This is a genomic window from Pseudomonas sp. RA_5y_Pfl1_P24 (genome assembly GCF_963970945.1).
Classification (GTDB): domain Bacteria; phylum Pseudomonadota; class Gammaproteobacteria; order Pseudomonadales; family Pseudomonadaceae; genus Aquipseudomonas; species Aquipseudomonas tritici.
On record NZ_CAXAOJ010000001.1, the window covers coordinates 172,332 to 284,393 of the forward strand.

Consider the following 112,062-nt stretch of genomic DNA (forward strand, 5'->3'; position numbering starts at 1 on the left):
GCCGGGCCGTTGGTGTCGCCGCCACGGGTGACGCTGGAGCCCACCGGGTGGCAGTCCTCCACGCGAATGCCCCACTCGTCCACCGGCAAGCCGTTGGGCAGGCCCTTGTCGCCGCCACCGGCCATGGAGAACCAGGCATCGGTGAAGCGCCAGCCCAGGGACGGGTCCTTCTTGCCGTAGTCCATGTGCCCATAAATGCGCTTGCCGTCGATTTCCTTGACGTCTTCGCTGAAGAACTTGGCGATGTCTTCATAGGCCGACCAGTTCACCGGCACACCGAGGTCGTAGCCGTATTTTTCCTTGAACTTGGCTTTCAGCTCCGGACGCTCGAACCAGTCGGCGCGGAACCAGTAGAGGTTGGCGAACTGTTGGTCGGGCAATTGGTAGATCTTGCCGTCCGGCGCAGTGGTGAATGAGATGCCGATGAAGTCCTTGAGGTCAAGGGTCGGTGAGGTGAAGTTCTTGCCTTCATTGGCCATCAGGTCGGTGATAGATTCGGTCTTACCGTAGCGAAAGTGCGTACCGATCAGGTCCGAGTCATTGACCCAGCCGTCATAGATGTTCTTGTCGGACTGCATCTGGGTTTGCAGCTTCTCCACCACGTCGCCTTCCTGCAGCAGGTCGTGGGTCAGATTGATCCCGGTGATTTCAGTGAAGGCCTTGGCCAGCACCTTGGACTCGTACTCGTGGGTGGTGAGGGTTTCCGACACCACGTTGATCTTCATCCCACGGAAGGGTTCGGCGGCTTTGATGAACCACTTCAACTCTTCGAGCTGTTGGGCTTCGGTGAGCGTCGACGGCTTGAACTCGCTGCCGATCCATTTTTTTGCGGCATCTTCATACGCATCGGCCCAGGCCGAGGCGCTCAAACCGCTGAGGGCCAGTACGGCGGCCAATGAAATGCTATGTCGCAGCTTATTGTTTTTATTCAACATAGAGACCTCCAGGTGGTTTATTCACAAGGGCTTCAGCCCCAACGCATCACACTCAACAGCCATACCAGGGAGAGCGCGGACGCCACCCAGATGCTCCAGTCGGTAACGCCGATGACCAGCAAATGCAGGTAAGCGCTACCGAGAAGACCGATAAACAAACGATCACCACGGGTGGAGCTGATCGGCAGAAAACCCCGCCGGGGGATACTCGGCGAGCGCAGTTCCCAAGTGGTCATGCCCGCCAGGATCAGGGCTATGCCGCCAAAGAACAGCGCCGTGGGGGTGGTCCAGGCCATCCATTCCATCATCGACTCCTCAGACCCGGCCCAGGGCAAAGCCCTTGGCCACGTGGTTGCGAACAAACCAGATCACCAGCATGCCGGGAAGGATAGTCAACACCCCCGCCGCCGCCAGTACGCCCCAATCGATACCCGACGCCGAGACCGTGCGCGTCATCACCGCCGCAATAGGCTTGGCGTTGACCGAGGTCAGGGTGCGCGCCAGCAGCAGTTCGACCCAGGAAAACATGAAGCAGAAAAACGCGGTCACACCGATACCGGAGCCAATCAACGGGATAAAAATCTTCACGAAAAACTTAGGAAACGAGTAGCCATCGATGTAGGCGGTCTCGTCGATTTCCTTAGGTACGCCGGACATGAAGCCTTCGAGGATCCACACCGCCAACGGCACGTTGAACAGGCAGTGCGCCAGGGCGACGGCGATGTGCGTGTCAAACAGACCGATCGACGAATACAGCTGGAAGAACGGCAGCAAAAACACCGCCGGCGGCGCCATACGGTTGGTCAGCAGCCAGAAAAACAGATGCTTGTCGCCGAGGAAACGGTAGCGCGAAAACGCATAGGCCGCCGGCAGCGCCACGCTCAAGGAGATCACCGTGTTCAGGCTCACGTAGTACAGCGAGTTGAGGTAGCCGGTGTACCAGCTTGGATCGGTGAAGATCACCTTGTAGTTGGCCAGGGTGAAATCCTGCGGAAACAGCGTCAGCCCGCCGAGGATTTCGGTGTTGCTCTTGAAGGACATGTTCAGCAGCCAATAGATCGGCACCAGCAGGAACAGGATGTAGATCAGCAGCGGTATAAGCTTGCGCTTGCTCATGTTGGCGGCCTCAGCGATTGGCGTCGGAGTGGGTCATGGCGGTGTAGAACAGCCAGGACACCAACAGAATGATCAGGAAATACACCAGCGAGAATGCCGCCGCGGGGCCCAGGTCGAATTGGCCTACGGCCATCTGGGTCAGTGTCTGACTCAGGAAGGTGGTGGCGTTACCCGGTCCACCGCCCGTGAGGACGAAGGGCTCGGTATAGATCATGAAGCTGTCCATGAAACGCAGCATTACCGCGATCAGCAGCACGCTTTTCATCTTCGGCAACTGGATATGTCGGAAAACTGCCCAGGCGGATGCCCGATCAATCCGCGCAGCCTGGTAGTACACATCCGGAATGGCGCGCAGTCCCGAATAACAGAGCAGCGCTACCAGCGAGGTCCAGTGCCACACGTCCATTACCAGCACGGTGACCCAGGCGTCCGCCGTGTTGGCCGCGTAGTTGTAGCTGATGCCCAGGGCGTTGAGGCTGTAACCCAACAAACCGATGTCGGCGCGCCCGAAAATCTGCCAGATAGTGCCCACCACGTTCCATGGAATCAGCAGCGGAATGGCGAGGATGATCAACACCAGCGACGACCAGCGGCCCTTGGTCGGCATGGTCAGGGCGATGGCGATGCCCAGCGGGATTTCGATCAGCAGCACGCAGGCCGAGTAGATGAACTGACGCAGCAGCGAGTCATGCAGACGCGGGTCGAGCAGCACTTGCTTGTACCACTCCACACCGACGAAGTAGCGGCTGGATTGGTCAAAGATGTCCTGCACCGAGTAGTTGACCACGGTCATCATCGGGATGACCGCACTGAACGCCACCAGCAGGAACACCGGCAACACCAGCCACCAGGCCTTGTTGTTCTGCACCTTGTTCATGGCAGCACCTCCTGCAGGTAATCGTCGGCATACACCATCAGCCATTGCGACGGGAAACTGATGGAAGCCTTGCCTTCGGGCACCGCTTTATCTTCGGACAGACGCACTTTGAGCGTGGCGCCGTCAAGGTTGAGGGTGAGGATCTTGTAGGTGCCGAGGTCTTCAAGGTGTGTGACATCAGCCTGCAGGGCGTCAGGGTTGTGCTCGTCCCACACGTGGATAAATTCCGGACGAATACCCACCTGCAATTTCTTGTAATCGATGCTGGCAATACGTTGCTGCAAAGCCTCGGACAATGGCAGGTGAGTGCCGGCAAACCGTACCCCACCTGCCTCGGCCTGCACCTCGATCAGATTCATCCCAGGGCTGCCGATGAAATAGCCGACAAAGGTGTGGCTCGGACGTTCGAACAAGTCACGGGGCGTGCCGAACTGCACGATCTGGCCGCCGTACATCACCGCGATCTTGTCGGCGAAGGTCGAGGCCTCCAACTGGTCGTGGGTCACGTAGACCATGGTGATGTTGAATTGCTCGTGGATCTGCTTGAGCTTGCGCCGCAGCTTCCACTTGAGGTGCGGGTCGATCACCGTCAGCGGTTCGTCGAACAGGATCGCCGACACGTCGTCGCGCACCAGGCCACGGCCCATGGAGACTTTCTGCTTTTCGTCGGCGGTGAGGTTGCGTGCTTTTTTGCTCAACAGGCTGTGCAGGTCGAGGACTTCGGCAATTTCCTGCACCTTGCTGTGAATTTTCGCCTCAGCCATGCCCTGGTTGCGCAGGGGAAATGCCAGGTTGTCGAACACCGTCATGGTGTCGTACACCACCGGGAACTGGAACACCTGGGCAATGTTGCGTTTTTCCGGAGTGAGTTCGTTGACCACCTTGCCGTCGAAGAGCACCTGGCCTTCAGACGGGCTGAGCAGGCCGGAGATGATATTGAGCAAGGTCGACTTGCCGCAGCCGGACGGCCCGAGCAAGGCGTAGGCTCCCCCCTGCTCCCACACGTGGTTCATTTCCCGAATCGCGTAGTCCTCAGGACCAATCGGCGTAGGGCTGTAGCTATGCGCCAGGTTCTGCAAATGGATCTCGGCCATCAGGCAACCCTCGCGACACGGCGCCCGGGAGCCTGGACCAAACGGCCTTGGCCATCGAACACAAACAGTTTATGAGTGGGGATATACACGCGAATCGGCGCGTCGACGTCGTATTCGTGCACCCCCGACAGGTGCAGCACCAGCAGGAAGTGTTCGCTGCGTACGTGCAGGAAGGTTTCCGAGCCGCTGATCTCCGCGACTTCCACGGTCACCGCCAGTTCCAGGTCGTCGTCGTTGCTCGGTACCAGGCTGATATGGCTAGGGCGTGCGCCAAAACGGAAATCGCCTTCGCCGATGGGGCGCAGGTCGACGTTCAGCGGGAAGTGCACGAAATTGGCGAAGCTCACTTCGTTGCCACTGATACGCCCTGGCATCAGGTTGATCGGCGGTTCGGAAAACAGCTCAGCGGCCAGCACGGTCTGCGGCTGGTGATACACCTCGGCGGCTTTACCGCTCTGGATCACCCGGCCTTCGTGAAGAATGGTGGTGGTGCCACCGAGGGCCAACGCTTCATTGGGCTCGGTGGTGGCGTAGATGGCAATGGTGTGACGTGCTGCGAAGAGTTCGCGCATTTCCTGACGCAGCTCTTCGCGCAGTTTGTAGTCCAGGTTCACCAACGGCTCATCGAACAGGATCAATTCGGCGTCCTTGACCAACGCGCGGGCCATGGCCGTGCGTTGCTGCTGGCCACCGGAGAGTTCCAGCGGGTGGCGCTGGAGGAATTTCTCGATGCGTAGCATCTTCGCGGTTTCCAGCACCTTGCCCTGGATCACCTCGTCGGACACACCAGCCTGGCGCAACGGCGAGGCGATGTTCTCAAACACGGTCATGGTCGGGTAGTTGATGAACTGCTGATACACCATCGACACGTTGCGCAGGCGCACCGGCTTTTGCGTGACATCCACACCGTTCATCAGGATGCGGCCACTGCTGGGTTTGTCCAAACCGGCCATCAGGCGCATCAGACTGGTCTTGCCGGACAGGGTGCGACCGAGCAGGACGTTGAAGGAGCCGGCTTCGAAACGCAGGTTGGCGTCGTCAATCCAGGTTTGGCCTTCGACAACGTGGGAGACATTTTCCAGGGTCAATGACATGACACGACCTTTTTTATTATTGGAATGAATCTGGCGAGATGTCAGAGCGAGTTTCGTGCCAAAACCGCAAGTGTTTGATGCGCAAGGAAATGGGCTGAATGGGATATTCAGGTGTGAACAGAAATGAACAACGCAGGCTGAACAACTGAACAATCAGCGCCTTGACAATGAACAGTTATGAACAACACTCTCATCAACAACACAGGGCATACGTGGCCGGTTTCTTCAGATAAATTGTGCAAGCCCAATAATAATAAAAACGAAGGTCGACCCCATGGCCGAACCCTTGGCTCACGACACCGTTATCCAGGAATCCTGGCGCCGTTGCCGCGCCTTCGGCCTGGACCACCAGAGCACGCCCAGCTTCGACCAACTGCCCGCCGAGTGCATCAGCCAATTGCTCGAAAGCCAGCACTCGCTGGTGCAAACCACCCATCAAGAAGTGCTGCCCTACTACGAGAACATCCTCAGCAACTCCAATTGCCTGATCATGTTGGCTGACAACCAGGGCCAGGTGCTGACCCGCTGGGGCACCCAGCGTTTTATCGAGCCCAAGCTGGCTCGGGGCTTCAACCCCGGCGCCAGTTGGGTGGAACGTTCCAGCGGCACCAACGCTATCGGCACCGCACTGGCCTGTGCCCAGGCGGTGCGTATCGAACACGACGAGCACTTTCTCAAGGCCAACCGCTTCATGACGGGCTCAGCGGCGCCGATCTTTGATGCCCAGCGCGAGATCATCGCGGTGCTGGATGTGTCCAGCGACAGCTACCTGCCGCCCTCCCACACCTTGGGCATGGTTAAGATGATGAGCCAGACCGTGGAAAACCGGCTCATCCTCAACCTGTTTCGCGGTGAACATTTCCAACTGACCTTTAACACTGGCTTGAGCAATCTGGATAGCCAGTGGGCCGGTCTGCTGATTTTTGATGAGAGCGGCCAAGTGCTGTCGGCCAACCGTCGTGCCGACAACCTGTTGGGCATCAGTTTGTCGCGGGTGATGATCGACAGTTTGTTCAAGGTGTCGTTGCTGGAATTGTTGAACCAGCCGGAGGGGTTGCCCTTCTCGCTGCAAGCGGCGGGACGCAACCGGTTCCAGTGCCTGTTGAAGCGGCCTCAGCAGAGGCCCGTGCAGGCCCGCATATTCACTGAACCGGTGCCGGCGAAACCCACGTCGATTGGCCTCAATACCCTGCATTTTGGTGATGTGCGCGTGGAGAAAGCCGTGCGTCAGGCCGAGCGCTTACTGGAGAAGGACATCCCCCTGCTGATCCACGGTGAAACCGGCGTGGGCAAGGAAGTGTTCGTCAAAGCCCTGCACCAGGCCAGCTCGCGCAGCCAGAAGGCGTTCATTGCGGTGAACTGCGCGGCGATTCCCGCTGAACTGGTGGAATCGGAACTGTTCGGCTACGAAAAAGGCGCGTTCACCGGCGCCAATCAAAAAGGCAGCATCGGGCTGATCCGCAAGGCCGACAAGGGCACGCTGTTTCTGGATGAAATCGGTGATATGCCGCTGCCGACACAGGCCCGCCTGCTGCGGGTATTGCAGGAGCGTTGCGTACAGCCGGTGGGCAGCAGCGAGTTGTTCCCGGTGGATTTACGCATCATCTCGGCCACCAACCACGCGTTACGCGAACGCGTGAAGGCCGGGCGGTTTCGTGAGGATTTGTACTACCGTATCGGCGGCCTGACGCTGGAGCTGCCGCCGTTGCGCGAGCGTACGGACAAGCAGGCGCTGTTCCAGCAACTGTGGCAGCAACACCGCGAGCCGACCCAATGGGCGGGCCTGAGCGCCGAAGTGCTGGCGCTGTTCGATCAGCATCCATGGCCGGGGAACTTGCGCCAGGTCAGCAGTGTGCTGCGGGTGGCACTGGCCATGGCGGAGGAACAGCCGATCCGCCCGGAGCATCTACCGGATGACTTTTTTGTGGATTTGGACGTAGCGGCGCCACGGCCCGCCAATGACGAGCTGGATGACAGCCTCGACCTGAACCAGCGCTTGAAGGCTGCCGGCGGGAATATTTCCCACCTGGCACGCGAGCTGGGGGTGAGCCGCAATACCTTGTACAAGCGCCTGCGCCAGAACGAAGGCTAGCGCGGCTTGACCACCACCAGCAGGTCGGTGAAGTACTCCACCTGGATCGGCAGGTTATCCGCCAGTGACGACAGCGCCGCCGCCGTGTCATCCAGCTTGAAGACGCCCGATACCCGCAGGTTCTGCAGGGCCTGAGGGTCGAAGCGCAGCATGCCGTGGCGATAGCTGGCGAGGGTTTGCAGCACCTCGCTCAGGGGTTGGTCGTTGACTTTGAGCAGGCCGCGGGTCCAAGCATCCGGGTCGGCATCGACGACGGCTTGCGGCGGCTGGGCGCGGCCGTGGTCAAGGACCGAACGCTGGCCGGCCGTGACCTTGACCCCATCGCTGGCTTCACCTTTGACCGCCACGCTGGACTCGATCACCGTGACGACCGTGGTGCCGTCTGCCGCCCGCTTGACCAGATAGCGTGTACCCAATGCGGTGGCCGTGCCTTGGTCGGTGCGGACCACAAAAGGCCGTTGCGCATCCTTGGCCACTTCGACCCAGAGTTCACCTTGCAACAGCTCGATCACGCGTTGATGCCCGTCGAATTTCACGTCGACTGCCGAGTTGCTGTTGAGCTGCAACTGGCTGCCGTCTTCGAGGGCAATCTGCCGGCGCTCGCCGACGGCGGTGCGCTGGTCGGCCATCCAGACCGGCACGTGTTGCAAGCCCAGCCAGCCGCACAAGACCACGCCAAGCAAGCCCGCCACCTGCGCACCACGCGGACGTTGCGGGGTAAACGCGCGGTTAAGGGCAACACGGGCGGGCTTGGCGGGCAAGGCGTCGAGGCTGCCCCACAAGGCGCGCATGCGTTCAATGGCCACGGCGTGACGCGGGTCGGCCTGGCACCAGGCATTAAACGCGTGACGGTCGGCGTCGCTGACGTCCTCGTCGTGCAGGCGGGTCAGCCACTGCGCCGCTTGCTGGATGATCTGCTCGGCGCTCATTCCAGCGGGTCTGTCGGGTGCAGGCTGTGGTAGCAATGCACCAGGGCGCTGGAGATGTAGTTTTTGACGGTGCTGGAAGAGACGTCCAGGCGCGTGGCGATTTCGCTGTAGGTCAGCCCATCGAGGCGACTCAACAGGAACGCTTCGCGGACGTTGGCAGGCAAGCCCGCGAGCATCTCGGCGATACGTTCCAGGGCTTGCAGCGCCACATGAATCGCGGCCGGGTCCGGCATGCCGGCATCTTCGCACTGGATCACCAACGCTTCCATGTAGGCTTTTTCGATACGGCGACGACGGGCGCCGTCGATCAACAACCGCCCTGCCGTGGTGGCCAGGAAGGCACGGGGTTCCTTGATATTTTGCGGCTCGGCCAGCATCAATACGCGGATGAACGCGTCATGCGCCAGGTCGGCGGCATGCTGGGAGCAACCGAGTTTCTTGCGCAGCCAGCCGTGCAACCAGCCGTGGTGCTCGCTGTACATCGCCGTGAGGGTCTGCTGCCGTACGGAGTCATCCAGCGCGGCGGGAATGTCATGCATGCGCAAAAATATCTCAAATGGGAAGTGTTACCAATTGCACAAACAATGCCAGTAAATCGGTGCAGGAGCAAGGGCCACCCCCCTCTGAGAGCATCGTTGATTGCATTGTTTGGAAGGTCGCGCGCCTGTCAGCGCCAGCTCCAGGAGACGCCGGTGTAGAGGCCGCGGCCATCCGCTGGCGTCGAACGCGCCACATCCAGGCCCTTGTCGTCATAGCCCGGCGTGACCGTATTGGCGTACCGGCGGTTGGTGAGGTTGCGCAGGTCGACCCAGGCTTGCCAGTCTTGCTTTGGCGCGTTGTAGCCGAAGGTGGCGCCGAGGATGGTGTAGGACGCAGCGTAATAGGAGTTGGCGTAGTCGACCGCCACGCGCGAGGAATATTCGCTATTGAGGCTGGTAAAGAAACCCGTCGGGTGGCTGTAGCGCACTTGCGCCTGGTAGTAGTGCTTGGGGATGCCAGGCAAGGTGTTGTCGCCGAAACGGTCGTCGTCGCGGTAGTGGAAGTCGCTGAAGGTATAGGCCTGGCGCAGGGAGAGCTGGCCGTTGCGGCCGCCGTCCCACAAAGGGCTGAGCAGGCTCACTTCCAGGCCTTGGTGCACAGTGGGGCTGGCATTGGCTTCGGCGACAATGGCATTGCGGGTGGCCGTTTGGGCCTGGGTTTCCACGCTGAGCAGTTCGTGGCGCACTTCAGAGCGGTACAGCGCCAGGTCCCATTGGCCGAGCCACGCTTCGCCACGCCCGCCGATTTCCAGGGTGGTGGCGGTCTGGTTTTCCAGGCTCACGCCTTCGCGCGCCAAACCTTTGGCCGGCCCACTCGTGAAGTATTTGTTGGAGCCCCAGATCATCGACCACGCGTGCGGCGGCTCGACCGAGCGGCTCAGGTTGCCGTACACCTGCAATTGCGGTGTGAAGTCATACCGCAGGCCGATGCGCGGCGCGTAGTCCCAGTCGTGCTGGCTCAGCGGCGCCTGGCCTTCGGGGTAGGTGACCTGGGTTTCGCGCCGGGTGTAGATCGCGGCCAGGCCGGTCGTCAGCCACAGGTCAGGGACCAGCTCCAGATCGTTGCCGATATGCAGCACGGTGTCGGCCCCCAGATAACTGTAGTCGCGGGTCTTGGTGCCGGGGCCGTAGCCAGCGGTATTGCCGGCCGGTGTGCGCACATATTCCGACGCGCCGTTGTTGGGCATCGCTTGGGTGGTGCGCAGGCCCAACGTAGTTTTGCTGTCGTGGCCGAACAGCGTGTCCTGGCGGATGTAGTTGAGGGTGCCGCTGACATCGGTGTAGGCAACTTTAAGACGGTTGGTGCCTTCGCGTAGGTCCATCGGGTAGTCGTGGTAAGCCAGCCCGAGTTCGACCCGGGAATTGTCGTCCAACTGCAAGGTGGTCTTGTTGGCGATCCAGGTGGAGCCCGGTTGCAGGCGCTTGGAGTCGCGGGCGGCGTTGAGGCTGTTGGCCGCGCGCGGGTCATGGCTGATTTGCGCGCGAGTGAGCTTGCCGGGGCTGTCGTTGGTGGTTTCGCGGTAGCGGAAATAGAAGCGCGTCTCCAGGTCCGGGTTGAAACGGTAGCCGAAGTTAGCGGCCACGCCCTTGCCGGTGGCGGCGCTCTGGCGCTGATAGCCGTCAGACTCGGCGTCGGTGAGGCTGATGTAATAGTCGGCATCTCCCAAGACCTGGCCGGAACTGATCTCGCGCTGGGCGTAACCCTTGCTGCCCGCCTCGTATCGCACCTGCAACTTAGGCGCATCGTAGCCCGTGTGGGTCACGTAGTTGACCGCGCCACCGAGGGCCAGGGCGCCCTGGTCAAAACCATTGGCGCCGCGCAGCACTTCAACGCGGCTGTGCCACAAGGGGTCTTTCAACTCATAGGGGGTGCCACCAGGCCCGGTCAGAGGCAGACCGTCGAACATTTCATACAAGCCGGAGGCGTGGGAACCGGGGCTGCGGTTCAGGCCCGAACCGCGAATCGAAAGTTTCACCCCTTCATTGTTCGCTGCCTTGGCGTACACCCCGGCCTGGTACTTGAACACGTCTTCGTTGGTGCTCACCCGCCCCTGCTGCACGCTGTTCATGTCGATGTAGTTAGTGCCGCCGGGCACGCTTCTGAGCTGCGCCTGCGCCATTTCACCGGCGCTGGCTTCACTGCCGGTGACTTCGACCGGGGCCAATTGCAGGTCTTCGGCGTGCACCAGTGAGCTTAACGTCAGGGCGGCAAACAGGAACGGAGGGTGGCGCAACAGCATCGGGCAAGTCCTTGTAATTCGGGGGCACGAGGTGGGAAGACTGGGACGCCCGCCAGGTCACTCCCTATTATTGGAAACGTCTGCGTCCATTGATCGAAATACTGTGAAAGCCAAACTGCAGCACACTCAGTTCAACTGCAGATGGTTCGCAGATCCTGTTACTTCGGGCGCAAAGAACTCAGCCGCCAGGTTCTCCTAACATCTGCATCAATTCTTCTGCTTCCGATCCTGGAGCAAACCTGAACCCAACCATTTCATCAGTGCCGAGAATTTCGCCCAACGTCTTCATTACCTGCGCCTCAGTGGGCGATTCACGCAGCAACTTGTGCGCTGGCAGTAACAACTCGGAGGAAACACCTTGAACGCTTGCCGCGTCGATCACCGCGAAGAGGATAAAGCGCAGGCGTATTTCGCGTTCAGTCGGCCAAACCGTTTTTCGCTTACCCATCGTGAAGGCTTCACTTTCAGAAAAATCCGAGGCTATTGCCGGAAGACTGGTGTTTCAAGCCACGGGGTGCAGGATAGGCCGCCTCCTACATGCAAAACGGGAACCCCCTACTGGCGGATAGGGCCGGCCATCCAGTTTTCTCTAAGGCCTTGCATAACCGGCCATCAATCCGTGGAAACCTCTGGCTCAGGCAGGAGGTCTACCGCCTGAATCCGCCCGCTGTTTAAAGGAAGCAATCTCATGTCTCAAACTTATCAAGGCACTGCCAGTGTGTTGTTGGCTTCTCGCCACTTGGGCGTTGAGCCAGACGAGTGCTTGAATGAAAAGGTGACCGTGCGCCTTTCGGAAAGCGGCACGCCGACCATCGCACGCCTGGAAGTCGATCAGCCCGTACAGTGGCCAGGACACGCTAACCACGTGGAAGTCAGGCTGCCTGATGGTAGCGTTGTGAAGGGTGTGATCGTGGAAATCAACCGTCAGACTGAACACGCCGCATGGTTGACCTTCAGCCTGGACGATTGACGGGATGGCGTCGTCAAGGCGCCGCTTTCACAGTTTTGTTGCGTTGCAGCTCCAGCGTAATGCTGATGAGCCGCGCAGGCGACCCAATGGCGATCGGTCATTTTGGAAATCGCCGAAAACCGCATTCCGGTCAAGCGCGTCATGGGCTGCTAGATGCTGGATGTCGTCTCGATCTCGGCGATGGCATCCAATTCCTCAACAGTTAGGTATTTGATAACACCCTCCTTGAATCACAGCATCCGGTTTCAACCGGGCTTACCACTGCATCGGCGGCTGGCTGCGAGGCATAAGCGTTTACCGACGAAATGCAAACAACGATGCCCCGTAAAAGATTGAATGTGTAGATTGTACTTTTGGTCAGGGATTGTGAACGCAGACATTCTGGCGAGGTGAAAGCTCATGACTCTTCAAGCAGAAACACTCGTACAACTGACCGAAGCGTTGCAGGAGCGAGGGCTGTATCTGGTCTGCAACGTTCACCTCACGCGCGCGCCCTACCGCCACAATCACCTTTGGTTGTGTTCAGTGGCCTGAAGCAGCCTCGCCAAGTCGAGACGTATACGATGAAAAAAGGCCAACTCCCGTCCAAGACCTGCCCTGTGTGTGGACTGGCGTTCAACTGGCGCAAGAAATGGGCACGTTGCTGGGACGAGGTGCGCTATTGCTCCGAGCGGTGTCGACGAGGCAAGCGCCCGCTTCCACCGCCGGCACAAGGCTGCAACCCTGCGCAATGATTTGCTATTGTCCTGATAGCTAAGTAGGTAATCCGGTAGGACACCGTAGCTGATAGATTTCAGGTGAGTTTACGTATACGCAGGGGTCAACATGGGCGAAGCAACTCCGACTTCAGACTATGAAGTACAACGCTTGCAGCGCGTCGCAGCCTTGTGCGCTCGCGATGCCGAACCCGACGTCGTCTTCGAAAAACTGGTCGCGATGACCTCAAATTATTTCGGGGCGCCCATCGCGCTGATTTCAATCATCGATGAGCATCAGCAATGGTTCAAAGCCCGCGTTGGCATTGAAGAAGAGCAAACCGCGCGCGAAATTTCATTTTGCGCCTATTCGCTGTTCGACCGGGTACCGCTTGAGATTCTCGACTCGCACAACGACGAGCGCTTTATAAACAACCCGCTGGTCACCGGCACGCCCTACATTCGGTATTACGCCAGTGCGCCACTGATGACGGCTGACGGCTTCTCGCTGGGCAGTCTGTGTATCATCGATACCGTGCCCCGCGAGCCGATGAGCGAGCGTGATTTTGCCATGCTGGTGTATTTCGCCGAGCTGGTGATGATGCACATTACTGACGCGCGCGCTCGCATTTACATCGACCAGCCTACCGGGCTGTTCAACCGCCTGCGGTTTGAGGAAGACATCCGCCAGGCAGCGGCGACCTCCGAGAACTTTCACGTTTTTGCCGTTGATATTGTCTCCCCGGCCTTCTTGAACAACGTGGTCAAAGCGCTCGGCTACAACTTCGTCCAGGACCTGATCCTGGCGATCAAAGCACGTTTGCACGCGCTCCTGCCCAGCCAATGCCTGTTGTATAAAATCAGCCCGACGCGCTTCGGCTTTTTGTCAAAAGGCAGCGCGCCTCTGGAGCACGTGTGCGCCAGGATTCTTGAAGATTTTCATACCCCAGTCGAGTGCCACGGGATCCCAATTCTCATGCATGCCGGTATTGGTGTCCTGGCAGTCACCAGTAGCGAGCCGCAGGATTGGATCAGGCTCGTCGTTGCCGCAGCGGACGACGCCAGGGACAGAAACCTGGGGTGGTCGCTTTATCAACCACACACCGATGCGGCGCAGCAGCGTGCTTTTATGCTTTTGAGTTCGTTGCCGGACGCTATGCGTGCCCGTCATCAATTAAGCCTGGTATTCCAGCCGAAGATCCAACTGCCGCAGGGTGAATGCAGCAGTGTCGAGGCATTGCTGCGCTGGGAGCATCCGCTATTCGGCGCGATCCCCCCGTCGGAATTTATTCCCTTGGCGGAAAAAACCGCGCTGATGCAGTCGATCAGTTTTTGGGTACTCGACGCAGTCCTCCAGCAGGCACTGTCCTGGAAACAGCAAGGGCTGGTGATTCGCATCGCCATGAACGTCACCGCGGGCGACCTGGAAACACCGCGATTTATCGACAAGATGATCCATGACATCCACAGGCTCCAACTCGACCCTGCCACGTTCGAGTTGGAGTTTACCGAAAGCGCGTTGATGACTGATGCAGACACGGTCAGCCGTCAACTTGAACGAGCCCGCGGATACGGCATAGGCGTTGCTATTGACGACTTCGGCACGGGCTATAGCAATTGGACGTACCTGCGCCAATTGCCCATTGATTCGGTCAAGCTGGACCAGTCATTGATCAGCAACATAAAAACCCATGAAAAAGATGCGCGTCTGGTCAAGACCTTGATCGAGTTGGCAAGGGGGCTGAGCTACAAGGTGGTAGCAGAGGGCGTGGAAACTGCGGATATCCTTGAACTGATCACTCAATGGGGATGCTCGGAGGCGCAGGGTTTCTTGATCTCCAAACCAATGGGGGCAGACGCCCTCGCCCAGTGGTTTCAGGCAGGCGGCTACCGCACGATTACTGCACCGGCAGAAAATTCATCAGCAACAAGCTCTGCGCGTAGTTGACACCTATGCGCCGGTAGCGCTCATCGAGTATCTGGGTCAGCAGATCGAGGCGCGCGACAATCTTGCCGAACTCCACCGCGAAACTGAGGTTGCTGCCCTCCTCCGATATCTCGTTGGAAAACAGCAGCAACACCCCATTCACATCCTGGCGCTTGCCCAGCAGCCAAGTGGCCTTCTCGATATTGCGCGCAGCATTGCTGACGAATTCAGGGTTGATCGCATCGGTGATGTAAAACTCCGTGCGCCCACCGTGAGCAGTCACGATCATACTGCCAATAGCATAGATAAAAGCGCCGACGCGGTCGCCTTTGAATTCCGGGCTCAAGGAGTAGCTAAGGGCCGCCAAGTCACTGCGTTCCCCCAGCGCAGGAAGGGATTGGCGTTTCTCGATGGCCTGGCGAATCTCCCGCGCAGCAGTCACCGCATCCGGGTAACCCGACTGACGCCACTGGCTGGGATTACGCAGATAGAGCTTGTTCATGAGCAAATACAGGCTTTGCAAATTGTCGCGCATGCCCAGTGTTGCCATGCGATCGACACTGGTCTGGAAGAATTCATCAGGCTTGCCATTGCTGAACTGCTTGGCGATATCCCGACCCTGTTGCTGGCTGCAACCGCTGGCGAAGAGCATCAACACGGCAGCCAGCAGCAAGGGCTGGCGTAGCGGTCGACTATTGAAACGAGGAAACGTGCGATCCATCAGCACCCGATCTGGTTCATCTGCCCACGCGGGAATCGGCGGGGCTGGGACAAGGATAGAGCGGAGAAATCAAAAAAAGTGCAATGGCCGTCGCTAGATAGTTGTAGGCCGCTACCGGCCGGCCGGTGAACGGGCTCAAACGTGAAGAATTTTTTTTAGGCTCTATACTGTTTGCAACAGCTGCGTGTGTTGTTGGCGACCCAGGGTGGCATGTCAACCTTTGAACGGCTTGGCGCGTTTATCTATATCGCCCCGGCATACTCCCCAGCAGCTGTACCTGAGGGAGACGGCAATGAAACATCCAATTCGAGCTCAAATGGTTGTTCAGTTGATTTGCCTGCTTTCGGTGGCTCAGCTTTTTTGTTGAGCGGCGTGTGACTGCCTTCACATTCAGTTGCAGTTGCGGCAGCGAGAGGTATTGCCAGCTATAAGCCATAATCTGGCCCGACATTCGATTGCCGGGCCAGAGCGTGCAGCTATAGCAAGATCGTGGATAGCATGCCTAAGGCGCCCAGGCAAAACCCGATCAGTGCGCCTCGCCCGGGGAGCTCCTGAAACAGCGCCCAGATCACGATGGGCTCCAGCAGTAATAAAGAGGTAACGGATACAACCGTCACTACCCAGATGTCACCGACCGCAAGATACCCCAGCCAATAAGCCCCCAGCAGACAAAGCCCGGCAAAGCACATCAACACAACAGGCATGATGAAAGCGTGCCATGAGCCGTCGCCCGCTTGAGCCAGCTTGGCGGTCACCACCTCACTGTGGATTGCACAAAACTCACCGATGATCATCAACCCTAGAGCAGAAACTCCGAGTAGTTCTTTGGACATATCAAAAACTCCTTCGTATTCAACGCAATATTTTTCAACTCCCAGCGGGCAATGCCGCTGCCCAGAGTTTCGTTGCAGTGATACGAAGCAGCCTTGAACAGGCCTGAATTACCGAAGTGCTTTGCCATGCTCATGTCCTTTATAGAAGGTGAGGCTTAGCGGCCAGATGAGGCGCTCGGCCTGATCATACGTTTCGGCGAGTATTAGGAACAACCTTGGCCGTGGAACCGCCGAAACGGACTGTTTATTTCTTCGTGCTTGTATAAGCTTGCCGTTCGTTTTTTCGAGATCAGGAGGGGTAAATGAGTGACGACAATGCAAAGCGCTTGCTAATTAACCAGCAGCACATTTGCATGGCTGCAATCTCGCTGATTTTCTCCAGCACCTGTGTTGGCGCAGACACTTACTCGGAGCTGAGTACGCCTGATAAATCGGGATTCATGTGGGGTCAGGTCTACCAGCATACAAATGAGCTTTGGGTTTAATCCCAAGCGTGCTTTAAACATTAACACCTGCTGACAGCCCATAGAGGTTCACAAAATGAAAATGACACTACCCGCCCTGGCTTTGGGTGTTCTGATATCGCAAGGAGCGATAGCCGCCGGTGATGGTACAGCCGCTCTTGGAGGTGGCGTTGGGGGTGCACTTGGCAATATCGTCGGCCAACAGCTGGGGGGGTCAACTGGCGCGGCAGTAGGCGCAGGCTTAGGTGGTGCCGCCGGTGGAGCAGTCGGGGCCCAGAAGGGTAAGAGGACAGAAGCTGCGATAGGCGGCGGCGTTGGCTCTGCTGGTGGGTCACTTATAGGCAATCGTCTGGGCGGCACAACGGGTTCGACTATCGGAGCGGGTCTCGGTGGCGCTGCAGGTGGCGCGCTCGGCAACAACCTGGCGGATGATGAGAGCAATCATCGATCTGACGGGAAAAAGCACAAAGGCAACAATAAGCACAAGCATAAGAACAAGCGCCACTGATGAGCCATGGCTCGTGTTTGCAGTAGGTGCAAAAAATGCAGACGCCTTGTGGCGGGTCAGCTTAGCGAACAAGTGAGGGGCTGGGCCTTATCATATGTGTGAGCACCTGTTCTGAATAACCGGGCTCGACGGGTGTGAGCGATATTAAAAACTCGCAGAACTCCCCGCCGCCCGTCATGATCGGGCTATGATCAGGCCATCTTAACCGGACGCACAATGCCCCATGCCCGTTGACCTACAAGCGCTCTATCCAAAACTGATCCACTTGATGCTGGATACGGTATTCGTCGTCGACAGCGACAACCGGATTGTCTTCGTGAGCGACGCCTGTGAGTCCCTGCTGGGCTACCACGCCGAAGAGCTGATCGGCACCCTGATCATCCACTACATGCACCCTGAAGACCTGGCGCGTACCCGCGCTTCCATAGCTCGGGTCATGAGTGGCCAACCCCACGTCGACTTCCGCAACCGTTATCTGCGCAAGGATGGCAGCGTCGTACACATTTTGTGGGCGGCCTTCTGGTCCAAAGAAGTCGGTGCGCGGATCGGAGTCGCGCGGGACATAACGGCGCTCACCCAGGCCGAGGAGGAGTTACGCTTCCTCGCCCATCATGACCCGCTGACGGCCCTCACCAACCGATCGTTGTTCAACGATCGGCTCGACAGTGCGCTGCAAAGCGCACAGCGCCATAACCGGAGCTTGGCATTGCTGTTTCTGGACATCAACGACTTCAAGTGCATCAACGATGTGCATGGTCATGCCATGGGCGATCGCGTGCTCTGTGTGATTGCACGACGGCTAGAGCGCTGTGTGCGCGAAGGCGATCTAGTGGCCCGGATGGGCGGTGATGAATTCACGGTACTGATCACGGATATCCAGTCGCCGGATGCGGTTGCCGGGAAGGTGGCGCAGATACTTGCGGTCATTGCTGATCCACTGGGGGCCGAGTTTGGCGGAGTGAAAATGCCGTCTTGCAGTGTCGGCGTGGCGTTTTATCCGAAGGATGGAGAGGATGCGGATACGCTGTTGAGTCATGCGGATGGGGAGATGTATCGGGTGAAGAGGTTGCGGGTGAGTGAAGATATGAAGTAGACCGTAGCCTAGGGTCTGGCAACCCGCGTCGTTAAAAAGCCAATGCCCCGACGAGTCGGGGCATTGGCTTTTATGGTCCTGGATAAATCAAAAGGGCTTTTCAGCCTTACGGGTGAAGAACCACTTGCTGACCATCATGCACGAGGCTATTTGGCTTGGCGAAGCACAAGCTCCGATAGACGGGTCTTAACGCGGAAGCAGAACTCACGAATTTGAAATTGATAAGCGGGCATAACCATGTAGTTTAAGTCAGGACCTAATGAGTCTTTGATTTCCATATATTTAGCGGTCTTGGCAGCGATGGTTTGGTACTCCGCCTCGTACTTGACGTAAGACGCTTTGTTGTAAACCTTCAAAACGTCCAGCTCTTTACGGCATTGCTCTGCGCGGTTTTGGTTTAAGTTTGTTTCTGATTCCGACTGATCAGCTTCCGTAGAGGCAGGGACGTGGGAGTCAGCACTGGCGCCCGCAGGTGCAGCCTCATATCGCACAGTCCAATTGGGTGGTGTCGAAGGTGCGACTTCAGGGGGGGCTTCATGGGGCGCTTCCTGGACGACGGCAGGAGGTGGAGTCACTATGGATTTTTCTGGCGTTTTCGTAGCGCATCCAGAGAGGGCAAGTCCTACCACTACAGCGATGCCACACAGTTTATACATCGGTTTCACCAAGAAGTAATTATGGTTGGCTGAGTCGTTAGGTTCTGGGTAAAAGTAAAACTCACTCAATGATCAAGTGTAAATTTTCTACCAGACTCAAGGCGCTCAGCCTCTCTTCCTTGAGTGCGCAGGTGAGTGATAATAGTAAAAAAACAAAGAGATGACGAGTAAAAGCTCGTCAGAAAAGCCACAGATTAATGGGACAATTGCGGTGGGTCCAAGCTAAGCATGCACCCTCATTGTGCGGCGTTCGGATCGCAGGGAAAAATGAGGAGACTTCATGGTCTACGTTAAATCTGAAACGTATCGACACGTCAGCAGATGTGGGTTTCGCGTAGAAGCGCGATTTCCAGTCCCGTGGTGAGTACCTGACGTGCTCGAAAACGTTTTTACACAGCCTCGGCCAAAAGCTGCCCGTGATGATCGGTAGTTTTCTACGAAAAAGGCCCGATCGAATCAAATCACTTTTTAACCGGTGTATCCCAGCATTCGGGATTAAGCGAGCATACGTTGTATTGCCGATCCATCAACGCCATGCGGTTGAGGTGGGCATCAGTGGCGGCGCTCAGTGATTGCTCACTGGTGACCATGTAGCGCGCGGCTCTATCGCTCATGCGTGCACTCCATTGGCGCCGAATCTTTTCATCCAAGGCTTTTGGTGACGTGGCCATGGCTTGAAGTGTACCGTCGTCTACTCGGCTCAACTCGTCGCGGTAGGTTTCGATGTACTGGGTTCGTGCGGCGTCGTGCTGGTGATTTAGGTCGTACTGGAGCGCTTCCAAGTTTTGCTTGTAGAGAGTCCAGTAACCGTCAGGCAGCACGCCACCGTCTTTCTTTCGTAGCGCGGCAATACGCCCATCGTTGTCGGTATTGGCGCTGAGTACCGGCTTGAGCGACGAGATGATAACGGGATCGTTGCTGATAATCTGGTTCATCAACACAGTACGTAAACTTGTCTTAGGCAGACTCTGGCCCAGGGGCTCCACGTGGATCGGCTCCGTTGGTTTCAGGGACACAGGTTGGCTCGCGCAACCTGTAAACAACAAGGCCAAAAAGAGGATCGACGAGATAGGATGACGTAAAAACATAAGCTACCCATGAGCATGGTTGGTTAGGGAATCGAGCATAACACCCGCCAACCGATAGTGTCATTTTGACATCACTCCGACCCTGACAACCTTCCAGTTACCGGAGTGCAAGCCCGACTCCACTTATACTGCCTGACGGTAGATTTGGAGAGGTTTTTTACGAGGATGCTTCCAGGTCGAAACCTATAACTAAGCGCCAACAGTCCTAGAGAGGATTTACCAAAACCAGCTCGCACTGGAGGCAGCCCTGGGGGCAATCGACGAGAACGCGGCCCACATAAAACTGGGCTTGGCGTGTCTCTGCAAGCTCCCATGAGGCAGCCACTATTTGATTTTGGTCTCAAGCGAGTGCCGGCCTCTGGGGTATACGGGCCGACAAAGAAAAAGGAATCGAATCCTTGAGAGGATGGATATCAAGGCGGTTGATACCCAGAGCAGTACAGACAAGATAGCACTGAGCAATGCTTCTTTTTCAGTCGCGCCAGTATCCAATGCCATCGCGCGATCATAGTCTTAACTTTTTGAACAACTGCAATGGGAATAAACGGAGTCAGCCCCGATGATCCAAATTTATGGAATTTACTCACAAACGAAAGGTTCAGTACATAAAGCCCGAGCATTGCATCTGTGCCCTGAGCTTTCTATGATCGCGACGGGTGCGCCATTGCATGACGCGATGCGCAGGTTAAAAGCAAGCACTGGTCGGGCCGCCAGCGGAGTCCGACTGTGGCTAGCAAAAAACCATCATCTCCATCTATTCCCCGTCCTCAAGTTTTAACCGAACGCGCGCTTTCAGCGCTGGAACGGTTCTCCCATATCGAGGCAGTGAGCGGCATCGCACTTTTGGTGGCTGCTATCGTCGCGCTCCTTTGGGCCAACAGTGCGATAGCTGAGTCTTATGAGCATTTCTGGAGCGCCGAATTGACCATCGGTCTAGGGCATTTCACTGTTTCGCGCTCATTGCATTTTCTGGTCAACGATGGATTGATGACCGTGTTCTTTCTTGTCGTAGGGGCGGAAATCCGTCAAGAGATCAGCGACGGTGCACTGTCCAGCTTCAAGCTCGCTACGTTACCTCTTGGGGCTGCGATGGGTGGTGTCATGGTGCCTGCGCTTATCTATACGCTGCTTAATTTCGGCACCCCCGCCTACAGCGGTTGGGCTGTGCCGACCGCGACCGACATTGCCTTTGCCGTAGGGGTGCTTGCACTATTAGGTAAATCGATTCCCGGCTCGGTGAGAGTTCTCCTCCTTGCACTGGCCATCATTGATGACATCGTTGCCATACTGATTATCGCGATTTTCTACACAGCCAGCCTGAATTACCTGGGTTTGGTCATTGCAGCGGTAGGGTTGCTACTCGTTCTGATATTTCAACGCATGGGTATTGGCAAAGCCTACGCTTATGTCTTACCTGGCGCGATTGTATGGTTTGGTCTTTTGAAGACCGGCGTTCACCCAACGCTTGCCGGTGTAGTTCTAGGGCTAATGACCCCCGTCAATTCCAAGCCATTGCGTGAGCGACCTCTGGATACGATTGGGCGTACGTTTCAGGAGCTCATGGAACGCTTCTCGCAGGCTGAGCAGAGTCCAAAGGCAGTAGCCAAACCACTGAAACAGTTACGTCATGCCGAGCGAGAAATGTTATCTCCTGTGCAGCGAGTGCAAATAGGGTTGCACCCATGGGTCGCCTACGGAGTCATGCCGCTATTTGCGCTGGCCAATGCCGGTGTCAGTCTGAAGGGTATCAACTTGGACGATATTATGGCCCAAGGCGTGCTTATTGGGGTAATTACGGCCTTGGTACTTGGTAAACCTTTGGGGGTGATGATCGCCAGTTTCTTGCTGATCAAGCTAAAGGTCTGCGAATTGCCCGAGGGAGTCAGTTGGGAGGGTATCGTCTTGGTGGGGCTGTTGGCGGGTATAGGCTTCACTATGTCAATTTTCATTTCCGGCCTTGCGTTTGACGACCCTGGCCTATTAGCGGCGGCTAAACTGGGTGTGCTTGCCGCTTCGTCCTTGGCTGCGATACTCGGTTTGGTTTGGGGGAAAACCAAGTTTCGTTCATTTGCTGGTAGACCGGCCGCAGGACTTTAATTGCCTGTTTCGTGAAAGCTCCTCCGCACTTGCGGCGATAAATGATCGATTTCATTTGCCCGCTGCGTTGGCAGGTAAGTAAGCACGCCCTTAAAGTGAGCATACGGATCATGACCTGGTTTGACTGTAAGCGGATGGCGAATACATCTTCCGAACTCCAGCATTAAGGGCGATTGTGTCCGCGTAAGTTTAAGCGGACGCAATCACTCTTAATGCCAGGATCGTCTCAAACCTGTACAAACGGTAACTTATGTACAAGTTTTGTACAACGCTGATTTAAGCATCCGCTAATCTGTGACCCCCTTGGATTAAAGTCCTCAGGCCAAGACGGGACGCGAGTGGCACGGATCCCGCCACCAAAGTGTTGGGGTTGTTGCGTGGGTTCAGCGACAGGAAAATGCAAGATCGCTTACAAGCGACGTGTTTGACGATCCTGCCTTGTCTCACACCAGTATCGTGATCACGACCAACCTCAGTCTCTCGGGATGGTAGAGCGCGTTCAGCGACATTAAGGTGACCGCAGCAACTGGATCAACTGACACATCACTGCCACATCGTTGAAACGATCAACGTGTCCTACCGCATGCAATACGGCACGCTGGTCGTCCAGATAAAGATCAGATCACGTGAAAGAAAGCACAGGGACGGGAGGACATCGAGGACGATGAACCGTTTTGACCAGCATCAAAAACGCGCTGAGTAAGGGGTCGGCGAACACACCTTCCGAACTCCAGCGTTAAGGATTAGTACCTGAAAGCACCTGATGTTTACGGTTAAACCTAGTGTACGTCGAGGTTCTTTTTGAATCCGCGAAGGTTCATGATGAAGAGGCAAACCTGCAGGACGATGAGAGCATAGGCTTCTACGTACACCCCCCAAGTCACCCACAATATATTGCTGAGGCTAAAGCATACAAATCCTGTCATGCGCCTTGCTGGTAGTTGAGACCCGATAAGCCAAGCCGCAAGCACCGTCACCAACATCGCAGGCCATTGAACCCAATCTAGATAAGCCAAGCTTTTCACCCCGTTCAAAATGGCGATTGACGATTTACGCAGCAATGATGTGGCCGGTGCCTCTGTGCGCCTAAAGCATCGCCGTCGCCTAGTCTTCGTCCTGTGGGCTTCCACACTGCCACCTGCGCGCCCCGCTTGCTACTGACCGTACTTTGCTGGGGCACAGTAAACCGGAAATCACCAAAAGGGTGTACAGAAGGATTGGAGCGACCGCCAAGCCCTCAAAATAGGCAAAGTTTCGGAACGCCTAGAAAAACCGTTGCTCCCTACCCGAAGGCCAGAAACACGAAAGCCCCGCATTCGCGGGGCTTTCGTTTGAATCTTGGCGGGAAACCAGGGATTCGAACCCTGGAGACGCTATTAACGTCCGCCGGTTTTCAAGACCGGTGCATTCAACCACTCTGCCAATTTCCCTTGCGCATCACAGGATTATAGTAGCCTATCCTGTCTCAGCGGGCGCCATAATACCCGAATGAAACACACTGTCAAACTCTCGGCATCGCTTGTTACAGAGCGTCTGTTATGATCTTTGCGACTGAACGTTTCAAAACCGAAGGAGTGTCGCCATGCGCGAACAGAATTACGCAGTGAATGGTAACGCGCAGGCTGAGCAGCTTGAAGTCAGCCGCGTGTTGCGCAACACCTATGGCTTGCTCGCCCTTACCCTCGCATTCAGCGGCGTAATGGCGTTTGTGGCTCAGCAGATGCGCGTCGGCTACCCGAACATCTTTGTCGTACTGATCGGCTTCTATGGGCTGTTCTTCCTGACCAACAAGCTGCGGGACTCGGCCTGGGGTCTGGTGTCGGCGTTTGCCTTGACCGGTTTCATGGGCTTCATCCTCGGCCCAATCCTCAACCGTTACCTCGGCATGGCCGGCGGTGCGGAAGTGGTCAGCTCGGCGTTTGCCATGACGGCCCTGGTGTTTGGTGGCCTGTCGGCCTACGTGCTGATCACCCGTAAGGACATGAGCTTCCTGGGTGGCTTCATCACCGCAGGCTTCTTTGTGCTGCTGGCGGCTGTGGTCGCAGGTATGTTCTTCCAGATCAGCGGCCTGCAACTGGCGATCAGCGCGGGGTTTGTGCTGTTCTCCTCGGTGTGCATCCTGTTCCAGACCAGCGCCATCATCCACGGCGGTGAGCGTAACTACATCATGGCGACCGTGAGCCTGTATGTGTCGATCTACAACCTGTTTATCAGCCTGTTGCAGATCTTCGGCATCATGAGCAGCGATGACTGATTAGTTAACGCAATAAAAAATGCCCCGTATCGAAAGATACGGGGCATTTTTGTTTTTACGCCGTTAAGAGCAGGTTTCAGTATTTGTTGGGTTCCATCTCCAGATCAACCTTGAAGCGCTGCGCAATATCCTGCTGGATCCGCTGAGCCAGGTTGGCAATATCGTGCCCCGAGGCCCCGCCATAGTTGACCAACACCAGCGCCTGCAGTTTGTGCACACCTGCATCCCCCTCACGAAAGCCTTTCCAGCCAGCCTTGTCGATCAGCCAACCGGCCGCGAGCTTCATCTGCCCATCGGGCTGCGGATAAGCCACCAGGTCCGGGTACAGTGCCTGCAGCTCAGCAGCCAACACCTGGGACACCAAGGGGTTCTTGAAGAAGCTCCCGGCATTGCCAAGCTCTGCCGGGTCCGGCAGTTTTTCCCGGCGGATGCTGCAGATCGCACGGCTGACGTCGCTCGGCGTCGCCTCAGTGATGCCCTGCCCCGCCAGGCGTTGCTGCACCGGGCCATAGTCGAGTTTCAGGTGGCCGGTGCGGCTCAGGGCAAAGCGCACCCGCAGGATCAGCCAGCGGCCGGTTTCGTGCTTGAACACGCTGTCACGGTAGGCAAAGTTGCATTCTTCCAGACTGAATTCGCGCAGTTCGCCGGTGTGGCGATCCAGGGCGGTCAGGCCAGCGAATACGTCCTTGATCTCCACGCCGTAGGCGCCGATGTTCTGCATCGGTGCTGCGCCAACGGTACCGGGGATGAGGCTGAGGTTTTCCAGGCCACAGAACCCCTGTTCCAGGGTCCACAACACGAAGGGGTGCCAGGCTTCGCCCGCTTGCGCCTCGACCACCACCTGCGTGCCGTCATCGTTGACCACGCGGACGCCGTGGGTCGCCATGCGCAAGACCAGCGCAGGAATGTCCTGGGTCAGCAGCAAGTTGCTGCCACCGCCGATCACCAACAGTGGCACCGCATGTGCGGCTGAATAAGCCAGGGCCTCGCGGACGTCATCGTCGCTGTGCGCCTCGGCGAACAACTGGGCGCGTACGTCGATGCCAAAGCTATTGAAGGGCTTGAGCGATACCTGCGAGAGCACCTGCAAGGTCATAACCGCCCCTTCAATTCGATCACCAATAAATCACAGGCGCGTTCAATCAGGTCCAGGACCCGCTCGAAGCCTTGTTCACCTTCGTAATACGGATCTGGCACTTCGTCCACTTCGCCATCGTAGCGGCGCAGGAACAGGTCCAGCTCCGCTGTGCCTTGGCCCGGCTGCATGGCCTTGAGGTTGCGCAGGTTGCTGTGGTCCATGGCCAGGATCAGGTCATAGCGCGCAAAGTCGGCACGGGAGACCTGCTGGGCTCGCTGGGCCGACAAGTCATAGCCGCGCACCAGCGCCGCACGCTGGCTGCGCTTATCCGGTGGGTTGCCAATATGCCATTCACCCGTACCGGCGGACGCTACCTCGACCTGCCCTGCCAAACCCGCTTCGCGCAATTTATGGCGCAGCACGCCTTCTGCGGTGGGCGAGCGACAGATATTGCCCAGGCAGACAAACAAGACCTCCATCAGGCCCCCAGCAGGCGACGGACGCGCTCAAGGTCTTCCGGCGTGTCGACACCAGCCGGCGGCGCTTCCAGCGCATCGCCCACATGAATGCGCACGCCGTGCCACAAGGCACGCAGTTGCTCCAGCGATTCGGTGTTTTCAAGCCAGCACGGGCCCCAACTGACGAAGTCATGCAGGAAACCGGCACGGTAGGCATAGATGCCGATATGACGGCGATACGGCACGCCTCCCGGCAATACGTCGGGTTTTTTGGCGAAGGCGTCGCGCGCCCACGGCAAGGTCGAACGGCTGAACGTCAGCGCCAGGCCATTGATGTCGCTGACCACTTTCACCACGTTCGGGTTGAACAGGGTGTCGATGTCTTCGATCGGTTCGGCCAGGGTCGCCATGCGCGCTTCGCCATGGGCGGCCAGGTTGGCCGCCACTTGGTCGATCACGCTCGGCGGAATCAACGGCTCGTCACCTTGCACGTTGACCACGATGGCATCAGGTGCCAGGCCGAGTTTTGTGGCCACTTCGGCCAGGCGATCGGTGCCGGAGTTATGGTCTTCGCGAGTCAGCACGGCCTCAGCGCCGAAGCCTTTGCAGGCTTCGATGATGCGCGGATCATCGGTGGCCACCACCACGCGCTCGGCGCTGCTTTTGCAGGCCTGTTCCCACACCAACTGGATCATCGGCTTATCGCCGATCAGTTGCAGCGGCTTGCCCGGCAAACGGGTCGACGCGTAGCGGGAAGGAATGACAACGGTAAAGGCTGTGGTCATTTATCCAGGCGCTCATCGGTAGTCAGGGTGCGGGCTTCGCTTTCCAGCATTACCGGGATGCCATCACGGATCGGGTAAGCCAGGCCGGCGCCTTTGCTGATCAGCTCGGTTTTGTCGGCGCTGAGCTTGAGCGGGCCTTTGCAGATCGGGCAAGCGAGGATATCGAGCAGTTTGGTGTCCATGAGTGTTTCCTGGATAGAAGCGGTTTAAGGCAAGAGACGGGCAGGCAACAGGCGCATCAGCTGCGTGTCGAACCAGGCGACAAACGCCGGCGACGGCAGCGCATCCACCGCAAGGTACCACCAGTCGGGCTGGGCAAAGGCGCGGCACTTCACCGCGTCCTTTTCGGTCATGACCAGCGGCAATGACGGTGTAAAATTCAGGACTTCGGCGCTGTACGGCGCGTGGTCGGCAAACGCATGGGGTATCGGCTGCCAGTGTAGCGTTTCAAGGGTGTTGAAGAAACGCTGCGGGTTGCCGATGCCGGCGACCGCATGCACCTGCTGGCCCGCCGCAAAGTGATCGACCGGCTGACGCTCGCCGGTCTTCAGATTGACCAGTGCGCAAGGCTGCAAGCGAAAGGCAAAACCATCGTCTCGGTCGCTTGCGGCGCCGTTATACAACAGCGCATCGACACTCTGCAGCCGCTCCACCGGTTCGCGCAACGGCCCCGCCGGCAGGCAACGGCGGTTGCCCAGGCCACGGGCGGCGTCGATCAGCACCAATTCAAGGTCGCGGGCCAGGCGGTAATGCTGCAGGCCATCGTCGGAGAGGATCAGGTCCAGGGTTTCACTGGCCAGCAGCGCCTTGACCGCACGGCTGCGATCGGGGTCGATCACTAACGGTACGCCGCAGCGCTGCACGATCAATAAGGGTTCGTCACCCGCCACTTCAGCACTGTGGTTGGCTTCGACCCGCCACGGCAACTGCGGCGGCTTGGCCCCATACCCCCGGCTGACCACCCCCACGCGCAAGCCGCTACGTCGGCAGTGCTCAATCAACCACAGGATCAACGGCGTCTTGCCGGTGCCACCCACCGTGATATTACCGACCACCACCACCGGCACCGGCGACTGATAGATCTCGCCCTCACCCGCAAGGAAACGTGCGCGCTTGCGCTGCACCACTCGGCGGTACAAGGATTCAAGCGGCCGCAGCAACGTGAGCATCGGATGGCCCTCGTACCAGGCCTTGAGCAAACGATCGGACATGGCCATCAGGGTTGGCTCGCTGCCTCGACGGTGGTCATGCGCAGATGGCTGAAACCGAGCTTGCCGGCGGCATCCATCGCAGTGATCACAGCCTGGTGCTGGGTCTTGCCATCGGCACTGATCGACAGCGGCAGCTTGGTATCGCCGCCGGACTCTTTCTGCAAGGCATCCATCAGGCTGTTGAGATCGTTCTTTTCGAGCAACTGGTTATTCACTGAAAACACCCCGTCGGCGCTGATGGCGATGTCCAGTTGCTTGACCTCCTGGTCTTCGGCCGGCGAACCGCTCACGGCTTCCGGCAGGTCGACGCGCAGCTCGGTTTGCCGGGTAAAGGAGGTGGTGACGACAAAAAACAGCAGCAGGATAAACACCACGTCAATGAGCGACGCGAGGTTGATATCGACATTTTCCCGGTGCTTGCGGCGAAATTTCACGCTTTGCCCCCAACCAGGTCAACGTCACGGTCGCCCTGCACGACTTCCACCAGTTTGATGGCTTCCTGCTCCATGCCGACCACCAGCTCATCGATGCGCCGTTGCAGGAAACGGTGGAAGAACACCGAAGGAATACCGACCATCAGGCCCGCTGCCGTGGTGATCAGCGCCTTGGAGATACCGCCTGCCAATACGGCCGCGTTGGTGGTCATGCCGGAGCCCATGAACGAGCTGAAAATATCGATCATACCCAGCACCGTCCCCAGCAAACCGAGCAATGGCGCCATGGCAGCGATGGTGCCGAGGGCATTGATGTAGCGCTCCAGTTCATGGATGACGCGGGCGGCAGCCTCCTCGATGCACTCTTTCATGATCTCGCGACCATGCTTGGAGTTGGCCAGGCCGGCGGCAAGGATTTCACCCAACGGGGAGTTGGCGCGCAGTTCCTTGAGTTTTTCCTTGTCCAGTTGCTTGTTCTTGATCCAAGCCCAGACCTGCCCCAATAGATGCTCGGGGGTGACGCGACTGGCGCGCAGGGTCCACAGGCGTTCGGCGACGATGCCGAGTGCGGCGATAGAACTTATGATGATCGGCAACATCATCCAGCCGCCGGATTTGACCAATTCCCACACAGTGAATGCCCCCTCGAAAAAGTGCGCCACTTTACCATATAGGTTCGTCGGCCACAGACCCCATCGGCTGCGGCCACAAGCGCCTAAGGTAACCGTTCACGCCAGAACCTGCGTTGACTGCGCGCAACAACCGGTGGTGCAAATGCCCCCAGTTGCAGGCGCACGGCGCCCTGCTCGGCGCTGTCATAGACCTCGCTGCCCAACCGCTGGTAGCGCGCCATCACCTGCGGATGCGGATGGCCGAACGCATTGCTGCGCCCTCGTGAAATGAGCACAGAACGAGGGGCAAGGCGTTCCACAAACGCCCAGGACGAAGAGCTGCGACTGCCATGGTGTGGCGCTTGCAACCAATGGGTGGGCACTGCCAGAGGTGAGGCGAGCATTGCCTGTTCAGCCGCGCGGTCGATATCGCCGGTCAACAGTAAGCGCTCGCCATTGGCCTGCACCTGCAACACGCAGGACTTCGGGTTGCCGCTGATAGCGTCCGGCCACTGCCACAGCTCGAACGTCACATCGTCCCAGGTCCACCGTTCGCCACTGTTGCACGGCTGCGTACGGAGAAACGCAGGCAGGCCCTCGGTTTCCCCGCCCACCACGCGTTTGATTGGCATCCCCTTGGCAATCGCCCCCGCGCCGCCGGCATGATCCGCGTCGGCATGGCTGATCAACATCATGTCTAACGTCTTTACCCCAAGTTTTTGCAGCGACGGCAACACCACGCGCGCACCCAGGTCAAAGGTTCCGGAGCGCGGGCCGGCGTCGTAGAGCAAGGTGTGATGGCGAGTGCGCAAGATCAGCGACTGCCCCTGGCCAACGTCCAACTGCACCACCTCCACTTGCCCATGGGGCACCAGTTCACGCGGGGGAAACACCGCCAGCAACAGCATCGGCAAGCCCAGCACCCGAAATGGCACGCCCTTGGGCAACAGTAACAGCAGCGCACCGAGCAGGCTCAGCAGCCAATACCCCTGCGGTACGTCGGCCGGAATCCAGGCAGGCAGTTGTCCGGCAAGCCACGCCAAGCCCTTGAACAACCCATCCAACGCCCCGCCCGCCAGCCACAGCAATCCCTCCCCCATAAACGGCAACGCCAGCAACGCTGTCCCCAGCAACGCCAGCGGCAACACCACCAGGCTGATCCAGGGCACCGCGACCAGATTGGCCAGGGGCGCACTCAGGCTGATGGGCAACCCCAGCACCAGCAAAACAGGAAACAATCCAACGGCAATCAACCACTGGGGGCGGGTCCACGCCTGCCACACGCTCCACGGTCCCAACCGCCCACCAAACGCCAGGATCAGCACTGCCACCGCCGCAAACGACAACCAGAACCCCGGCTGCAAACTGGCCAACGGCTCCAGCACCAACACCCCATTGAGCGCCAACAGTAACGGCCACCACAGCCCCAGGTGCCGGAAGCGCAGCCGCCATAACAACACCAGCCCCACCATCACACAGGCGCGCTGCACCGGCACGCCAAACCCGGCCAGCAAGCCGTAACTCAGCGCAGCCGTGAACGCCAGGCCACACGCCCACGGCAGCCACGGCCAGGTTCGGGGCCAGAGCCCATAACGTGCCAACCCGGCGATCAACCCGTAGATCAAGCCCGCCAGCATGCCGATGTGCTGGCCGGATATAACCAGCAGATGCACAGTGCCGGTGTCCTTTAACACCTGCCAATCAGCGGCGGCCAATCCAGAGCCGTCTCCCAGCACCAGGGCGATCAGGCCTGCTTCCCGACCAAAGCCATCCACCGCCATCAAGCGCTGGCGCACGCCGTCCCGCCAGGCGCTGTGCGCCGCAGCCAGACGTTCGCCGTCCTTCACCGTGCCCGTAGCACCAATACGCTGGGCGAGCAGCCAGGCTTCCCGGTCAAATCCGTGAAAATTCAGCAAACCGGCCGGCCGCTTCAGGTTGATTGCCAGGCGCCAGCGCTCACCACTGCGCACAGGCGGCCCGCCACGCCAGGACACTCGGATGCGTTTGGGCAAGCTGGCCTTTCGCGACCGGCTGTCGGCCAATTCGAAACGCACCCCCTCGCCCGTCTGCTGCGGCAGCCCAATGACTCGCCCCTCCACCCAACGTGTCTGGCCGTCCAGAGTCGGCTTCAGGCGATCATCCAGCGCCCACTGCGCACTGATGCATGCCCAGCTCAGCCCCACCAGGAAAAACGCCAGTGGGTAAGTGCGAAACGGCAACAGCATCAACGCCAGCACCAGCACCAGCAAGGCGATCAGCCATCCCGTGGGCGGCAATGCAGGTAAAAAACGCAGGGCCAGCAACCCCAGCGCCAACGCGAACATCCCTGTCCTCATGGATCATCCCTTTAAAGTGATCCACTCAGTCTTAGCCGGGCGTCCGACATTGCCTATGATGTTTTGTCACAAAGTCTGAATTTTCTGTTTATAGAATGCGAGCATACTTGCCCCTCGAACTGACCTGGACCCCTTATGCCACGGCGCTTATTCAAACGGTACATGCCTGACCCCAGCAGTATCAGGGAACACAAGTCATTACAGTTTCTCGGCACATTGCTGCATGACCCGAACCTCTGGCACCTCAACCGGCACTCGGTCGCGCGCGCGATGGCCGTAGGTTTGTTCGCGGCCTTTATCCCGATTCCCTTGCAGATGCTGCTGGCGGCCGTCCTGGCGATTACCGTGCGCGGCAACATGCCCATCGCGGTCAGCCTGGTGTGGCTGACCAACCCGATCACCATGCCGGTGGTATTTATCTGCACCTACATGACCGGCGCCTGGCTGATGAACGTGCCCCCCCGCAGCCTGCCCGACGACCTGACCTGGGAATGGATCAGCGGGCAACTGAGTACGTTGTGGCAGCCGTTCCTGCTGGGCTCAGTCGTTTTGGGGTTGGTGCTGGGCGCACTCGCCTATTGCCTGACGATGGGCTATTGGCGCTGGTGGGTGGCGCACCAATGGAAACAGCGCAAACAGCGTCGCGCCTAGTCTGTCGTGCTCAGCAAGCGCGCAGGCGCAGGTGCACCCGCAGGCCCTGCCCGGTGTTTTCCGCCCACAGGCTGCCGTCCTGGCGTTGCACGGCGTTGCGGGCAATGCTCAAGCCCAGGCCGAAGCCACCGTCGCCGGGGCGTGAACCGTCCAGGCGGGTAAAGGGCGCGAAGATCCGTTCCAGGTCTGCGTCATCGATCCCGCCGCCCTGATCCTCCAGCCACACATGCCAATAATCCCCCTCACGCCGGCCATCCAGGCTGGCCACGCCGCCCACAGGCGAATGGCGGATGGCGTTGCGCAGAATGTTTTCCAGGGCCTGGGCCAACGCATTCAGGTTGCCCCGTACCCAGCAATCCGCGCCTAGCAGGCAAGGCAGGCGCGACGCCGGCCAATCGCTCTCAAAGCACGAGTTTTCGCGCAACATGTCCCACAACGCCTGAAGCTGGATATCTTCCTGGGGCAGCGGCGCGCGCTCGGTGTCCAGCCAGGCCAGTTGCAGGCTGTCTTCGACCAGGCGCTGCATGGCGTCGATCTCACGCCCCAGCCGCTCGCGCAGTTGCGCCAGGTCTTGCTCACTGTCACAGGCCACCCGCAAGCGGCTCAGCGGCGTACGCAGTTCATGGGACATGTCACGCAACAACTGCTGCTGCAACACCACAGTGCCCTGCAAACGCTCGGACATGTGGTCGAACGCGCGGCCCAGTTCACCCAGTTCATCCTGCCGGCTGGTGGCATCGTGGGAAAGCCGCGTATTCAATTGATCGGCGCGCCAGGCATTGGCCTGCTCGCGCAGTTGGTTAAGGGGCATGATCAGCAGCCGATACAAACCAATGCACAGCAACAGGGTAAACAGGCCAGGGATCACCCCGTTGGTCACCACGCGCCAGAACAGTTGGTAGCGCCCCGGCAAGAAGCGTTGCGGCAACTCGATCACCAGCGAACCCGCGCCGGCGTCGGCGGGAAACGGGATTTTCAGCCATGGCAGGCCGATGACATGCCGGCTCACCGGCCAATCCAGGCCACGCAGAAACGTCAGGCGCTGGCTTTCCTTGTCGGTCAGCGGGTAGCTGCTCAGCGATTGCAGGTCATTCCCGATCACTCCCATCCAGATGGTTTCACGCTTGCCCATCGCGTGCAGCCAAGCGTCGACGCCCGCACTCCCTCCACGACTCCACGCCTGCTCAGCCTCCACCGCGTAACCACTCAAGGTGCTCCGCGCCTCGTCGGACAGGTAGGCGTTCTTCTGTTCCATGTACCGGCCCCATGACCAACTGAGCCAGATCATCAGCAAGCAGAAAGCGATCAGCAGGCAGGCCAGTTTCCAGAATAATGAGTGCTTGCCCGGCAGTCGTTTCAAGGACCGTTCAGAGGCCGTCATCGTGACCGCTCAGCACATAGCCCTTGCCCCACACCGTGCGCACTTCGCGCTCGGAGTAGCCGATGGCCTTGAGCTTGCGACGGATCTGGCTGATATGCATGTCGAGGCTGCGGTCATGAGGGGCGTAACCACGTTGCAACACATGCTGATAAAGGAAGGCTTTGCTGAGGACCTCTTCGCTGTTTCGATGCAGGGTTTCAAGCAAGCGGTATTCGCTGCGGGTCAGGCCGGCGCGGTGCGCCAAGTGGAAGACATCACACAGTTCGTCGTCGAAGCGCAGGGTTCGCGCATCCTCGCGCACGGGTGCAGGCGCTGGCAGCGGACCACGGTCCAGTGCCACACGACGCAGGATGGCTTCAATGCGCACACGCAACTCGATCATGCTGAACGGCTTGGGCAGGTAATCATCGGCGCCAAGGCGAAACCCACTGACGCGATCGGCTTCGGCGCCCAGTGCAGACATCAGGATCACCGGGGTCGAATGGCTCTGGCGCAAATGGGTCAGGATCGACAGCCCATCAAGCCCCGGCAGAAGGATATCCATCAACACCAGGTCGAAGGCCCGGTCGCGCGCCATCTGCAGGCCCTGCTGGCCGTTCTGGCACCAGGTCACATGGAAACCACAGCGCCCCAGGTGCTCATGGACATAGGCGCCCAGCACGGGGTCATCTTCGATGGTCAGGATACTGGGCAGGCCGATTGATGCGGGATTCATTAGTATCTGCAAGTCATTCTCAATGGCCGATTATTCAAGATTACCTTGCCGCAGGCAATCGCCACCGGGCGCCAAATGACCTCAAGATTGCCGTATGTCATTAATTTGCAAGATTCCACGCCGCGCAAATGGCTACACTGCGCAGGTGGCGCGGGCCGGATGCCCGTGCGAATCATAGATATCAATGTGGTGGCAGGAGAGTAGCGTGCTGACAAGAATGGGGATAAAAGGCCGCGTACTGTTGCTGACCTTATTACCGACCAGCCTGATGGCCTCGTTGTTGGGGGGCTACTTCACCTGGATGCAACTCTCGGAACTGCAGACCCAATTGCTGCAACGCGGCGAAATGATCGCCGAGCAATTGGCTCCGCTGGTGGCGCCGGCCCTGAGCGCCCGCAACACCGAGCTGCTGGAGCGCATCGCCACTCAATCCCTGGAACAGCCGGACGTGCGCACCGTGGCGTTCCTCAGTCCGGACCGCATCTCCCTGGCCCATGCGGGCCCAACCATGCTCAACCAGGCGCCCATCGGCAACAGTTCCCATTTGTTGCAGCGCACCGGTAATGACGCCACCCGCTACCTGCTGCCGGTGTTTGGTCGTCATCGCAACCTCGCGGGCGACCTGATCCCGGATGAAGCCGACCGACTGCTGGGCTGGGTCGAGGTGGAACTGTCCCACAATGGCATGTTGCTGCGCGGCTACCGCAGCCTGTTCGCCAGCCTGCTGCTGATTGCCATCGGTTTGATCTGCACCGCGGCATTGGCCCTGCGCATCAGCCGCACGATCAACTCACCAATCGGCCAGATCAAGCAGGCGGTCGCCCAACTCAAGGACGGCAACTTGCACACCCGCTTGCCTGCGTTGGGCAGCCAGGAGCTGGACCAGCTCGCCTCGGGCATCAACCGCATGGCCGAGACCCTGCAGAACGCCCAGGAAGAACTGCAACACAGCATCGACCAGGCCACCGAAGACGTGCGCCAGAACCTGGAAACCATCGAGATCCAGAACATCGAGCTGGACCTGGCGCGCAAGGAGGCCCTGGAGGCCAGCCGCATCAAGTCGGAGTTCCTGGCCAACATGAGCCATGAGATCCGCACGCCGCTCAACGGTATCCTCGGCTTTACTCACCTGCTGCAAAAAAGCGAACTGACCCCACGCCAGCTCGATTACCTGGGCACCATCGAAAAGTCTGCCGACAACCTGCTGGGCATCATCAACGAGATCCTCGATTTTTCGAAAATCGAAGCCGGTAAGCTGGTGCTCGACAGCATCCCGTTCAACCTGCGCGACTTGCTGCAAGACACCCTGACCATCCTCGCCCCTGCCGCCCATGCCAAGCAACTGGAACTGGTCAGCCTGGTCTACCGCGACACGCCGCTGGCGCTGGTCGGCGACCCGCTGCGCCTCAAGCAGATCCTGACCAACCTGATCAGCAACGCGATCAAGTTCACCCGCGAAGGCACCATCGTGGCCAGGGCGATGATCGAGGACGAGCAAGAAGACAGCGTGCAACTGCGCATCAGCGTGCAGGACACCGGCATCGGCCTTTCCAGCCAGGACGTGCGCGCGCTGTTCCAGGCGTTCAGCCAGGCCGATAACTCACTGTCGCGCCAGCCCGGCGGTACAGGGTTGGGCCTGGTGATCTCCAAGCGCCTGATCGAGCAGATGGGCGGTGAAATCGGCGTCGACAGTACGCCGGGCGAAGGTTCGGAGTTCTGGATCAGCCTGAACCTGCCCAAGACCCGTGACGATGTCGAAGACCTGCCTTGCGCGCCACTGCTGGGCCATCGCGTGGCCGTGCTGGAAAATCACGAACTGGCGCGCCAGGCGCTGCAACACCAGTTGGAAGACTGCGGCCTGGAAGTCACCCCGTTCAACAGCCTGGAAAGCTTGACCAACGGCATCACCAGTGCCCATCAGACCGACCAGGCGATTGACCTGGCGGTACTTGGCGTGACGGCCAATGACATCCCGCCCGAGCGTCTCAACCAGCATCTATGGGACCTTGAACACCTGGGCTGCAAGGTGCTGGTGCTGTGCCCCACCACTGAACAGATGCTGTTCAACCAGTCCGTACCCAACCCCAACAGCCAGTTGCAGGCGAAGCCGGCGTGTACGCGTAAGCTGCGCCGCGCGCTGTCCGATCTGATCAGCCCGCGTCCATCGCGCAGCGAACCGGGCGAGCCGCTGTCCAGCCGGGCGCCGCGCGTATTGTGCGTGGATGACAACCCGGCGAACCTGCTGCTGGTCCAAACCCTGCTGGAAGACATGGGCGCCCGGGTGCGTGCAGTGGAAAGCGGGTATGCGGCTGTCGACGCCGTGAAACAGGACACTTTCGACCTGGTGCTGATGGACGTGCAAATGCCTGGCATGGACGGCCGCCAGAGCACCGAGGCGATCCGCCAGTGGGAAAGCGAGCGCAGCGGCACGCCGTTGCCGGTGGTCGCCCTCACCGCCCACGCCATGGCCAACGAAAAACGCGCCTTGCTGCAAAGCGGCATGGACGACTACCTGACCAAACCCATCAGCGAACGGCAACTGGCCCAAGTGGTGTTGAAATGGACCGGCCTGGCCCTGCGTAACCAAAGCCCGGAACGCCCAACGGACGGCCTCGGCCCTGGCGTGCAATTGCCGGTGCTCGACCATGAAGAGGGCCTGCGCCTGGCCGCCGGCAAGGCTGACCTGGCGGCGGACATGCTCGCCATGTTACTGGCCTCCCTGGAAGCCGACCGCCTGGCCATCACCATCGCCCGCGATGCCAATGACAACAACGCCCTGATCGAACGCGTGCACCGTCTGCATGGCGCGACCCGTTATTGCGGCGTACCGCAACTGCGTGCCGCCTGCCACCGCGCCGAGACCCTGCTCAAACAGGACGACGCCAAGGCCTTGCACGCGCTGGACGAACTGGACATGGCGATTGCACGGCTTGCGAGTGAAGCAAGGGTCAATGCCTGATGCGCCGCTTTTGATCTTGATCTCAGGCGCCCCGTCAACCACGCTGGCCGAAGCGAGGTGCCAAGTGGTGGGGCAAGAGCCCTTTGCTTACTTTGGGCTGGGCCGGCATTCCGGCTTTTCCAAAGTGAGCCGCCGTAAAGGCGGAACCTAAGTCGCCGTTACCTAAATAACGGATATACACCCGATCCTAGCCGCCAGCCAGACCACCTTCGCGAGCAAGCCCGCTCCCACATTTTAAGCGGGTTTACACCCCATACCCCCTGTCGCCTGACAGGCCGCAATCGCAGGCAAGCCAGCTCCCACAGGGTTTATGTATTTATTCAGTCAGTCAGTTAGTGCAGGGAGCATTCCAATGCGCGTCATTCTTTACAGCAGCCAGACCTACGACCGCGACAGTTTTCTCGGTGAACCGCTGCCACCAGGCCTGGAGCTGCAATTCCAGCCTGCACGGCTCAACCTCGACACCGTGGCCCTGGCCGAACAGCACGAAGTGGTGTGCGCCTTCATCAATGACGACCTCAGCGCCGCGGTGCTGGAGCACTTGGCCAAGGGCGGCACGCGGCTGATCGCCCTGCGCTCGGCGGGCTACAACCATGTGGACCTGGCCGCCGCCAAGCGCCTGGGCCTGGCCATCGTGCGCGTGCCGGCCTATTCGCCCCACGCGGTGGCCGAACATGCGGTCGCACTGATCCTCGCCCTCAACCGCCGCCTGCATCGCGCCTACAATCGCACCCGCGATGGCGATTTCAGCCTGCATGGCCTTACCGGTTTCGACCTGGTGGGCAAGACCGTCGGCGTGGTCGGCACCGGGCAGATCGGCGCGACGTTCGCCAGGATAATGGCCGGCTTCGGTTGCCAACTGCTCGCCTACGACCCCTTCCCCAACCCGCAGGTCCTGGCATTGGGGGCGCGCTACGTGAGCCTGCCTGAGTTGCTGGCCCAGGCGCAGATCATCAGCCTGCACTGCCCGCTGACCGCCGACAGTAAACACTTGATCAACGCCCGCTCCCTGGCACAGATGCAGCCGGGTGCGATGCTGATCAACACCGGTCGCGGCGGGTTGGTCGACACCCCGGCGCTGATCGAGGCACTCAAGGACGGCCAACTCGGCTACCTCGGGCTGGATGTGTATGAGGAAGAAGCGCAGCTGTTTTTCGAGGACCGCTCCGACCTGCCGCTGCAGGACGACGTACTCGCGCGCCTGCTGACCTTTCCCAATGTGATCATCACCGCCCACCAGGCGTTTCTCACTCGCGAAGCCCTGGCGGCCATCGCCGGCACCACCTTGGCCAACATTGCCGCATGGGCCGATGGCCGAGCACAGAACCTTGTCGAAGGATGATCAGCGGTCACATACCAGGCTCATGATAGGCAGGCACCCGTGATAGGATGCCGCGCCTATTTGGAGGATCCATGGCCGAACACGATTTCCGCTTCAGTTTGCTGAGCCCGCAACACACCCTGATCGAATGCCGCGCCCTGGTGCCGGGCCGTTATCAGGTGACTGGCAACGGTGGTTCGATCAAGCATGGCGACGTGCTGATCGTCACCCTGCGTGGCAGTAAAACCCTGTCGATGCGCCTTACAGTCGAAGGTGACGCACGCTACTCCATCCGCCCGGCCGGCCAATGGGTCGCCATGGCCCAGGGGCCGAAATTCGGCGAGTTGGAGATTCACACCTGGAAGGTCAACTGCGACAGCTGCGATGCGGTGTTGGCGTTCGAATTCGCGGTGGAAACCAAGCTGACCAAAGAACCCCTGCAAACGGCGGCCAACGCGCGCATTGCCGAATTGGGCTGGGCCAGCGAAGGCGACAAGCACCGCTGCCCGAAATGCCAGAAGGCCGCGCAATGAGAGGCCTGCTCTTGCTCGCCGCCCTCGGGGCGGCCCTGACGGGTTGCGCCGGGGACGCGGTCAAGCTCAAGCGGGATCATAGCTACGTGGTGGAATGGATTGGTGAGCGGCCGTTGATGGATTACGCGCACCTGACCGTCACCCTCGGCACCGATGGCCGCGCCTACGGCAATGGCGGTTGCAACCACTGGTTTGCGCCGTACACGGTCGAGGGCAACAAGCTCAGCTTTGGCAAGATCGGCAGCACCCGCAAGTTGTGCGCCGAGGCGTTAATGGAGCAGGAACAGCGCTTCTTCCAGGCCCTGCAAGGGGTGCAGCGCTGGGATGTCTCGCCGGTCGAGCAAACGCGTTTCTGGCCGGCCGAGGGCAAGCCGATTCGCCTGTGGCTGGAAGAAGGCTAATTTCACTGCGCACTGGCTTTCCTGTGGGAGCTTGCCTGCGATGCAGGCGACTCGGTGTGTCTGTGGTACCGAGTCGATGCGATCGCAGGCAAGCCAGCTCCCACAGAATCAGCCACGTAGAGCCTTCAGCTTAGCCAACACCCCTTCCGCCGTCTGCTCACCCATCAGTTGCTCGCGCACCTTGCCCTTGTCATCAATGATGTAGGTCACCGGCAACGCTTCGCTGCGCGGGATATCAAAAATTCCCTCCGGGTTCTGCGCCAGCACGGTGAACTTGATGCCCAGCTTGTCACTGGCGGCTTTCAGCTCTTCACCCTGCACGTTGTCAAAATTGACCCCGAACACCCCTACGTTCTGCGCCTTCAGCTGTTCGGCCAAGGCATTGAGTTCAGGAATTTCCGTGCGGCACGGGCCACACCATTCGGCCCAGTAATTGACCACCAGCCACTGCTTGTCCAAGCGTTCGGCCGCCACTTTCTGGCCATACTGGTCAACGCCGTAGTCATTACCGCAGCCGCTGAGCAGCAGGGTTGTGATGATCGCCAATGCACCGATCAGTCGCTTAGTCATGGGGTAATCCTTCGCAAAAATGAACGTTGACTGCGACCTATCGCCTCTTACGGTTTAAGGACGGGCCGTAGCGCGGGTAGAATACCCGCCACCTTACGCAAGATGCGACCCGCACATGACCGATCTGACGCTTTATCACAACCCGCGCTGCTCGAAATCCCGCGGTGCGCTGCAATTGCTGGAAGCCCGCGGCCTCACCCCGACCGTGGTGCGCTACCTGGAGATCCCGCTGAACGCCGCGCAATTAAAGGCGCTGCTCGGCAAGCTGGGCATCAGCGCGCGCCAACTGCTGCGCACCGGTGAAGAGGAATACAAGACCCTCAACCTGGCGGATGCCAGCCTCAGCGAAGCACAGTTGATCGCCGCCATCGCCGAGCACCCGAAGCTGATGGAACGCCCGATCCTCGAAACCACCGATAAAGCCATCATTGGCCGTCCGCCAGAGAACGTGCTGGAGATCCTGCCGTGAGCGCGCCGTATGTGCTGATCTTGTACTACAGCCGTAACGGTTCGGTCAGCGAAATGGCCCGACACATTGCCCGGGGCATCGAACAAGCCGGAATGGAGGCCCGACTGCGCACCGTGCCGGCGATCTCCACCGAGTGCGAAGCAGTCGCGCCGAGCATTCCGGACGAAGGCGCGCTGTATGCCAGCCTCGATGACCTGAAAAATTGCTCGGGCCTGGCCTTGGGTAGCCCAACCCGCTTCGGCAACATGGCTGCGCCGCTCAAGTACTTTATCGACGGCACCAGCAACCTGTGGCTCACCGGCGCCCTCGTCGGCAAGCCAGCCGGGGTGTTTACCTCTACCGCCAGCCTGCACGGCGGCCAGGAAACCACGCTGATGTCGATGCTGTTGCCGCTGTTGCACCACGGCATGTTGATCACCGGCCTGCCCTACAGCGAACAGGCATTGCTCGACACCCAGGGCGGCGGTACGCCTTATGGCGCCAGCCACCATGCCGGGCCTGACGGCAAGCGCATGCTCGATCAACACGAAATCACCCTGTGCCGCGCCTTGGGCCTGCGCCTGGCTAAAACCGCTACGTTGCTGGAGAACGGCCGTGGCCAGGAAGCCTAAGGTCCTGCCCCCCCAGGCGTGGCTGGAGCCACGGGTCAAGGTGGCGCGCACGCTGAGCCTGCTGGCGTTTTTGGGCTTGGTGGGGTTGCTCTGCGTTTACTACCTGTTCGTCGCCGACCTGCACGGTGCCCGGCCGTGGGTGATCCTGCTGATCGAACTGGTGCCGCTGCTGGTGCTGGCACCCGGCATGCTGCTGGGCAGCGCGCGCGGGCATTCGTGGATGTGTTTTGTGGTGAACCTGTATTTCATCAAAGGCGCGCTGGCGGCATACGACCCGAACCGGCAGTGGTTCGGGGTGTTGGAGATGCTGGCAAGTCTGGCGGTGTTTTGTACGGCGTTGCTTTATGTGCGGTGGCGGCACCAGCTGAATCGCCGCCTCGCTACAGGTTAGTGATTCACCGTATAGGCCAACATCATCGACAACTGACACATCGGCCGGCCACTCTCGGCATGCCACTGGTTGAAAGCGCCCTGCACCGACGCCAAGTCGCGCAGGCTGGTCGGCGCCTTGTCGACGATCTTCTGCGCGTTCAACGCCGCGACCACGTCATAACTCGGCACAAACGTGTCCTTGCCCACCATGCGCAAAAAACGCGGCGCTGACAGCCCGCCCAGTTGGTGGCCGTGCTTGCTCAGGTACTTCCACAGCCCAACGATATCGGTCACCGGCCAATCGGCGACAAACGCACCAAAGCTGCCTTTCTCCTGCTCAATGTCGAGGATCATCTGCGCATTGCGCGGCACGCTCTTGAGCTTGCCCAGGTGGCGGATGATCCGCGTGTCCTGCATCAACCGCTCCAGGTGTTCGGCGCCCATCAGCACAACTTTTTCCGGATCGAAGCCAAAGAACACTTGCTCGAACGCTGGCCACTTGGCGTCCACCACACTGTGCTTCAAACCCGCGCGAAATACCCGCAACGCCAATGTCGACAGGTAGCGGTCATCACTGATCTTGCGTAACTGCGCCGGGGTCTTGGGTACAGGCAGGTGGGCTTCCAGCTCGGCCGCCGAACCGAAGCGGTTCAGACAATATTCGTGCAGCCACTTGTAATCGCGCATGCCCTCTCCTGGGATTCGAATTGAAAACGGCGCTCGCGAGCGCCGTGTGTCAGAGCATTGAATAGGCTCAGAGGTTCACAACATTAACGAAGCGCGAAGCGGCGCTCTCATCAATTTTCAGGCTGGTGAAGTCAAACAGGTTGCGGTCGGCCAACTGCGACGGCTGCACGTTCTGCAGGCTGCGGAAGATACTTTCGGTGCGACCGGGCGTCTTGCGCTCCCAGTCCAGCAGCATCTCCTTGACCACTTGGCGCTGCAGGTTTTCCTGGGAGCCGCACAGGTTGCACGGGATGATCGGAAATTGCTTGAGGTCGGAGTAGGCCTGGATGTCCTTCTCGTTGCAATACGCCAGCGGGCGGATTACCACGTTGCGCCCGTCATCGGCGCGCAGCTTGGGCGGCATGGCTTTGAGCGAGCCATTGAAGAACATATTGAGGAAAAAGGTTTCGACGATGTCATCGCGATGATGACCCAGGGCCATCTTGGTCGCGCCGATCTCATCGGCGAAGGTATAAAGCGTGCCGCGGCGCAGGCGCGAACACAGCGAGCAGGTGGTCTTGCCTTCCGGGATCAGTTCCTTGACCACCGAATAGGTGTCTTTTTCGACGATGTGGTAATCGACGCCCAACGCTTTGAGGTAGGCCGGCAGCACATGCTCGGGGAAGCCCGGTTGTTTCTGATCCATGTTGACGGCAACGATCTCAAACGTGATCGGCGCGACCTTTTGCAGGTGCAGCAGCACATCAAGCAGGGTGTAGCTGTCTTTGCCGCCGGAGAGGCAGACCATGACCTTGTCGCCGTCCTCGATCATGTTGAAATCGGCGACCGCTTCACCGGCCAGGCGACGCAGGCGTTTTTGCAGTTTGTTCTGGTTGACCGTAAGTGTGCCCATGGCGCTTGGATCCGCTGGAGGTGTGTGACGAAAAGCGCTGCATTTTACGCAAAAATACTTCAATGGGCGACGCCGATCCAATGTGGGAACTGGCTTGCCTGCGATAGCGGTGGGCCCGTCAACTTATCGAGTTCTGACAGGTTGCGATCACATGCAAGCCATCGGCCACAGTTGACCCTGTGGCACCGACAGACCTAGCCGCGATTAAGCCCAATGTTTACAGTGCAATTTGCTCTAAAGGCCCTACAGTTATTCAGGGCATCCCTTCCTATACTGCGACTAGAGGTCGCACAGCTATCCAGGACCTTTGAGGCCATTTGGCCCGTGGGCGCTCCGATGGGGGGCGATGGCAATAACGACAGGAGTGACTCGCATGATCCATCACGTCGTGGGGCTTTTTACCCATCCCGACCAGGAATGGCGGGAAATTCGTGGCGATAAAGAAGAAAGCATCAGCCACATGTACCTCACTCACACACTGATTCTCGCGGCGATCCCCGCCGTATCAGCCTTTATCGGTACCACCCAGGTTGGCTGGGTCATCGGCAACCGCTCGCCGGTGATGCTGACCCAGGAAAGCGCGCTGTGGATGACCCTCATGTCCTACGCCGCCATGCTCGGCGGTGTGGCGGTGATGGGCGCGTTCATCCACTGGATGGCCCGTACCTACGACGCCAACCCCAGCATGGCGCGCTGCGTGGCGTTTGCCACCTACACCGCCACGCCGCTGTTCATCGGTGGGCTGGCGGCGCTCTACCCGCATATGTGGCTGGGCATGGTCGTGGGCACGGCGGCGATTTGCTACACGGTGTACCTGCTGTACGTGGGGTTGCCGACCTTCATGAACATCGACCCGGATGAGGGTTTCCTGTTTTCCAGCTCGGTGCTGGCCGTAGGCCTGGTGGTACTGGTGGCGATCATGGCGTTTACCGTGATTGTCTGGGGCCTCGGCGTAGGTCCGATCTATACCAACTGATCCGTTTAAACCGTAGGCAAGGCCACCGCAAGGTGGCTTTGTGCGTTATGCATGACCATTCGGCGCCTGACAGATTCGGAAACACTCAGCTTTGCGGCATACTGGGGGTCTCTGGAGATATGTACAGCATGCCCGAGCAACTCAATACCCGCGTCGAAGATTGTTTCCAACAAGCTGAATCCTTTTTCAAACGAAGCTTCAAACGCCCCCAGGTCAGCCTCAAGCTGCGGGGCCAGAAGGCCGGTGTCGCGCATTTGCACGAGAACCTGCTGCGCTTCAACCCACAGTTGTACCGTGAAAACAGCCAGCATTTCCTGAAACAGACCGTGGCCCATGAAGTGGCGCACCTGATCGCCCACCAACTGTTCGGCGAGCGCATTCAGCCCCATGGCGAGGAATGGCAATTGATCATGCGCGGGGTTTACGAACTGCCGCCTGACCGTTGCCACACGTATGAGGTGAAGCGTCGTCAGGTGACTCGCTATATTTACCGATGCCCGTGTGCCGATAGCGACTTTCCGTTTTCGTCGCAGCGACATGGCATGGTGGCGCAGGGGCGGCGGTATTTGTGTCGGCGGTGTCGGCAGACGTTGGTGTTTACCGGGCAAACCCGGGTGGAGTGAGGGCCTCTTCGCAGGCAAGCCAGCTCCCACATTCGACCGTGTTCTGACCTTGGAATACAGTCGAATGTGTGCGGGCTTGCTCGCGAAGACGCCGGTTCAGGCGCTACACAACGACTTTGGCACTGCGCAATTCCTCTATTCGCTGAGCACTGAACCCCAACTCCGCCAAGACCTCATCACTGTGCGCCCCCACTGCAACCCCGATATGCCGAGGCACTGGCACCCCCTCGGAAAACTTCAACGGGCAGGCCAGTTGCGCCTGGGTCGAACCGTCACCCCGAGGCACCTGAGTGATCAGTTCGCGCGCTTTTAACTGCGGATGCTCCACTGCCTCGCTCAGGCTCAGCACCGGTTCGACACAAGCGTCGACCCCGGCAAACAACTCACACAACTCTTCGAAGCTACGCTTTTCAAACTCGACTTTCAGCGCCTGCTTAAGGTCTTTTTGCTGCTCCGGCTTGGGCAAAAAGCCTTGTGCCGCCAACTCCGGCCGTCCCAGCGTTTCACAGAGTTGCTGCATGAACCCTGGCTCCAAACTGCCCACCGACATCCAGCGCCCATCCCGCGAGCGGTAATAGTCGTAGAAACTACCGCCGTTGAGCACATGGCTCTCCCACTCCGGCTCCACCCCACACGCTAGGTAACCCGCACCGGCCATGGCATTCAGGCTGAACGAGCAATCGGTCATGCTCACATCCAGGTATTGGCCGACCCCGCTCTGCTGTCGGGCGATAACAGCCGCCAACAAACCCACCACCGCATGCAGCGAACCACCGCCCACGTCCGCCAGTTGCACGCCCAACGGCAGCGGCCCGCTGTCGGCACGGCCGGTGTAGCTGGCCACGCCGGCCAGTGCCAGGTAATTGATATCGTGCCCGGCGCGGTCCTTATAGGGCCCGGTCTGGCCGTAACCGGTGATCGACACGTAAATCAGTTTTGGGTTGATCGCCTTCAACGCCTCATACCCCAAGCCCAGGCGTTCCATCACCCCTGGCCGGAACTGTTCGAGCACGATGTCGTACGCCTTGACCAACGCCCGCACGACTTCCAGCGCTTCAGGCTGCTTGAGATCAAGCGCGAGGCTGCGTTTATTGCGATTGAGGTAGGCATGGCTCGCCGAAACACCCTGATCATGGGGCGGCAATACCCGCAGCAGGTCCAGGCGCGTGGGCGATTCGATACGCAGCACCTCGGCGCCCATGTCCGCCAGCAGCAACGATGCAAACGGGCCAGGCAGCAAGGTGGAAAAATCCAACACTTTGAGGGACGCCAAGGGACCTGACATGGGCACTCCATTTTTGTTTTGAATGCACACAGACTAGGCAGCCTTGCGCTGACCGGCAATCGCCGGAACAGTCACCAACAGTGACCGTTTTGATCACGGCGGGCTTTTTCGTGGCAGCGGCTTTATCATTGCCCCACGTTTGCTTGCAGAGTGTTCCATGAAGTTCGCAATTGCACTGTTTTCCGCCGCCCATGCGCCCTCTTCGCGCCGTGCCCTGCTATTCGCCCAAGCGGCGTTGGCCGGCGGGCATGAGATTGTGCGGCTGTTTTTCTATCAGGACGGCGTGTACAGCGCGTCCAATAACATCGTTGCGCCCCAGGATGAGCAAGACATCGCCCGCCAATGGCGTGAGTTTGTCAGCCAGCACCAGCTCGACGGCGTGGTGTGCATCGCCGCCGCCCTGCGGCGTGGCGTGCTCAACCAGGAGGAAGCCACGCGCTATCAACGCAGCGCGGTGAACCTGGACGCGCCGTGGGCGCTGTCGGGGCTGGGCCAGTTGCATGACGCCGCCCAGGCCGCTGACCGCCTGATCTGCTTTGGAGGGCCGTGACATGTCCAAATCCTTGTTGGTGATCAGCCGCCAGGCGCCATGGTCCGGGCCGAGTGCCCGGGAAGCCTTGGATATCGTCCTGGCCGGTGGCGCCTTCGATCTACCGATTGGCCTGCTGTTCCTCGATGACGGCGTGTTCCAACTGGCGCCGCACCAGGACGCCAAGGCCGTGCAGCAAAAAGACCTCAGCGCCAACTTGCAGGCACTGGGCCTTTTTGGCATCGATGACGTATTTGCCTGCCGCCACAGCCTGGCCGAGCGCGGCCTCGCGCCGCCCGCCAGCGCCCAGCCGCTGGACAGCGAAGCGATCTCCCAGTTGATTGACCGTTACGACCAGGTGATGACCCTCTGATGTCGACTCTCCATGTGGTTTCCCACTCCCCGTTTACCGATAGCCGCCTCGACAGCTGCCTGCGCATCTGTGGCGCCAAGGACGCCATCCTGCTCTGCGGCGATGGCGCCTACGCGCTGCACAACCCGGCGCTGCACACCAAGGCCGTGAAGGTCTTTGTGCTGGCCGAAGACATGCAGGCGCGCCATTTGCCTCTGCCGGACTGGGCCGACAGCGTGGACTACCCAGGTTTCGTGCAGCTGTCGATCGACTACGACAAGGTCAACACCTGGCTATGAACACCCTGACCGTCGGCGCACGCACCCTGGAACTGGACAAGGACGGTTACCTGGTTGACCTGAACGAGTGGTCCGATGAGGTGGCAATCGCCCTGGCCGCCACTGAGACGCTGGAGCTGACCCCGGACCATTGGGAGATCCTCCAACTGCTGCGCCAGTTCTACGCCGAATTCCAACTGTCGCCCGCCACCCGCCCGCTGATCAAGTACACCGCCTTGAAGCTGGGCCCGGAAAAGGGCAACAGCCTGCACCTGAACAAACTGTTCAACGGCACTCCCGCCAAACTCGCCGCCAAGCTGGCGGGCCTGCCCAGGCCGACGAATTGCTTATGACCGACTTTGCCCCGCTGACTTTTGAAACCCCTGCAGAGCACCCGTTTGCGCAGTTCGTGCGCATCCTGGGCAAAGGCAAGCGCGGCGCGCGCAACCTCACCCGCGAGGAAGCCCGCGAAGCCATGGGCATGCTGCTCGACGAAAAAGTTGAAGACACCCAGCTCGGCGCCTTCTTGATGCTGTTGCGCCACAAGGAAGAAAGCCCGGAAGAACTCGCCGGCTTCACCGAAGCCGTGCGCGAACGCCTCAACGCCCCGGCGTTGAACGTGGATGTCGACTGGCCCACCTACGCCGGCAAGAAGCGTCACCTGCCGTGGTACCTGCTTGCCGCCAAGTGCCTGGCACAAAATGGCGTGCGCATCCTGATGCACGGCGGTGGCGCGCATACGGCGGGGCGGCTGTACACCGAGCAATTGCTGGAAGCCTTGCAGATCCCGCTGTGCCGTAACTGGCAGCAGGTCGAGGTCGCCTATCAACGAGGCAACCTGGCGTTTATCCCACTGGGCGATTGGGCGCCGCAGTTGCAGCGCATGATCGACCTGCGCAACACCCTGGGCCTGCGCTCGCCGATTCACTCTCTGGCGCGCTTGCTTAACCCGATGAGTGCACGCCTGGGCCTGCAAAGCATTTTCCACCCCGGTTACCAAGGCGTGCACCGCGATGCCAGCGGCCTTCTCGGCGACAATGTGATTGTCGTGAAGGGCGATGGCGGCGAAATCGAGATCAACCCCGACTCGGCCAGCCACTTGTACGGCACCACCGGTGGCGAAAGCTGGGACGAAGAATGGCCCGCCCTCTCCGCCCAGCGCCACGTCAAACCTGCCACGTTGGAACCCGAGCGCTTGAAGGCCGTGTGGCGCGGGGATGTCGAAGACAGCTACCCACAACTGGCCCTGATCGCCACCATGGCCCTGGCCTTGCGCGGCTTGGATCACTCACGGGAACAGGCGTTCGTGTTGGCCCAGCAATACTGGGACGCGCGGGACAAATCGATTTAATCGATCACTCACCTTCAGTCTTTGCGCTTTTAAATCGAACTCAGCCCTTTAGACTGGCCTCCAACGCTTAATAGCAGAGGAGCCAGTCATGGGTTTGCTAATTGAAGGACGCTGGAAAGACCAGTGGTACGAAAGTAGCGCAGACGGCGCATTCCAACGGGAACAGGCGCAACGCCGCAACTGGGTGACCGCCGACGGTTCGCCAGGCCCGAGCGGCGAAGGCGGCTTCAAGGCCGAGGCCGGTCGCTACCACCTCTACGTGTCCCTCGCCTGCCCGTGGGCCCATCGCACCCTGATCCTGCGCAAGCTCAAGGGCCTTGAAAGCTTGATCGACGTGTCCGTGGTCAGTTGGCTGATGCTGGAAAACGGCTGGACCTTCGACAAGGCCCACGGCTCGACCGGCGACACGCTCGACGATTTCGCCTTCATGCACCAGCGCTACACTGCCGATACCGCCGACTACACCGGGCGCGTCACTGTGCCGGTGCTGTGGGACAAAAAACTGAAGCGCATCGTGAGCAATGAATCGGCGGAAATCATCCGCATGTTCAACAGTGCGTTCAACGGGATGACCGGCAACACCCTGGACTTTTACCCAGAAGCGCTGCGCCCTACCATCGACGCGCTGAACGAGCGCATTTATCCCGCCGTGAACAATGGTGTGTACCGCGCAGGCTTTGCCACTTCGCAGCAGGCGTATGAAAGTGCGTTTGATGATGTGTTTGCCGAACTGGATCACCTGGAACAGCATCTGGGCGATCATCGCTACCTGGCCGGGGAGTACCTGACCGAAGCCGATGTGCGCCTGTTCACCACGCTGATTCGCTTCGATGCGGTGTATTACAGCCACTTCAAATGCAATTTGCGGCGGATTGCGGACTGCCCAAATCTGTCGAATTGGCTGAGGGAGATATATCAGTGGCCAGGTGTGGCCGAGACGGTGGATTTTGAACACATCAAGGGGCATTACTACGCCAGCCACCGGACAATCAATCCGACGGGGATTGTACCGAAGGGGCCGTTGCAAGCGTTTGATGCCGGACATGATCGGTACAAATTGACCGGCCAATCGGTAGTGGGTTCGTAGTGAGCGAGCTTGCCCCGCTCACTACATCAGGTGTTCAGACTTGCGACTGAGCGCCTTCGAACCACTTGAGCTTCTCGCGCAACACCACGACTTCACCAACGATCACCAATGTCGGCGCATGCACTTCATGCTCCGCCACCATGCGCGGCAAGTCGGCCAGCGTGCCAGTAAACACACGCTGGTTGGACGTGGTGCCCTGCTGGATCAATGCCGCCGGGGTATCAGCTGCCCGCCCATGCTTGATCAGCTGTTCGCAGATGATCGGCAAACCAATCAAGCCCATGTAAAACACCAAGGTCTGCGAGGGGCCCACCAAGTCATCCCAAGGCAGTTCCGACGTACCGTTCTTTAAATGCCCGGTGATAAATCGCACTGACTGCGCGTAGTCGCGGTGGGTCAGCGGAATGCCCGCATACGCTGCGCAACCGCTGGCCGCCGTGATTCCCGGCACCACTTGGAACGGGATGCCGTGGGCTGCCAGTTCCTCAATCTCTTCACCACCTCGCCCAAAGATGAATGGATCGCCACCCTTGAGGCGCAGCACGCGTTTGCCTTGCTTGGCCAAGTCAACCAGTTGCTGGTTGATCTGATCTTGCGGCACAGCATGGTCGGCGCGACGCTTGCCGACGTACACGCGCTCGGCATCACGGCGGCACAAATCGAGAATCGCCGGCGCTACCAAGCGGTCGTACAGCACCACATCGGCTTGCTGCATCAGGCGCAAGGCACGAAAGGTCAGCAGGTCCGGATCGCCAGGGCCTGCGCCGACCAGGTAAACCTCACCCGGGGCATTTGGCGGTGCACCGTTGACCTTTTCAATCAATAGCCGCTCAGCTTCAGCGCCCTGCCCGGCCAGTTGCCGATCGGCAATCGGGCCCTGGAATACTTCCTCCCAAAACGCGCGACGTTGCTGCACATCCGGGTACAAGCCTTTGACCTGGGCACGAAACCGCGCCGCCAACCCGGCCAACTGACCGTAGGTGGACGGAATCCAGGTTTCCAGCTTGGCGCGGATCAGGCGCGCCAGCACTGGCGCATCGCCGCCGCTGGACACCGCGATCACCAGGGGCGAACGGTCGACAATCGCCGGGAAGATCACGCTGCACAAGGCCGGCGCATCCACCACATTGACCGGCACACAACGACGCTTGGCATCGCTGGACACTTGCGCGTTCAGCGGCTCGTCGTCCGTTGCCGCGATGATCAGGGTGCAACCGTCGAGGTCGGCCTCCTGATAACCGCGCAACATCAGTTCCCCGCCACTGCCCTGCACCAGCTCACGCAACTGGTCTTCGATCTGGGGAGCAACCACCCGCAGCACCGCACCGGCGTCGGCCAGCAGCCGGGATTTGCGCAAGGCAATCTCCCCACCACCGACGACCAACACACGACTGCCGCGCAGGTTATGAAACAGCGGCAGAAATTCCATTTAGCGGATGACCTCAACGCCAGCCATGTAAGGCTTGAGCACTTCAGGCACACGGATCGAGCCGTCAGCCTGTTGGTAGTTTTCCAGCACCGCCACCAGCGTACGGCCTACGGCCAGGCCGGAACCGTTGAGGGTGTGGACCAGCTCCGGCTTGCCGGTTTCCGGGTTACGGAAACGCGCTTGCATACGACGCGCCTGGAAATCACCGCAGTTGGAGCACGACGAAATCTCGCGGTATTTGTCCTGGCTCGGTACCCACACTTCGAGGTCGTAGGTCTTCACGGCGCTGAAACCCATGTCACCCGTGCACAGCGCCAGCACGCGGTACGGCAGCTCCAGCAGTTGCAGGACGCGTTCGGCGTTGGCGGTCAGGCCTTCCAGGGCTTCCATGGACGTCGACGGCTCGACGACCTGCACCATCTCGACCTTGTCGAACTGGTGCTGGCGGATCATGCCGCGAGTGTCACGACCCGATGCACCGGCTTCGCTGCGGAAGCACGGGCTGTGAGCCACGAACTTCAACGGCAGTTGCTTGGCGTCGAGGATCTCGCCCGCAACGATATTGGTCAGCGACACTTCGGCGGTCGGGATCAGGTACAGATCGGCGTCACCGTCGCGGCTGATCTTGAACAGCTCTTCCTCGAACTTCGGCAGCTGGCTGGTGCCCATCAGCGCCGGCGCCTGCACCAGATAAGGGGTGTAGGCTTCTTCGTAACCGTGCTCGGCGGTGTGCAGGTTGATCATGAACTGCGCCAGGGCGCGGTGCATGCGCGCGATCGGGCCGCGCAGCAAGGCAAAGCGTGCGCCAGACATCTTGGCGGCAGTCTCAAAATCCAGGCCGCCGGTCAATTCGCCCAGGGCAACGTGGTCCTTGATCTCGAAATCAAAGGCTTTTGGCGTGCCCCACCGGCGCACTTCGACGTTGCCGTCTTCGTCTTCGCCCATAGGCACAGACTCATGCGGTAAGTTGGGGATGCCCAGCAGGATGGAATCCAGCTCGGTCTGAATGCCTTCCAGCTCGATTTTGCCGTCAGAGAGCTCGGTGCCCATGCGCTCGACATCCGCCATCAGCGGCGCGATGTCTTCGCCGCGCTGCTTGGCCTGACCGATGGATTTGGAACGCGCATTACGCTCAGCCTGCAGTGCTTCGGTGCGGGTCTGGACGGTCTTGCGCTGTTCTTCCAGCGCTTCGATGCGCGCGACATCCAAGGCAAAGCCACGGGATGCCAGGCGGTCCGCTACGTCCTGAAGGTTGCTACGTAACAGTTTGGAATCGAGCATGTCGGTCTCTCGTTTATCAAAGTTTGGTCAAGGACAGGCCAGCCCAGGTGGCGAGCAGCCCGCCGAACACGCTGATGCCCAGGTACCCGAAGGCGACCAGGGCCTGCCCGCTTTCCAGCAGGCGCAGCGTATCCAGTGAAAAGGATGAAAAGGTCGTCAGACCGCCTACAAAGCCGACAATCAAGCCAGCCCGAATTTCAATCGGTACTTCCGGGCGCAACAGGAACCAGCCGTACAACAGCCCGATGATAAGGCAGCCCACCAGGTTGACCGCCAGGGTCGCCGCATAAAAATGCTTCGGCCAGTTGGCGCTGACCCAGGTGCTAGTGGCGAAACGCAATAATGTACCAGCGATGGCGGCTGCGGACACGGCAAGAATCATCTTGAGCACTACTTTCTCCGCTGTTTTGGACTGAGTCGATCGAGTTGGGCGAGGTGATTGAGCTTTTCACCGATCTTCAGCTCCAGGCCACGGGGCACCGGCTGGTAGAACGGCTGTGGCTCAAGGTCGTCGGGGAAGTAATCTTCACCGGCAGCATAGGCGTCCGGTTCATCGTGGGCATAACGGTATTCATCACCGTAGCCCAGTTGTTTCATCAGCTTGGTCGGCGCGTTGCGCAGGTGCAGCGGCACTTCCAGGGAGCCGTGTTCGGCAGCTGCGCGCAGGGCGGACTTGAAGCCCATATACACCGCGTTGCTTTTAGGCGCGCAGGCCAAATAGGTAATGGCCTGGGCCACTGCCAACTCGCCTTCCGGGCTGCCCAGGCGCTCCTGAACTTCCCACGCCGCCAGGCACAGGCTCAGCGCACGAGGGTCAGCGTTGCCGATGTCTTCGCTGGCCATACGCACCACGCGGCGGGCAAGGTAAAGCGGGTCGCAGCCGCCGTCGATCATGCGCGCGAACCAGTACAGCGCGCCGTCCGGGTTGGAACCGCGTACGGATTTGTGCAGCGCCGAGATCTGGTCGTAGAAGGCTTCGCCGCCCTTGTCGAAGCGCCGACGCGTATCGCCGAGCAGGCTTTGCAGGAGCTCGACGCCAATTTCATTGCCGTCTTCGGCGAGGTCCGAGGCGTTTTCCAGCAAGTTGAGAAAGCGGCGCCCGTCACCGTCTGCGGCGCTCATCAGAATCTTGAAGCCTTCATCGCTGAGACTCAACTGGCGCTTGCCCAGGCCCTTGTCTTCGCTTAACGCACGCTGCAACAGCTTTCGCATCGCCGCTTCGTCCAGGCTTTTCAGCACATAGACGCGCGCCCGCGAAAGCAAGGCGTTGTTCAATTCAAAAGAAGGGTTCTCGGTGGTGGCACCGATAAAGATCAGCGTGCCGTCTTCAACATAGGGCAGGAACGCATCCTGCTGCGATTTGTTGAAGCGATGCACTTCATCGACAAACAGGATGGTGCGCTTGCCGTATTGCCCGGCCTGCTGCTTAGCGACTTCCACCGCCTGGCGGATCTCCTTGACCCCGGCGAGCACCGCCGAGACCGTTTCGAAGTGTGCATCCGAGACCTTTGCCAGCAGCCGCGCCAGGGTGGTTTTACCCACGCCCGGCGGCCCCCAGAAGATCATCGAATGCAGCGCGCCCTGCTCCAAGGCTTCACGCAGGGGCTTGCCGCGCGCGAGCAGGTGTTCCTGACCGACGTACTCATCCAGATTGGTCGAACGCAAGCGTGCGGCCAGTGGTTGAGCAATCGGGTCACTTCGAAACAGATCCATGGGCAGCGTTTGAAACCTCTGGGGGATTTATTCCTGGATCACGTCGGCACCCTTGGGGATGTCGAACTTGAACTTGGACGCCGGCACAGGCTGGTTGGCCTTGACCCCGGAGAACAGGATATCGGTGCGTTGGCCGACGCTGTCGACCAGTCGCATGTTATTGATCACGCCGTTACCAAACGACAGGGACAGTGTGTCAAACAGGGTGTCCTTGGATTTCGGCTTGAGGGTGAACTCAATGACGTTGCTGGTTTGCTTGGACGTGATGTCGAAGCTGTCGTTGATTTTCGACACATCGCCCGACAGCAAAAGCGCCGGGGTCTGGTTCAGGCGCGGGTCGAGCTTCTTGATGGTCGCCTGTTCCAGGTCCGGGTCCCACAGGGTGACCTTCTGGCCATCGGAAACGATGGTCTGCTCAGCCTTGCCTTCCGTATGCCAGTAGAACAGGCCAGGGCGCTTTACAGCCATTTCGCCTGCGGTTTCCTGCAACTGGGTGCCGCCGGCATCCAGGGTCATCTGGGAAAAGCGCGCAGTCAGCGTTTGGGATTTGTCCAACAGGTTCTTCAGGCTGGCGACGGAAGCCGGGTCAGCGTGAGCCGAAACAGCGGTCAGGGCCAGTGCCGGCAACAACAGCATGCGGATAAGACGCATGGGAGTCCTCATTGAGTCGTTAGCGTGCCACGTGCTGCCACGCGGCACGGGGTCAGTCGCGCATCTGCCCAGGGGCAATGACTTCGCGCGAGCCGTTGGTGTTCATTGCGGTCACGACGCCGGCATTTTCCATGGATTCGATCATGCGGGCGGCGCGGTTGTAGCCAATCTTGAGCTTGCGTTGCACGGCGGAAATCGACGCGCGACGGCTTTCCAGCACGAAGGCGACGGCTTCGTCGTACAGCGCGTCGGTCTCGGCATCATCGTCACCACTGCTGCCGCCGTCAAAGCCACTGCCGGCTTCTTCGACGCCCGCGAGGATGTCGTCGTTGTATTCCGGCGCGCCGCGCAGTTTCCAGGCTTCCACCACGCGGTGTACTTCATCGTCGGAAACAAACGCGCCGTGCACCCGGATTGGCAGGCTGGTGCCTGGCGGCATGTAGAGCATGTCACCGTGACCCAGCAGTTGCTCGGCACCGCCCTGATCGATGATGGTCCGCGAGTCGATCTTGCTCGACACTTGGAACGCCATGCGCGTCGGGATGTTGGCCTTGATCAGACCGGTGATCACGTCCACCGACGGACGCTGGGTGGCGAGGATCAAGTGGATACCGGCCGCCCGAGCTTTCTGGGCGATACGTGCGATGAGTTCTTCGACCTTCTTGCCGACGATCATCATCATGTCGGCAAATTCGTCGACCACCACCACGATGGTCGGCAGCTTGGTCAGCAGCGGCGCTTCGTCGTGAATGCTTTCGCGCTTGTACAGCGGGTCGGCCAGCGGTGTGCCGGCGTCCTGGGCCTCCTTGACCTTGGCGTTGAAGCCCGACAGGTTACGTACGCCCATCTTCGCCATCAGCTTGTAGCGGCGCTCCATCTCGGCAACGCTCCACCGCAGCGCGTTGGCGGCGTCCTTCATGTCAGTGACCACGGGGCACAACAGGTGCGGGATGCCCTCGTAGATCGACAATTCCAACATCTTCGGGTCGATCATGATCAGCTTGGCGTCATCCGGGCCGGACTTGAACAGGATCGACAGGATCATCGCGTTCACACCCACCGACTTACCGGAACCGGTGGTACCCGCGACCAGCAGATGAGGCATTTTCGCCAGGTCAGTGATTACCGGCTTGCCGCCGATGTCGTGACCCAGGGCCAGGGTGACCGGCGATTTGAAGCTATCGTATTCCGGCGTCGACAGGACTTCGGAGAAGCGCACGATCTGGCGGTCTTCGTTGGGGATTTCGATACCCACGGTGGTTTTGCCGGGGATCACTTCCACCACGCGCACGCTGGTCACGGCCAGGGAACGCGCCAAGTCTTTCGCCAGGTTGGAAATACGGCTGACCTTGACGCCCGCAGCCGGCTGGATCTCGTAACGGGTAATCACCGGGCCGGGGTGGATCGAGTCCACCGTCACTTCGACGCCGAATTCCTTGAGCTTGATTTCCAGCAGGTGGCCGACGGCCGCCAGGGATTCAGGGGAATAATTAAGTTGTTTCTTTTCGGCCGGGTCGAGAATCGAGATCGGCGGCAAGGTACCTTCGACGGCGCTGTCGACGAACAACGGCGCCTGTTTCTCTTTTTGCACGCGAGCGCTGGGCTCGGGGGCCTTGGGCGGCGCCGGTGCAATCACTGGCGGCACCTGCTTCTCGCGGTCCGACATGTGCTTGCTCAGGGCTTGCTCGCGTTCGATCAGGCGTTCCTTGACCTTGGCCTGTTCGCGTCGGTCCGGCGTGCTCGGGGCCACCACCTCGTTGACGCGGGTGTCCACCTCACGCAGTTGCGCCACCATGCGTTTGCGGTCCACACGGGCCGACCACCAGCGGTTGGCCGCGCCCTGGAATAGCTCCAGCAGGTCGAGGGTGATCTTGCCAGTCACGTCCATCACCTTGAACCACGACAGATCGGTGAACACGGTGAGACCGAACAGGAACAGCGCAATAAACATCAGGGTGCTGCCCTGGATATTCAGGCTCTTGCGCGCCAGGTCGCCGAGGCTTTCGCCCAGCGCACCGCCCGCACCCGCCGGCAGTCCGGTCGGCGCATGAAAATGGATATGGGCCAGGGCAGCGCCGGACAGCACCAGGAACACCAGACCGATCAGGCGCCACGAAAACAGCCAACCGCTCCACTGCCATGGCTCGTGACGCTGGCGGAAGATCTGCCAGGTCTTTATCGCCAGCAGCAACGGGAAGATATACGCGAAGTAACCCAGCACCATAAACAGGATATCGGCGCTGTAGGAACCGGCGGGGCCGCCGAAGTTCTGCACGTCTTCGATCTTGCTGTTATGGCTCCAGCCGGGATCGTCCTTGCCATACGTGAGCAAGGCCATCATCAGGAACAGGCACAGCGCGCCGATAGCGATCAGCGCACCTTCCTTGAGGCGATAATGCAGGTGCTGGCGCCAGGCCGGCACGACTGCTGCTTTAGGTGTTGCGGCGGATTTCTTCAAAACGGGTCTTTTCCTGCGCCTTTAGCGCGTCCATCTGTTGAATGACTGCAAATACTGCCCAATCCGAGCAGCTGAAAAATGAACGAGTGTCGTTGAATCTACTTTTTAACATTGGGCGATTGCTGGATGAAATGAGGGAAGTGCCACAATGCCCGCATTGTACGGGTTTGTGACTGCGATGCCACGCCCTGGCCCTTCACCCGGCAGCCTAGCCAATCGAGCCTCACAACATGTTCAATTTGAGCATGCATTGTCTTTGCTGACAAAGGCTTATGAGCTGTTTTTATCAATCAAGGGCAGCTTGGCAAATGGCCTGCATCGAACCGACCCGATTACGACCGCGTCCCCGACACAGAGTTGCAGAAACACCTGCTCACGCTAATACGCCTGAAAGGCCGATTCGGGCTGGCCCGATGGCGCCATGTCGACAATAATCAGCACTGCGCAAGCAGGTGTCATACCTGTCACTCCCCTCCCCTTCCGTAAGCCTGGATGCCATGCTGACCTGGTTACAACGCGATTCACTGACCTTCCCCCCGCTGGCCAAGGCCATGCGTGAGCCCAATGGCCTGCTCGCGGCCGGTGGCGACCTGTCGGCCGAACGACTGGTGCAAGCCTACCGTCACGGCTGCTTCCCATGGTTCTCGGAGGGCCAGCCGATCCTCTGGTGGTCGCCCGACCCCCGTACCGTCATATTCCCCGACGAGCTGCATGTGTCCCGCAGCCTGGGCAAACTGTTGCGCCAGCAGCGCTACAGCGTCACCTTCGACCAGGACTTTGCTGCTGTCATCCAGGCCTGCGCCGCACCGCGCGCCTATACCGATGGAACCTGGATCACCCAAAGCATCCAGAGCGCCTACCTGGAACTGCATCAGCGCGGTTACGCCCATTCGGTAGAGGTCTGGGACGACGGGGAACTGGTGGGCGGCCTGTATGGCCTGGCAATGGGCCAATTGTTTTTCGGCGAATCAATGTTCAGCCGCGCCGACAACGCTTCGAAATTCGGCTTTGCCACGCTGACTCGCCAACTACAGGCCTGGGGCTTAGTGCTGATCGACTGCCAGATGCCCAACGACCACCTGCACAGCCTGGGTGCCCGCGCCATTTCCCGCAGCGACTTCGCAGGCTTCCTGCGCGACCATCTGGACCCGCCCAACGCCGGGCCGTGGGTTTCTTGAGCGACTTGCGTACTCCTGGCTTACACTTACTTCAAAGCTTATCCGAGGGTTGATCATGACCGAGTTGGCGCGTTTGAAGTTTTATGCCACTCAACCCCACTCTTGCAGCTATCTGCCCGACGAGCAGGCCACCACACTGTTCCTCGACCCCAGCCAGCCGATGGACGTGCATGTGTACGCCGATCTCTCGGAAATGGGCTTTCGGCGCAGTGGCGATCATCTGTACCGGCCGCATTGCCAGAACTGTAATGCCTGCGTGCCGGCGCGCATCCCTGTGGCGCAGTTTCTGCCGGACCGTAACCAGAAGCGCATCCTCAAGCGCAACGCCGACCTGACGGTGATGCCAGCCAAGCCGCGCTTCACCGAAGAATACTTCGACCTGTACCAGCGTTATATCGAGCAACGACACGCCGACGGCGATATGTTCCCGCCCAGTCGCGACCAGTTTTCCACGTTCCTGGTGCGCGACCTGCCCTTCTCACGCTTCTACGAGTTTCGTGCGGAAGGCCGCTTGGTGGCCGTCGCCGTGACCGATTTGCTGCCTAACGGGCTTTCAGCGGTCTACACCTTTTATGAGCCTGACGAAGAACGCCGTAGCCTGGGACGCTTCGCGATCCTCTGGCAAATTGGCGAATCCCAGCGCCAGGAACTGGAGGCGGTGTACCTCGGCTACTGGATCAAGAACTGCAAAAAGATGAATTACAAGACCCAATATCGACCCATTGAACTGCTAATTAATCAAAGATGGGTCACACATAACTAGAACCCCTTGGCTTAAACACCCTTTTTCGGGCACAATGCACGCCGCTTTTGCCTGGCGCAGTTGCACCGGGCCATTCACTGGATACCGAGGGCTTTACTGCATGTCGAAAGAAGACAGCTTCGAAATGGAAGGCACTGTCGTCGACACCCTGCCCAACACCATGTTTCGTGTGGAGTTGGAAAATGGGCACGTCGTAACCGCGCATATCTCCGGCAAGATGCGCAAGAACTACATTCGTATTCTTACCGGCGACAAAGTGCGCGTCGAGCTGACGCCCTATGACTTGAGCAAAGGGCGCATAACTTACCGCGCTCGCTAAGCAAGTCAATACAAAACGCCCGGTTATGCCGGGCGTTTTTGTGTGTGCTCTTTACCTAACAAGCCCGCACACATTTAATCTCCTTCGTTTTCAAGACAGCAAAAAGGCGCCTTTCGGCGCCTTTTGCTTTGTTACGGTCAGCTATCAGGCCATTTCAGCCGTGGTTTCGAACTCGAAGGTCAGCTCGCCGTCCTTCAGGTCGATGTGCACCACGCCACCATGGTCGGAAAGCTCGCCAAACAGGATCTCTTCGGCCAGCGGCCGCTTGATCTTGTCCTGGATCAGACGCGCCATCGGGCGTGCGCCCATTGCCGCATCGTATCCGCCTTCAGCGATCCAGCTGCGCGCCGCTTCCGAGACTTCCAGTTGCACGCGCTTGTCTTCCAACTGCGCCTGGAGCTCGGTGAGGAACTTGTCCACCACACTTTTGATGACGTCATGGCTGAGGCGACCAAACTGGATAATGGTATCCAGGCGGTTGCGGAACTCCGGCGTAAAGCTTTTCTTGATCACTTCCATGGCATCAGAAGAGTGATCTTGATGACTGAAGCCAATCGAAGCCCGCGCGGCCGTTTCGGCACCGGCGTTGGTGGTCATGATCACGATCACGTTGCGGAAGTCCGCTTTGCGCCCGTTGTTGTCGGTCAGGGTCCCGTGGTCCATCACCTGCAGCAGCAGGTTGAAGACTTCCGGGTGGGCCTTCTCGATTTCATCGAGCAGCAACACGCAATGCGGCTGCTTGGTGATCGCCTCGGTCAACAGGCCGCCCTGGTCGAAACCGACATAGCCCGGAGGCGCACCGATCAGACGCGACACGGTGTGCCGCTCCATGTATTCGGACATGTCGAAGCGCACCAGCTCAATGCCCATGGCCTTGGCCAACTGCCGCGCCGCCTCGGTCTTGCCGACGCCGGTCGGGCCTGCGAACAGGAACGAACCGACAGGCTTGTCCGGCGACTTGAGGCCAGCACGCGATAGCTTGATCGCGGTGGACAGCGCATCGATGGCCGCATCCTGGCCAAAAACGGTGAGCTTGAGGTCGCGCTCCAGGTTGCGCAGCAGCTCCTTATCGGAACTGTTGACGTGTTTAGGTGGAATCCGCGCGATCTTCGCCACGATGTCCTCGACTTGAGGCACGTCGATGCGTTTCACACGCTTCTCGACCGGCTGCAGGCGCTGGTAAGCCCCCGCCTCGTCAATCACGTCGATCGCCTTGTCCGGCATGTGCCGGTCATTGATGTAGCGCGACGCCAGCTCAGCCGCCGCACGCAGGGCTTCATCGGTGTACTCGATGCCATGGTGCGCTTCGAAGCGCCCCTTGAGCCCGCGCAGGATGCCGATGGTGTCTTCGACTGAAGGCTCGGACACATCGACTTTCTGGAAGCGACGCGCCAGGGCACGGTCTTTCTCGAAGATGCCGCGAAATTCCTGGAACGTGGTCGAGCCGATGCAACGGATATCACCCGAGGACAACAACGGCTTGAGCAGGTTGGAGGCATCCATCACCCCACCGGAGGCGGCACCGGCACCAATGATCGTGTGGATTTCGTCGATGAAAAGAATCGCCTGCGGGCGTTTTTTCAGCTCGCCGAGCAACGCCTTGAAGCGCTTCTCGAAATCGCCCCGGTACTTGGTCCCGGCGAGCAAAGCGCCGAGATCAAGGGAGTAAACGACGCTGTTAGCCAGCAGGTCTGGCACCTGGTTATCCACGATGCGCTTGGCCAGGCCTTCGGCGATCGCGGTTTTACCCACGCCCGCTTCACCCACCAGCAACGGGTTGTTCTTGCGACGACGCGCGAGGATCTGCGCCACGCGCTCAACTTCAAGCTCTCGCCCCACCAGCGGGTCGATCCGCCCCTGGCGCGCCAGTTCATTGAGGTTGCTGGCATAGGCATCCAGTGGATTGCCCGAAGAAGAAGACTCACCACCCTCTTCGTCCTGCATCTCCTGCTCACCCTCGGAATGATCGCCGTGCCCAGGCACCTTGGAGATACCGTGGGCGATGTAGTTGACGACATCAATACGGGCAACGCTCTGCTGTTTCAGCAGGAACACTGCCTGGCTTTCCTGCTCGCTGAAAATCGCCACCAGCACGTTGGCGCCTGTGACTTCACGCTTACCGGAGCTCTGCACGTGGAAAACAGCACGCTGAAGCACCCGCTGGAAGCCCAGGGTTGGCTGGGTTTCACGGTCTTCATCGTGGACGGGAATAAGTGGCGTCGTGGAGTCGATAAACTCCTGCAGGTCATGCTTGAGTTTGTCGAGGTTAGCGCCGCACGCACGCAGAACGGTGGCGGCAGCTTCGTTATCCAAAAGTGCCAGCAGCAGGTGTTCGACGGTCATGAATTCATGACGCTTCGAACGGGCCTCCTTGAAGGCAAGATTGAGGGTGACTTCGAGCTCGCGGTTTAACATAGCTTCACCTCATACCCAAGTGGTCGGCGTTAACCGTCCTTCTCGATTTCACAGAGTAGCGGATGCTGGCTTTCCCTGGCGTACTGGTTGACCTGCATGGCCTTTGTCTCGGCGATGTCGCGGGTAAACACTCCACATACTGCCCGTCCTTCTGTATGAACGGCCAGCATTACCTTGGTGGCCAACTCGCGGTTCAGGTTAAAAAACACCTCGAGCACTTCGACGACGAAATCCATCGGTGTGTAGTCATCATTGAACAAAACCACCTTGTACATGGGCGGCGCCTGTAAAGCAGGCTTGGCCTCCTGAACAGCAATGCCTGCAGAACCGTCGTCATCATGTTCATGATCCGGTCGATCCTGATTGAATGTTAGTCGAATCTGGCTGTTTGCATGCATGGAAAGAAAGGTTCGTCAGTGGTTCAAATACAGTGGTGGGGGCGACCTGTCAGAATTTCAACTCTGACCGACTGGTCGCCTTGACTATCGGCAAATCGGTGTTACAACCAATAGAACCCACAGTGGGTAAAAAAGGTCCGCGCAGTCAACCTTATTTATTCGGGTTAGGACGGATAAACTGGATGATACTCCAGTGATGGAGTCTGGTGCAGAGGGATATGGGTATGTCTGGCGTCAAGATCAATGGAAAGAAAAAGGGCAAGGTCAAGTGGTTCAATAATGCCAAGGGGTACGGCTTCATTATTGAAGACGGCAAGGATGATGACCTTTTCGCGCACTACTCAGCGATCGAAATGGACGGGTACAAGACCCTGAAAGCGGGCCAAGCGGTAAGCTTCGAGATCATTCAAGGACCAAAAGGGCTGCACGCCGTGGAAATTTCTGCCGCTACGGTTGATGCGCCTGAAAAACCAGCCACATCAAACGCTCCCAGCCAAAAAACGTTAACGACCTAAAAGCCCCTGAGTGCGAATATTGCAATGAAAAAACCGGTCAACTCAACCCAATGAGGTGACCGGTTTTTTTGTGCCCTTCCTTTACATATGCGAAATCAACGCATCGCCGAAGGCCGACGAAGACAGCAACTTGGCGCCCTCCATCAAGCGATGGAAGTCATAAGTCACGGTCTTGGCCGAAATTGCACCATTGGTGCCCTTGATGATCAAGTCCGCCGCCTCGGTCCAGCCCATGTGGCGCAACATCATTTCCGCCGACAGAATCAGCGAACCCGGGTTGACCTGGTCCTTGCCCGCGTATTTCGGCGCAGTACCGTGGGTAGCCTCGAACATCGCCACGGTGTCGGACAGGTTCGCGCCCGGCGCAATACCGATTCCGCCCACTTCTGCCGCCAAAGCATCGGACAGATAGTCACCGTTGAGGTTGAGGGTCGCAATGACGTCGTACTCAGCCGGACGCAACAGGATCTGCTGGAGCATGGCGTCCGCAATGGCATCCTTGACGACTATATTCTTGCCAGTCTTCGGGTTCTTGAACTGCATCCAAGGGCCGCCATCGAGCAGCGTTGCGCCGAATTCTTTTTCAGCAATACCGTAGGCCCACTCCTTAAAGGCGCCTTCAGTAAACTTCATGATGTTGCCTTTGTGCACGATAGTCAGCGAGTCGCGATCGTTGTCCACTACGTACTGGAGAGCTTTGCGCGCCAGACGCTCAGTGCCTTCCTTGGAGACCGGCTTCACGCCAATCCCGCAATCCTGATCGAAACGGATCTTGGTCACCCCCATTTCTTCCTTCAGGAACTTGATCACCTTGATCGCCTCGGGCGAACCGGCCTTCCACTCGATCCCGGCGTAAATATCTTCGGAGTTCTCGCGAAAGATGGTCATGTCCACATCGCCAGGCTTTTTGACCGGGCTGGGCACACCTTCGAACCAGCGCACCGGACGCAAACACACGTAAAGGTCGAGTTGCTGGCGCAGGGCCACGTTCAACGAACGGATGCCGCCACCGACCGGCGTGGTCAGTGGGCCCTTGATGGACACCACGTAATCCTTGACCGCATCCAGGGTTTCCTGGGGCAGCCAGGTGTCCTGGTCGTAGACCTGGGTGGCTTTCTCGCCAGCGTAAACCTCCATCCACGAGATCTTGCGCTTGCCGCCGTAAGCCTTTTCAACAGCTGCGTCGACCACCTTGATCATCACCGGGCTGATGTCGACGCCGATACCGTCACCTTCGATATAAGGGATGATCGGTTGGTCAGGAACATTGAGAGAATGGTCTGCATTGACGGTGATTTTGTCGCCGACTGCCGGAACCTGAATCTTCTGGTATCCCATGCTGAACTCCATCTATGGATTAAACATCTGGCTGCGTTCGAGCCTACTCCAGATAAATGACGACTGAAACCTCACGCCAGGCTCATTTGCATCGAAAACAGCACATTTAGTCGCCTACAAGCTTGAAAGCAAAGGTAAAAGCGCCAATCTTGAGCACAACGTACGACTTTAGGTGCAACGTGGTACCTGCGACCTTTAGACCAATGGACGACACACCTTTTGTATGAAGGCTCGGCGTAAGCATAGCGACCTATGTATAATGCCGCCGCTGACCAAAGAGTCACGACAGCCGACCGCTCTAGAACAGATGCCCTCGGCTCGCAAAGCAGGACTATTACAATAGTCCACCCGCTTGACGCTCGACTGATGCAACCCAACATCACCGCGAAGAAACCTCGACATTTCGCTCATGGATGACTTTGAACGAACGCGCTCCACCCGGCGCATCTCGAGTTTCTGCGCACGCTTTCAGCAAAGAAGAGAGTTAATCCGAATATGCCCACCCGCTCGAAGATCATCTATACCTTCACCGACGAAGCCCCGGCCCTCGCCACCTATTCACTGCTGCCTATCGTAGAGGCCTTCACCGCTTCCGCTGATATTGCCGTGGAAACCCGCGACATCTCTCTCGCCGCGCGCATCCTCGCAAGCTTCCCCGAGCAACTGGGCGCCAAGGCTATCGCGGACCACCTCGCCGAACTGGGCGACCTGGCCGTTACGCCTGAAGCCAACATCATCAAACTGCCTAACATCAGCGCCTCGACGCCGCAACTGCAAGCCGCGATCAAGGAACTGCAGGCCCAGGGCTACGCCCTGCCGGACTACCCGGAAACCGTAACCACCGACACGGAAAAAGAAACCCGTGCACGTTACGACAAGGTCAAGGGCAGCGCCGTGAACCCGGTACTGCGCGAAGGCAACTCAGACCGCCGCGCACCGCTGTCGGTCAAGAACTACGCACGCAAGCACCCGCACAAAATGGGCGCCTGGGCTGCCGACTCCAAGTCGCACATTGCTCACATGAACAGTGGCGACTTCTACGGCAGCGAAAAAGCCGTACAGATCGAAGGTGCTGATGCCGTCAAAATCGAGCTGATCGCTCAAGACGGCACTGCGACCGTCCTGAAGGAAAAAACCTCGGTACAGGCTGGCGAAATCATCGACACCGCCGTACTGAGCAAGAAAGCCCTGCGCAGCTTCATCGCCGCTGAAATCGAAGACGCCAAGAAACAAGGCGTACTGCTGTCGGTCCACCTGAAAGCCACCATGATGAAGGTCTCCGACCCGATCATGTTCGGCCAGATCGTTGCCGAGTTCTACAAAGACGCCCTGGCCAAGCACGCGATCGTGCTGGAGCAGATCGGCTTCAACCTGAACAACGGCATCGGCGACCTGTACGCACGCATCAAGGCCTTGCCGGCTGACCAGCAAGCGCAGATCGAAGCTGACATCCAGGCGGTCTACGCCGCTCGCCCTGCCCTGGCGATGGTCAACTCCGACAAAGGCATCACCAACCTGCACGTGCCGAGCGACGTCATCGTCGACGCCTCGATGCCTGCCATGATCCGTGACTCCGGCAAAATGTGGGGCACCGACGGCCAGTTGCACGACACCAAGGCTGTGATCCCGGATCGCTGCTATGCCACCATTTACCAAGCCGTCATCGAAGACTGCAAGGCCAATGGCGCGTTCGACCCAACCACTATGGGCAGCGTGCCAAACGTTGGCCTGATGGCGAAGAAAGCCGAAGAGTACGGTTCCCACGACAAGACCTTCCAGATCAAGGCTGACGGCGTAGTCCGCGTCACCGACAGCAAGGGCAGCCTGCTGATGGAACAGAAAGTCGAGGCCGGCGACATCTTCCGCATGTGCCAGACCCAAGACGCGCCGATCCAGGACTGGGTCAAACTGGCCGTCAACCGTGCCCGCGCCAGCAACACACCGGCCATTTTCTGGCTGGACCCACAGCGTGCACACGATGGCGTCGTGGTCGAGAAAGTTCAGGCTTACCTGAAAGACCACAACACCGAAGGCCTGGACATCCGCATCATGTCGCCCGTCGACGCGATGAAGTTCACCCTGGAGCGCACCCGCAAGGGCCTGGACACCATCTCGGTGACGGGTAACGTGCTGCGCGACTACCTGACCGACCTGTTCCCGATCATGGAACTGGGCACCAGCGCCAAGATGCTGTCCATCGTGCCGCTGATGAACGGCGGTGGCCTGTTCGAAACCGGCGCTGGCGGTTCGGCCCCGAAACACGTGCAGCAACTGGTCGAAGAGAACTTCCTGCGCTGGGACTCCCTGGGCGAGTTCCTGGCCCTGGCCGCTTCCCTTGAGCATTTGGGTGTGACGTACAACAACCCGAAAGCCCTGGTACTGTCCAAGACCCTGGACCAGGCCACCGGCCAGTTCCTCGACAACAACAAGTCGCCATCGCGCAAAGTCGGCAACATCGACAACCGCGGCAGCCACTTCTACCTGGCGCTGTACTGGGCTCAAGCCCTGGCCGCTCAGACCGAAGACACTGCACTGCAAGCGCAGTTTGGCGAATTGGCAAAAACCCTGACCGCGAACGAAGCAACCATCGTTGCCGAACTCAACGCCGTACAGGGCAAGCCAGTGGACATCGGCGGCTACTACGCGCCAAGCCCTGAGCTGACCAGCAAGGCCATGCGTCCGAGCAACACGTTCAATGCAGCAATTGCCAAGTTGAAGTAAGGTCGTAAGGATGCAAAGAAGCCCCGGCCTTGTGCCGGGGTTTCTGTTTCAGGACTCTGCGGTTTTGCTGAAGAAACCGAATCAAAATGTGTGAGTGGGCTTGCTCGCGAATGCGGAGTGCCAGTTGCCCGATGCCTATCCGACCCATTGCATTCGCGAGCAAGCCCGTTCCCACACTGACTGCAATCCTGCCCAAAGACCGCACCGCGCCATGAATCGAGGTTTTGAATGACCTGGCAACCCCACATCACCGTCGCCACCCTTGTCGAAGACAACGGCCGCTTCCTGATGGTCGAAGAGCTCAAGGGCGGCCGCGCCGTACTCAACCAGCCCGCCGGCCACCTCGACCCGCATGAAACCCTGACCGAAGCCGCCGTGCGCGAAACCCTTGAAGAAACCGGCTGGGACGTCGAAGCCACCGGCATCGTCGGCATCTACCTGTACACCGCCCCCAGCAATGGTGTGACTTACCAGCGTGTGTGCTTTACCGCCAACGCACTGAAACACCACCCGGGCTATCAACTCGACGAAGGCATCATCCGCGCCCGCTGGCTGACCCGCGACGAATTGATGGACCTGCGCGACAGCTGGCGCAGTGAGCTGATCATCCGCTGTATCGACGATTATCTGGCCGGCCAGCGGCACAGTCTCGAATTGATCCGCCCTTCTCTTTAGCCTTGAAGGCTCGGGCCTGATAGAATCGCGTCCTTTTTCAAGACACCCGTTGAAACCTATGCGTGATCCAGCCCCTTCTGACACCCAAAAGAAGCGCGTCATCGTCGGCATGTCCGGCGGCGTGGATTCTTCCGTTTCCGCCGTTCTGCTCATGGAGCAGGGTTATGAGGTGGAAGGCCTGTTCATGAAGAACTGGGAAGAAGACGATGGAACGGAATATTGCACCGCCATGGACGACCTGGCGGATGCCCAGGCCGTGTGTGACAAGATCGGCATCAAGCTGCACACCGCCAACTTTGCCGCCGAGTACTGGGACAACGTGTTCGAGCACTTCCTGGCCGAATACAAGGCGGGCCGCACGCCGAACCCGGACATCCTGTGTAACCGTGAAATCAAGTTCAAGGCGTTCCTCGACTACGCGATGATGCTCGGCGCCGATCTGATCGCCACGGGTCACTACGTGCGCCGCCGCGACATCGAGGGGCGCACCGAACTGCTCAAGGGCCTGGACCCGAACAAGGACCAGAGCTACTTCCTGCACGCCGTCGGCGGCGAACAGATCGCCAAGACCCTGTTCCCCGTGGGCGAGCTGGAAAAGCCCGAAGTGCGCAGGATCGCCGAGAAACACGGCCTGGCCACCGCCAAAAAGAAGGATTCGACCGGGATCTGCTTTATCGGCGAGCGCCGCTTCAGCGACTTCCTCAAGCAATACCTGCCGGCGCAACCGGGTGAAATCAAAACCACCGAAGGCGACGTCATCGGCCGTCACCATGGCCTGATGTACCACACCATCGGCCAGCGCCAGGGCCTGGGCATTGGCGGTTTGAAAGACGCCAGTGAAGAGCCGTGGTACGTGCTGGTCAAAGACCTGGAACACAACGTGCTGATTGTTGGCCAGGGCAACGAACATCCATTGCTGTTCTCCGGCGCCCTGCTCGCCTCTGAAATCTATTGGGTCAACCCGATCGACCTGAGCACCCCGCGCCGCCTGACCGCCAAAGTGCGCTATCGCCAAAGCGACCAACCGTGCACCCTGGAAAAAACCGCTACTGGCTACCGCGCAACCTTTGATGACCCGCAACGCGCGGTCACCCCTGGCCAGTCCGTGGTGTTCTATGACGGCGAAATCTGTCTGGGCGGCGGCGTGATTGAAGTCGCGCAAGCCTGGAGCAGCCCGGCATGAGCCCGACCCAGGAGCAATTGACGGCACTCGGGGGGGTTTTCCTCGCCGCAGTACTGGTGGACAAGATCGCCAAGACTGGCCAAGTCACCGAGGCAGGCCTGACCTGCATGCTCGGTAGCCTGTTGATCCGCGACCCCAAGGACACCCTGGAAGTCTACGGGGGTGACGATATCGCGCTGCGTGAAGGTTACCGCGCGCTGATCGGCGCCCTGGAGCGCGACCCCAGCACCTTGCAGCGCGAGCCATTGCGCTACGCCCTGTCGATGCTCGGCCTTGAGCGTCAACTGGCCAAGCGTGAAGACATGCTCGAGGTCATCGGCAAGCGCCTGCCACAGATTCAGTCCCAGGTGGAACACTTCGGCCCGGCCCACGAAAACGTGGTCGCGGCCTGCGGCGCGCTGTACCAGGACACCTTGAGCACCTTGCGCCAGCGGATCCAGGTGCACGGCGACATGCGCAACCTGCAACAACCGAACAACGCCTCGAAAATCCGCGCCCTGCTCCTGGCCGGTATTCGTTCGGCGCGGTTGTGGCGTCAGTTGGGCGGTCATCGTTGGCAGTTGGTGATCAGTCGTCGCAAATTGCTCAAAGAGCTTTACCCGTTGATGCGCAACGAATAAGTCGCACCAGCAAGCCATTTTCAAGCCGTTACGCGTAAGACGCCGGTCAGTTGGCAACGGACCGGCGGATTTTTTCATGTATGATACGCGCCCCATTTCGTTGCCCGACTGTCCGAGAACACCCCATGCAGCTTTCTTCGCTCACTGCGGTTTCCCCTGTTGACGGCCGCTACGCCGGCAAAACCCAGGCCCTGCGCCCTATTTTCAGCGAATACGGTCTGATCCGTGCTCGCGTATTGGTTGAAGTGCGCTGGCTCCAGCGCCTGGCCGCTCACCCTGCCATCAGCGAAGTGCCGGCGTTTTCCGCCGAAGCCAACGCTGTGCTCAACACCCTGGCGGAAAACTTCTCCCTGGAGCACGCCGAGCGTGTGAAAGAGATCGAGCGCACCACCAACCACGACGTCAAAGCCATCGAATACTTGCTGAAAGAGCAAGCGGCGAAGCTGCCGGAATTGGCCCAGGTCAGCGAGTTCATCCACTTTGCCTGCACCAGCGAGGACATCAACAACCTGTCCCACGCCCTGATGCTGCGCGAAGGCCGTGATGACGTCATGCTGCCGCTGATGCGCCAGACCGCTGAAGCCATCCGCGAACTGGCTATCCGTTTCGCCGATGTGCCGATGCTGTCGCGCACCCACGGCCAGCCGGCATCGCCAACGACCTTGGGCAAAGAACTGGCCAACGTGGTGTACCGCCTGGAGCGCCAGATCGCTCAGGTCGCAGCCGTGCCCCTGCTGGGCAAGATCAACGGCGCCGTAGGCAACTACAACGCCCACTTGTCTGCCTACCCTGAGATCGACTGGGAAGCCAACGCCCGCGCCTTCATCGAAGACGAACTGGGCCTGGGCTTCAACCCGTACACCACGCAGATCGAACCGCACGACTACATTGCCGAGCTGTTCGACGCCATTGCGCGCTTCAACACCATCCTGATCGACTTCGATCGCGATATCTGGGGCTACATCTCCCTGGGCTACTTCAAGCAGCGCACCATTGCCGGTGAAATCGGTTCGTCGACCATGCCGCACAAGGTCAACCCGATCGACTTCGAAAACTCCGAAGGCAACCTCGGCATCGCCAACGCGCTGCTCCAGCACCTGGCCAGCAAGTTGCCGATCTCCCGCTGGCAGCGCGACCTGACGGACTCCACCGTACTGCGCAACCTCGGTGTGGGCTTCGCTCACAGCGTGATCGCCTACGAAGCCAGCCTCAAAGGCATCAGCAAGCTTGAGCTCAACGCGCAGAAGATCGCCGCTGACCTGGACGCGTGCTGGGAAGTCCTGGCCGAGCCAATCCAGACCGTGATGCGCCGCTACAACATCGAAAACCCTTACGAGAAGCTGAAAGAGTTGACGCGCGGCAAGGGCATCAGCCCCGAAGCACTGCAAACTTTCATCGACGGCCTGGACATGCCAGCCGCGGCCAAGGCCGAGCTGAAACTGCTGACCCCGGCCAACTACATCGGCAACGCTGTAGGGCAAGCCAAGCGCATCTGATTACCGCATGCCCCTTGAGACGCCCGGCCGCGCCGGGCGTTTTTATTTCAGTCTGAAAAGTGCATTTTTTCAATAGGTTACAAATGAATCCTGATATTCCTCTTCAACTTCTGGGCGGCATCACGGCACGGGAATTCCTGCGCGACTACTGGCAGAAAAAACCATTGCTGATCCGTCAGGCCATCCCTGATTTCGAAAGCCCGATCGACGCCGATGAACTGGCCGGCCTGGCCCTGGAAGAAGAAGTCGAATCGCGTCTGGTGATCGAACACGGCGAGCGTCCGTGGGAACTGCGTCGTGGCCCGTTCGCTGAAGACGCCTTCAGCACCCTGCCCGAACGTGAGTGGACCCTGCTGGTGCAGGCCGTCGACCAGTTCGTACCGGAAGTGGCCGAGCTGCTGGAGCAGTTCCGCTTTCTGCCGAGCTGGCGCATCGACGATGTGATGATCAGCTTTGCTGCCCCGGGTGGTAGCGTTGGTCCGCACTTCGACAACTACGATGTGTTCCTGCTGCAAGCCCAGGGCAAGCGCAACTGGAAGATCGGCCAGATGTGCAGCTCCGAAAGCCCGCTGCTGCAACACGCTGACCTGCGCATCCTCGCCGAATTTGAAGAAAGCGCCGAATGGGTCCTGGAACCGGGCGACATGCTCTACCTGCCGCCGCGCCTGGCGCACTTCGGCATCGCCGAAGATGACTGCATGACCTACTCGGTCGGCTTCCGCGCGCCAAGCGCTGCCGAAGTACTGACCCACTTCACCGACTTCCTGGCCCAGTACCTGACCGACGAAGAGCGTTACACCGACGCCGACGCCCAACCCGTCAGCGACCCGCACCAGATCCAGAGCGACGCCCTCGACCGCCTCAAGAGCCTGCTGGCCGAGCACATGAGCGACGAGCGCATGCTGCTGACTTGGTTCGGCCAGTTCATGACCGAGCCACGCTACCCGGAACTGGTGGCCGGCGAAGAAGTGGGCGAAGAAGACTTCATCAGCAGCCTGCAAGACGGCGCGATCCTCGTGCGCAACCCGAGCGCGCGTATGGCCTGGTCGGAAGTGGACGACGACGTGCTGCTGTTCGCCAGCGGGCAAAGCCGTTATTTGCCGGGCAAACTGCGCGAGTTGTTGAAGCTGATCTGCGCCGCCGACGCCTTGCACGCTGAAAACCTCGGCCCATGGCTGGCGGATGAAGACGGTCGCGACCTGCTGTGCGAATTGGTCAAGCAAGGCAGCCTGGGATTTGCCGATGAATAAGATTCACGTACGTGTCGCGGACTGGCGAATGGATATCGACGAGATTCGGCGCATTCGTGAAGCGGTGTTTATCGCTGAACAATCGGTTCCACCTGAGCTGGAGTGGGACGCTGACGACGCTGGCGCCATGCACTTTCTAGCATTTGAAGGCGATTTTCCTATCGGCACTGCTCGCCTGCTGCCCAGCGGCGAGATTGGTCGCGTATCAGTGCTCAAGGACTGGCGCGGACTGAAGGTCGGCGACAAGCTGATGGAAGCTGTGATCGGCGAGGCCGAAAAACGCGGCCAGACCAAGCAGTTTCTGAGTGCGCAGGTTTATGCTGCGCCGTTCTATGAGCGGTTGGGTTTCAAGATTGTCAGTGATGAATTTCTTGAAGTCGGGATTCCGCATGTGGATATGGTGCGCGGGGACTGATCCGAAACCGCGTCGCCTGCGATAGCGATATCAGCAACACCAAAAATGCCCTGCCATGTCAGGGCATTTTGCCGTCCAGAATTCAATTTGCGACCCGCCAGGCCGACAAACTGGCAAACTCAAGCCCAAATGACTCGCAGAGATCACGGACATGTCCCTACGCACCCTGCTCACCGCCGTTCTCCTGACCACCAGCTTCGCGGCCGTGGCCGACACTGAAGTCGTCAACCTGAGCAACCGCACCAGCGCCGACCTGCTGCCTGTGGCACAGAACTTCATTGGCAAGGACGGCACCGTCAGTGCCTACGGCAACCAACTGATCGTTAACGCTGACCCCGCCAAGATCCAGGACTTGCGCGCTCTGCTCTCGCAACTGGACACCCCGACCAAGCGCTTGCTGATCACTGTCGACACCAACGAAAGCAATCAGCAGAACAGCGGCGACAGCCAGACCCGCATCATCAGCTACGGCACGACCAGCCGCGACGGCGGTATCCAGCAGATCCAGGCCAGTGAAGGTGTACCCGCCTTGATCCAGGTGGGTCAAAGCGTACCGCTCACTACCACCCAGCAAGACAGCTATGGCCGCCCGCAAAACCAGACCCAGTACCGCAACGTCACCCAGGGCTTCTACGTCACAGCCAGCGTCACCGGTGAAACCGTGCACCTGGCAATCAGTACCAACCGTGACCGCATGAGCCAGGAACGTCCCGATGTAGTGAACGTACAGAGCACCGACACAACCGTCAGTGGGCAGTTGGGCGAGTGGATTACCCTGGCCGGCATCAATCGCCAGACCCAGGCCGAAAAATCCTCTACAACCCTTAGCTACTCTACTCAGGGCCGCGACGACCTGACAGTGCGAGTCAAGGTCGACACCCTGAACTGAAGCACCAAAAACTGACTGATGAGTCGTATTAGACTAAAGATGTAGTGCTACAAAAAAAGCACTACAAAACATTTGACGATCCAAAAAAGCATGGGCATGATGGCCTCGCTCCCGCTAATCAGGGGCCCTGGCAAGGGCCTTCGGATCGCTGCTCTAAGCTACCCACCTGAGCCGATTCGTGTCTGTACCGCCCACAAGGTGTGTTTGACGAGGTTGCGACTGGAACGAAGTTGTCCCGAGGGACGGAAGCTAACCAGGTAACCCGGCTACACGCTGCTGAACACCTAAGGGCCCACGACGCCTGAAGACTGTTCCTGGTCTGCCTTTACCTGCTCCCCCCTCTCGCCAATCGTTCATCCCGTCGCATTCCCCGCCAGACCCGACATGACCGCCTAAGCTTCTGGTCAGCGAGCAGCCCTGCCCACGCATTGAATGCAGGGCTGGCAAATGGATTTTTCCACCACACGAAGACGCGACGAGGTTTACTCCCATGGCACTGACACGCGAACAGCAAATTGCAGCCCTCGAGAAAGACTGGGCTGAAAACCCACGCTGGAAAGGCGTGACCCGCGCTTATTCCGCTGCTGACGTCGTCCGCCTGCGTGGCTCGGTTCAACCTGAGCACACCTTTGCAAAACTCGGCGCCGAGAAGCTGTGGAACCTGGTCACCCAAGGTGCCAAGCCTTCCTTCCGTCCCGACAAAGATTTCGTCAACTGTATGGGCGCCCTCACTGGCGGCCAGGCAGTCCAACAGGTCAAAGCCGGCATCCAGGCAATCTACCTGTCCGGCTGGCAAGTGGCGGCGGACAACAACTCCGCTGAATCCATGTACCCCGACCAATCGCTGTACCCGGTGGATTCGGTTCCAACCGTGGTCAAGCGCATCAACAACTCGTTCCGTCGTGCCGACCAGATCCAATGGAAAGCCGGTAAAGGTCCGGGCGACGAAGGCTACATCGACTACTTCGCACCCATCGTGGCTGACGCTGAAGCCGGTTTCGGCGGCGTACTGAACGCCTACGAGCTGATGAAGAGCATGATCGAGGCAGGCGCTGCCGGCGTGCACTTCGAAGACCAGCTGGCTTCGGTGAAGAAGTGCGGCCACATGGGCGGCAAGGTACTGGTGCCAACCCAGGAAGCCGTACAGAAGCTGACCGCTGCTCGCCTGGCCGCTGACGTTGCCGGCACACCGACCATCATCCTAGCGCGTACCGATGCCAACGCCGCTGACTTGCTGACCTCCGACTGCGACCCGTACGACAAGCCATTCGTGACCGGCGAACGTACCCAGGAAGGTTTCTACAAGGTTCGCGCTGGTCTCGACCAGGCAATCGCCCGCGGCCTGGCCTACGCGCCGTACGCTGACCTGATCTGGTGCGAAACCGCCAAGCCGGACCTGGACGAAGCCCGGCGTTTCGCCGAAGCGATCAAGAAGGAATACCCGGACCAACTGCTTTCGTACAACTGCTCGCCGTCCTTCAACTGGAAGAAAAACCTGGACGACGCGACCATTGCCAAGTTCCAGCGCGAACTGTCCGCCATGGGCTACAAGCACCAGTTCATCACCCTGGCCGGCATTCACAATATGTGGCACAGCATGTTCAACCTGGCGCACGACTACGCCCGCAACGACATGACCGCTTACGTGAAGCTGCAGGAGCAGGAATTCGCTGACGCCGCCAAGGGTTACACCTTTGTGGCGCACCAGCAGGAAGTGGGCACCGGCTACTTCGACGACATGACCACCGTGATCCAGGGCGGCACCTCGTCCGTGACCGCGCTGACCGGCTCGACCGAAGAAGAGCAGTTCCACTAAGTATCGAGTACACGGCCACTGCGTAACCGTTCAAAAGCTAAACGCAGTGCCGCACAACAATCACGCCCCGACTGGTTCGGGGCGTTTTTTTTGCCTACTGAAAATCCCCCTGACGATAAAAGTCAAAATGTGTGTGGGCTTGCTCGCTCCCACAAGGGAATGCATCCAGCCTGAGGATTTAGTGCAAAACATTGATCCAGAGCGGTATTCGCCTCGATCAAATCGGTTAAAAGATCCCCGTCAGCAACTAAGTGCCCATCCACCAAGTAACAACAACTCCCGCGCCACACGAGAAACATTCGCTTAAACCCCGCGCAAACAATATTCATTATCATTTGACCCATAAAAACTTCGTTACAGGTTAAACAAAACACATTTGATTAAATGCCCGCTAATGCCCGCCCCATAAGGGCTACAGCCCCCAGAAGGTGCACTATGTGCTTATTCCATCGAATAATTTCGCTATCGGAATTTTACTTGCCCGGTGTTTAGCCATAAAATCACCGCGATTGATTGCAGTGCGACATATCGTCACTGCATCGTTACTTTTTCGAGCTCAGAGACCTTTGCTCTCTGTTAAGGATTTCTAGCATGACCGAAGCGACAGGACTCATGGCCCACAACTGGGGCTTTGCCATTTTCCTCCTCGGTGTTGTCGGCCTTTGCGCCTTCATGCTCGGCGTCTCCAGCCTCCTCGGGTCAAAAGCCTGGGGCCGCAGCAAGAATGAACCGTTCGAGTCCGGCATGCTGCCTACAGGTGGCGCCCGCTTGCGGCTCTCAGCCAAATTCTATCTGGTCGCGATGCTCTTCGTGATCTTCGATATCGAAGCCCTTTTTCTCTTTGCCTGGTCTGTGTCCGTCCGCGAAAGCGGCTGGACCGGATTCGTCGAAGCCCTCGTTTTCATAGCAATTCTGTTGGCAGGCCTTGTCTACTTGTTCCGAGTGGGCGCCCTTGATTGGGCTCCGGAAGCTCGGCGTAAGCGGCAAGCGAAGCTGAAACAATGAGGCTTTGGCGATGCAATACAATCTCACCAGGATCGACCCGGATGCTCCTAACGATCAGTACCCTATCGGCGAACGGGAAACCGTTTCCGATCCGTTAGAAGATCAAGTCCACAAAAACATCTACATGGGCAAGCTGGAAGACGTGCTGAGTGGCGCGGTCAACTGGGGGCGTAAAAACTCCCTGTGGCCGTACAACTTCGGTCTGTCCTGCTGCTACGTGGAAATGACCACCGCCTTCACGGCGCCCCATGATATCGCGCGCTTTGGCGCCGAAGTTATCCGGGCATCGCCGCGTCAGGCGGATTTCATGGTTATCGCCGGTACCTGCTTTATCAAGATGGCGCCGATCATTCAGCGTCTCTATGAGCAAATGCTCGAACCAAAATGGGTTATCTCCATGGGTTCGTGCGCCAACTCCGGTGGCATGTACGACATCTACTCAGTGGTTCAAGGGGTGGACAAGTTCCTGCCCGTGGACGTCTACGTGCCTGGCTGCCCGCCCCGCCCTGAAGCGTTCTTGCAAGGCTTGATGCTGTTGCAGGAATCAATTGGCAAGGAGCGTCGCCCGCTTTCCTGGGTCGTCGGCGATCAAGGCGTGTATCGCGCCGAGATGCCGTCGCAAAAGGAACAGCGCCGCGAACAGCGTATCGCAGTCACCAACCTGCGCAGCCCCGACGAAGTCTGATCCAGCACCGCTTCTTTTATAGAACGAAAACCTGGCTTCATTCTTTACGTTGACCGAAAGCGATAAAAAAACCATGACTACAGGCAGCGCTCTGTACATCCCGCCTTTTAAGGCAGACGACCAGGATGTGGTCGTCGAACTCAATAACCGTTTTGGCCCTGACGCCTTCACCGCCCAGGCCACACGCACTGGTATGCCGGTGCTGTGGGTGGCGCGCGCCAAGCTCGTCGAAGTCCTGACCTTCCTGCGCAACCTGCCCAAGCCGTACGTCATGCTCTATGACCTGCATGGCGTGGACGAGCGTCTGCGCACCAAGCGTCAAGGCCTGCCGAGCGGCGCCGATTTCACCGTGTTCTATCACCTGCTGTCGATCGAACGTAACAGCGACGTGATGATCAAGGTCGCGCTGTCCGAAAGCGACCTGAGCGTACCGACCGTGACCGGCATCTGGCCGAACGCCAGCTGGTACGAGCGTGAAGTCTGGGACATGTTCGGTATCGACTTCCCGGGCCACCCGCACTTGACGCGCATCATGATGCCGCCCACCTGGGAAGGTCACCCGCTGCGCAAGGACTTCCCTGCACGCGCCACCGAATTCGACCCGTACAGCCTCAACCTCGCCAAGCAACAGCTTGAAGAAGAGGCCGCGCGCTTCCGTCCTGAAGACTGGGGCATGAAGCGTTCCGGCACCAACGAGGACTACATGTTCCTCAACCTGGGCCCGAACCACCCTTCGGCTCACGGTGCCTTCCGTATCATCCTGCAACTGGACGGCGAAGAAATCGTCGACTGCGTGCCGGACATCGGCTACCACCACCGTGGTGCAGAGAAGATGGCCGAACGTCAGTCGTGGCACAGCTTCATCCCGTACACCGACCGTATCGACTACCTCGGCGGCGTGATGAACAACCTGCCGTACGTGCTCTCTGTCGAGAAGCTGGCCGGCATCAAGGTTCCGGACCGCGTCGACACCATCCGCATCATGATGGCCGAGTTCTTCCGGATCACCAGCCACCTGCTGTTCCTGGGTACCTATATCCAGGACGTTGGCGCCATGACCCCGGTGTTCTTTACCTTCACCGACCGTCAGCGCGCCTACAAGGTCATCGAAGCCATCACTGGCTTCCGCCTGCACCCGGCCTGGTACCGCATCGGCGGTGTGGCCCACGACCTGCCGAACGGCTGGGAGCGCCTGGTCAAGGAATTCATCGACTGGATGCCCAAGCGTCTGGACGAGTACCAAAAGGCAGCGCTGGACAACAGCATCCTCAAAGGCCGTACCATCGGCGTCGCCCAGTACAACACCAAAGAAGCCCTGGAATGGGGCGTCACCGGTGCTGGCCTGCGTTCGACCGGCTGCGATTTCGACCTGCGTAAAGCGCGCCCGTACTCCGGCTACGAGAACTTCGAATTCGAAGTCCCGCTGGCGGCCAACGGCGATGCCTACGACCGTTGCATCGTGCGCGTCGAAGAAATGCGCCAGAGCCTGAAGATCATCGAGCAGTGCATGCGCAACATGCCGGCCGGCCCTTACAAGGCGGATCACCCGCTGACCACGCCGCCGCCGAAAGAGCGCACGCTGCAGCACATCGAAACCCTGATCACGCACTTCCTGCAAGTTTCGTGGGGCCCGGTAATGCCGGCCAACGAATCCTTCCAGATGATTGAAGCGACCAAGGGTATCAACAGTTACTACCTGACGAGCGATGGCGGCACCATGAGCTACCGCACCCGGATTCGTACTCCAAGCTTCCCGCACTTGCAGCAGATCCCTTCGGTGATCAAAGGCGAGATGGTCGCGGACTTGATTGCGTACCTGGGTAGTATCGATTTCGTTATGGCCGACGTGGACCGCTAAGCATGAATAGCACGCTTATCCAGACAGACCGTTTCACCCTGAGTGAAACCGAGCGCTCGGCCATCGAGCACGAGCTGCATCACTACGAAGACCCGCGCGCGGCGTCGATCGAAGCCTTGAAGATCGTCCAGAAGGAACGTGGCTGGGTGCCTGACGGCGCTCTCTACGCCATCGGCGAGATGCTCGGCATCCCCGCCAGCGACGTTGAAGGCGTGGCGACGTTCTACAGCCAGATCTTCCGCCAGCCGGTGGGTCGCCACATCATTCGCGTGTGCGACAGCATGGTCTGCTACATCGGCGGCCACGAGTCTGTGGTCAGCGAGATCCAGAACAAGCTGGGCATCGGCCTCGGCCAAACCACCCCGGACGGCCGCTTCACGCTGCTGCCGGTGTGCTGCCTGGGCAACTGCGACAAGGCGCCGGCGTTGATGATCGACGACGACACATTCGGTGACGTACAGCCTGCTGGCGTGACCCAATTGCTCGAGGGCTACCCATGACCCTGACATCTTTCGGCCCGGCCAACCTGATCAAGCGTTCGGCCGAGACTCACCCGCTGACCTGGCGCCTGCGTGACGACGGCGAGCCGGTGTGGCTCGACGAGTACCAGGCCAAGAACGGTTACGCCGCTGCGCGCAAAGCCTTCGCCGACATGGCCCAGGACGATATCGTCCAGACCGTGAAAGACGCCGGCCTTAAAGGCCGCGGCGGTGCAGGCTTCCCCACGGGTGTTAAGTGGGGCCTGATGCCCAAGGACGAATCCATCAACATCCGCTACCTGCTGTGCAACGCGGATGAGATGGAGCCGAACACCTGGAAAGACCGCATGCTGATGGAGCAACTGCCCCATCTGCTGATTGAAGGCATGCTGATCAGCGCCCGCGCTTTGAAAACCTACCGTGGCTACATCTTCCTGCGTGGCGAATACACCACCGCCGCCAAGCACCTCAACCGTGCGGTGCAGGAAGCCAAGGCCGCAGGCCTGTTGGGCAAGAACATCCTCGGTTCGGGTTTCGACTTCGAACTGTTCGTGCATACCGGCGCCGGGCGTTATATCTGCGGTGAAGAAACCGCACTGATCAACTCCCTCGAAGGCCGCCGCGCCAACCCGCGCTCCAAGCCGCCCTTCCCTGCCGCCGTGGGCGTGTGGGGCAAGCCGACCTGCGTGAACAACGTTGAAACCCTGTGCAACGTGCCGGCGATCATCGCCGACGGCGTCGACTGGTACAAATCGTTGGCCCGCGAAGGCAGCGAAGACATGGGCACCAAGCTCATGGGCTTCTCCGGCAAGGTCAAGAACCCTGGCCTGTGGGAACTGCCGTTCGGCGTGACCGCACGCGAGCTGTTCGAGGACTACGCCGGCGGCATGCGCGACGGCTACACCTTGAAAGCCTGGCAGCCAGGCGGCGCCGGTACCGGTTTCCTGCTGCCTGAGCACCTCGACGCACAAATGTATGCCGGCGGCATCGGCAAGGTGGGCACCCGGATGGGTACCGGCCTGGCAATGGCGGTCGACAACACGGTGAACATGGTTTCGTTGCTGCGCAACATGGAGCAGTTCTTCGCGCGTGAATCGTGCGGTTTCTGCACCCCATGCCGCGACGGCCTGCCATGGAGCGTGAAGCTGCTGATGGCCCTAGAAAATGGCGAAGGCCGCGAGGGTGATATCGAAACCCTGCTCGGCCTGGTCGGCTTCCTTGGTCCAGGCAAGACCTTCTGTGCTCACGCACCGGGCGCCGTGGAGCCATTGGGCAGCGCAATCAAATACTTCCGCTCGGAGTTCGAAGCCGGCATCGCGCCTACCAGCGCCGCCGTCCCGCCTCTGGCAAGGCCGATCGTAGTCGGCGCGTAACGCTTTAAAAGGCGAAGGGTCCGTGCCCTTCGCTTTCTCATGTGCTGACGCCTTTAGGGCTGTGTAGATGCACATGAATAACAAGATTCCATTAGCCACGCCCGCTGACAACGGGCCAACGAAGAACTTTGAACCATGGCCACTATCCACGTAGACGGCAAAGCGCTCGAAGTCGATGGGGCAGACAACCTGTTACAGGCATGTCTCTCACTAGGCCTCGACATCCCGTATTTCTGCTGGCACCCCGCGCTTGGTAGCGTCGGTGCCTGTCGCCAGTGTGCGGTCAAGCAATACACCGACGAGAACGACACCCGTGGTCGTATCGTCATGTCGTGCATGACGCCAGCCACCGACAACACCTGGATCTCCATCGACGATGAAGAATCCAAGGCGTTCCGCGCCAGTGTCGTTGAATGGCTGATGACCAACCACCCCCACGACTGCCCGGTCTGTGAGGAAGGCGGTCACTGCCACCTGCAAGACATGACGGTGATGACCGGCCACAACGAGCGCCGTTATCGCTTCACCAAGCGCACCCACCAGAACCAGCAACTGGGCCCGTTCATTTCCCACGAGATGAACCGTTGCATCGCTTGCTATCGCTGCGTGCGTTTCTATAAAGACTACGCTGGCGGCACCGACCTCGGCGTGTTCGGCGCCCACGACAACGTGTACTTCGGTCGCGTTGAAGACGGCGTGCTCGAAAGCGAATTCTCCGGCAACCTCACCGAGGTCTGCCCGACCGGTGTGTTCACCGACAAGACCCATTCCGAGCGCTACAACCGTAAATGGGACATGCAGTTCTCGCCGAGCATCTGCCATGGCTGCTCCAGCGGTTGCAACATCTCGCCGGGCGAACGCTACGGCGAACTGCGTCGCATCGAAAACCGCTTCAACGGTTCGGTCAACCAGTACTTCCTGTGCGACCGTGGCCGTTTCGGCTATGGCTACGTCAACCGCGAAGACCGCCCGCGCCAGCCACTGCTGGCCGGCGGCGCCAAGCTGAGCCTGGACGACGCGCTGGATAAAGCCGCCGAACTGCTGCGCGGCCGCAACATCGTCGGTATCGGTTCGCCACGCGCCAGCCTCGAAAGCAACTTCGCGCTGCGCGAACTGGTCGGCGCTGAGCACTTCTACAGCGGTATCGAAGCCAGTGAACTGGAGCACATCCGCCTGGTCCTGCAAGTGCTGAACGACAGCCCGTTGCCGGTTCCGAACATGCGTGACATCGAAGACCACGACGCGATCTTCGTTCTCGGTGAAGACCTGACCCAGACCGCCGCGCGTATCGCCCTGTCGCTGCGCCAGTCGGTCAAAGGCAAGGCCGAAGACATGGCCGACGCTATGCGCGTACAGCCTTGGCTCGACGCTGCGGTGAAAAACATCGGCCAGCACGCGCTGAACCCGCTGTTTATTGCAAGCATCGCTGAAACCAAGCTCGACGATATCGCCGAAGAGTGCGTACACGCAGCACCGGACGACCTGGCTCGCATCGGTTTCGCCGTGGCCCACGCCCTCGACGCCAGCGCGCCTGCCGTCGAAGGCCTGGACACTGAAGCCGTTGAACTGGCCCAGCGTATCGCCGACGCCCTGCTGGCCGCCAAACGCCCATTGATCATTGCCGGTACCTCGTTGGGTTCCAAGGCGCTGATCGAAGCCGCTGCCAACATCGCCAAAGCCTTGAAGCTGCGCGACAAGAACGGCTCCATCAGCCTGGTCGTACCGGAAGCCAACAGCCTCGGCCTGGCCATGCTCGGTGGCGAGTCCCTGGACGCGGCCCTGCAAGCCGTGATCGACGGCAACGCCGACGCCATCGTCGTGCTGGAAAACGACCTGTACACCCGCACGGATTCGGCCAAGGTCGACGCCGCGCTGGACGCTGCCAAAGTACTGATCGTTGCCGACCACCAGAAGACCGCCACCAGCGAGCGTGCCAACCTGGTGCTGCCAGCCGCTACCTTCGCCGAAGGCGACGGTACCCTGGTCAGCCAGGAAGGCCGCGCCCAGCGCTTCTTCCAAGTGTTCGACCCGAAATACATGGACGCCAGCATCCTGGTTCACGAAGGCTGGCGCTGGCTGCATGCCCTGCGCGCGACCCTGCTGAACCAGCCAATCGACTGGACCCAGCTCGACCACGTCACCGCTGCCACCGCCGCAAGCGCGCCGCAGCTGGCACGTATCGTCGATGCGGCTCCGTCCGCCGCGTTCCGCATCAAGGGCATGAAACTCGCCCGTGAGCCGCTGCGTTACTCCGGTCGTACCGCCATGCGCGCCAACATCAGCGTGCACGAACCGCGTACGCCGCAGGACCCGGACACCGCGTTCAACTTCTCGATGGAAGGTTACTCGGGTTCGGTCGAGCCACGTCAGCAGGTGCCATTTGCCTGGTCGCCGGGCTGGAACTCGCCACAGGCCTGGAACAAGTTCCAGGACGAAGTCGGTGGTCACATCCGCGCTGGCGACCCGGGCACCCGCCTGATCGAAAGCACCGGTGACTCGCTGAACTGGTTCGCGTCCGTACCGCGTCCGTTCAACCCGGCCCCGGGCACCTGGCAGGTTGTACCGTTCTTCCACCTGTTCGGCAGCGAAGAGAACTCTTCCAAGGCCGCGCCGGTTCAAGAACGCATTCCAGAAGCCTACGTGGCCCTGGCCAAGTCCGAAGCCGACCGCCTTGGCGTCAACGACGGTGCCCTGCTCAGCTTGAACGTGGCTGGCCAGACCCTGCGTCTGCCGCTGCGCATCAACGAAGCGCTGGGCGCTGGCCTGGTTGCCCTGCCGAAAGGCATCGCCGGTATTCCAGCGGCGATCTTTGGCAAAACCGTTGACGGTCTGCAGGAGGCAGCGCAATGACTTGGTTCACGCCTGAAGTGATTGACGTGATCATCTCGGTGGTCAAGGCCATCGTGATCCTGTTGGCCGTGGTCGTCGCGGGTGCTCTGCTCAGCTTCTTCGAACGTCGCCTCTTGGGCTGGTGGCAGGACCGTTACGGTCCGAACCGCGTTGGCCCTTTCGGTATGTTCCAGATCGCTGCCGACATGCTGAAAATGTTCTTCAAGGAAGACTGGACCCCGCCGTTTGCCGACAAGGTGATCTTCACCCTGGCGCCGGTCGTAGCCATGAGCGCCTTGCTGATCGCCTTTGCGGTCATCCCGATCACCCCGACCTGGGGCGTGGCGGACCTGAACATCGGCTTGCTGTTCTTCTTCGCCATGGCCGGCTTGTCGGTCTACGCGGTGCTGTTCGCGGGTTGGTCGAGTAACAACAAGTTCGCCCTGCTGGGCAGCTTGCGGGCTTCAGCCCAGACCGTGTCCTACGAAGTGTTCATGGGCCTCGCGCTGATGGGCATCGTGGTGCAGGTCGGCTCGTTCAACATGCGCGACATCGTCGAGTACCAGGCGCAGAACCTGTGGTTCATCATTCCGCAGTTCTTTGGCTTCTGTACCTTCTTCATCGCTGGCGTCGCCGTGACTCACCGTCACCCGTTCGACCAGCCGGAAGCAGAACAGGAACTGGCTGACGGTTACCACATTGAATACGCCGGCATGAAGTGGGGCATGTTCTTCGTTGGCGAGTACATCGGCATCATCTTGATCTCGGCCCTGCTGGTCACGCTGTTCTTCGGCGGCTGGCACGGACCGTTTGGCATCCTGCCGCAGTTGGCGTTCTTCTGGTTCTTCCTGAAGACCGCGTTTTTCATCATGTTGTTTATCCTGCTGCGCGCTTCCATTCCGCGTCCACGATACGACCAGGTGATGGATTTCAGCTGGCGCTTCTGCCTGCCACTGACCCTGATCAATTTGCTGGTGACTGCTGCCGTTGTGTTGTTGAACACGCCAGCGGCCGCGGTTCAGTGAGGATTTGACCCATGTTCAAATATATTGGCGACATCGTTAAGGGTACCGGTACCCAGTTGCGAAGCCTGGTGATGGTTTTCGGCCATGGCTTTCGCAAACGCGACACCCTGCAATACCCGGAAGAAGCGGTGTACCTGCCGCCGCGTTATCGCGGCCGTATCGTGCTGACCCGCGACCCCGACGGCGAAGAGCGTTGCGTAGCCTGCAACCTGTGCGCCGTGGCGTGCCCGGTGGGTTGCATCTCCCTGCAGAAAGCTGAAACCGAAGACGGTCGCTGGTACCCGGACTTCTTCCGCATCAACTTCTCGCGCTGCATTTTCTGCGGCCTCTGCGAGGAAGCTTGCCCGACCACCGCAATCCAGCTGACACCGGATTTCGAGATGGCCGAGTTCAAACGTCAGGACCTGGTGTACGAGAAAGAAGATCTGCTGATCTCTGGTCCCGGTAAAAACCCTGATTACAACTTCTATCGTGTTGCAGGTATGGCCGTTGCTGGTAAGCCGAAAGGCGCCGCGCAAAACGAAGCCGAGCCGATCAACGTGAAGAGCTTGCTGCCTTAAGGAAGAAAGATGGAATTCGCTTTCTATTTCGCGTCCGGTATTGCAGTGGTGTCCACGCTTCGCGTGATCACCAACACCAATCCTGTGCACGCCCTGCTCTACCTGATCATTTCGCTGATCGCCGTGGCCATGACCTTTTTCGCACTCGGCGCGCCGTTCGCCGGTGTGCTGGAAGTGATCGCCTACGCCGGCGCCATCATGGTGCTGTTCGTGTTTGTGGTGATGATGCTCAACCTCGGTCCGGCTTCGGTCGCCCAGGAACGCGTCTGGCTCAAGCCTGGCATCTGGCTCGGCCCAGTCATCCTCGCAGCGCTGCTGTTGGCTGAACTGCTGTATGTGCTGTTCGCTCACCAGAGCGGCCAGGCCATCGGCCACACCACCGTAGACGCCAAGGCCGTGGGCATCAGCCTGTTCGGTCCGTACCTGCTGGTGGTCGAACTGGCGTCGATGCTGCTGCTCGCCGCAGCCATCACTGCCTTCCACTTGGGCCGCAACGAAGCCAAGGAGCAATGACGATGCCTGCTATCCCTTTGGAGCATGGTCTGGCGGTCGCCGGCATCCTGTTCTGCCTTGGCCTGGTCGGCCTGATGGTTCGCCGTAACATTTTGTTCGTGTTGATGAGCCTGGAAATCATGATGAACGCCGCAGCACTGGCGTTCATCGTGGCAGGCGCACGTTGGGGCCAGCCGGATGGACAAGTGATGTTCATCTTGGTGATCAGCCTGGCAGCCGCCGAGGCCAGTATCGGCCTGGCGATCCTGCTGCAACTGTATCGTCGCTTCCACACGCTTGATATCGACGCTGCCAGTGAGATGCGCGGATGAACATGATCTTTCTGACTTTCGTATTCCCCCTGATCGGTTTCCTGCTGCTGTCGTTCTCTCGCGGGCGCCTGTCGGAAAATGTGTCTGCCTTAATTGGTGTGGGTTCCATTGGCCTGTCGGCCATCGTTGCTGCCTACGTGATCTGGCAATTCAACGTGGCGCCGCCGGAAGGCGGCCACTACACCCTGGTGCTGTGGCAGTGGATGTCTGTGGAGGGTTTCAAGCCAAACTTCGCCCTCTATGTCGACGGCCTGTCGATCACCATGCTCGGCGTGGTCGTCGGTGTGGGCTTCCTGATCCACCTGTTCGCATCCTGGTACATGCGCGGTGAAGCCGGTTACTCGCGCTTCTTCTCGTACACCAACTTGTTTATCGCCAGCATGCTGTTCCTGGTACTGGGCGATAACCTGTTGTTCCTGTACTTCGGTTGGGAAGGCGTGGGCCTGTGCTCGTACCTGTTGATCGGTTTCTACTACAGCAACCGCAACAACGGTAACGCCGCACTCAAGGCCTTTATCGTTACCCGCATCGGCGACGTGTTCATGGCCATCGGCCTGTTCATCCTGTTCCAACAGGTGGGCACGCTGAACATCCAGGAACTGCTGGTGCTGGCACCGCAGAAATTCCAGGTCGGCGACTTCTGGATCACCCTGGCCACCCTGATGCTGCTGGGCGGCGCTGTCGGTAAATCCGCGCAACTGCCGCTGCAAACCTGGCTGGCGGACGCGATGGCCGGTCCTACCCCGGTTTCCGCACTGATTCACGCGGCAACCATGGTGACTGCGGGTGTGTACCTGATCGCGCGTACTCACGGCCTGTTCACCCTGGCGCCGGATATCCTGCACCTGGTGGGCGTAGTGGGCGGCGTGACCCTGGTACTGGCCGGCTTTGCCGCGCTGGTTCAAACCGACATCAAGCGTATTCTCGCCTACTCGACCATGAGCCAGATCGGCTACATGTTCCTGGCCCTGGGCGTTGGTGCCTGGGACGCGGCGATCTTCCACCTGATGACCCACGCCTTCTTCAAGGCCCTGCTGTTCCTTGCGTCCGGTGCGGTGATTGTTGCCTGCCACCACGAGCAGAACATCTTCAAGATGGGCGGCCTGTGGAAGAAACTGCCACTGGCCTACGCCAGCTTCATCGTCGGTGGCGCCGCCCTCGCAGCCCTGCCGCTCGTGACCGCCGGTTTCTACTCGAAAGACGAAATCCTCTGGGAAGCCTTTGCCAGCGGTAACCAGAACCTGCTGTACGCAGGCCTGGTGGGTGCGTTCATGACCTCGCTGTACACCTTCCGCCTGATCTTCATCACCTTCCACGGTGAAGCCAAGACCGAAGCACACGCAGGCCATGGCATTTCGCATTGGTTGCCTTTGTCGGTACTGATCATCCTGTCGACCTTCATCGGCGCACTGATCACGCCACCCCTGGCCGGTGTACTGCCGGAAAGCGCTGGCCATGCCGGCGGCGCTGCCAAGCACAGCCTGGAAATCGCCTCGGGCGCCATCGCCATCGCGGGTATCCTGCTGGCGGCCCTGCTGTTCCTGGGTAAACGTCGCTTCGTGACGGCCGTTGCCAACAGTGGCATTGGTCGTTTCCTATCGGCCTGGTGGTTCGCTGCCTGGGGCTTCGATTGGCTCTACGACAAACTGTTCGTCAAGCCTTACCTCGCCATCAGCCACGTACTGCGTAAAGACCCGCTCGACCAGACCATCGGTTTGATCCCACGTGCCGCCAAGGCCGGTCACACCGCCCTGAGTCGCAGCGAAACGGGCCAATTGCGTTGGTATGCAGCGTCCATGGCGGCCGGTGCCGTGCTGGTGATCGGCGCCATCGTCGTGGTAGCGGCCTGACTATGTTTGATTGCACTGCCAACTTTGCGAACTTGCGAAAGGAAACGAGCCTGTCATGATTCTGCCCTGGCTAATCCTGATCCCCTTTATCGGCGGCCTGCTCTGCTGGATGGGTGAACGCTTCGGCGCCACCCTCCCCCGCTGGATTGCGTTGCTGACCATGTCCCTGGAACTCGCACTCGGCCTCTGGCTGTGGGCCCATGGCGACTATTCATTTGCTCCGGCACCGGGTGCCGATCCAACCTTCGCGCTTGAGTTCAAGCACGTGTGGATCCAGCGCTTCGGCATCAACGTGCACCTGGCCCTCGACGGCCTGTCGTTGTTGATGATCCTGCTGACCGGCCTGCTGGGTATCCTTTCGGTACTCTGCTCCTGGAAAGAGATCCAGCGTCACGTGGGCTTCTTCCACCTGAACCTGATGTGGATCCTGGGCGGCGTTGTCGGCGTGTTCCTCGCCCTCGACCTGTTCATGTTCTTCTTCTTCTGGGAAATGATGCTGGTGCCGATGTACTTCCTCATCGCGCTCTGGGGTCACAGTTCTTCGGACGGCAAGAAAACCCGGATCTACGCGGCGACCAAGTTCTTCATCTTCACTCAGGCTTCCGGCCTGATCATGTTGGTGGCGATCCTGGGCCTGGTACTGGTCAACTTCAACAGCACGGGCGTGATTACGTTCAACTACGCCGACCTGTTGAAAACCAAGATGTCCCTGACCACCGAGTACATCCTGATGTTGGGCTTCTTCATCGCATTCGCGGTGAAGCTGCCGGTGGTGCCGTTCCACTCCTGGCTGCCGGATGCCCACGCACAGGCGCCGACTGCCGGTTCCGTGGACTTGGCTGGTATTCTGTTGAAGACTGCGGCCTACGGCCTGCTGCGTTTCGCCCTGCCGCTCTTCCCGAACGCCTCGGCCGAGTTCGCGCCGATCGCCATGACGCTGGGTCTGATCGGGATCTTCTACGGCGCGTTCCTGGCCTTCGCACAAACCGACATCAAGCGTCTGATTGCCTTCTCGTCCGTTTCCCACATGGGCTTCGTACTGATCGGCATCTACTCCGGCAGCCAGTTGGCATTGCAAGGCGCCGTGATCCAGATGTTGGCCCATGGTGTCTCGGCCGCTGCACTCTTTATCCTGAGTGGCCAGCTGTACGAACGCCTGCACACCCGTGACATGCGGGAAATGGGTGGCGTGTGGTCGCGCATCGCTTACCTGCCGGCGATCAGCCTGTTCTTTGCCGCCGCGTCGCTGGGCTTGCCGGGTACCGGTAACTTCATCGGCGAGTTCCTGATCCTGATGGGTGCCTTCGTGCAAACACCGTGGATCAGTGCGATTGCTACCTCCGGCCTAGTGTTTGGTTCGGTCTACTCACTGATCATGATCCACCGCGCCTACTTCGGCCCGGCCAAGTCCGACACCGTCCTGCAAGGGATGGATGCTCGCGAACTGATCATGGTGCTCGGCCTTGCGGTACTGCTGATCTACATCGGCGTGTACCCGCAACCGTTCCTGGACACTTCTGCCGCGACGATGCATGGCGTGCAGCAGTGGTTCGGCACCGCCTTCTCTCAACTCGCTTCGGCCCGGTAAGAGCGCTATGGAATTCACGATCCAACACTTTATCGCGCTTGCGCCGCTGCTGATTACCAGCCTCACCATCGTGGTGGTGATGCTGGCAATCGCCTGGCGCCGCAATCACTCACAAACGTTCCTGCTGTCGTGTGCCGGTCTCAACCTGGCCCTGCTGTCGATCATTCCGGCCCTCAAGGTCGCACCACTGGCGGTCACGCCACTGATGATGGTCGATGACTTCGCGCTGCTGTACATCGCGTTGATCCTGGTCGCGACCCTGGCCTGCGTCACCCTCGCCCACGCCTACCTCGGCGAAGGCGGCACCGGCTACCCGGGCAACAAGGAAGAGCTGTACCTGCTGATCCTGCTGGCTGCGGCCGGCGGTATCGTGCTGGTCAGCGCTCAGCACCTGGCCGGCTTGTTCATCGGCCTGGAACTGCTGTCGATCCCGACCTATGGCCTGGTGGCCTACGCCTTCTTCAACAAGCGCTCGCTGGAAGCCGGCATCAAGTACATGGTGCTGTCGGCCGCCGGTTCCGCGTTCCTGTTGTTCGGTATGGCCCTGCTCTACGCCGAAGCTGGCAGCCTGAGCTTCACCGGCATCGGGCACGCGCTGGCGGCGACCAGCATGCCTGCGCCGATTGCCCAACTGGGCCTGGCCATGATGCTGATCGGCCTGGCGTTCAAGCTGTCTCTGGTGCCGTTCCACTTGTGGACCCCGGACGTGTACGAAGGCGCCCCGGCGCCGGTGGCAGCGTTCCTGGCGACCGCGTCGAAAGTGGCCGTGTTTGCGGTGATGGTGCGTCTGTTCCAGATCTCCCCCGCCGCCAACACCGGCGTGCTGAGCGACGTGCTGACCGTGATCGCCATTGCTTCGATCCTGTTCGGTAACCTGCTGGCCCTGACCCAGAACAACCTCAAGCGTCTGCTGGGTTACTCCTCCATCGCTCACTTCGGTTACCTGCTGATCGCCCTGGTGGCGAGCAAGGGCCTGGCCGTGGAAGCCATGGGCGTGTACCTGGTCACCTACGTGATCACCAGCCTCGGCGCATTCGGCGTGATCACGCTGATGTCCTCGCCGTTCAAAGGCCGTGACGCCGACGCGCTGTACGAATACCGCGGCCTGTTCTGGCGCCGTCCGTACCTGACTGCCGTACTCACCGTGATGATGCTGTCCCTGGCGGGTATCCCCCTGACTGCGGGCTTTATCGGCAAGTTCTACATCGTGGCGACCGGTGTTCAAGCGCATGAATGGTGGCTGGTTGCATCGCTGGTGCTAGGCTCCGCCATCGGCGTGTTCTACTACCTGCGCGTGATGGTCACCCTGTACCTGATCGAGCCAAACCTGCGCCGTGTGGACGCCGAGCTGCACTGGGAACAGAAGGCAGGCGGCGTGATGCTGCTGGCCATTGCCCTGCTCGCGTTCTTCCTGGGCGTGTACCCACAACCGTTGCTCACCCTGGTGCAGCACGCGGTGCTGGGCGTTTGATCGCTTAGCGGGATGCAGTAAACAAAAACGGCGCCTTCGGGCGCCGTTTTTGCGTTATGGGGAAGAGCCAGGACACTGCGGCGTGCGGATTGGTGCGGTACTTGAGGTCCACGGTGTCGCTGCCAAGTCATCTACCTTGAGCCTGGTGCGGCCATCGATAGTGCGACGGGCGCCCACAGGGTGTAATTGCTCTGGCCGTCGAAGCTCAGGCGATAAGGTTCGTGCGCCGTGGCCTGCGGGCGTCAGCACGCAGGTTGTCATTTTGAATGAACCTTTTTGAACGCTCCCGTATCCATCTATAACAACACAGGGAGGCAACATGAGTACCGCAAAAATCTACACCATCAACTACCAACTGCACGGTCAACGGAAGTCCTTTGTGGTGCGCGCCGAAGTGATGAACAACGCCGAGGCATGGCACTGGGCGGCCGTTGATGCCGACATTGCGCATGTCAGTCGCGTGGGTCGAGTCGGCCACGAACAAGTGAAGAAAACTACCCGGCCTTGGGCGGAGAAATTCGGCATTACCGACGTCATCTGGATCGCACCCAAATAAACAAAAGCCCCGCACAAAGGCGGGGCTCGATTCAAGGCTTCAAGTCGCCCAACGGATCGTAGGGCGGCTTTTTTTCGGCCTGGTCTTTCTTGTCCTTGTCCAGCGGTGCAATGGCAGGGCCGATGGGGTCGACCTGTGGGTCTGCCACATCCGGCGAATCCGGGTCGAAGCCCAATTCATCCTTACCGCTGGCATGCTCGTCTGAAGACGGACCTTTCGGTGGGTTATTCACGGCGATCTCCTTGTTTAGAGCGGGCGGGCTTTGTCGTGAAGGTTTTCCAGGTCTTCCTCGACGCGTTCCACGTCGTCGTGCTGACGCTCCGCCGGATCGTTGGGGCGCAACGCATCGTTGTCACGCTCCTCTTCACCCGGTGTGCGGTCAGGGTTCGGGGTGCCGGGCGGCGGCTGCTTGTAGTCGGACATGCTGGTTCACCTCAAAGGGTCTACACAGATTTAGAGAAACCGCTGTGCGCCATCGTTCAACTTGTTTGCCCAAGCGTGAGATGATGCCCGCCCCTTCTGGAGAAACGACCCGGATGTTCGAGCTCAAACCCTGCGACCCTGTCACCTTTCGCCAACAGACCCGGCGCAGTACGCTGATCGTGGCGGTGCTCTTCCTGGCCCTGGGTATGCTGCTGTCGAGCCTGGCAGTGATGCTGTTCGGCGAGCCCGGCGGTGATAACTTCCGCTTCAATGTCGGCGGCGTCTTCGCGGGGGTGCTGATCACTTTGGCCCTGGTGCGCGGGCCGTTCTGGACCCAGCCTTGGCTGGCGTCGGCGGTGTACGGTTGGCAACTCAAGCGCAGCCTGATGAGCGTGACCAATGTGATGCACAAGGTCACCGAGCGGGCCCAGGCCAATGACCCGACGGCGATCAAGGTGCTGCGTTTTTATCACCTGGGCCTGACGCAAATGCATGAGTTGGACGCCAACTCCAGCGCTCAGGCGCAATTGGTTGGTGAGGCCGAGGCCCATAAGGCCAAGATGCACGCGTTGGGCATGGACACCGAGCAAACCCGTTTCGATCCGGCCTGGCTGCAAAGCTTCAAAATCCCTTGAATCATTGCGCTGAGCATGGCACTTCGCTACGAAACAGCGCCGTACCTGCATAGATAAACAGCAGGACGATCGCGATAATCAAGGCGGTAAATTCGCGTGGAACGTCCGACTTTTTTTCAGCACCAGCAGGCAACCGGGCTCACAGCCGCCGAGCCGGTACGTAGCTGCCCCCCTCGCACATGTTCAGTGGCTTGCAGTGACGAACAGTGCACTCAGGTCCAGATGCCCCTCCTTGATTGGTGGGCACCAGTAGTATCCACCGGTCAGCGGCGTGCTGATGCGATACAACCCATCGACAATCCCATCTTCCAGGCCGCTCATGCGGCGCAGTTGCGCTTCAAACGCATCAAAGGAATGACCAAACGCAAGAAACATCAACCCGGCCTGGCCATTCTCGGCCCATGGCATGGAACGGCGTACCACGAAGGCTTGCGGGGTAAAGCTTTCCTGGGCGGTGCGTTTGGTGTGGGAGGACTCGGGGGCGTCGTCGAGTTCTTCGTTGTCGCCGTGGCGACGGCCGATGATGTGGTCGCGCTCTTGCGCAGGCAAGGCGGCGAAGGCGTCGAGGTCGTGCTGCCACTGCTGGATCGCGGCAAAACTGGCGCCGCTGTCGGTCAGGGCCGCTTCAACCGCTGCGTCGTCATGGGGGTTTTCAGTGCCGTCTTCGTAGTCGGTCAGGTCGAAGCCGGTTTTGTAGCGGAAACCTTCGGTCGTCTGCACCAGGCGAAACGCCGGGGCCAGGGCCTTTTCAAACGCGCGGCTGCGCAACAGCAGTTCACCACGATCCACACCGTGCAACCACACCCACAGTGCTTGCTGTGTCGACGGGTTATGCGCGCCCGGCCCACTGACGGTGGAGAATGTGCGCAGGCCTTCAATCCGTGCGCCCAGCGCGTTTACCAGCAGATCGCCAAAACCGACCACTGCCGCCGAATCGGCCAACTGCACCAACGCATCCAGCGCTGCGGGAACGGCGGCCAGGGAATCCACGGCAAAAAACAGATGGCGTGCCTGCAACGGCACCGGTGCGGCAAGAATGCCCGGCTGGTACTGACTCATGTGAACGCCTTCAAGAAAGTCGCCAAGTTTACCCGGCCAGCGCGGGCTTGTGCTCAAGGTTTTCCAGGTCACCGGGCTGCTCTGATGCGGCTGGCCCTTGCCACGCCGCCCTTGGATGGGTGACTCTCTAGTCATGTTTTGCAACTATTCCAGGGGTAGCGACATGACAACCAGCAACCTGCTCGCCCAGCTGTTTCCCACCTGCGCCGCCGACATTCCCGAACAATTGCGCCTGGCAGCGCCCATCGAACAGCGCGATTACCTGGTCGACGGCCAGTTGCAGGTATGGAACGGCCCGTTAGCCAAGGTGCAGAGCCCGGTGCAACTGGGCGACGAACGTGTGCATATCGGCAGCACGCCGCTGCTGGATGCCGCCACCGCCCTGACCGCCCTCGACGCCGCCGTGCGCGCCTATGACCGGGGCCAGGGCGAATGGCCGACGATGCGCGTGGCCGACCGCATCCAGCATGTCGAAGCGTTCTTGCGACGCATGCGTGAACAACGCGACGCGGTGGTGAAGCTGCTGATGTGGGAAATCGGCAAGAACCTCAAGGACTCGCAGAAAGAGTTCGACCGTACCTGCGACTACATCACCGACACCATCAATGCCCTCAAGGAACTCGACCGTCGCTCCAGCCGTTTCGAGCTGGAACAGGACACCCTCGGCCAAATCCGCCGCGTCCCGCTGGGCGTGGCCTTGTGCATGGGCCCTTATAACTATCCGCTGAACGAAACGTTCACCACGCTGATCCCGGCGCTGATCATGGGCAATACCGTGGTGTTCAAGCCGGCCAAGCTCGGCGTGCTGCTGATCCGCCCGCTGCTGGAGGCGTTCCGCGACAGTTTCCCGGCAGGAGTGATCAACGTGATCTACGGCAGCGGCCGTGAAACCGTCAGCGCGCTGATGGCCAGCGGAAGGATCGATATCTTCGCGTTTATCGGCACCAACAAGGCCGCCAGCGACTTGAAGAAATTGCACCCCAAGCCGCACCGCCTGCGCGCGGCGTTGGGCCTGGATGCGAAAAACCCCGGCATCGTGCTGCCTGAGGTGGACTTGGACAATGCCGTCAGCGAAGCCGTTACTGGTTCCCTATCGTTCAACGGCCAGCGCTGCACCGCGTTGAAAATCCTGTTCGTGCATGAAGACGTCGTCGGCAGCTTTATCGACAAATTCAACCAGAAGCTGGCCACGCTCAAGCCCGGCATGCCGTGGGAGGACGGCGTGGCGCTGACGCCATTGCCAGAAGTGGGCAAGGTGGATTACCTCAACAGCCTGGTGGCCGATGCCGCGCAACACGGTGCCAATGTGGTGAATGAGCATGGCGGTGAGAGTCGCGGTTCGTTCTTCTACCCGGCCGTGCTTTACCCGGTGAACCCGCAGATGCGCGTGTACCACGAAGAACAGTTCGGCCCAGTGGTGCCGATCGTGCCTTACCGTGATGTAGAGAAGGTGATCGACTACGTGCTGGACTCTGATTTCGGTCAACAACTGAGCATCTTCGGTACGAATGCCGCGGAAGTTGGGCGCCTGGTGGATACCTTTGCCAACCAGGTCGGCCGTATCAACATCAACGCCCAGTGCCAGCGCGGCCCGGACACTTTCCCTTTCAACGGGCGCAAGAACTCGGCCGAGGGCACGTTGTCGGTACATGACGCATTGCGCGTGTTCTCAATCCGCACCTTGGTGGCGACCAAATTCCAGGAGAGCAACAAGGCGCTGGTCAGCGATATATTGCGCAACCGTGATTCGAGTTTCTTGACCACTGATTACATTTTCTAACAACGCCACATTTGACCGCATACATTCATACCGTAGAGGCCAATTTTAGAACGATGAACCTGCCCTTCTTCGCCCGGCGCCTGTTGCGCCCCTTGCTCGACCCGTACCGCCGCTATCGCCATGCCAAGCTGATCCACGCCGTGCGCGTGTCCATCGGCTTGCTGGCGACGATTATGCTGACCACTGGCCTCAACCTGCCCCATGGTGAGTGGGCCTCGGTGACCATGCTGGTGGTGATCGGCGGCTTGCAGCACCACGGCAATATCGGCAAGAAAGCCGTGGAGCGTGCCTATGGCACCTTGATCGGCGCCAGTGTCGGCCTGTTGCTGGTGGTGCAGGAGGCATACGTCGGCCAGCCGCTGTTGACCTATCTGCTGATGTCGGTGGTGTGCGGCTTCTTTTCCTACCACGCCATCGGCAAGGGCGGCTACACCGCGTTGCTCTCGGCGATCACTGTGTTTATCGTCGCGGGTCACGGCGACAACCCGCTGTCGGACGGGCTATGGCGCACCGTGGATATCCTGATCGGCATCGCCCTCGCCCTGGCCTTTTCCTTCGCCCTGCCGCTGTATGCCGTGTACTCCTGGCGCTACAACATGGCCAGTGCGTTGCGCGATTGCGCCGAGATCTACAGCCGGATCATCAATGGCGAGTCGGTCACCGATGATAAACACCTGAAGCTGCTCAATCGTCTGAATGCCGCGATGTTGCAGTTGCGCTCGTTAATGCCGTCGGTGTCCAAGGAGGTACGCATCTCCATGACTGAACTGGACGCGATACAGCGGCATTTACGGATGTGCATCAGCACCCTGGAGATTCTCGGCAATACCCGGCCTGACCCTCGCGACGAACCGGCGATGGCGCGGATGCAGGTGATATTGAAGGCCGAGCATCGGCAAATTCGCGTGCAACTGGTGGGCATGGCACGGGCGTTGAAATCTGGCCTAACGGAGCGGTTGGAGCGGCCGAGTCACGCCAGCGTTGAGCCTGGGTTGGACGTGCCGGTCTATAGCGCATTGGATGGCTACCGGCTGCTGACCTTGCAACTGGCGCAGAACATCGGTGCGATGCGCCAGAGGCTGGCCAAGAGTGCCGGGCGCTGGAAAATCTGAATTCGCTGGGAGAAAAAGAAATTCCCCATGCGTCTACAGATTTTAAGGTTTTCACACTTTACCTTACAAAGTTTTCACGTTTTATTCACATCCCGGAACGTAGTGTGAAGCCTCATCCGTTACAAACGTTGCATATCAAGCCCGCCGCCCCAGCGGGCTTTTTTTTGCCTGGAATTCGAGCTAGCGCGCCGCCTTGTTCGCTGGCGCTATCGACTGCTCACGAATGGCCCGCTGGGTATCCAGCACCTTGGCCAAGGCATGTTCCGCTTCCGGACTTTGCTGTGGCACGCGGATCGCCGCCGACACCAGGGTGATCAACTTGGCCATCACCTCGGCATCCGTTGCCGGACGGCCCAGGCTCATGGAGTTCATCAGCAGGCGCAGCTCGGTCCCGGCCATCACGCCGGAAATCGCCTTGAGGGCAAATTGCAGGCGCACCCCAAGTTCATTGCGCGGCAGATCCGGCAAGGCCAGGGCGAAAGCTTCGAAGAAACGCTGGAACACCGGCTGGTAATGCACCTTGAGGTATTCCTGGATAAACGGCGACGTGTCGCTGTAGACCCGACCCAGGAACCGGATAAACGAACGCCCTTCCCCACTCGCGCTGGCTGGATCGCTGCGTTCCAGGCCCATGGCGGGGGCAAATAGCACGCCAAGCAAGGTGTCGCAATCAAGTGGGCCATCGGACTCGGCTTCGCAGCGTGCCAACAGTTCCAGGCGCTGCTCGTTGAGCGGTTCCAGGCGCTGCATCAGCAAAGTTTTCATCAGGGAGTCCTTGTCCCCGAAGTGGTAGTTCACCGCCGCCAGGTTGACCTGGGCACGCTCGGTAATCTGCCGCAACAAAACTGCGTCGTATCCATACTTGATGAAGAGAGCCTCTGTCGCATCCAGCAATCGAGTCTTGGTAATGTTCGGAGCGCTGACTTTCTTCGCGACCATAGAGATTCCACGCGGAAAAATTGTTTAAAAATATAATTTGATTTTTTATACCGGGGCCGCCGTTCGAAAGCAAGTATTGACACAGCACCCGAGGATCGAAAGCCTTGGCCGATGGGCTCGCCAAGGCACGTCGACGGGGTTTTGAGCAACCTGCGCGCGCCCTGGAAGTGGCATTTTGCCAAGGTAAAACCGCTCTATATCCATGGCTGGCGAAGCGGCTGGAACGCGGTTAGTATTCAAACAATATTTTAAAAACAAGAAACAAAACCCATCTGTGACGTGCACCCAAAATTCCTCCTTAACTTGTTACAAGGCTTTACAAAAGGAGGTGGCGGCCGCGGCGAGACTGAAGGCGTATTCATGACAGATACCCCCGCGCACCCAGGCTTGATCTCCCTGCAAGGCATCGGCAAAAGCTATCAACTGGCCGGGCAACACCTGTGCATTCTCAATGATGTATGCCTGACCATCGACAGCGGCGACAGCTGCGGCATCCTGGGGGCGTCCGGCTCCGGCAAAAGTACCTTGCTCAATATCCTCGGCCTGCTGGACCTGCCCAACTGTGGTCAGTACCACTTCGCCGGCCACGATATCTTCAACGCCACCCCCGACCAGTTGGCGGCCATCCGCAATCAGCAGATCGGTTTCGTGTTCCAGAGTTTCAACCTGCTGCCACGCCTCAGCGCCCTGGACAATGTCGCCCTGCCCTTGAGTTATCGCGGCGTATCGCGCCATGAGTCAGTGGAGCAAGCGCTGCGCATGCTCGAGCAAGTCGGCCTGGCCGACCGTGCCCACCACCGCCCCGCCGACCTTTCCGGCGGCCAGCGCCAACGGGTCGCGATTGCCCGGGCCCTGGTCGGCAAACCCTCGGTGATACTGGCCGACGAACCCACCGGCAACCTCGACAGCACCACCGCCCAGGACATCATGGACCTGCTGCTGGCGTTGAACCGCGAGCAACAGGTCACGCTGATCATCGTCACTCACGACCCGCACATCGCCGAGCGCCTGGAACGCAAGATCCTGGTGCGCAATGGCGTGGTGCAAGAGGCCGGCTGCGTATGACCCAGCAGGGAGAGAGCAGCCTGCGGGTCGAACAAAGCCTCAGCCAACTGCTGCACGAAGCGTTTGTCAGCCTGCGCACCTTAGGCAAGCGTTCGATCCTGGCCCTGCTGGGTATCGTGATCGGCAGCTCGTCGGTGGTGGCGCTGATTAATATCGGCCATAACGCGGCGGTGGATGCCGCGATGATCTTCAAGGACATGGGCACCGACACCCTGATCGCCCAGTTCCCACCTAAAGGCGGCAGCAGCTCACCGATGCCCGCCCGCCTCGACCTGGACGCCGTGCGCCAGGCGGTGCCAGGCATCGCGCACATTGGCGCCCTCACATTGTTCAGCGGGCCCATCGTATTCCATGGCCGCACCGTCAACACCAACTTCGTCGGCAGCACACCGGATATCAAGGACGCGATGCGCCTGGCACTGCAACAGGGACGTTTCCTGTCGAGCTTTGATGCCAACGAAACCTACGGCGTGATCGGCGCGCAGGTGGCCGAGGCCCTGGGCGTGCCGGGAGATCCGCTGCAACTGGGCGATCGTGTGCGCATCAACGATTACCTGTTCCTGATTGTGGGCATCCTGCAAGGCCAGCCGCGGGCAATGCTAATGCCGGTGCAGGCCAACGAATCACTGTTCATCCCCGCCGAAGGCATGCGCCGCATCTACGCAACGCCGCAGATCAGCAACGTGATCATCCGCGCCACGCAAGGCCAGGACATGGAGCGCGTTGCCAGGAACACCGCCGCCGCCCTGAAACCGCAACTTCCCGACCACGATGTGGACATCCAGGTGCCCCAGCAAATGATCGACGGCATGACCCGGCAAAGCCGCACCTTCGCCTATCTGCTGCTGGCCCTGGGGGCGATTTCCCTGGTGGGCGGTGGCGTGGGGGTGATGAACGTGATGTTGATGAACGTCTCGGAGCGGCGTCGCGAAATCGGCATTCGCATGGCTCTCGGCGCGCGCCAGCGGGACATCCGCAACCTGTTCCTGCTCGAAGCCATCACGCTCACGGCGGTGGGTGCCTTGTGCGGCGCGGTGTTGGGCATGACCGCCGCGTGGCTGTATGCCTGGCTGTCGGGCTGGGAATTTGCACTCGCTGTCGCGGCCTTGCCGCTGGGGGTGGGCAGCACGTTGCTGGTGGGGTTGTTCTTCGGCATCTACCCGGCAATCTCGGCCTCACGGTTGCAACCGGTGGAGGCCCTGCGCGATGAATAAATGGCTCTGGCTGCTCGCATTGGTCAGCCTGCCTGGCGTGGCCGCCGACGTGGTGATCAAACCGTCGGCGCCGAGCACCACGCGCAGCGGTTACGATCGGGGCGTCTCGCTGAATGCCCAGGCCACCACCATGACCCTGGGCGACGCAGTCTACCTGGGCCTGCGCAACAACCCGGCAATTCGCAGCGCCTACCTGCAACGGGTAGCGCAGAAGTTCGACCTGCGCGTAGCCGAAGATGTGTTCAACCCCAAGCTCACCCTCAACAGCTACTACCGTAATACCCGCGGCTCAGCCGACAACGCGCGCAATGCCAGCGTGGCGCCGGCCACCAGCCTGCTCGGCGAATACGGCACGCGCCTGAGCATGGCCTGGACCCAGCAACTGAGCAACGCCGACCGCGCCGGCCGCTATCGCAGCGACGGTCTCGACCTCGCGATCATCCAGCCACTGCTGCGCGGCGCCGGCTGGGACGCCACCACCGCACCGCTGCGCCTGTCGCGCCTGTCGGAACAGGCCAACCGCTTGAACCTCAAGGCCACCGTGGCGCAGACCATCAGCCAGATCATCGCGACCTACCGCGAGCTGCTGCGCGCCCAGGAGCAACTGAGCATCGTGCAGGACGCCCTCAAGCGCTCTGACACCTTGCTGCAAGTCAACAAGGCGCTGATCAGTGCCGGGCGCATGGCCGAATTTGAAATCGTGCAGACCGAAGCCGACATCGCCACCCAGCAACTGGGCGTGGAAGAGGCGCAGAACCAACTGGACACCAGCCGTCTCTCCCTACTGCGCCTGCTGGCCCTGGACCTGTCCACGCCGGTCCGCGCCACCGAAGCCCTGGAGGCCCGGCCGATGCAAATCGACAAGCGCCAGGCCTTCAACCTGGCGCAGACCCAGCAGCCGGAATACCTCGCGGCCCTGCTCGGCAGCCAGCAGGCTGACCTCAACCTGGTGATCGCCAAGGACTCCGGGCGCTGGCAGGTGGACCTGGTAGCCGGCGCGAATCAGGTGCGCGACGCCTACAATAACGATGCCGGCAGCAGCAATAATCGCACGTGGGACAGCTACGCCGGGGTGCAGGTGCAAATCCCCATCGGCGATATCAGCACGCGCCAGGCCGAAGTCCGCGCACGGGTAAACGTGGAGGACCAGCAGATCCGCATCACCGGCGCGCGCCAGGAACTGGAGCGCAGCGTCAACGATGTAGTGCGCGACCTCGGCACCCGCTGGCGCCAATATGAAATCTCCCAGCGCGCCGTGGAATTGTCGCGGCGCAAGATCGAGATCGAACGGGAAAAACTCAGCGCCGGGCGCTCCACCAACTTCCAGGTGCTGAGTTTCGAGACCGACCTGCGCAACGCCGAAAACGCGCAACTCAATGCGCTGATCGCTTATTTGAACGCCCAGACCCAGCTCGACTTGACGCTGGGCATGACGCTGGAAAGTTGGGAAATCGCCCTCAATGACTACTAATCAGAAACGCCTGCTGGGCGCCGTATTGATCGTACTGCTGGGGGGCGCGGGCATGGCCTTGCGCAGCCCTGCGTCCGCGCCGGCCAGCACCAGCGAGCAGTGGCTGGCCGTCAAGCCCGACGCGCTGGTGCACCAGATCGGCCTGGTGGGCAAAATCGAGCCCGACACCACCATCACCCTTACCGCGCCTTTCGATGGCAATGTGCAAGCCAATCTGGTGGAGCAAGGCCAGCGGGTCGAGGCCGGCCAAGTGCTGTTGCGCATGGACCCGACGACCCTGGAGGTGCAACTGCGCGACGCCCTCTCCGCCCAACTCAAGGCCCGGCGCACCGTGCAAGAGATGCAGGACTGGGACAACGGCCCCACCGTCAGCCGTGCACGCCGCAGCCTGCGCACCACCGAAATGACCGCCAGTAACACCCAGCGCAAACTCACCGAAAGTGAAAACCTGTTCCAGCGCGGCATCATCCCGCGCAATGAGTTGGACGACCTCAAGCAACAGACCCAGCAGCAACAACTGGACCTCGCCTCCGCACGCAGCGAACTGCAACAGGCGATCGACCAGGGCAAGGGCGAATACCGCCAGATCGCCGATATGGAACTGACCAACGCCACGGTGAAATACGACGCGCTGCACCAACTGCTCGAAGGCAAAGAGGTCAAGGCACCGTTCTCCGGCATCGTGGTGCCACCGCCGGGCAATAGCGCCTCCTCCCAAGGCGGCGGCAACAACAATGCCCCGGTGCAGGCTGGCAGTAAGGTCAGCCAGGGTGAGGTGTTGTTTGGCCTGGCAAATATCGAGCGGCTGAAAATCGTTGCCAAGGTGTCAGAGCTGGACATCAACCAGTTGCACCAGGGCCAGGCGGTGGAAGTGCTGGGGGATGGTTTTGAGGGGGAGCGACTGACAGGGTCGGTAAGCGTGGTGAGCGGTTTGGCGATTGCCACCGACAGCCAGGGCAGCGCGCAGTTTCCGGTGACCTTGTCGATCCCCAGGCTCACGCCGCAACAGTTGCAACGGGTGCGGCTGGGGATGAGTGCGCGGTTGACCATCGTGACCTACAACAATGCGCAGGCGATTGTGGTGCCGAGCCAGGCGATAGGGCCGGACATGACGGTTGAATACCGGGCGGCGATGGATAAGCCGGTGGAGCGGGTGACGGTGACGACTGGGCAGTCGACGGCGCAAGGGGTTGAGGTGTTTGGCCTCAAACCTGGACTTGTGAAAGTCTCAAGATAAATGAAGATCTAAATGCGGGAGCGGCCTTGCCCGCTCCCACATTTAGATTTTTGTCAGCTTTAAGGCAAGTGCCTTGGCTTGCATCGCCACATCCGTTACCGCCGTACTTTCCCACCACATTCCCCGCAACGGCGGCCCCATGGCAAACAACCGCGCGCTGACCTGCCCCTGAGCATCCACCACCGCCCCCGAAGCATCCGCCGTGATCCCCAACGCCAACGGCCCTGGCTGAATCAACCCACGCTTGAGCAACTGCTGCGGCAACGGCCGGGCCACGCGGCGCCAGTCGTATTCGATGCCGCTGGAGTTGATCAACGCCGCCCCTGAAACCTGAGTGACCGCTTGCTCGCCGCGGTAACGCAAACGGATGGTCACCCCTTCAACCGAAGGTTCCAGCCCTTTGTAAGACGCCGCCCGAATCCGCAACCGCCCCTCTTCCTGCAACCGTGCCACCCGTTGCGCGCTCAACGGCGGCGAGCGGTGATGATGGCTTTCCCACCACGGCCTTACATGACGTACGAACTGACGTTTTTCACGCTCGCTGGCCTGGCTCCACAGGCGACCGATGTGCGCGCGCACCGTGTCCAGCGGCGCTTGCCAATCGATGCCCTGCGCTTGCGCAATCCGGCATTGGCGACGCACCTCACGCAGCAATTGCCAAGGAGTGCGCAGGCTGTAGTCTTCGCCGAGAAAATCCACCCAGCTCGGCGGTTGTCGGCGCACATGGGGTAGCAGGCCGTGACGCGAGAAAACTTCGATCGGCCCACAATGCCCGGCCTGTTCCAGGGACACCACGGCGTCGACCATGGTCAACCCGGAACCGATGATCAGCACCGGCGCTTGCGGGTCAATCAAGGTCATCGCCTGCACGTCCCAAGGATCGACCGCCGCCGCGTTCAAGCCGCTGGACTTGGTCTGCGGTGTACGCGCCGCCGGGAACATGCCGGTGGCCAACACCGCAAAGCTGCCGCGCAGTTGCTGCCCGTTATCGAGGGTGAGCAGCGTCGAGGCTTCATCCACTTGCAGGTCGACCCCTTCACCGCGCACATGCTCGACGCTGGAAGCGGACTGCGCCTTGGCTTCGGCCAAGCGTTGCTGGGCATACAGACCAAACATCCCGCGCGGTGGAAACAGCTCGCTGATCGGCACAGCCTGCTGGCCTGACTCGGGCCACCCGCCCGCGCCGATGTAGTCAGTGAGCCATTGGGTCAGGTCGTCGGCATTGTCCGGGTCAACGCTCATACGCGCCGCGTTGCCGTTCAGGGTGTGGCCCAGCTCGACGGCGCTGTAGGCTTCGCCGCGGCCGAGTTCAGCGCGCGGCTCGATCACCAGAATCTGCCTCTTGCCCGGCAAGCGCAGCAGTTGCACGGCCAGCATCGTGCCGCTCAGGCCGCCGCCGATGATCAGCACATCAGCGTTGCGGATGGATTCAGTCATGCGGAGTCGCCCTTACTGTTTGCCCAGATAAATATCATGCAGGTCGCCCCGCGCCAGCAGTTCAGCGGCGCTGCCACTCAGGGCTACACGCCCAGTATCCAGCACGTAGCCGTGGGACGCATAGTTCAGTGCGACGTTGGTGTTCTGTTCGGCGATCAAAAAGCTCACCTGCTGCTCACGGTTGAGTTGCGCGATGCTCTCGAAAATCTCCTGCACGATCATAGGCGCCAAACCCATGGACGGTTCGTCGAGCAGTACCAAAGTAGGACGCGTCATCAGCGCCCGGCCGATGGCGACCATCTGTTGCTCGCCGCCCGGCGTCAGCCCGGTGCAGGTGAGTGTCGGCACGCTCCATCACTCCTGGCGGCAGGACTTTGCCGAAGTAATCCTCGGTCGCGGTTTGCAGCACGATGTCCACTACGCCCAAGTGGTTCTGCGGGATCTGGCCCAGTGAAGGGTCCGCGGCGGAAATCAGTTTGATCACCTCGTCCACGGTCACATAGGACACCTCGGCGCGGCCAGGCGCCTGGCAACCTCGATGGCTTCCGCGTCCGAGCGGATGATATGGGCAGGGTGTTGAGGGTGGGCAGACAAGGGCCGACTCCAGGCTCCGTTGGGATGCTGGAGTGATTGCAGGGGTCGTGCCTGAATTTAATCGCCAATAAAATCAGCGACTTGCTGTTAAATCAGCGCGGTAGAGCGCGTTTCAAACCAGCAAAGTGTGCAGCTACTGTTGCCTGGCGGACAGTTAGATCACCACGTTGCGGATGAAGCGCACCGCGACGTCACCCTCGTTGCGATAGGCGTGGGGCTGGTGGCTGGCAAACATGAAGAATTCGCCGGCATGGAGGGTGTTTTCAACGTCCCCCACCACCAGGGTCAGGCTGCCCTCGAAAACAAACAGCTGCTCGCTCCAGCCTTCCAGATCCGGGTCTGGGCAGTAGCGGTCACCGGGTTCGAGGCGCCACTCCCATAGCTCCACTTCACGCCGCGCGGTCGCTTTGGCCAGCAGCACCGCCTTGCTGCCAGTAATTTCACCGGCCCAAGCCAGCTCATTGATGCGGCTGTGGTCACGCACATCCGGCGCCTGGATCAGGTCGCTGAACGCCACCTCCAACGCTTCGGCCACGCGGTCGAGGGTAGACAGGCTGACATTCTTCTCGCCCGCCTCAATCGCCACCAGCATGCGCCGGCTGACGCCGGACTTTTCCGAGAGCGCGGTCTGGCTGAGGTCGGCGGCATGGCGCAGGCGACGAACATTCTGGCTGACGTGCTGCAGGACCGAGGCCCGTTGCGGATTTTCTTTGTGCACTATATTGCTCAATGGGTGGGTGTGCGCAGTATACTGCCCAGCGTGCGGCGCATTGTGCGGTCCGTGCCTTTCCCTTGCAAGACCGAGCCGCCATGACCACCCCGAACTCCCCTTCGCGTTTCAACCGTTTCAGCAAAGCCGAATGCATCCTGGTGGTGATCACCATGATATGGGGCGGCACCTTTTTGCTGGTGCAGCACGCGATGACCGTCAGCGGGCCAATGTTTTTCGTCGGCCTGCGTTTTGCTGCTGCGGCCATTGTGGTTGGCTGCTTTTCCTTGCGCACCCTGCGTGACTTGACCTTGTTCGAATTGAAGGCCGGTGTGTTTATCGGTGTAGCGATCATGTTTGGCTACGGCCTGCAGACCATCGGTTTGCAGACCATCCTGAGCAGCCAGTCGGCGTTTATCACCGCGCTCTATGTGCCATTCGTGCCACTGCTGCAATGGCTGGTGCTGGGCCGTCGTCCGGGGTTGATGCCGAGCATTGGCATCATGCTGGCGTTTGCCGGCTTGATGCTGCTAACGGGGCCGGCGGGGGCGTCGTTGAATTTCAGTCCCGGTGAAATCGCTACGCTGATCGGCGCCATCGCCATTGCGGCGGAAATCATCCTGATCAGTGCATTCGCGGGGCAAGTGGATGTGCGCCGGGTGACGGTTGTGCAACTGGCCACCGCTTCGCTGTTGTCGTTCCTGATGGTGGTGCCGATGGGTGAAGCGCTGCCGGGGTTTTCGTGGTTGCTACTGTTCAGCGCGGTGGGCCTGGGCTTGACCAGTGCGGTGATCCAGGTCGCGATGAACTGGGCGCAGCAGAGTGTTTCGCCGACGCGGGCGACGTTGATTTATGCCGGTGAGCCGGTGTGGGCGGGCGTGGTGGGGCGGATTGCCGGCGAACGCTTCCCGCCGATTGCGATGCTGGGAGCGGTGTTGATTGTGGCGGCGGTGATTGTAAGTGAGATGAAGAGGAGCAACTCGAAAGCTGTTGAGGCTAAGGCCGATGTTGAGCCGGAAAGTCAGGGTTGATGCTATGCGCTGCAAGCGGCAAGACGCTCGGGCCCGGCTATCCCCTTGAAGACTGCCACTTGTAGCTGCCTTCGACTGCTTCTGTAGGATCCTTACACATCTTGCCGTTTGGTGATCGCGAAAGCGGCACGTATGATGCATCCCAAACTCCCGCAGATTAGAAGCCTATGTCCCTGATAGTTCTACTGCTTCTGCCTTTTATTGGCAGCTGTCTGGCGGCCTTGCTGCCGCACAATGCACGTAACACCGAATCCCTGCTGGCAGGCCTTGTGGCGCTGGTTGGCACCCTTCAAGTCGCCCTGCTCTACCCCCAGATCGCCCACGGTGGCGTGATCCGCGAGGAATTCATGTGGTTACCCAGCCTTGGGCTTAACTTCGTGCTGCGCATGGATGGGTTTGCCTGGCTGTTCTCAATGCTGGTGCTCGGCATCGGTTCGCTGGTTTCGCTGTATGCGCGTTACTACATGTCGCCGGACGATCCGGTGCCGCGCTTTTTCGCGTTTTTCCTGGCATTCATGGGCGCCATGCTCGGGCTGGTGATTTCCGGCAACCTGATCCAAATCGTGTTTTTCTGGGAACTGACCAGCCTGTTCTCGTTCCTGCTGATCGGCTATTGGCACCACCGCGCCGATGCCAGGCGCGGCGCTTATATGGCGCTGATGGTCACCGGTGCCGGCGGCTTGTGCCTGCTGGCGGGCGTGATATTGCTGGGGCATATTGTCGGCAGCTATGACCTGGACCTGGTATTGGCGGCGGGCGATCAGATTCGCGCGCATTCGCTGTACCCGGCCATGCTGGTCTTGGTGTTGATCGGTGCCCTGAGCAAAAGCGCGCAGTTCCCGTTCCACTTCTGGCTACCCCACGCGATGGCAGCCCCAACGCCGGTGTCGGCGTATCTGCATTCGGCGACAATGGTGAAAGCCGGCGTGTTCCTGCTGGCCCGCTTGTGGCCGTCGCTGTCCGGCAGCGAAGAATGGTTCTATATCGTCGGCGGTGCCGGCGCCCTCACCCTCCTCATCGGCGCTTACTGCGCCATGTTCCAGAATGACCTCAAGGGCCTGCTGGCCTACTCCACCATCAGCCACCTCGGGCTGATCACCTTATTGCTGGGCCTTAACAGCCCGCTGGCCGCCGTTGCCGCGGTGTTCCATATTCTCAATCACGCGACCTTCAAGGCGTCGCTGTTCATGGCGGCGGGCATCATCGACCACGAAAGCGGCACGCGGGATATCCGCAGGCTCAGCGGCCTGGTGCGGCTGATCCCGTTTACCGCGACCCTGGCAATGGTCGCCAGTGCATCCATGGCCGGCGTGCCGTTGCTCAATGGTTTCCTGTCCAAAGAAATGTTCTTCGCCGAAACCGTATTCGTGTCATCGACCGCCTGGGTGGAAATCGCCCTGCCGATGATCGCGACTATCGCCGGCACCTTCAGCGTGGCCTATGCGCTGCGCTTCACGGTCGATGTGTTCTTCGGCCCGCCCGCAACTGACCTACCCCACACGCCCCACGAACCGCCGCGCTGGATGCGCGCGCCGGTTGAGTTGCTGGTATTCACTTGCCTGTTGGTGGGGATTTTCCCGGCCCAGGTGGTCGGTTCGATCCTCGCAGCCGCCGCGCTGCCGGTTGTCGGCGGTGAGTTGCCCGAATACAGCCTGGCGATCTGGCACGGCTGGAATGCGCCGATGATCATGAGCCTGGTAGCCATGTCCGGCGGCGTGGTGCTGTACCTGCTGCTGCGCAAGCAACTCAAGCGTGGCCGCTTCAAGTACCCGCCGGTGATCAGCTACTTCAACGGCAAGCGCATGTTCGAGCGCTGCCTGGTGGTGATGATGCGCGGCGTGCGCAAGATCGAAAAACGCATCAGCACCAAGCGCCTGCAAACCCAGCTGTTTCTCCTGGTGCTGGTGGCGGTCATCGGCGGCATGATCCCAATGATCAACAGTGGCCTCAGTTGGGGCGACCGGCCGAGAATCCCGGGCTCCATCGTGTTTGTTACCCTCTGGCTACTGGCGATCGCCTGCGCCCTCGGTGCCGCCTGGCAAGCCAAGTATCACAGGCTGGCGGCCCTGACCATGGTCAGCGTGTGCGGCCTGATGACCTGCGTCACCTTTGTGTGGTTCTCGGCGCCGGACCTGGCGTTGACCCAACTGGTGGTCGAAGTGGTCACCACGGTGCTGATCCTGCTGGGGCTGCGCTGGTTGCCGCGGCGGATCGAAGAAGTGTCGCCACTGCCCAGCTCGCTGCGCAAGGCACGCATCCGTCGTCTGCGCGACTTCCTGTTGTCGACCGTGGTGGGTGGCGGCATGGCGCTGCTGTCCTACGCGATGCTGACCCGCCAGACGCCCAACGATATCTCCTCGTTCTACCTCAGCCGCGCACTGCCCGAAGGCGGCGGCAGCAATGTGGTGAACGTGATGCTAGTGGATTTCCGCGGCTTCGACACCCTCGGCGAAATCACCGTACTCGGCGCCGTGGCGCTGACGGTGTACGCCCTGTTGCGCCGCTTCCGCCCGTCGAAAGAAAGCATGCAACTGCCCGCACAACAGCGCCAACTGGCGCCGGACGTGGCCACCGACCTGGTCAACCCGCGCCAGGCCAGCGATACCGCCCTGGGCTTTATGATGGTGCCCGCGGTGCTGGTGCGCCTGCTGCTGCCGATTGCGCTGGTGGTGTCGTTCTACCTGTTTATGCGCGGCCACAATCAACCGGGCGGCGGGTTTGTCGCAGGCCTGGTGATGTCGGTGGCGTTTATCCTGCAATACATGGTGGCCGGCACCCAGTGGGTCGAGGCACAGATGAGCCTGCGGCCGATGCGCTGGATGGGCTTCGGGCTGTTCTCGGCGACCCTCACCGGGCTCGGCGCACTCTTTGCCGGGTACCCGTTCCTGACCACCCATACCTGGCATTTCAACTTGCCGCTGCTGGGCGATATCCACATCGCCAGCGCGCTGTTCTTCGACGTCGGCGTGTACGCCATGGTCGTCGGTTCGACGCTGCTGATGCTCACTGCCCTCGGTCACCAGTCGGTGCGAGCGCATAAACCGAGCAACCAGGCCAAAGTCGTTGCTGCAACAGAAGGAGCCGCCTGATGGAAGAAGTCATCGCAATTGCCATTGGAGTCCTGGCCGCCTCCGGCGTCTGGCTGATCCTGCGGCCACGGACGTTCCAGGTGGTGATGGGCCTGTGCCTGCTGTCGTATGGGGTCAACCTGTTCATCTTCAGCATGGGCAGCCTGTTTATCGGCAAGGAGCCGATCATCAAGGACGGCGTGCCGCAGGACCTGCTCAACTACACTGACCCGCTGCCCCAGGCGCTGGTGCTCACAGCGATCGTGATCAGCTTCGCCATGACCGCGCTGTTTCTGGTGGTGTTGCTGGCCTCGCGTGGCCTGACCGGTACTGACCATGTTGATGGCCGGGAGCCCAAGGAATGAATTGGGTCAACCAACTGATCGTTGCACCGATCCTGCTGCCATTGCTCACCGCCGCGCTGATGCTGATGCTGGGCGAAAAACGTCGCCCGCTGAAGGCGCAGATCAACTTGGTCTCGAGCATGCTTGGCCTGGGCGTGGCCATTGTGCTGCTGTATTGGACGCAAAAAGGCGGCCCCGGCTCGATCGGGGTGTACCTGCCGGGCAACTGGCAAGCGCCGTTTGGCATCGTGCTGGTGGTGGACCCGTTGTCAGCGCTGATGCTGGTGCTCACCGGGATCATCGGCGTGAGCGCGCTGCTGTTCGCGATGGCCCGCTGGGATCGTGCAGGCACCAGTTTCCATGCGCTGTTCCAGATCCAGATGATGGGCTTGTATGGCGCGTTTCTCACCGCGGACCTGTTCAATCTGTTCGTGTTTTTCGAGGTGCTGCTGGCGGCGTCCTATGGCTTGATGCTGCACGGTTCCGGCCGTGCGCGGGTGTCGTCGGGGCTGCATTACGTCGCGATCAACCTGCTGGCGTCGTCACTGTTCCTGATTGGCGCGGCGATGATCTATGGCGTGACCGGCACCCTGAATTTTGCTGACCTGGCGCTGAAAATCCCGCTGGTGCCGGAAGCCGATCGCGGCCTGCTGCATGCCGGTGCGGCGATCCTCGCCACCGCGTTCCTGGCCAAGGCCGGCATGTGGCCGCTGAACTTCTGGCTGGCCCCAGCCTATTCCTCGGCCAGTGCGCCGGTGGCGGCGATGTTTGCGATCATGACCAAGGTCGGCGTGTACACCGTGCTGCGCCTGTGGACCCTGCTGTTCTCCGGCCAGGCCGGTGCGTCGGCGCTGTTTGGCGGCGACTGGCTGGTGTATGGCGGCATGGCAACGATTATCTGCGCGGCGTTGGCCATGTTGGCGGCGCAGCGCCTGGAACGCATGGCCAGCCTGAGCATTCTAGTGTCAGCCGGGATTCTGCTGTCGGCGGTGGGCTTCGCCCAGCCGAGCCTGACCGCTGGGGCGCTGTTCTACCTGGTCAGCTCCACACTGGCGTTGAGCGCGTTGTTCTTGCTGGCTGAATTGATCGAGCGGTCACGTTCGGCCAACGATCTGCCGCTGGATGAGGAAATCGATGCGTTGCCCAAGGCCATGGAATCCCTGCATCCACGGCCCGGCGTCAACCTTGATGACGAACAGAAGGCTGTGGTTGGCCAGGTGATTCCGTGGACCATGGCGTTCCTCGGCTTGAGCTTTGTCGCCTGTGCGCTGTTGATTATCGGTATGCCGCCGCTGTCCGGGTTTATTGGCAAACTCAGTTTGTTGAGTGCGCTGGTCAATCCGCTGGGCTTGGGCAACGCGGTGGATGCGCCGATTCGTCCAGCTGCCTGGGGCTTGGTGGCGCTGTTGATCCTCTCGGGCCTGGCCTCGCTGATCGCCTTCGCCCGCCTCGGCATCCAGCGTTTCTGGACCCCGGAAGAGCGCCCTTCGCCGCTGCTGCGTCGCTACGAGTGCCTGCCGATCTTCTTCCTGCTCGGCTTGAGCATCCTGCTCACCTTCAAGGCCGAACCGCTGATGCGCTACACCCAGGCGACCGCCGAAAGCCTGAACAACCCGGAACACTATGTGATGGCGGTGATGGCGACGCGCCCGACTCCAAGCCCTGAAGCCAAGGCCGCAGCCGTGGAGGTGCAACCATGAAGCGCCTGTTCCCCGCCCCGTGGTTGTCCCTGGCGTTGTGGGTGTTGTGGCTGGTGCTGAACCTGTCGGTGAGCCCCGGCAACCTGTTGCTGGGCGCGCTGCTGGGCTTTCTCGCACCGCTGCTGATGGCGCCGCTGCGCCCGCTGCCGATCCGCATCCGCCGCCCCGGCTTGATCATTCGCCTGTTCTTCGTGGTGGGCCGTGACGTCATCGCCTCCAACCTGCAAGTGGCCTGGGGCGTGCTGGTGTGCGGCTCGCGCCCGCCGCGCTCGCGCTTTATCAAGATCCCCCTGGACCTGCGCGACGCCAATGGCCTGGCCGTCTTGTCGATGATCACCAGCGTCACGCCCGGTACCGTCTGGTCGGAACTGGCGCTGGACCGCAGTATTTTGCTGATCCACGTGTTCGACCTGAATGACGAAGCGCACTTTATCCAGCACTTCAAACACGCCTACGAACGGCCCCTGATGGAGATCTTCGAATGAGCGACCTGCTCTCCAATGCGATCCTGTTCAGCCTGTTCCTGTTTTCCCTGGCAATGGTGCTGACGCTGTTACGCCTGTTCAAAGGCCCGTCGGCCCAGGACCGGGTCCTGGCGCTGGACTATTTGTACATCCTGGCGATGCTGATGATGCTGGTGCTGGGCATTCGGTATGCGAGTGACACTTACTTTGAAGCGGCGCTGCTGATTGCGCTGTTTGGCTTCGTGGGCTCGTTTGCCCTGGCGAAATTCCTGCTGCGTGGGGAGGTGATTGAATGATGCCGTTATGGGTGGAAGTGATCGTGGCGGTGCTGCTGGTATTGAGCAGTGTGTTTGCGTTGATTGGCGCGATTGGCTTGCTGCGGATGAAGGACTTTTTTCAGCGCATGCACCCGCCGGCATTGGCCTCGACCTTGGGCGCATGGTGCGTGGCGCTGGCGTCGATCATCTACTTTTCGGTGCTCAAGTCCGGGCCGGTGTTGCACGGGTGGTTGATACCGATTCTGTTGGCAATCACGATGCCGGTGACCACGTTGTTGCTGGCCCGCACCGCGTTGTTTCGCAAGCGCATGGCCGGTGATGACGTCCCCGCCGAGGTCAGCAGCCGCCGCTAAGCTTTTAAGCGTGCACGGTCAAACATGTGGGAGCGGGCTTGCTCGCGAATGCAGTCTGTCAGTTGATGATAGTAGTGACTGATAAACCGCATTCGCGAGTAAGCCCGCTCCCACACTGGATCGAGTGAGCCGCTAAAACGGTGTCCAAAAAAAGCCCCGAACCAGTCGGGGCGTTTTTCATTCAGCGTTTACCGATCAAGCCTGATCAGCCAAGCGCCACGTCGTTCCGCCCTTGCCGTCTTCCAACACCACACCCATCGCGGTCAGTTGGTCACGAATCCGGTCGGACTCCGCCCAGTCTTTATTAGCCCGAGCAGCCAAGCGCGCCTGAATCAGCGCATCAAC

Annotated in this window: 112 protein-coding genes, 1 tRNA gene and 3 pseudogenes (2 of these 116 running past the window's edge); 68 read left to right on the plus strand and 48 right to left on the minus strand. The window is 59.9% G+C overall.

What is annotated here, in order from left to right; all coding sequences use genetic code 11:
* The 6 genes in view from AACY30_RS00740 to AACY30_RS00765 are tightly spaced (at most 32 nt apart) and all read right to left on the minus strand, a layout consistent with a single transcriptional unit that may run on beyond the window.
* A protein-coding gene (locus AACY30_RS00740) for an ABC transporter substrate-binding protein (RefSeq protein WP_339467355.1) crosses the window boundary here: on the minus strand, positions 1–935 show its 5' portion. 808 nt of this gene lie to the left of the window's left edge; 935 of the gene's 1,743 nt are visible here — the first part of the coding sequence; its start codon is at positions 933–935; its stop codon lies off the left edge, out of view.
* Between the two features lie 32 nt (positions 936–967).
* The gene (locus tag AACY30_RS00745; RefSeq protein WP_339539409.1) at positions 968–1,240 is read right to left on the minus strand and encodes a DUF2160 domain-containing protein; all 273 of its coding nucleotides are present in this window, start codon (positions 1,238–1,240) and stop codon (positions 968–970) included.
* A gap of 10 nt (positions 1,241–1,250) precedes the next feature.
* Entirely contained in the window at positions 1,251–2,051 is an 801-nt protein-coding gene (locus tag AACY30_RS00750) for a carbohydrate ABC transporter permease (RefSeq protein ID WP_003232361.1), read from the minus strand.
* Between the two features lie 10 nt (positions 2,052–2,061).
* On the minus strand, positions 2,062–2,928 hold the full coding sequence (locus AACY30_RS00755; RefSeq protein ID WP_339420831.1) for a carbohydrate ABC transporter permease: 867 nt from the start codon (positions 2,926–2,928) through the stop codon (positions 2,062–2,064).
* The gene (locus AACY30_RS00760) at positions 2,925–4,022 is read right to left on the minus strand and encodes an ABC transporter ATP-binding protein (protein WP_339467356.1); all 1,098 of its coding nucleotides are present in this window, start codon (positions 4,020–4,022) and stop codon (positions 2,925–2,927) included. The genes AACY30_RS00755 and AACY30_RS00760 overlap by 4 nt, the downstream gene beginning before the upstream one ends.
* Positions 4,022–5,116, minus strand: a complete 1,095-nt coding sequence (locus tag AACY30_RS00765) for an ABC transporter ATP-binding protein (protein ID WP_339539411.1) — start codon at positions 5,114–5,116, stop codon at positions 4,022–4,024. The genes AACY30_RS00760 and AACY30_RS00765 overlap by 1 nt, the downstream gene beginning before the upstream one ends.
* A gap of 274 nt (positions 5,117–5,390) precedes the next feature.
* Between AACY30_RS00765 and AACY30_RS00770 the strand changes: the two genes are divergently transcribed.
* Positions 5,391–7,208, plus strand: a complete 1,818-nt coding sequence (locus AACY30_RS00770; RefSeq protein ID WP_339539413.1) for a sigma-54-dependent Fis family transcriptional regulator — start codon at positions 5,391–5,393, stop codon at positions 7,206–7,208.
* Here the strand turns inward: AACY30_RS00770 and AACY30_RS00775 are convergent.
* The 4 genes from AACY30_RS00775 to AACY30_RS00790 form a co-directional block, all read right to left on the minus strand.
* Positions 7,205–8,137 carry a FecR family protein gene (locus AACY30_RS00775; protein ID WP_339467360.1) on the minus strand — a complete coding sequence of 311 codons (933 nt, stop codon included), beginning with the start codon at positions 8,135–8,137 and terminating at the stop codon, positions 7,205–7,207. The genes AACY30_RS00770 and AACY30_RS00775 overlap by 4 nt on opposite strands.
* Entirely contained in the window at positions 8,134–8,676 is a 543-nt protein-coding gene (locus AACY30_RS00780; RefSeq protein ID WP_339467363.1) for a sigma-70 family RNA polymerase sigma factor, read from the minus strand. The genes AACY30_RS00775 and AACY30_RS00780 overlap by 4 nt, the downstream gene beginning before the upstream one ends.
* 128 nt (positions 8,677–8,804) lie before the next feature.
* Positions 8,805–10,916 (minus strand): TonB-dependent receptor family protein, encoded by a 2,112-nt coding sequence (locus AACY30_RS00785; RefSeq protein WP_339539415.1) that lies wholly within the window; start codon positions 10,914–10,916, stop codon positions 8,805–8,807.
* Between the two features lie 178 nt (positions 10,917–11,094).
* Positions 11,095–11,364 (minus strand): hypothetical protein, encoded by a 270-nt coding sequence (locus tag AACY30_RS00790; RefSeq protein WP_339467365.1) that lies wholly within the window; start codon positions 11,362–11,364, stop codon positions 11,095–11,097.
* A 240-nt stretch (positions 11,365–11,604) separates the two neighbouring features.
* Here AACY30_RS00790 and AACY30_RS00795 point away from each other — a divergent pair, with 240 nt between their 5' ends.
* The 4 genes from AACY30_RS00795 (at position 11,605) to AACY30_RS00810 (ending at position 14,529) form a co-directional block, all read left to right on the plus strand.
* Positions 11,605–11,886, plus strand: a complete 282-nt coding sequence (locus AACY30_RS00795; protein ID WP_339420847.1) for a hypothetical protein — start codon at positions 11,605–11,607, stop codon at positions 11,884–11,886.
* Positions 11,887–12,285: 399 nt separating this feature from the next.
* Positions 12,286–12,420, plus strand: coding sequence for a hypothetical protein (locus tag AACY30_RS00800; protein ID WP_339467366.1), 135 nt, complete (start codon positions 12,286–12,288; stop codon positions 12,418–12,420).
* A 29-nt stretch (positions 12,421–12,449) separates the two neighbouring features.
* Positions 12,450–12,620, plus strand: a complete 171-nt coding sequence (locus AACY30_RS00805; RefSeq protein ID WP_339467368.1) for a DUF2256 domain-containing protein — start codon at positions 12,450–12,452, stop codon at positions 12,618–12,620.
* A gap of 91 nt (positions 12,621–12,711) precedes the next feature.
* Positions 12,712–14,529 carry a sensor domain-containing phosphodiesterase gene (locus tag AACY30_RS00810; protein WP_339539417.1) on the plus strand — a complete coding sequence of 606 codons (1,818 nt, stop codon included), beginning with the start codon at positions 12,712–12,714 and terminating at the stop codon, positions 14,527–14,529.
* On the opposite strand, the gene AACY30_RS00815 is transcribed toward AACY30_RS00810, so the two are convergent.
* Together AACY30_RS00815 and AACY30_RS00820 are read right to left on the minus strand one after the other, a co-directional pair.
* Complete coding sequence (locus AACY30_RS00815) at positions 14,480–15,229, minus strand: hypothetical protein (RefSeq protein WP_339467372.1); 750 nt, start codon at positions 15,227–15,229, stop codon at positions 14,480–14,482. The two genes, AACY30_RS00810 and AACY30_RS00815, sit on opposite strands and share 50 nt — an antisense overlap.
* 476 nt (positions 15,230–15,705) lie before the next feature.
* Entirely contained in the window at positions 15,706–16,023 is a 318-nt protein-coding gene (locus AACY30_RS00820; protein WP_339539607.1) for a hypothetical protein, read from the minus strand.
* A 341-nt stretch (positions 16,024–16,364) separates the two neighbouring features.
* Between AACY30_RS00820 and AACY30_RS00825 the strand changes: the two genes are divergently transcribed.
* The 3 genes from AACY30_RS00825 to AACY30_RS00835 all read left to right on the plus strand — a co-directional run bounded on the left by AACY30_RS00825 (position 16,365) and on the right by AACY30_RS00835 (position 18,127).
* Positions 16,365–16,547, plus strand: coding sequence for a hypothetical protein (locus tag AACY30_RS00825; RefSeq protein ID WP_339539419.1), 183 nt, complete (start codon positions 16,365–16,367; stop codon positions 16,545–16,547).
* A 55-nt stretch (positions 16,548–16,602) separates the two neighbouring features.
* Positions 16,603–17,034 (plus strand): glycine zipper domain-containing protein, encoded by a 432-nt coding sequence (locus tag AACY30_RS00830; RefSeq protein ID WP_339467374.1) that lies wholly within the window; start codon positions 16,603–16,605, stop codon positions 17,032–17,034.
* Positions 17,035–17,257: 223 nt separating this feature from the next.
* Positions 17,258–18,127: a sensor domain-containing diguanylate cyclase gene (locus tag AACY30_RS00835; RefSeq protein WP_339467375.1), complete on the plus strand. Its 870-nt coding sequence runs from the start codon at positions 17,258–17,260 to the stop codon at positions 18,125–18,127.
* A gap of 146 nt (positions 18,128–18,273) precedes the next feature.
* Here AACY30_RS00835 and AACY30_RS00840 read toward each other — a convergent pair whose 3' ends face one another.
* Both AACY30_RS00840 and AACY30_RS00845 read right to left on the minus strand, forming a co-directional pair.
* On the minus strand, positions 18,274–18,783 hold the full coding sequence (locus tag AACY30_RS00840; RefSeq protein WP_339467377.1) for a hypothetical protein: 510 nt from the start codon (positions 18,781–18,783) through the stop codon (positions 18,274–18,276).
* Between the two features lie 461 nt (positions 18,784–19,244).
* Positions 19,245–19,718, minus strand: a complete 474-nt coding sequence (locus tag AACY30_RS00845) for a hypothetical protein (protein ID WP_339467379.1) — start codon at positions 19,716–19,718, stop codon at positions 19,245–19,247.
* An 879-nt stretch (positions 19,719–20,597) separates the two neighbouring features.
* Here AACY30_RS00845 and nhaA point away from each other — a divergent pair.
* The gene (gene nhaA / locus AACY30_RS00850; protein WP_339467381.1) at positions 20,598–21,968 is read left to right on the plus strand and encodes a Na+/H+ antiporter NhaA; all 1,371 of its coding nucleotides are present in this window, start codon (positions 20,598–20,600) and stop codon (positions 21,966–21,968) included.
* Positions 21,969–22,415: 447 nt separating this feature from the next.
* Positions 22,416–22,646, plus strand: a pseudogene (locus tag AACY30_RS00855) (ATP-binding protein); the annotation flags it as partial.
* 101 nt (positions 22,647–22,747) lie between these two features.
* On the opposite strand, the gene AACY30_RS00860 reads toward AACY30_RS00855, so the two are convergent.
* Together AACY30_RS00860 and AACY30_RS00865 are read right to left on the minus strand one after the other, a co-directional pair.
* Positions 22,748–22,951 (minus strand): hypothetical protein, encoded by a 204-nt coding sequence (locus tag AACY30_RS00860; protein ID WP_445261409.1) that lies wholly within the window; start codon positions 22,949–22,951, stop codon positions 22,748–22,750.
* A gap of 356 nt (positions 22,952–23,307) precedes the next feature.
* A tRNA-Ser gene (locus AACY30_RS00865) sits at positions 23,308–23,398 on the minus strand.
* Between the two features lie 152 nt (positions 23,399–23,550).
* Here AACY30_RS00865 and AACY30_RS00870 point away from each other — a divergent pair.
* Entirely contained in the window at positions 23,551–24,222 is a 672-nt protein-coding gene (locus AACY30_RS00870) for a Bax inhibitor-1/YccA family protein (RefSeq protein ID WP_339467384.1), read from the plus strand.
* A gap of 76 nt (positions 24,223–24,298) precedes the next feature.
* Here AACY30_RS00870 and murB read toward each other — a convergent pair whose 3' ends face one another.
* From murB to AACY30_RS00910, 8 genes are all read right to left on the minus strand, one after another.
* The gene (gene murB / locus AACY30_RS00875; protein WP_339539421.1) at positions 24,299–25,318 is read right to left on the minus strand and encodes a UDP-N-acetylmuramate dehydrogenase; all 1,020 of its coding nucleotides are present in this window, start codon (positions 25,316–25,318) and stop codon (positions 24,299–24,301) included.
* Positions 25,315–25,779: a low molecular weight protein-tyrosine-phosphatase gene (locus AACY30_RS00880; protein WP_065872101.1), complete on the minus strand. Its 465-nt coding sequence runs from the start codon at positions 25,777–25,779 to the stop codon at positions 25,315–25,317. Before AACY30_RS00880 ends, murB begins: the two co-directional genes overlap by 4 nt.
* Positions 25,779–26,543, minus strand: a complete 765-nt coding sequence (gene kdsB / locus AACY30_RS00885) for a 3-deoxy-manno-octulosonate cytidylyltransferase (RefSeq protein ID WP_339494293.1) — start codon at positions 26,541–26,543, stop codon at positions 25,779–25,781. Before kdsB ends, AACY30_RS00880 begins: the two co-directional genes overlap by 1 nt.
* Positions 26,540–26,725, minus strand: coding sequence for a Trm112 family protein (locus AACY30_RS00890; RefSeq protein WP_003174668.1), 186 nt, complete (start codon positions 26,723–26,725; stop codon positions 26,540–26,542). Before AACY30_RS00890 ends, kdsB begins: the two co-directional genes overlap by 4 nt.
* A 24-nt stretch (positions 26,726–26,749) precedes the next feature.
* Positions 26,750–27,760: a tetraacyldisaccharide 4'-kinase gene (gene lpxK, locus AACY30_RS00895; protein ID WP_339436958.1), complete on the minus strand. Its 1,011-nt coding sequence runs from the start codon at positions 27,758–27,760 to the stop codon at positions 26,750–26,752.
* The gene (locus AACY30_RS00900; protein ID WP_339421069.1) at positions 27,760–28,188 is read right to left on the minus strand and encodes an ExbD/TolR family protein; all 429 of its coding nucleotides are present in this window, start codon (positions 28,186–28,188) and stop codon (positions 27,760–27,762) included. The genes lpxK and AACY30_RS00900 overlap by 1 nt, the downstream gene beginning before the upstream one ends.
* On the minus strand, positions 28,185–28,820 hold the full coding sequence (locus AACY30_RS00905; protein WP_339421067.1) for a MotA/TolQ/ExbB proton channel family protein: 636 nt from the start codon (positions 28,818–28,820) through the stop codon (positions 28,185–28,187). Before AACY30_RS00905 ends, AACY30_RS00900 begins: the two co-directional genes overlap by 4 nt.
* Before the next feature lie 83 nt (positions 28,821–28,903).
* Positions 28,904–31,135, minus strand: coding sequence for a DNA internalization-related competence protein ComEC/Rec2 (locus AACY30_RS00910; protein ID WP_339539423.1), 2,232 nt, complete (start codon positions 31,133–31,135; stop codon positions 28,904–28,906).
* Positions 31,136–31,270: 135 nt separating this feature from the next.
* On the opposite strand from AACY30_RS00910, the gene AACY30_RS00915 reads away from it, so the two are divergent.
* Positions 31,271–31,786 carry a DUF2062 domain-containing protein gene (locus AACY30_RS00915; RefSeq protein WP_339467392.1) on the plus strand — a complete coding sequence of 172 codons (516 nt, stop codon included), beginning with the start codon at positions 31,271–31,273 and terminating at the stop codon, positions 31,784–31,786.
* 10 nt (positions 31,787–31,796) lie between these two features.
* Here the strand turns inward: AACY30_RS00915 and AACY30_RS00920 are convergent, their stop codons facing one another.
* Complete coding sequence (locus tag AACY30_RS00920) at positions 31,797–33,167, minus strand: sensor histidine kinase (protein ID WP_339539425.1); 1,371 nt, start codon at positions 33,165–33,167, stop codon at positions 31,797–31,799.
* Positions 33,154–33,882 carry a response regulator transcription factor gene (locus AACY30_RS00925; RefSeq protein WP_339539427.1) on the minus strand — a complete coding sequence of 243 codons (729 nt, stop codon included), beginning with the start codon at positions 33,880–33,882 and terminating at the stop codon, positions 33,154–33,156. The genes AACY30_RS00920 and AACY30_RS00925 overlap by 14 nt, the downstream gene beginning before the upstream one ends.
* A 205-nt stretch (positions 33,883–34,087) precedes the next feature.
* On the opposite strand from AACY30_RS00925, the gene AACY30_RS00930 reads away from it, so the two are divergent.
* From AACY30_RS00930 to AACY30_RS00945, 4 genes are all read left to right on the plus strand, one after another.
* On the plus strand, positions 34,088–36,841 hold the full coding sequence (locus tag AACY30_RS00930; protein WP_339467396.1) for a response regulator: 2,754 nt from the start codon (positions 34,088–34,090) through the stop codon (positions 36,839–36,841).
* Positions 36,842–37,193: 352 nt separating this feature from the next.
* A complete protein-coding gene (locus AACY30_RS00935) occupies positions 37,194–38,183 on the plus strand; it encodes a 2-hydroxyacid dehydrogenase (RefSeq protein ID WP_339539429.1) in 990 nt (329 codons plus the stop codon).
* A gap of 71 nt (positions 38,184–38,254) precedes the next feature.
* The gene (locus tag AACY30_RS00940) at positions 38,255–38,695 is read left to right on the plus strand and encodes a hypothetical protein (RefSeq protein ID WP_339467400.1); all 441 of its coding nucleotides are present in this window, start codon (positions 38,255–38,257) and stop codon (positions 38,693–38,695) included.
* Positions 38,692–39,096 (plus strand): META domain-containing protein, encoded by a 405-nt coding sequence (locus AACY30_RS00945; RefSeq protein WP_339467401.1) that lies wholly within the window; start codon positions 38,692–38,694, stop codon positions 39,094–39,096. Before AACY30_RS00940 ends, AACY30_RS00945 begins: the two co-directional genes overlap by 4 nt.
* A 108-nt stretch (positions 39,097–39,204) precedes the next feature.
* Here the strand turns inward: AACY30_RS00945 and AACY30_RS00950 are convergent, their stop codons facing one another.
* On the minus strand, positions 39,205–39,666 hold the full coding sequence (locus tag AACY30_RS00950; RefSeq protein ID WP_339421053.1) for a TlpA family protein disulfide reductase: 462 nt from the start codon (positions 39,664–39,666) through the stop codon (positions 39,205–39,207).
* A gap of 115 nt (positions 39,667–39,781) precedes the next feature.
* Here AACY30_RS00950 and arsC point away from each other — a divergent pair, with 115 nt between their 5' ends.
* From arsC to AACY30_RS00965, 3 genes are read left to right on the plus strand one after another with little or no spacing between them, the layout of a single operon-like run.
* Positions 39,782–40,135 carry an arsenate reductase (glutaredoxin) gene (gene arsC, locus AACY30_RS00955; RefSeq protein ID WP_339467404.1) on the plus strand — a complete coding sequence of 118 codons (354 nt, stop codon included), beginning with the start codon at positions 39,782–39,784 and terminating at the stop codon, positions 40,133–40,135.
* The gene (gene wrbA / locus AACY30_RS00960; RefSeq protein WP_339467405.1) at positions 40,132–40,746 is read left to right on the plus strand and encodes an NAD(P)H:quinone oxidoreductase; all 615 of its coding nucleotides are present in this window, start codon (positions 40,132–40,134) and stop codon (positions 40,744–40,746) included. Before arsC ends, wrbA begins: the two co-directional genes overlap by 4 nt.
* A complete protein-coding gene (locus AACY30_RS00965) occupies positions 40,730–41,137 on the plus strand; it encodes a DUF2069 domain-containing protein (protein ID WP_339467407.1) in 408 nt (135 codons plus the stop codon). The genes wrbA and AACY30_RS00965 overlap by 17 nt, the downstream gene beginning before the upstream one ends.
* Here the strand turns inward: AACY30_RS00965 and AACY30_RS00970 are convergent.
* Both AACY30_RS00970 and ttcA read right to left on the minus strand, forming a co-directional pair.
* The gene (locus AACY30_RS00970) at positions 41,134–41,805 is read right to left on the minus strand and encodes a DNA-3-methyladenine glycosylase I (protein ID WP_339467409.1); all 672 of its coding nucleotides are present in this window, start codon (positions 41,803–41,805) and stop codon (positions 41,134–41,136) included. The genes AACY30_RS00965 and AACY30_RS00970 overlap by 4 nt on opposite strands.
* Before the next feature lie 67 nt (positions 41,806–41,872).
* Positions 41,873–42,697 carry a tRNA 2-thiocytidine(32) synthetase TtcA gene (gene ttcA / locus AACY30_RS00975; protein ID WP_220074159.1) on the minus strand — a complete coding sequence of 275 codons (825 nt, stop codon included), beginning with the start codon at positions 42,695–42,697 and terminating at the stop codon, positions 41,873–41,875.
* A gap of 373 nt (positions 42,698–43,070) precedes the next feature.
* On the opposite strand from ttcA, the gene AACY30_RS00980 reads away from it, so the two are divergent.
* Both AACY30_RS00980 and AACY30_RS00985 read left to right on the plus strand, forming a co-directional pair.
* On the plus strand, positions 43,071–43,673 hold the full coding sequence (locus AACY30_RS00980) for a Yip1 family protein (protein ID WP_065872086.1): 603 nt from the start codon (positions 43,071–43,073) through the stop codon (positions 43,671–43,673).
* A 128-nt stretch (positions 43,674–43,801) separates the two neighbouring features.
* On the plus strand, positions 43,802–44,296 hold the full coding sequence (locus tag AACY30_RS00985; protein ID WP_339467411.1) for a SprT family zinc-dependent metalloprotease: 495 nt from the start codon (positions 43,802–43,804) through the stop codon (positions 44,294–44,296).
* Between the two features lie 103 nt (positions 44,297–44,399).
* Here AACY30_RS00985 and AACY30_RS00990 read toward each other — a convergent pair whose 3' ends face one another.
* Positions 44,400–45,581, minus strand: coding sequence for a CaiB/BaiF CoA transferase family protein (locus tag AACY30_RS00990; RefSeq protein ID WP_339539431.1), 1,182 nt, complete (start codon positions 45,579–45,581; stop codon positions 44,400–44,402).
* Positions 45,582–45,738: 157 nt separating this feature from the next.
* Between AACY30_RS00990 and tusD the strand changes: the two genes are divergently transcribed.
* From tusD to AACY30_RS01020, 6 genes are all read left to right on the plus strand, one after another.
* Positions 45,739–46,131: a sulfurtransferase complex subunit TusD gene (gene tusD / locus AACY30_RS00995; protein WP_049712691.1), complete on the plus strand. Its 393-nt coding sequence runs from the start codon at positions 45,739–45,741 to the stop codon at positions 46,129–46,131.
* A 1-nt stretch (position 46,132) separates the two neighbouring features.
* Complete coding sequence (gene tusC / locus AACY30_RS01000; protein ID WP_065872083.1) at positions 46,133–46,483, plus strand: sulfurtransferase complex subunit TusC; 351 nt, start codon at positions 46,133–46,135, stop codon at positions 46,481–46,483.
* Entirely contained in the window at positions 46,483–46,761 is a 279-nt protein-coding gene (gene tusB / locus AACY30_RS01005) for a sulfurtransferase complex subunit TusB (RefSeq protein WP_339467416.1), read from the plus strand. The genes tusC and tusB overlap by 1 nt, the downstream gene beginning before the upstream one ends.
* Positions 46,758–47,093, plus strand: coding sequence for a TusE/DsrC/DsvC family sulfur relay protein (locus tag AACY30_RS01010; protein WP_065872081.1), 336 nt, complete (start codon positions 46,758–46,760; stop codon positions 47,091–47,093). The genes tusB and AACY30_RS01010 overlap by 4 nt, the downstream gene beginning before the upstream one ends.
* A complete protein-coding gene (locus AACY30_RS01015) occupies positions 47,090–48,091 on the plus strand; it encodes a glycosyl transferase family protein (RefSeq protein WP_339539433.1) in 1,002 nt (333 codons plus the stop codon). The genes AACY30_RS01010 and AACY30_RS01015 overlap by 4 nt, the downstream gene beginning before the upstream one ends.
* 88 nt (positions 48,092–48,179) lie before the next feature.
* Positions 48,180–49,178, plus strand: coding sequence for a glutathione S-transferase family protein (locus AACY30_RS01020; protein WP_339467419.1), 999 nt, complete (start codon positions 48,180–48,182; stop codon positions 49,176–49,178).
* Positions 49,179–49,212: 34 nt separating this feature from the next.
* On the opposite strand, the gene cysG is transcribed toward AACY30_RS01020, so the two are convergent.
* From cysG to AACY30_RS01050, 6 genes are read right to left on the minus strand one after another with little or no spacing between them, the layout of a single operon-like run.
* Positions 49,213–50,607, minus strand: a complete 1,395-nt coding sequence (gene cysG, locus AACY30_RS01025; RefSeq protein WP_339539435.1) for a siroheme synthase CysG — start codon at positions 50,605–50,607, stop codon at positions 49,213–49,215.
* Positions 50,608–51,888 carry a serine--tRNA ligase gene (gene serS / locus AACY30_RS01030; RefSeq protein ID WP_339438311.1) on the minus strand — a complete coding sequence of 427 codons (1,281 nt, stop codon included), beginning with the start codon at positions 51,886–51,888 and terminating at the stop codon, positions 50,608–50,610. It abuts the gene before it with no gap.
* A 16-nt stretch (positions 51,889–51,904) separates the two neighbouring features.
* Complete coding sequence (crcB, locus tag AACY30_RS01035) at positions 51,905–52,279, minus strand: fluoride efflux transporter CrcB (RefSeq protein ID WP_339506138.1); 375 nt, start codon at positions 52,277–52,279, stop codon at positions 51,905–51,907.
* Positions 52,279–53,601 carry a replication-associated recombination protein A gene (locus AACY30_RS01040; RefSeq protein ID WP_339539436.1) on the minus strand — a complete coding sequence of 441 codons (1,323 nt, stop codon included), beginning with the start codon at positions 53,599–53,601 and terminating at the stop codon, positions 52,279–52,281. The genes crcB and AACY30_RS01040 overlap by 1 nt, the downstream gene beginning before the upstream one ends.
* 27 nt (positions 53,602–53,628) lie before the next feature.
* Positions 53,629–54,252, minus strand: coding sequence for an outer membrane lipoprotein chaperone LolA (gene lolA / locus AACY30_RS01045; protein WP_339421023.1), 624 nt, complete (start codon positions 54,250–54,252; stop codon positions 53,629–53,631).
* 52 nt (positions 54,253–54,304) lie between these two features.
* Positions 54,305–56,710, minus strand: a complete 2,406-nt coding sequence (locus AACY30_RS01050; RefSeq protein ID WP_339421021.1) for a DNA translocase FtsK — start codon at positions 56,708–56,710, stop codon at positions 54,305–54,307.
* 497 nt (positions 56,711–57,207) lie between these two features.
* Between AACY30_RS01050 and aat the strand changes: the two genes are divergently transcribed.
* From aat to infA, 3 genes are all read left to right on the plus strand, one after another.
* On the plus strand, positions 57,208–57,888 hold the full coding sequence (gene aat, locus AACY30_RS01055; RefSeq protein WP_339539437.1) for a leucyl/phenylalanyl-tRNA--protein transferase: 681 nt from the start codon (positions 57,208–57,210) through the stop codon (positions 57,886–57,888).
* Positions 57,889–57,943: 55 nt separating this feature from the next.
* On the plus strand, positions 57,944–58,651 hold the full coding sequence (locus tag AACY30_RS01060; RefSeq protein ID WP_339539439.1) for an arginyltransferase: 708 nt from the start codon (positions 57,944–57,946) through the stop codon (positions 58,649–58,651).
* 100 nt (positions 58,652–58,751) lie between these two features.
* On the plus strand, positions 58,752–58,970 hold the full coding sequence (infA, locus tag AACY30_RS01065) for a translation initiation factor IF-1 (protein WP_002553999.1): 219 nt from the start codon (positions 58,752–58,754) through the stop codon (positions 58,968–58,970).
* A 144-nt stretch (positions 58,971–59,114) separates the two neighbouring features.
* Here infA and clpA read toward each other — a convergent pair whose 3' ends face one another.
* Both clpA and clpS read right to left on the minus strand, forming a co-directional pair.
* The gene (gene clpA, locus AACY30_RS01070) at positions 59,115–61,385 is read right to left on the minus strand and encodes an ATP-dependent Clp protease ATP-binding subunit ClpA (RefSeq protein ID WP_339539441.1); all 2,271 of its coding nucleotides are present in this window, start codon (positions 61,383–61,385) and stop codon (positions 59,115–59,117) included.
* A gap of 29 nt (positions 61,386–61,414) precedes the next feature.
* Positions 61,415–61,783, minus strand: a complete 369-nt coding sequence (gene clpS, locus AACY30_RS01075; RefSeq protein WP_101271708.1) for an ATP-dependent Clp protease adapter ClpS — start codon at positions 61,781–61,783, stop codon at positions 61,415–61,417.
* 224 nt (positions 61,784–62,007) lie between these two features.
* Here clpS and cspD point away from each other — a divergent pair, with 224 nt between their 5' ends.
* Positions 62,008–62,298, plus strand: a complete 291-nt coding sequence (gene cspD, locus AACY30_RS01080; protein WP_445261405.1) for a cold shock domain-containing protein CspD — start codon at positions 62,008–62,010, stop codon at positions 62,296–62,298.
* 81 nt (positions 62,299–62,379) lie between these two features.
* Here the strand turns inward: cspD and icd are convergent, their stop codons facing one another.
* On the minus strand, positions 62,380–63,636 hold the full coding sequence (gene icd, locus AACY30_RS01085; RefSeq protein ID WP_339467430.1) for an NADP-dependent isocitrate dehydrogenase: 1,257 nt from the start codon (positions 63,634–63,636) through the stop codon (positions 62,380–62,382).
* A 495-nt stretch (positions 63,637–64,131) separates the two neighbouring features.
* Between icd and AACY30_RS01090 the strand changes: the two genes are divergently transcribed.
* The 23 genes from AACY30_RS01090 to AACY30_RS01200 all read left to right on the plus strand — a co-directional run bounded on the left by AACY30_RS01090 (position 64,132) and on the right by AACY30_RS01200 (position 90,804).
* Complete coding sequence (locus AACY30_RS01090; RefSeq protein WP_339539443.1) at positions 64,132–66,357, plus strand: NADP-dependent isocitrate dehydrogenase; 2,226 nt, start codon at positions 64,132–64,134, stop codon at positions 66,355–66,357.
* A 228-nt stretch (positions 66,358–66,585) separates the two neighbouring features.
* Complete coding sequence (locus AACY30_RS01095) at positions 66,586–67,032, plus strand: NUDIX hydrolase (RefSeq protein WP_339467434.1); 447 nt, start codon at positions 66,586–66,588, stop codon at positions 67,030–67,032.
* 58 nt (positions 67,033–67,090) lie between these two features.
* Positions 67,091–68,215: a tRNA 2-thiouridine(34) synthase MnmA gene (gene mnmA, locus AACY30_RS01100; RefSeq protein WP_339539445.1), complete on the plus strand. Its 1,125-nt coding sequence runs from the start codon at positions 67,091–67,093 to the stop codon at positions 68,213–68,215.
* Entirely contained in the window at positions 68,212–68,835 is a 624-nt protein-coding gene (gene hflD / locus AACY30_RS01105) for a high frequency lysogenization protein HflD (protein WP_065872067.1), read from the plus strand. The genes mnmA and hflD overlap by 4 nt, the downstream gene beginning before the upstream one ends.
* A 125-nt stretch (positions 68,836–68,960) precedes the next feature.
* Positions 68,961–70,331, plus strand: coding sequence for an adenylosuccinate lyase (gene purB / locus AACY30_RS01110; RefSeq protein WP_339539447.1), 1,371 nt, complete (start codon positions 68,961–68,963; stop codon positions 70,329–70,331).
* A gap of 83 nt (positions 70,332–70,414) precedes the next feature.
* A complete protein-coding gene (locus tag AACY30_RS01115; RefSeq protein ID WP_049712673.1) occupies positions 70,415–71,581 on the plus strand; it encodes a ribosomal protein uL16 3-hydroxylase in 1,167 nt (388 codons plus the stop codon).
* A complete protein-coding gene (locus AACY30_RS01120; protein ID WP_339417882.1) occupies positions 71,574–71,996 on the plus strand; it encodes a GNAT family N-acetyltransferase in 423 nt (140 codons plus the stop codon). The genes AACY30_RS01115 and AACY30_RS01120 overlap by 8 nt, the downstream gene beginning before the upstream one ends.
* Before the next feature lie 151 nt (positions 71,997–72,147).
* Positions 72,148–72,885 carry a secretin N-terminal domain-containing protein gene (locus tag AACY30_RS01125; protein ID WP_339467438.1) on the plus strand — a complete coding sequence of 246 codons (738 nt, stop codon included), beginning with the start codon at positions 72,148–72,150 and terminating at the stop codon, positions 72,883–72,885.
* 490 nt (positions 72,886–73,375) lie between these two features.
* Positions 73,376–74,701 (plus strand): isocitrate lyase, encoded by a 1,326-nt coding sequence (aceA, locus tag AACY30_RS01130; RefSeq protein WP_339417886.1) that lies wholly within the window; start codon positions 73,376–73,378, stop codon positions 74,699–74,701.
* Between the two features lie 591 nt (positions 74,702–75,292).
* On the plus strand, positions 75,293–75,706 hold the full coding sequence (locus tag AACY30_RS01135; protein WP_003219575.1) for an NADH-quinone oxidoreductase subunit A: 414 nt from the start codon (positions 75,293–75,295) through the stop codon (positions 75,704–75,706).
* Between the two features lie 10 nt (positions 75,707–75,716).
* Positions 75,717–76,391, plus strand: coding sequence for a NuoB/complex I 20 kDa subunit family protein (locus AACY30_RS01140; protein WP_012724951.1), 675 nt, complete (start codon positions 75,717–75,719; stop codon positions 76,389–76,391).
* 73 nt (positions 76,392–76,464) lie between these two features.
* On the plus strand, positions 76,465–78,249 hold the full coding sequence (nuoC, locus tag AACY30_RS01145) for an NADH-quinone oxidoreductase subunit C/D (protein WP_339539449.1): 1,785 nt from the start codon (positions 76,465–76,467) through the stop codon (positions 78,247–78,249).
* A 2-nt stretch (positions 78,250–78,251) separates the two neighbouring features.
* The gene (gene nuoE, locus AACY30_RS01150; RefSeq protein ID WP_049712670.1) at positions 78,252–78,749 is read left to right on the plus strand and encodes an NADH-quinone oxidoreductase subunit NuoE; all 498 of its coding nucleotides are present in this window, start codon (positions 78,252–78,254) and stop codon (positions 78,747–78,749) included.
* Positions 78,746–80,101 carry an NADH-quinone oxidoreductase subunit NuoF gene (gene nuoF / locus AACY30_RS01155; RefSeq protein WP_065872061.1) on the plus strand — a complete coding sequence of 452 codons (1,356 nt, stop codon included), beginning with the start codon at positions 78,746–78,748 and terminating at the stop codon, positions 80,099–80,101. Before nuoE ends, nuoF begins: the two co-directional genes overlap by 4 nt.
* Positions 80,102–80,236: 135 nt before the next feature.
* Entirely contained in the window at positions 80,237–82,951 is a 2,715-nt protein-coding gene (gene nuoG, locus AACY30_RS01160) for an NADH-quinone oxidoreductase subunit NuoG (RefSeq protein WP_339467440.1), read from the plus strand.
* Positions 82,948–83,955, plus strand: coding sequence for an NADH-quinone oxidoreductase subunit NuoH (gene nuoH / locus AACY30_RS01165; RefSeq protein ID WP_339539451.1), 1,008 nt, complete (start codon positions 82,948–82,950; stop codon positions 83,953–83,955). The genes nuoG and nuoH overlap by 4 nt, the downstream gene beginning before the upstream one ends.
* Positions 83,956–83,966: 11 nt before the next feature.
* On the plus strand, positions 83,967–84,515 hold the full coding sequence (nuoI, locus tag AACY30_RS01170; protein WP_003174725.1) for an NADH-quinone oxidoreductase subunit NuoI: 549 nt from the start codon (positions 83,967–83,969) through the stop codon (positions 84,513–84,515).
* 9 nt (positions 84,516–84,524) lie between these two features.
* Positions 84,525–85,028 (plus strand): NADH-quinone oxidoreductase subunit J, encoded by a 504-nt coding sequence (nuoJ, locus tag AACY30_RS01175; protein WP_049712667.1) that lies wholly within the window; start codon positions 84,525–84,527, stop codon positions 85,026–85,028.
* A 2-nt stretch (positions 85,029–85,030) separates the two neighbouring features.
* The gene (gene nuoK, locus AACY30_RS01180; RefSeq protein WP_003174727.1) at positions 85,031–85,339 is read left to right on the plus strand and encodes an NADH-quinone oxidoreductase subunit NuoK; all 309 of its coding nucleotides are present in this window, start codon (positions 85,031–85,033) and stop codon (positions 85,337–85,339) included.
* Positions 85,336–87,189, plus strand: a complete 1,854-nt coding sequence (nuoL, locus tag AACY30_RS01185; protein ID WP_339427839.1) for an NADH-quinone oxidoreductase subunit L — start codon at positions 85,336–85,338, stop codon at positions 87,187–87,189. The genes nuoK and nuoL overlap by 4 nt, the downstream gene beginning before the upstream one ends.
* Before the next feature lie 55 nt (positions 87,190–87,244).
* Positions 87,245–88,777 carry an NADH-quinone oxidoreductase subunit M gene (gene nuoM / locus AACY30_RS01190; protein ID WP_049712665.1) on the plus strand — a complete coding sequence of 511 codons (1,533 nt, stop codon included), beginning with the start codon at positions 87,245–87,247 and terminating at the stop codon, positions 88,775–88,777.
* A 7-nt stretch (positions 88,778–88,784) separates the two neighbouring features.
* Entirely contained in the window at positions 88,785–90,248 is a 1,464-nt protein-coding gene (nuoN, locus tag AACY30_RS01195) for an NADH-quinone oxidoreductase subunit NuoN (RefSeq protein ID WP_049712664.1), read from the plus strand.
* A gap of 319 nt (positions 90,249–90,567) precedes the next feature.
* Complete coding sequence (locus AACY30_RS01200; RefSeq protein ID WP_339417897.1) at positions 90,568–90,804, plus strand: DUF6555 family protein; 237 nt, start codon at positions 90,568–90,570, stop codon at positions 90,802–90,804.
* 31 nt (positions 90,805–90,835) lie between these two features.
* On the opposite strand, the gene AACY30_RS01205 is transcribed toward AACY30_RS01200, so the two are convergent.
* Positions 90,836–91,036, minus strand: coding sequence for a DUF6021 family protein (locus tag AACY30_RS01205; RefSeq protein WP_314566665.1), 201 nt, complete (start codon positions 91,034–91,036; stop codon positions 90,836–90,838).
* A 14-nt stretch (positions 91,037–91,050) separates the two neighbouring features.
* Positions 91,051–91,227, minus strand: a complete 177-nt coding sequence (locus AACY30_RS01210) for a hypothetical protein (RefSeq protein WP_339539453.1) — start codon at positions 91,225–91,227, stop codon at positions 91,051–91,053.
* A 113-nt stretch (positions 91,228–91,340) separates the two neighbouring features.
* Here AACY30_RS01210 and AACY30_RS01215 point away from each other — a divergent pair, with 113 nt between their 5' ends.
* Positions 91,341–91,862, plus strand: coding sequence for a DUF3087 domain-containing protein (locus tag AACY30_RS01215; RefSeq protein WP_339539455.1), 522 nt, complete (start codon positions 91,341–91,343; stop codon positions 91,860–91,862).
* 183 nt (positions 91,863–92,045) lie between these two features.
* Here AACY30_RS01215 and AACY30_RS01220 read toward each other — a convergent pair whose 3' ends face one another.
* The gene (locus AACY30_RS01220; protein WP_339539609.1) at positions 92,046–92,921 is read right to left on the minus strand and encodes a Dyp-type peroxidase; all 876 of its coding nucleotides are present in this window, start codon (positions 92,919–92,921) and stop codon (positions 92,046–92,048) included.
* Between the two features lie 163 nt (positions 92,922–93,084).
* On the opposite strand from AACY30_RS01220, the gene AACY30_RS01225 reads away from it, so the two are divergent.
* Both AACY30_RS01225 and AACY30_RS01230 read left to right on the plus strand, forming a co-directional pair.
* On the plus strand, positions 93,085–94,701 hold the full coding sequence (locus AACY30_RS01225) for an NADP-dependent glyceraldehyde-3-phosphate dehydrogenase (RefSeq protein ID WP_339539457.1): 1,617 nt from the start codon (positions 93,085–93,087) through the stop codon (positions 94,699–94,701).
* Positions 94,702–94,754: 53 nt separating this feature from the next.
* The gene (locus AACY30_RS01230; RefSeq protein WP_339467447.1) at positions 94,755–95,813 is read left to right on the plus strand and encodes an FUSC family protein; all 1,059 of its coding nucleotides are present in this window, start codon (positions 94,755–94,757) and stop codon (positions 95,811–95,813) included.
* A 180-nt stretch (positions 95,814–95,993) separates the two neighbouring features.
* Here the strand turns inward: AACY30_RS01230 and AACY30_RS01235 are convergent, their stop codons facing one another.
* Positions 95,994–96,752, minus strand: coding sequence for a TetR/AcrR family transcriptional regulator (locus tag AACY30_RS01235; protein WP_339467448.1), 759 nt, complete (start codon positions 96,750–96,752; stop codon positions 95,994–95,996).
* A 360-nt stretch (positions 96,753–97,112) separates the two neighbouring features.
* On the opposite strand from AACY30_RS01235, the gene AACY30_RS01240 reads away from it, so the two are divergent.
* The 4 genes from AACY30_RS01240 to AACY30_RS01255 are packed head-to-tail and all read left to right on the plus strand — an operon-like array spanning position 97,113 to position 101,739.
* Positions 97,113–97,817 (plus strand): ABC transporter ATP-binding protein, encoded by a 705-nt coding sequence (locus AACY30_RS01240; RefSeq protein ID WP_339467449.1) that lies wholly within the window; start codon positions 97,113–97,115, stop codon positions 97,815–97,817.
* Positions 97,814–99,031, plus strand: coding sequence for an ABC transporter permease (locus AACY30_RS01245; RefSeq protein ID WP_339467451.1), 1,218 nt, complete (start codon positions 97,814–97,816; stop codon positions 99,029–99,031). The genes AACY30_RS01240 and AACY30_RS01245 overlap by 4 nt, the downstream gene beginning before the upstream one ends.
* Complete coding sequence (locus AACY30_RS01250) at positions 99,024–100,502, plus strand: TolC family protein (RefSeq protein WP_339539459.1); 1,479 nt, start codon at positions 99,024–99,026, stop codon at positions 100,500–100,502. Before AACY30_RS01245 ends, AACY30_RS01250 begins: the two co-directional genes overlap by 8 nt.
* A complete protein-coding gene (locus tag AACY30_RS01255; protein WP_339467455.1) occupies positions 100,492–101,739 on the plus strand; it encodes an efflux RND transporter periplasmic adaptor subunit in 1,248 nt (415 codons plus the stop codon). The genes AACY30_RS01250 and AACY30_RS01255 overlap by 11 nt, the downstream gene beginning before the upstream one ends.
* Before the next feature lie 42 nt (positions 101,740–101,781).
* On the opposite strand, the gene AACY30_RS01260 is transcribed toward AACY30_RS01255, so the two are convergent.
* The 4 genes and pseudogenes from AACY30_RS01260 to AACY30_RS01275 all read right to left on the minus strand — a co-directional run bounded on the left by AACY30_RS01260 (position 101,782) and on the right by AACY30_RS01275 (position 104,488).
* The gene (locus tag AACY30_RS01260; protein ID WP_339539460.1) at positions 101,782–103,176 is read right to left on the minus strand and encodes an FAD/NAD(P)-binding protein; all 1,395 of its coding nucleotides are present in this window, start codon (positions 103,174–103,176) and stop codon (positions 101,782–101,784) included.
* Positions 103,177–103,188: 12 nt separating this feature from the next.
* A pseudogene (locus tag AACY30_RS01265) lies at positions 103,189–103,512 on the minus strand (ATP-binding cassette domain-containing protein); the annotation flags it as partial.
* Between the two features lie 31 nt (positions 103,513–103,543).
* Positions 103,544–103,770: pseudogene (locus AACY30_RS01270) on the minus strand (SfnB family sulfur acquisition oxidoreductase); the annotation flags it as partial.
* 154 nt (positions 103,771–103,924) lie between these two features.
* Complete coding sequence (locus AACY30_RS01275; protein WP_339467460.1) at positions 103,925–104,488, minus strand: helix-turn-helix domain-containing protein; 564 nt, start codon at positions 104,486–104,488, stop codon at positions 103,925–103,927.
* 92 nt (positions 104,489–104,580) lie between these two features.
* Here AACY30_RS01275 and AACY30_RS01280 point away from each other — a divergent pair, with 92 nt between their 5' ends.
* From AACY30_RS01280 to AACY30_RS01310, 7 genes are all read left to right on the plus strand, one after another.
* Positions 104,581–105,510 (plus strand): DMT family transporter, encoded by a 930-nt coding sequence (locus tag AACY30_RS01280; RefSeq protein WP_339467461.1) that lies wholly within the window; start codon positions 104,581–104,583, stop codon positions 105,508–105,510.
* A 167-nt stretch (positions 105,511–105,677) separates the two neighbouring features.
* A complete protein-coding gene (locus AACY30_RS01285) occupies positions 105,678–108,599 on the plus strand; it encodes a monovalent cation/H+ antiporter subunit A (RefSeq protein ID WP_339467463.1) in 2,922 nt (973 codons plus the stop codon).
* Positions 108,599–108,943: a Na+/H+ antiporter subunit C gene (locus AACY30_RS01290; protein ID WP_003192163.1), complete on the plus strand. Its 345-nt coding sequence runs from the start codon at positions 108,599–108,601 to the stop codon at positions 108,941–108,943. The genes AACY30_RS01285 and AACY30_RS01290 overlap by 1 nt, the downstream gene beginning before the upstream one ends.
* The gene (locus tag AACY30_RS01295) at positions 108,940–110,622 is read left to right on the plus strand and encodes a monovalent cation/H+ antiporter subunit D (RefSeq protein WP_339427845.1); all 1,683 of its coding nucleotides are present in this window, start codon (positions 108,940–108,942) and stop codon (positions 110,620–110,622) included. The genes AACY30_RS01290 and AACY30_RS01295 overlap by 4 nt, the downstream gene beginning before the upstream one ends.
* Positions 110,619–111,107, plus strand: coding sequence for a Na+/H+ antiporter subunit E (locus tag AACY30_RS01300; protein WP_339539462.1), 489 nt, complete (start codon positions 110,619–110,621; stop codon positions 111,105–111,107). The genes AACY30_RS01295 and AACY30_RS01300 overlap by 4 nt, the downstream gene beginning before the upstream one ends.
* Positions 111,104–111,382 (plus strand): K+/H+ antiporter subunit F, encoded by a 279-nt coding sequence (locus tag AACY30_RS01305; RefSeq protein ID WP_053256896.1) that lies wholly within the window; start codon positions 111,104–111,106, stop codon positions 111,380–111,382. Before AACY30_RS01300 ends, AACY30_RS01305 begins: the two co-directional genes overlap by 4 nt.
* A complete protein-coding gene (locus AACY30_RS01310; RefSeq protein ID WP_339539463.1) occupies positions 111,379–111,717 on the plus strand; it encodes a Na+/H+ antiporter subunit G in 339 nt (112 codons plus the stop codon). The genes AACY30_RS01305 and AACY30_RS01310 overlap by 4 nt, the downstream gene beginning before the upstream one ends.
* Positions 111,718–111,912: 195 nt before the next feature.
* Here AACY30_RS01310 and cysS read toward each other — a convergent pair whose 3' ends face one another.
* Positions 111,913–112,062: the 3' end of a cysteine--tRNA ligase gene (gene cysS, locus AACY30_RS01315; protein WP_339539464.1), read on the minus strand. It continues 1,239 nt past the right edge of the window; 150 of the gene's 1,389 nt are visible here — the last part of the coding sequence; the start codon falls outside the window, past its right edge — the gene reads right to left on this strand; the stop codon is at positions 111,913–111,915.

Excerpts from the sequence above, each read along its gene's own strand:
- AACY30_RS00745 (WP_339539409.1), bottom strand. The coding sequence starts at position 1,240 with ATGGAATGGATGGCCTGGACCACCCCCACGGCGCTGTTCTTTGGCGGC.
- AACY30_RS00750 (WP_003232361.1), bottom strand. The coding sequence starts at position 2,051 with ATGAGCAAGCGCAAGCTTATACCGCTGCTGATCTACATCCTGTTCCTG.
- AACY30_RS00755 (WP_339420831.1), bottom strand. The coding sequence starts at position 2,928 with ATGAACAAGGTGCAGAACAACAAGGCCTGGTGGCTGGTGTTGCCGGTG.
- AACY30_RS00760 (WP_339467356.1), bottom strand. The coding sequence starts at position 4,022 with ATGGCCGAGATCCATTTGCAGAACCTGGCGCATAGCTACAGCCCTACG.
- AACY30_RS00765 (WP_339539411.1), bottom strand. The coding sequence starts at position 5,116 with ATGTCATTGACCCTGGAAAATGTCTCCCACGTTGTCGAAGGCCAAACC.
- AACY30_RS00770 (WP_339539413.1), top strand. The coding sequence starts at position 5,391 with ATGGCCGAACCCTTGGCTCACGACACCGTTATCCAGGAATCCTGGCGC.
- AACY30_RS00775 (WP_339467360.1), bottom strand. The coding sequence starts at position 8,137 with ATGAGCGCCGAGCAGATCATCCAGCAAGCGGCGCAGTGGCTGACCCGC.
- AACY30_RS00780 (WP_339467363.1), bottom strand. The coding sequence starts at position 8,676 with ATGCATGACATTCCCGCCGCGCTGGATGACTCCGTACGGCAGCAGACC.
- AACY30_RS00785 (WP_339539415.1), bottom strand. The coding sequence starts at position 10,916 with ATGCTGTTGCGCCACCCTCCGTTCCTGTTTGCCGCCCTGACGTTAAGC.
- AACY30_RS00790 (WP_339467365.1), bottom strand. The coding sequence starts at position 11,364 with ATGGGTAAGCGAAAAACGGTTTGGCCGACTGAACGCGAAATACGCCTG.
- AACY30_RS00795 (WP_339420847.1), top strand. The coding sequence starts at position 11,605 with ATGTCTCAAACTTATCAAGGCACTGCCAGTGTGTTGTTGGCTTCTCGC.
- AACY30_RS00800 (WP_339467366.1), top strand. The coding sequence starts at position 12,286 with ATGACTCTTCAAGCAGAAACACTCGTACAACTGACCGAAGCGTTGCAG.
- AACY30_RS00805 (WP_339467368.1), top strand. The coding sequence starts at position 12,450 with ATGAAAAAAGGCCAACTCCCGTCCAAGACCTGCCCTGTGTGTGGACTG.
- AACY30_RS00810 (WP_339539417.1), top strand. The coding sequence starts at position 12,712 with ATGGGCGAAGCAACTCCGACTTCAGACTATGAAGTACAACGCTTGCAG.
- AACY30_RS00815 (WP_339467372.1), bottom strand. The coding sequence starts at position 15,229 with ATGGATCGCACGTTTCCTCGTTTCAATAGTCGACCGCTACGCCAGCCC.
- AACY30_RS00820 (WP_339539607.1), bottom strand. The coding sequence starts at position 16,023 with ATGATCATCGGTGAGTTTTGTGCAATCCACAGTGAGGTGGTGACCGCC.
- AACY30_RS00825 (WP_339539419.1), top strand. The coding sequence starts at position 16,365 with ATGAGTGACGACAATGCAAAGCGCTTGCTAATTAACCAGCAGCACATT.
- AACY30_RS00830 (WP_339467374.1), top strand. The coding sequence starts at position 16,603 with ATGAAAATGACACTACCCGCCCTGGCTTTGGGTGTTCTGATATCGCAA.
- AACY30_RS00835 (WP_339467375.1), top strand. The coding sequence starts at position 17,258 with ATGCCCGTTGACCTACAAGCGCTCTATCCAAAACTGATCCACTTGATG.
- AACY30_RS00840 (WP_339467377.1), bottom strand. The coding sequence starts at position 18,783 with ATGTATAAACTGTGTGGCATCGCTGTAGTGGTAGGACTTGCCCTCTCT.
- AACY30_RS00845 (WP_339467379.1), bottom strand. The coding sequence starts at position 19,718 with ATGAACCAGATTATCAGCAACGATCCCGTTATCATCTCGTCGCTCAAG.
- AACY30_RS00860 (WP_445261409.1), bottom strand. The coding sequence starts at position 22,951 with ATGTTGGTGACGGTGCTTGCGGCTTGGCTTATCGGGTCTCAACTACCA.
- AACY30_RS00870 (WP_339467384.1), top strand. The coding sequence starts at position 23,551 with ATGCGCGAACAGAATTACGCAGTGAATGGTAACGCGCAGGCTGAGCAG.
- murB (WP_339539421.1), bottom strand. The coding sequence starts at position 25,318 with ATGACCTTGCAGGTGCTCTCGCAGGTATCGCTCAAGCCCTTCAATAGC.
- AACY30_RS00880 (WP_065872101.1), bottom strand. The coding sequence starts at position 25,779 with ATGGAGGTCTTGTTTGTCTGCCTGGGCAATATCTGTCGCTCGCCCACC.
- kdsB (WP_339494293.1), bottom strand. The coding sequence starts at position 26,543 with ATGACCACAGCCTTTACCGTTGTCATTCCTTCCCGCTACGCGTCGACC.
- AACY30_RS00890 (WP_003174668.1), bottom strand. The coding sequence starts at position 26,725 with ATGGACACCAAACTGCTCGATATCCTCGCTTGCCCGATCTGCAAAGGC.
- lpxK (WP_339436958.1), bottom strand. The coding sequence starts at position 27,760 with ATGGCCATGTCCGATCGTTTGCTCAAGGCCTGGTACGAGGGCCATCCG.
- AACY30_RS00910 (WP_339539423.1), bottom strand. The coding sequence starts at position 31,135 with ATGAGGACAGGGATGTTCGCGTTGGCGCTGGGGTTGCTGGCCCTGCGT.
- AACY30_RS00915 (WP_339467392.1), top strand. The coding sequence starts at position 31,271 with ATGCCACGGCGCTTATTCAAACGGTACATGCCTGACCCCAGCAGTATC.
- AACY30_RS00920 (WP_339539425.1), bottom strand. The coding sequence starts at position 33,167 with ATGACGGCCTCTGAACGGTCCTTGAAACGACTGCCGGGCAAGCACTCA.
- AACY30_RS00925 (WP_339539427.1), bottom strand. The coding sequence starts at position 33,882 with ATGAATCCCGCATCAATCGGCCTGCCCAGTATCCTGACCATCGAAGAT.
- AACY30_RS00935 (WP_339539429.1), top strand. The coding sequence starts at position 37,194 with ATGCGCGTCATTCTTTACAGCAGCCAGACCTACGACCGCGACAGTTTT.
- AACY30_RS00940 (WP_339467400.1), top strand. The coding sequence starts at position 38,255 with ATGGCCGAACACGATTTCCGCTTCAGTTTGCTGAGCCCGCAACACACC.
- AACY30_RS00945 (WP_339467401.1), top strand. The coding sequence starts at position 38,692 with ATGAGAGGCCTGCTCTTGCTCGCCGCCCTCGGGGCGGCCCTGACGGGT.
- AACY30_RS00950 (WP_339421053.1), bottom strand. The coding sequence starts at position 39,666 with ATGACTAAGCGACTGATCGGTGCATTGGCGATCATCACAACCCTGCTG.
- arsC (WP_339467404.1), top strand. The coding sequence starts at position 39,782 with ATGACCGATCTGACGCTTTATCACAACCCGCGCTGCTCGAAATCCCGC.
- AACY30_RS00970 (WP_339467409.1), bottom strand. The coding sequence starts at position 41,805 with ATGCGCGATTACAAGTGGCTGCACGAATATTGTCTGAACCGCTTCGGT.
- ttcA (WP_220074159.1), bottom strand. The coding sequence starts at position 42,697 with ATGGGCACACTTACGGTCAACCAGAACAAACTGCAAAAACGCCTGCGT.
- AACY30_RS00980 (WP_065872086.1), top strand. The coding sequence starts at position 43,071 with ATGATCCATCACGTCGTGGGGCTTTTTACCCATCCCGACCAGGAATGG.
- AACY30_RS00985 (WP_339467411.1), top strand. The coding sequence starts at position 43,802 with ATGCCCGAGCAACTCAATACCCGCGTCGAAGATTGTTTCCAACAAGCT.
- AACY30_RS00990 (WP_339539431.1), bottom strand. The coding sequence starts at position 45,581 with ATGTCAGGTCCCTTGGCGTCCCTCAAAGTGTTGGATTTTTCCACCTTG.
- tusD (WP_049712691.1), top strand. The coding sequence starts at position 45,739 with ATGAAGTTCGCAATTGCACTGTTTTCCGCCGCCCATGCGCCCTCTTCG.
- tusC (WP_065872083.1), top strand. The coding sequence starts at position 46,133 with ATGTCCAAATCCTTGTTGGTGATCAGCCGCCAGGCGCCATGGTCCGGG.
- tusB (WP_339467416.1), top strand. The coding sequence starts at position 46,483 with ATGTCGACTCTCCATGTGGTTTCCCACTCCCCGTTTACCGATAGCCGC.
- AACY30_RS01010 (WP_065872081.1), top strand. The coding sequence starts at position 46,758 with ATGAACACCCTGACCGTCGGCGCACGCACCCTGGAACTGGACAAGGAC.
- AACY30_RS01015 (WP_339539433.1), top strand. The coding sequence starts at position 47,090 with ATGACCGACTTTGCCCCGCTGACTTTTGAAACCCCTGCAGAGCACCCG.
- AACY30_RS01020 (WP_339467419.1), top strand. The coding sequence starts at position 48,180 with ATGGGTTTGCTAATTGAAGGACGCTGGAAAGACCAGTGGTACGAAAGT.
- cysG (WP_339539435.1), bottom strand. The coding sequence starts at position 50,607 with ATGGAATTTCTGCCGCTGTTTCATAACCTGCGCGGCAGTCGTGTGTTG.
- serS (WP_339438311.1), bottom strand. The coding sequence starts at position 51,888 with ATGCTCGATTCCAAACTGTTACGTAGCAACCTTCAGGACGTAGCGGAC.
- AACY30_RS01040 (WP_339539436.1), bottom strand. The coding sequence starts at position 53,601 with ATGGATCTGTTTCGAAGTGACCCGATTGCTCAACCACTGGCCGCACGC.
- lolA (WP_339421023.1), bottom strand. The coding sequence starts at position 54,252 with ATGCGTCTTATCCGCATGCTGTTGTTGCCGGCACTGGCCCTGACCGCT.
- aat (WP_339539437.1), top strand. The coding sequence starts at position 57,208 with ATGCTGACCTGGTTACAACGCGATTCACTGACCTTCCCCCCGCTGGCC.
- AACY30_RS01060 (WP_339539439.1), top strand. The coding sequence starts at position 57,944 with ATGACCGAGTTGGCGCGTTTGAAGTTTTATGCCACTCAACCCCACTCT.
- infA (WP_002553999.1), top strand. The coding sequence starts at position 58,752 with ATGTCGAAAGAAGACAGCTTCGAAATGGAAGGCACTGTCGTCGACACC.
- clpA (WP_339539441.1), bottom strand. The coding sequence starts at position 61,385 with ATGTTAAACCGCGAGCTCGAAGTCACCCTCAATCTTGCCTTCAAGGAG.
- clpS (WP_101271708.1), bottom strand. The coding sequence starts at position 61,783 with ATGCATGCAAACAGCCAGATTCGACTAACATTCAATCAGGATCGACCG.
- cspD (WP_445261405.1), top strand. The coding sequence starts at position 62,008 with ATGTCTGGCGTCAAGATCAATGGAAAGAAAAAGGGCAAGGTCAAGTGG.
- icd (WP_339467430.1), bottom strand. The coding sequence starts at position 63,636 with ATGGGATACCAGAAGATTCAGGTTCCGGCAGTCGGCGACAAAATCACC.
- AACY30_RS01090 (WP_339539443.1), top strand. The coding sequence starts at position 64,132 with ATGCCCACCCGCTCGAAGATCATCTATACCTTCACCGACGAAGCCCCG.
- AACY30_RS01095 (WP_339467434.1), top strand. The coding sequence starts at position 66,586 with ATGACCTGGCAACCCCACATCACCGTCGCCACCCTTGTCGAAGACAAC.
- mnmA (WP_339539445.1), top strand. The coding sequence starts at position 67,091 with ATGCGTGATCCAGCCCCTTCTGACACCCAAAAGAAGCGCGTCATCGTC.
- hflD (WP_065872067.1), top strand. The coding sequence starts at position 68,212 with ATGAGCCCGACCCAGGAGCAATTGACGGCACTCGGGGGGGTTTTCCTC.
- purB (WP_339539447.1), top strand. The coding sequence starts at position 68,961 with ATGCAGCTTTCTTCGCTCACTGCGGTTTCCCCTGTTGACGGCCGCTAC.
- AACY30_RS01115 (WP_049712673.1), top strand. The coding sequence starts at position 70,415 with ATGAATCCTGATATTCCTCTTCAACTTCTGGGCGGCATCACGGCACGG.
- AACY30_RS01120 (WP_339417882.1), top strand. The coding sequence starts at position 71,574 with ATGAATAAGATTCACGTACGTGTCGCGGACTGGCGAATGGATATCGAC.
- AACY30_RS01125 (WP_339467438.1), top strand. The coding sequence starts at position 72,148 with ATGTCCCTACGCACCCTGCTCACCGCCGTTCTCCTGACCACCAGCTTC.
- aceA (WP_339417886.1), top strand. The coding sequence starts at position 73,376 with ATGGCACTGACACGCGAACAGCAAATTGCAGCCCTCGAGAAAGACTGG.
- AACY30_RS01135 (WP_003219575.1), top strand. The coding sequence starts at position 75,293 with ATGACCGAAGCGACAGGACTCATGGCCCACAACTGGGGCTTTGCCATT.
- AACY30_RS01140 (WP_012724951.1), top strand. The coding sequence starts at position 75,717 with ATGCAATACAATCTCACCAGGATCGACCCGGATGCTCCTAACGATCAG.
- nuoC (WP_339539449.1), top strand. The coding sequence starts at position 76,465 with ATGACTACAGGCAGCGCTCTGTACATCCCGCCTTTTAAGGCAGACGAC.
- nuoE (WP_049712670.1), top strand. The coding sequence starts at position 78,252 with ATGAATAGCACGCTTATCCAGACAGACCGTTTCACCCTGAGTGAAACC.
- nuoF (WP_065872061.1), top strand. The coding sequence starts at position 78,746 with ATGACCCTGACATCTTTCGGCCCGGCCAACCTGATCAAGCGTTCGGCC.
- nuoG (WP_339467440.1), top strand. The coding sequence starts at position 80,237 with ATGGCCACTATCCACGTAGACGGCAAAGCGCTCGAAGTCGATGGGGCA.
- nuoH (WP_339539451.1), top strand. The coding sequence starts at position 82,948 with ATGACTTGGTTCACGCCTGAAGTGATTGACGTGATCATCTCGGTGGTC.
- nuoI (WP_003174725.1), top strand. The coding sequence starts at position 83,967 with ATGTTCAAATATATTGGCGACATCGTTAAGGGTACCGGTACCCAGTTG.
- nuoJ (WP_049712667.1), top strand. The coding sequence starts at position 84,525 with ATGGAATTCGCTTTCTATTTCGCGTCCGGTATTGCAGTGGTGTCCACG.
- nuoK (WP_003174727.1), top strand. The coding sequence starts at position 85,031 with ATGCCTGCTATCCCTTTGGAGCATGGTCTGGCGGTCGCCGGCATCCTG.
- nuoL (WP_339427839.1), top strand. The coding sequence starts at position 85,336 with ATGAACATGATCTTTCTGACTTTCGTATTCCCCCTGATCGGTTTCCTG.
- nuoM (WP_049712665.1), top strand. The coding sequence starts at position 87,245 with ATGATTCTGCCCTGGCTAATCCTGATCCCCTTTATCGGCGGCCTGCTC.
- nuoN (WP_049712664.1), top strand. The coding sequence starts at position 88,785 with ATGGAATTCACGATCCAACACTTTATCGCGCTTGCGCCGCTGCTGATT.
- AACY30_RS01200 (WP_339417897.1), top strand. The coding sequence starts at position 90,568 with ATGAGTACCGCAAAAATCTACACCATCAACTACCAACTGCACGGTCAA.
- AACY30_RS01210 (WP_339539453.1), bottom strand. The coding sequence starts at position 91,227 with ATGTCCGACTACAAGCAGCCGCCGCCCGGCACCCCGAACCCTGACCGC.
- AACY30_RS01215 (WP_339539455.1), top strand. The coding sequence starts at position 91,341 with ATGTTCGAGCTCAAACCCTGCGACCCTGTCACCTTTCGCCAACAGACC.
- AACY30_RS01220 (WP_339539609.1), bottom strand. The coding sequence starts at position 92,921 with ATGAGTCAGTACCAGCCGGGCATTCTTGCCGCACCGGTGCCGTTGCAG.
- AACY30_RS01225 (WP_339539457.1), top strand. The coding sequence starts at position 93,085 with ATGACAACCAGCAACCTGCTCGCCCAGCTGTTTCCCACCTGCGCCGCC.
- AACY30_RS01230 (WP_339467447.1), top strand. The coding sequence starts at position 94,755 with ATGAACCTGCCCTTCTTCGCCCGGCGCCTGTTGCGCCCCTTGCTCGAC.
- AACY30_RS01235 (WP_339467448.1), bottom strand. The coding sequence starts at position 96,752 with ATGGTCGCGAAGAAAGTCAGCGCTCCGAACATTACCAAGACTCGATTG.
- AACY30_RS01240 (WP_339467449.1), top strand. The coding sequence starts at position 97,113 with ATGACAGATACCCCCGCGCACCCAGGCTTGATCTCCCTGCAAGGCATC.
- AACY30_RS01245 (WP_339467451.1), top strand. The coding sequence starts at position 97,814 with ATGACCCAGCAGGGAGAGAGCAGCCTGCGGGTCGAACAAAGCCTCAGC.
- AACY30_RS01250 (WP_339539459.1), top strand. The coding sequence starts at position 99,024 with ATGAATAAATGGCTCTGGCTGCTCGCATTGGTCAGCCTGCCTGGCGTG.
- AACY30_RS01255 (WP_339467455.1), top strand. The coding sequence starts at position 100,492 with ATGACTACTAATCAGAAACGCCTGCTGGGCGCCGTATTGATCGTACTG.
- AACY30_RS01260 (WP_339539460.1), bottom strand. The coding sequence starts at position 103,176 with ATGACTGAATCCATCCGCAACGCTGATGTGCTGATCATCGGCGGCGGC.
- AACY30_RS01280 (WP_339467461.1), top strand. The coding sequence starts at position 104,581 with ATGACCACCCCGAACTCCCCTTCGCGTTTCAACCGTTTCAGCAAAGCC.
- AACY30_RS01285 (WP_339467463.1), top strand. The coding sequence starts at position 105,678 with ATGTCCCTGATAGTTCTACTGCTTCTGCCTTTTATTGGCAGCTGTCTG.
- AACY30_RS01290 (WP_003192163.1), top strand. The coding sequence starts at position 108,599 with ATGGAAGAAGTCATCGCAATTGCCATTGGAGTCCTGGCCGCCTCCGGC.
- AACY30_RS01295 (WP_339427845.1), top strand. The coding sequence starts at position 108,940 with ATGAATTGGGTCAACCAACTGATCGTTGCACCGATCCTGCTGCCATTG.
- AACY30_RS01300 (WP_339539462.1), top strand. The coding sequence starts at position 110,619 with ATGAAGCGCCTGTTCCCCGCCCCGTGGTTGTCCCTGGCGTTGTGGGTG.
- AACY30_RS01305 (WP_053256896.1), top strand. The coding sequence starts at position 111,104 with ATGAGCGACCTGCTCTCCAATGCGATCCTGTTCAGCCTGTTCCTGTTT.
- AACY30_RS01310 (WP_339539463.1), top strand. The coding sequence starts at position 111,379 with ATGATGCCGTTATGGGTGGAAGTGATCGTGGCGGTGCTGCTGGTATTG.